The organism is Stenotrophomonas sp. SMYL86 (assembly GCF_036320025.1).
Taxonomy (GTDB): domain Bacteria; phylum Pseudomonadota; class Gammaproteobacteria; order Xanthomonadales; family Xanthomonadaceae; genus Stenotrophomonas; species Stenotrophomonas maltophilia_A.
Genome location: NZ_JAWIRU010000002.1, coordinates 1 through 97,762, shown reverse-complemented (window position 1 = coordinate 97,762; position 97,762 = coordinate 1). Strand labels below are relative to the sequence as shown.

The following is a 97,762-nucleotide window of genomic DNA, read 5'->3' as shown; positions in this document are numbered from 1 at the left end:
GCGGCCGCCCCCCCGGCCCCCCCCCCCCCCCCCCCCGCCCGCCCCCCCCCCCCCCCCCCCCCCCCCCCCCCCCCCCCCCCCCCCCCCCGCCCGTGCCCCGTCATTTTTCTGTGCGTGCCAGCCACGCGATGAAAGAATAAGAAAGCGAAGCCCGCGCTGCGCGCGCGAGTCGAGCGTCGCTCGACTCTACAAAGGCTACGTGCGGGTATGGGTCTACGCTGCGGCTGTCTGGTCCGCCTTGTAGCTAGCCGAGCACCGCAGGTCCGGCGAGGGTGAAGAGGCGCGGGTGTCTGAGCGCAGCGAGTTCCGCGCCGCCCCTCGGCGGACCGAGGAGCGCAGCGCCGGCTCGCGGATGGCGGCGTGTTTCTTTGGTTACTTTCTTTGCACGAGCAAAGAAAGTGACAAGCCCACTCATCGCAGGGAAGCGACGGCGCCGACCAAGCACCCGGCGCCGCCGAACCGCCGTCAGCGCAGCCGGTCCAGCGCCTCGACCAGCTCATCGGCCAGCGGCGCGTTCAGCACGTACGGGCTCTTGCCATCGTCCAGCGCGAACTCCAGCGAGGCCGCGTGCAGGAACAGACGCTTCAGCCCGATCTGCTCACGAAGCCGCTTGTTGACCGCAGGATCGCCGTATTTGTCGTCTCCAGCCACCGGATGCCCCAGATGCTGGGCATGCACGCGGATCTGGTGGGTGCGGCCGGTCTCGATGCGCACTTCGCAGTACGAATGGCCGCCGCGACGCTCCAGCACACGGAAGTGGCTGATCGATTCCTTGCCGATCGCGTTCACCTGCACATGACGCTCGCCGCCCTGGCGCAGGCCCACGTGCAGCGGCGCATCGACCGTCATCACGCCGTCGGGCATGCGTCCGGCCAGCAGGGTCAAGTAGCGCTTGCGGATGCCGGCGCCGTGATCTTCACGCAGCAGCGCCTGCAGTTCGCTCAGCGCGGAGCGCTTCTTGGCCACGATCAGCAGGCCCGAGGTGTCTCGATCCAACCGGTGGACCAGCTCGAGCGTCTGGCCCGGGCGCAGGGCACGCAGCGTCTCGATGGCACCGAAACTGATGCCGCTGCCGCCGTGGCTGGCCACGCCGGTCGGCTTGTTCAGGGCCAGCAGGCGGGCATCCTCGAAGACGATGGCCTGCTCCAGGCGGCGCATGAACGCCTCCGGCGGACCGGCCTTGTCTCCCTCTTCGGTGAGACGGACCGGCGGCACGCGCACCTCATCACCCGCCTCGAGCTTGCGTTCGGCCTTGGCGCGGCCACCATTCACCCGTACCTGGCCGCTGCGCACCAGCTTGTAGACCAGGCTGCGCGGGGCACCCTTCAGCTGGCCGAGCAGGAAGTTGTCCAGGCGCTGGCCGGCACGGTCGGCGGGAACGGTGATCATGCGCACGGAAGGCTTGTCGCCAGCGGGTTTGGTGGGGTCTTGGGCAGTCATCAGGCTGTTTATTCTGTTACACTCGGGGGGCGAGATAAGGGATTGATTTCGTTGGAAGTTACTCAGGGCCAGAAGCCCAGCTTCCGACGAATCCGGCACAGTGCGCGACCACCGCCCGCGGGGCGGCCATGTTAGCGGCTCACCGGCCTTCCCGGCCATCGCCGGATGCCTGACACGCAACCGTGCTGAACATGTCCCGCGTGGCGCTCCAGCCTGGCTGACAGCTGCCTGCGGCCTGTAACACCCCAAAACCCATAAGAGTGAAGCGCTCCCGCGGCCTGCCGTGGTGTCGTAGCGCTGGAAACCCAAGCCGCCCTCCCCGCGCTTGCGCGAATGGGCGGCGAACCGTGTCCAGAGGCGAAACCCCATGGCGTTCCGCGCGGTAGCCGCTTGCGAGGAACGCAACAATGAAGCGAATGCTGATCAACGCCACGCAGGCTGAAGAGCTGCGTGTTGCCATCGTGGATGGCCAGTCGTTGTATGACATCGACATCGAGCAGCCGTCGAAGGAACAGAAGAAGTCCAACATCTACAAGGGCCGGATCTTCCGCATCGAGCCCTCGCTGGAAGCGGCCTTCGTTGAATACGGTGGCGGCCGCCATGGCTTCCTGCCGCTGAAGGAAATCTCCCGCGATTACTTCCAGGCCGGTGTCGACCACAACAAGGCCGGCATCCGCGAACTGCTGAAGGAAGGCCAGGAGATCGTTGTCCAGGTCGACAAGGAAGAGCGTGGCAACAAGGGCGCCGCCCTGACCACGTTCATCTCGCTGGCCGGCCGCTACATGGTGCTGATGCCGAACTCGCCCAGCGCCGGCGGTGTCTCCCGTCGCATCGAGGGCGAAGACCGGGCCGCCCTGAAGGACGCTCTGGACAAGCTGAACATCCCCGACGACATGGGCGTGATCATCCGTACCGCCGGCGTCGGCCGCGATGCGGAAGAGCTGCAGTGGGATCTGGATTACCTGCTCAACGTCTGGCGCGCCATCGCCGAAGCCGCATTGAGCAAGCCGGCCCCGTTCCTGATCTACCAGGAATCGCGCCTGATCGTGCGCGCCCTGCGTGACTACCTGCGCGCCGACATCGGCGAGATCCTGGTGGACACCGAGGAGATGTACGAGCACGCCCGCGAGTTCATGCAGCAGGTGATGCCGCAGACCCTGCGCAAGCTCAAGCATTACAAGGACGACATCCCGCTGTTCAACCGCTTCCAGATCGAATCGCAGATCGAAGGCGCCTACGAGCGCAACGTGCGCCTGCCGTCGGGCGGCTCGATCGTGGTCGACCAGACCGAAGCGCTGACCGCCGTCGACGTGAACTCCTCGCGCGCCACCAAGGGCAGCGACATCGAGGACACCGCCTTCCAGACCAACCTGGAAGCGGCCGAGGAAGTGGCCCGCCAGCTGCGCCTGCGTGACCTGGGCGGCCTGGTGGTGATCGACTTCATCGACATGGCCTCCAACAAGCACCAGCGCGAAGTCGAGAACCGCCTCGCCAACGCGCTGAAGTACGACCGCGCGCGCGTCCAGGTCGGCCGCATCTCGCGCTTCGGCCTGCTGGAAATGAGCCGCCAGCGCCTGCGCCCGAGCCTGGGCGAGTCCAGCCAGATCGTCTGCCCGCGTTGTGACGGCCACGGCCGCATGCGCAGCGTCGAGTCGCTGTCGCTGTCGATCATCCGCGTGGCTGAAGAGCATGCGATGAAGGAGAACACCGGGCAGGTGCTGGTGCAGGCCCCGGTGGAGATCGCCAATTACCTGCTGAACGAGAAGCGCAGTGCCCTGCGCGAGATCGAACAGCGCCACGAGGCGCCGATCGTGATCGTCGCCGACGAGCAGCTGCACACCCCGCACTACACCGTCACCCGCCTGCGTGAGAACGAGCTGGGTGAAGAGAGCAACAAGCCCAGCTACCAGCGCGGCACCCCGCGCAAGCTGCCGGTGCACGCGCTGACCAAGGGTCAGCTGAACATCCCGCCGCCGGCGGTGACCCAGGTCAAGCACACCTCCCCCGCCCCGGTGCGCGAGGAAGTGGAGCCGGCCGCAGCGGCACCGGCCCCGGTCGTGGCAGCGCCGGTTGCAGCGGCCCCGAGCGGCGGCGTGATCGGTTGGCTCAAGCGCGTGTTCGGTGGCGAACCGGCGCCGGCACCGGCACCGGCGGCTCCGGTCGCCCGCCAGCAGCAGGACGGCGGTCGCAAGGACCGCAACAAGGATCGCAACAAGGACCGCAAGGACCGTCGCGACGACAACCGTGGCAACGGCGGCAACGGCAACGCGCAGCAGCAGAAGGACGGCGGCAACCGAAAGGAGCGCGGTGAGCAGCGCAGCAAGGACGGCCGCAACGGTAACAACGGCAATGCCCAGCAGCAGCCGCAGCAGGGCAAGCAGAAGGAGCCGCAGCAGAAGGATGGCCAGCAGCAGCCGCAGCAGCAGAACAAGCCGCGCAACGAGCAGCAGGGCCAGAACCCGCAGCAGCCGAAGCTGAAGCAGCCGAAGCAGCCGCGCCCGCAGCAGGACGGTGACAAGCCGGCCGAGAAGCCGCAGCGCAACGCCGCCGAAGCACCGGCCGAAGCCGTGACCGCGGCTGCAGCCGTGGCCGCCACGGCGGTCGCCGCCAATACGGTGACCGCGCAGGAAGCGACCGCGCCGGTTGCTCCGGTGGCCGCCGCTCCGGCGGAAGCCGCAGCACCGGTCGACACGACTGCCAACACCGCCAGCGAGGCCGAGGTGGTTGCGGTTGCCGGTGAAGAGGCTGCAACCGACGCCAATGGCGAGCAGACCGGCGAAGGCGCGACCCGCCGTCGTCGCGGCCGTCGCGGTGGCCGTCGCCGTCGTCGCGGTGGCGCCGAGAATGCCGCCGGCAGCGACGCCCTGGGCGATGACCAGGACGATGGTGACGACGGTGACGACGCCGACGGCGCCGAGCCGAGCGTCGACAGCACTGCCGGCACTGCGCCGGTCGCTGCTGCGCAGCCGGCCCGTTCGCAGCCGGAGTTCGACTTCGATGACGAAGTCGAACCGGCCGCTGCCGACGCCGCAAAGCCGGTCCGTGCTGCCGCCGCTGTTGCCGCCGCACCGGTTGCCGTGGTGAGCAGCGCTGTGGTCGAAGCCGCCGCCCCGGTCGTGGCTGAAGTGCAGGCCCCGGTCGAAGCTGCTGCGAAGGCTGAAGCGGTGTCCTCGCCGGTGCAGACCAGCATGCTCGATGCCATCGACGCCGCGACCCCGGCCCAGCCGGTAGCCGCTGCCGCGCCGGTGATCGAAGCAAAGCCGGTCGCGGTTGAAGCCGCCCCGGTGGTTGAAGCCGCTCCGGTGATCGAAGCGAAGCCGGCGGCGGTCGAGGCTGCGCCGGTGGTTGAAGCCAAGCCGGTGGCCGTTGAGGCCGCGCCGGTGGTTGAAGCCAAGCCGGTGGCCGTTGAGGCCACGCCGGTGGTTGAAGCCAAGCCGGTCGTCGAGCCCGTCGTGGCCGCCGAACAGCCGGTCGCTCCGGTGGCGGTGGAAGCCGCGCCGATCGAGGCCGCTGCCCCGGTCGCCGAAGCGGTGGTGACGCCGTCGATCGACCCGGTCGCCGATGGCCATGCCGACGCTGCGGCCCAGGCCGCAGAAGCCAAGACCGATGAAGAAGACGAAGAGGCCGCCAAGCGCACGCCGCCGGCGAACTGATCGCTCCTTGATCGCGTGAAAACGAAACGGCGGGGATCAATGATCCCCGCCGTTTTTGTGTGTGCGTTTGGCGCTGGCTTCGCTTTGGTAGAAGCCAACCTTGGTTGGCGCCGTTGATTGAGCGGACGCGGACACGTCCGTGCCAACCAAGGTTGGCACCCACCAGGGCACACCCCGCGCACGGTCACAGCTTTGGTAGAGGCCAACCTTGGTTGGCGCCGTTGATTCAGTGCACGCGGACACGTTCGTGCCAACCAAGGTTGGCACCTACCGGAGCCTGCTCCGTCAGGGCTTCGGTGCGAACTGCAACCGGGTCCACACGCCGTAGTGGTCCGAGGCCCAGCGTCCGCTGTCATCGGGCTGGTCGAACAGCAGCTTCGCCTCGCGCGCGACCATCTCGTCCTGCTGGAAGAAGATGTGGTCGATCCGCGACGGCGCCTGGTAATAGTGGCGGTTGAGCGTACTGACCCCGGACAGGTCGGTGTTGACGTGCACGCTGCCGTAGCTGTCGCCGTAGTGGCTGCGCAGCTCGCTCAGGTCGCCGGCATCCACCAGCGCATTGAAGTCGCCCGCGATCACCACCGGCGCACCGGCCGACGTCGTTGTGATGAAGCGCAGCAGGTCCTCGACCTGGGTGCGACGGATGCGCTGCCCACTCTCATCGCTGCGCTCGTTCAGATGCGTGGCGTAGACGTTCACCGGCGTGCCGTCGACGTCGATGCGCAGGTGAGCCACGGTGCGGTAGTCGTCCAACGGCAGCAGCAGATGATCACCACGGGCGAGGATCGGCCGCCGGGTCAGCAGTGCATTGCCGTAGCGCTTGGGTACCCCGACCGGATCGGTGGACACGAACACGTACTTGTAGCCGAGTTGGCTGGCCAGCCATTGCGCCTGGTTTCGCACGTTGCGGCGCTGGATCACCTCCTGCAGGGCAACCGCATCCGGCTGCAGGCGCTTGAGCTCGGCCAGGATGGTGCGGCGCCGGCTCGGCCAGTCTTCGCGGTCATGATGCAGGTTGAAGGTGACCATGCTCATACCCGCTGCGCTGGCAACGTCGGGCGCCACGTTCGCGGCAGCCGGCTCGGCCGCCATCACCGCGCCCGGCACTGCCAATGCAATTGCCAGCCCCAGGGCACGCACCGACGTGCGCACCCTTGCCCCCTGTTGCTTCATCGTTACTGCCCCTTGCGCTCGGCGCGGCGCACTGCGCTCGGTATGTCGATCTCAACCCGCGCCGGCAGCTGGTGCACGTGCAGTTCCTTGTTGACCCACTCGGCTGCTTCGCCGTTGATACTCGCCTCGCCCGGATCACCGGCGTATGGCCACGGCAACACCACGCCTCCCACCGGTGGCACCAGGCCCGGCTGCACCTCCAGCACCAGCTGCTTGTCGCTGCGCTGCAGGCGGTAGTTGAGCTGGCCCTGCGGCGTGCGCAGGCCTTGCACGGCGATGCCCTCGCCCTGCAGCCACGCGGTCGGTACGCCGGCGGCCAGCACCAGTGACTCGTCCATGTCGCGGTTGTAGGCGAACATGTCCAAGGCCGAGCGCACGAAGTCCGAGGCCACCCAGGCATGCGGCAGGTCACCGACGAAGAACGGCCTGCGCGGCGTGCGCGAAACCACTTCGGCCCACTGGTTCCAGGCCTGCGGTGCGCGGTCCTTGAAGAAGAACTCGGTGGCCTGCCACGCGCGATCGCGCCAGCCCAGGCGCACGAACGCGGCCACGTTGCGCCACTCGTACGGGGTGTAGTCCTTCCACTCGCGCTTGCCGTCGCGACGGGCAACGAACTCGTTCCAGTAGCGTTCGAAGGTCGCCTCCAGCGCTTGCTGCGGCAACCTGCCCTGTTCGCCGCCCGGGGCCAGTGCGATGGTCGTCGACGTCGCGTCGAAGTCACCCAGCTCGGCCGAGCCCGGCAGGTAGTCGATGTTGTGCTGCTGCATCGCGGACAGCAGCGAGGCCTGCAGATCATCCCGGAACTGGTCGCGCGACTCGGCGATCTGCATCGCCTCGACCTTGCCCAGCTGGGTCGCCAGCAGGGCCGCGTCCTTGTAGCCGCGCAGTGCCCAGAAGTTGTCCCAGTACGAGTGCATCGGCTTGGCCGAATAGCCTTCGTGGCTGATCGAGGCCGGCATCATGCCGTAGAAGGCCGGGTTGCGTGCGCGGTTCTCCTCGGTGCGCTCGCTGGCGCGCAGCTGCTCCATGTAGCCGTAGGCGCCCTGTACATGCGGCCACATCAGCTCGGTGAAAGTGCTGTCGCCGGTGTAGCGCCCGTACTCGGCGATGCTGTAGATCAACTCGCCATGGCTGTCGTTCTCCGGCACCGGGTCGCTGCCGCGGGCATCGACGCAGCACGGCACCTTGCCGTTCTCGAACTGATACGGCGCATACCAGTTGATGTAGTCGCGCACCGCATCACTGCGGCCCATGCGCAGCAGGCCCTCGGAAATCATCGCGCCATCGCGGATCCAGCTGCGCGCATACGAACGCGTGCCCGGCTGCAGGCGTGGGCCGACGCGCGAGATCAGCATGTGCGCGACCGCGGTGCGCAGGGTATCCACCAGCGCCTGGCCCGCAGCCGGCACCTGCAGCGAGACCACGCCCAGCTTCTTGCGCCACTGCTCGGCCACCTGCGCCTGCGCCTTGGCCACGTCCAGCGCCTGCGGTGCCCAGCCACCGGTCTGTGGCAGCACCACCGCCACTTCACGGCTCTGGCCGGGCTCCAGCTTGATCGTGTACATCAGCGCACCCGACGCCATGCCGGTGCTGTCCTTCACCGCTGTGGGCGCCGGGTACGTGCCGCTTTCCAGATGCATCGCATCAAGCTTGCCGTCGAACGTACTGGCAAAGCGCGCGTCCGGCACCTGCAGCGGGTAGATGCGCGGCTCACCGTTGACCCGCACCAGCTGCTCACCCACGTCCAGTGCATCGATGCGGCTGAAACCACCGACGGTGTTGAGGAACTGGGTGGGCGGGTTGACCTGCCACGGGCGGATCGCCAGCGCCAGGGTGTACTCGTGCGCGACCTTGTCCGGATTGCTCAGGCGGTAGCGGCCGATCAGCTGCGCGCGCTCCGGCGTACCCTGCACGAAGCTGGTCACTGCCAGGCCGACCTTCTCATGCACCCAGTCGACGCTGGCGATCGGCAGGTAGTGATCCTGCAGCGACTGGGTGATGGCCACCTTCGACCAGTCCAGCAGCTTGCCATCGAGGCGGATGAACGGCTCGATGCTGAAGCTGCCCTTGGCCGGCTCCAGTGCGCCATCCTCACTGATCAATGCCTGTTCCTGGCCACCATCAAGGCCGAGCAGGGTCCAGTACGGCTGCTCGCCCACATAGGCACGAGGCAGCGAGCCCCGTGGCAGGTCGGCGGCGACCGAGGACAGGAATGCGTTCGGGGTGGAAGCAAAGGCCAGCGGCTTGAGCGCGATGTCGCGGATGCCGTAGCGCCAGTTCGGGCCGTCCTGCAGATCGAAGCGCACGTAGCGCGCATCGGTGTCCGGCAGCGCCAGCCAGTCGCGGCCACCGGCACCACTGGTGACTTCGCGCACGGTGCGCCAGTCGCGGCCATCCTCGGAGGTGCGCACGGTGTAGCGGCGGGCTTCCAGGTTCGGCAGCCAGTCGATCACCGCACCACCGATCTCGCGGCTCTTGTGCAGGTCCAGGCTGATGGTCTGTTGCTTGACGCCACCGCTGATCCAGAACGTATCGCTCTTGCCGTCAATCATGCGGTCCTGCAGCGCGGTGGCGGTATCAGCGATAACCGACGGCACCAGCGCCGAGTCATCCTGGGCTGGCAGGCCCTGCAGGGTCAGCTTGTCGAAGCACACTGTGCCGCGGCCGCCGACCTTGCTGTAGATCGTGAACTCGACCGCAGCGCTGCGTGCCATCTCTTTCTCGGGCGACGGCCCCCACGCCTTGTCGATCTGGCGACGGCGATATTCGACCGGCGTCCACGCCTTGGGGAAACTGTAGCCGGGACGATTGACCCACCAGACGTTGTCGCCGCTGGCATCGATCAGCTTGAACTGCAGGTCGTTGCCCGGTGAATCACCGCGCAGCTGGAAACCGAAACGGTAATTGACCGGGTAGTCGATGTTCAGCGCGCGGCGGATGCCGACGTAACCGGAGACATCGTGGAAGTCATAGTCCAGGCACAGCGCGCGGCCACCACCGGCGCCGCTGACCGGCCGCAGCGATCCGCTGACCTGGTCGGACAGCACCAGCTTCCAGGCTGCGATGTCGTCGAAGTCGTCCAGCACCTTCGGTGCCGGCAGCGCCGGTGGTGCGGCGATCGCCAGGGAGGTCCACAACAGGCCCAGTCCAACGGCGATCGCTCGCTTCATCCTTTGACGCTCCCCAGCAACAGACCTTGGATGTAGTACCGCTGCAGCACCAGGAACAGCGCCAGCACCGGAACCACGGTGACCACCGCGCCGGCCATCATCATTTCCACGTCCATGATGTGCTCGCGCGAGAGGGTGGCCAGCGCCACCGGCAAAGTGTAGTGCTCCTGGTCGGTCAACACGATCAACGGCCACATGAAATCGTTCCATGCGCCCATGAAGGTGAAGATCGCCAGGGTCACCAGCACCGGCTTGAGCATCGGCAGCACGATCTGGAAGAAGATCCGCAGCTCCCCTGCCCCGTCGATGCGGGCCGCTTCCAGCAGTTCGTCCGGAATGGAACGCGCGTACTGGCGCACCAGGAAGATGCCGAACACGCTGGCCAGCGCCGGCACGATCACGCCGCCGAAACTGTTGACCAGACCGAGCTGCTTCATCAGCAGGAACAGCGGCAGCATCGCCACCTGGGCCGGAATCACCAGCGCCGCCATCAGCACCTGGAACAGGCGCTCGCGGCCGACGAAGTTCAGCTTGGCGAAGGCATAGCCGGCCATGGTGTTGAGCAGCAGCGAACCCAGGGTGATGCCGACCGACACCAGCAGGCTGTTGGCGAAGTTGCCGCCCATGCCGGTGCGCGCGAACAACTCATGGTAGTTGCGCGTGGTGATGCTGGACGGCAACAGCGGCGGCGGGAAATGGGTCGCCTCGCCCTGCGGCATGAACGAAACCGAGAGCATCCACAGCAGCGGTGCCAGGCTGACCAGGGCCAGCACCAGCAACGTACCATTGATCAACCACGGGTACCAGCGCGACTGGCCGATTTCACGACTCATACCAACTGCCTCTTGCGGCCGAAACGCAGCATCACGGTGGTCACCGCCAGGATGATCAGGAACAGCAGGAACGCCACCGCGGAGGCGCGTCCCAGGTTCCACCACTTGAAGCCTTCCTCGAACATGAAATACAGCACGCTGACGGTGCTCTGCAGTGGGTCGCCGCGGGTCATCACATACGGTTCGGCGAACAGCTGGAAGTAGCCGGACACGGTGATCACGCCGACCACCAGCAGCACCGGGCCGAGCATCGGCAGGGTGATGTGCAGGAACTGCTTCCAGCGCGAGGCACCGTCGATGCGGGCGGCCTCGTACAGGTCATGCGGGATGGCCTGCAGGCCGGCCAGGAAGATCACCATGTTGTAGCCGAAGTTCTTCCACACTGCGAACAGCATGATGGTCGGCATCGCCCAGTTGGGATCACCCAGCCAGTCGATCGGGCTGATGCCCAGGTGGCCCAGGCCGTAGTTCACCAGGCCGTAGCTGGTATGGAACAGGTAGCGCCAGATCACCGCCACTGCCACCAGTGTGGTCACCACCGGCGCGAACAGCGCGGTGCGGAACAGCGCCTTGAAACGCGCGGCAGGTGCATTCAGCAGCATCGCTGCGCCCAGCGACACACCGATCGACAAGGGCACGCCGATCAACACGAAGTAGGTGGTGTTCCACAGCGACTTCCAGAACATCGGCGTCTGCAGCAGATCGATGTAGTTGCCGAGGCCGACGAAGCGCAGGTTGCTGCTGTCGGCCAAGGCATACAGGTCGAAATCGGTCACGCTCAGCGCCAGCGCCGAGGCGACCGGCAGGCCGAAGAACATGCCCAGCACGATCAGCGAGGGACCGGCGAAAACCCAGCCGGCAAGCGAGGTACGTTTCATTGCGCGCTCCCGGCGGCCACGGCACTGCTCGATTGCGGCGACGGCACGCGCTGCTGCAGGCGTTGTTGTTCATGCATCCAGCGGCGCTTGGCCAGCACCTTGTCCACGCGCTGGTCCAGTTCTTCCACGGCCTTGTCCTGCGGCAGCCCGCCGCGCACCACCTTCTCGGTGACGATGCGCATTTCCTGCACGATGCGCTCCCACTCAAGCACCTTCGGCGTCGGCTTGACCCGCTCCAGCTGGTCACGGAACGCAGCGGCCAGCGGATCGTTGGCCAGCGACGGCGCGTTCCAGGTACTGCGGCGCGGCGGCAGGTCGCCGATGATCGAATGGAAGCGCGCCTGGATTTCGGGTCGCGACAGGAACTCGATCAGCTTCCACGACGCCTCCTTCTGCTGCGACTTGCGGAAGATCACCAGGCTGGTACCACCGGCAATACCGGCGCCCGGGCCGTCCGGACCCGGCAGCGCGGCCGTACCCCACTGCCCTTCCAGTTCCTTCGGCTGCAGCTTCTTGAACTCGCGGATGTTCCACGGGCCGGAAATGTAGAACACGTTGAAGCCACGGAAGAACTCATCCCAGACGTTGGAAATCTGCGTCTCGGACATCTTCGGCGCCCAGCCCTGCTCGAACATGTTGGCGTAGAAGGCCAGCGTGCGACGGAAGCCCGGGCTGGCGAAATTGCCGCGGGTGTCGTCGTCGCGCAGCAACGGATCAGGCTGCTGCAGTGCCAGCGAAAGCTGCTGCTCGAACTCGTTGATCGGCATCAGCACCGCATAGCGGTTCGGGCCCTGCATGCGCTTGATCGCCGCCATCTGCTCGTCCCACTCCTGCCAGGTGCGCGGCGGGTGGTCGTAGCCGGCCTTGGCCAGCAGGTCCTTGCGGTAGTAGATCAGGCGGGTATCGACATACCACGGCACGCCTACCAGTTCGCCGTGGATCACATTGGTATCCCAGATGCCCTGGAAATAGTCCTTCGGGTCGACCACGGTGGAGCGCTGCACGAACGGCTGCAGCGGCGTCAGCGCGTCCAGTTCGGCGAACTCCGGCACCCAGGTGTTGCCCAGCTGGCACACGTCCGGCAGGCCGTCCGCGGCGAACGCGGTCAGCAGCTTCTCGTGCGCGGCGGTCCACGGAATGTTCTGCACATCCACCTTGATGCCCGGATTCTCGGCCTCGAATTCATGGATCAGCTCGCTGACCACCTCCGCCTCGCGTCCCATCGCCCAGAAGCGCACGGTGGTGGTGCCCGGTTCGGTACGGGCGCAGCCGGCCACGGCCAACACGGCCAGGGCAGGCAGCGCCCAGCGGCGCAGGCGGTCGATCCAGTTCGGCATCGGGTTACTTGCCCTGGCCTGTATTGCGGTTGGCATTGTTCTTCTGTTCCTGCGCGGCAGCCGCGCGTGATTCGGCGATACCCACCGCGCGTGCCGCCGCGGCCTTTTCGTCTTTCTGCAGTTCCAGCGGCTGGAACGAACCTTCCGGTGCCAGCCAGCCACCGCTGAACCCGGCCCGTTCCAGGCCCTTGCGGATGTACGGGTTCTTCTTCATCACTTCCCAGACGAAGTCATCGCGGTAGTTGGCGATCATGGTCAGGATCGGGCCCTGGTCGATGGCGATGTAATCGCTGGCGACCCAGCCGCGATCCGGCACCAGGCGGCCGGTCTTGATCGGGATGTCGTAGTTGAAGCTGGGGTTGAACGAATCCAGGAAACCGTAGCTGGAATAGATGTAGTCGCCGTAGCGCTTGTGCATTTCCAGCGTAGCCGGGATCACCTGCTCGGGCGCGAACACCACCGAGGCGATCGCGGCGGTGGGGGCAATGGTGCCGTCATCGAAGTTCTCGCGCAGGCCGGCGCCGCGCGAGGAGTAGTGGCGGAACTGGCGCTGCTCGCCGCGGTACTCCTGGGTGGTGTTCTGCGGGCCGTCGCTGGCGGTCAGGCCCCATACGTTCTCGCCATAGTCCTTCCACTGCATCGGGTTGGCGATGGCGTACTCGCGCTGGGCCAGGGCAGCCGAGCGGCTGTTGAGGAAGTAGGTGCTGCCGCGCTCGCGCATGTACGCGTCCTGGATGTCGCGGAAGTCGATCCAGACATGGCTGTACTGGTGGCCGAACAGCGGGCCGAACGACAGGTATTCCTGGCCCTGGTAGACGCCCCAGTCGTTGTCGTAGGTGCGCGTCCACACCGTCCACGCATCCGGGCTGACCGGGTGCGTCGGCGAACCCAGGGCAAGGATGTAGACCATCATCGCCTCGTTGTAGCCCATCCAGTCGTGGTCGATGAAGCCGCTCTCCGGGAACCAGCCCATCGAGATCAGCGGCGCACGCTGCTGCAGCCACGGCCAGTCGACCTTCTTGTACAACGTGTCGGCGATCTGGCGGATCTCCTTCTCGCGCGGATCGTCACCGTCGTAGTACGACTGCGCGAACAGCACGCCCATCATCAGCAGCGCGGTATCCACCGAGGACAGTTCAACCCAGCTGTCGTAGCGACGCCCTTCCTGCATGTCCAGGAAGTGGTAGTAGAAACCCTTGTAGCCGGCCTTGCCGGTGCGCTGCGGGCCCATCGGCACGTCGCGGAAGAACTTCAGCGTGGTCAGGGTGCGGTCGATCGCCTGGTTGCGGCTGACCCAGCCGTTCTCGATGCCGATCGGATAGGCGGTCAGCGCGAAGCCGACCGAGGCGATGCTGGCGAACGGCCGCGACGGATAGCGGTCCGGGGTCAGGCCGTTGATCTCGTTGGTGGTATCCCAGAAGAACTGGAAGGTACGGCGCTCGATGTCATCGAACAACGGCGGCAGCACCGGCTTCATCGGCCGCGGCGGTGCGTCGGCCTCGATCAGGATCACCGGCGGCCGCGGCTTGGCAGGTTCCTGCTGGGCCGGCTGGCAGGCGGCCACGGCCAGGCTCAACGCTGCGGCGGACAACAGATGGCGTGCCTGCATGGCGCGATTTCTCCGGTGGTCTGATCGATGGGAAAGCATACCGTCCAATGATCTGAAATCGTTTACAAGATGCGTTCTGAAAAAACCACGAAAAACGTGGTTTGACACCGCGATCATTGCCCATGCCGCTGCCGCCTGGCCGGCAGCGGCATGGGCAATGGACCGGCACGGGGCCGGCCATTGCCTTTTTTCTTCCTGCCGATGCCGCCGGCGGAGCGGCGGCATCGGGGTATTGCTTCAGGCGGATCCGCTTAGAAGCGGAAGCCCACTTCGGCCTTCACCTGACGCGGGGTACCGATCACATCGCCGGTCTCGTTGTAGCTCACCAGCAGCTTGCCATCGCTCTTCACGTAGTTCAGGTTCGAGAAGTTGTCGAAGTTGAGCACGTTGATGATGTCGATACGCGCATACAGCTCGGTATCGCCGGCCAGCTTGAAGGTCTTGGTCGCCTGCAGGTCCAGCGAGCGGTAGCCGAAGATCTTGCCACCGAGCAGGAAGCGGCCATTGCCACCCGGAGTACCCGCGGCCGGAGTCGGCAGGCAGTTGGCAGTGCCAGCCTGCGCGATGCAGGACCAGTCATTGCCCGGGGTAGGCGTGGCCAGGGTCAGCTTGCCACCAAAGGTGATGCCCCAGAAGCCGTCATACGAGCCGGTGACCACCAGGCGATGGCGCGGCGCGCCGTTGGACTTGATGGTCGGGTACTCACCGATGGTGCCGCGATCGAACGAGTAATGCTCGTTGATGTTTCGGTTGTGACGCGCGTTGGTCCAGGTATAGGCGATCGAGGTGCCCCAACCGCTTTCCTTGCTGTACGGCTTCTGCGCCGACAGCAGCACCTGGGTGGAACGGGTCTTGATGCCCTGCTGGCCGATGATCAGGCTGCCGAAGCCCGGAATGTTGCAGTTCCACGGTTGGCCGTAGGTCGGCTCCTTGGCACCACACAGCATCTGGTTATCGAAGAAGTTGCCGTTGTTGAAGCGGTTGCCCAGGGTGAATGCAAAGCCATCATAGGTCAGCGTGCGAGAAATCGTCGCGTCGGTCAGCCACTCACCGAACTGGTTGCTCATGCCCAGGCTGAACTGGTCGGCGTACGGCACCTTCATGTTGTTGTTCAGCAGATCGACTTCCATGCCTTCATTGCTGGTGGAACCCAGCAGTGCCTGCACGTTCTCGATGCCGTTCATCAGGTTCGGGTTCCAGTCAAAGCACGGAGTCTGGCCGTACATGCAGTTGCCGGTGGCCGGGTTGCGGAAGTAAACGGTCGGCTGCGGCAGTGCCAGCTTGGTGGTTTCCAGTGCCAGGTTGTCGAACAGGTCGCGGTCATAGGAACGGCCGGCGCCACCATGGAACACGTGCCGTTCGTCGGCATTGACGTCATACGAGAAGCCCAGGCGCGGCTGCCAGGCGTTCTTGAAGTTCTTGCGGTTGTGGCCGGTGCTGATGTAGTCGTTGACGTTCAGCCCGCTGAGCGCCAGCGTCTGCGCATAGGTCTGGGACACGCCCGCCGGCGCGTTCGGATCCTGCGAGAACAGGGCCTTCACGACCTCCGGCGGGGTCACGAAATCGGTGTAGACCGGGTTCTTTTCGTAGTCCCAGCGCAGGCCGATATTCAGCTGCAGGTGGTCATTGACCTGCCAGTCGTCCTGGATGAACAAGCCGATCTGCTTGACCTTGGCGCGCACTTCGGACTGCACGCCGGTGACGCCGGTGCTGGCCTTGGTGAACTGCGCCTTATACGGCGTGCTCGAGGGGAACGCCGGGTTGTCGATGGTGTAGGAGAACTGAGGGTTGATCTGCGCCGCGTCGGAAGCGTACAGGTCGATCTGCTTGTACTTGGCGCCCATCTTGATGGTGTGGTCACCCGCCCACTGCAGGCCGTCCAGGGTCAGGTTGTCCTCGATCGCCCAGCCCTTCTGGCCCTTCACCTGCGAGGCGAAGGCATCAGCCGCGCCAACCTGGACGAGTGTCTTCTCCTGCGGGCGGTTGGCGTCCGAGTCGCCGAAATCCGGTGCGGTGTAGATGATGCCGTTGCCCATGGTCAACGGCAGCGGATTGTTGAAGGCCTCCTCGTGGGTCACCATCAACTCGTTGTAGAAACGCTCACCGCTGTGGTTCCAGCGCAGCGCATAACGGCGGTCGGTGTTGTCCACGACCTTGCCGTGTACCTTCGCGGTCTGGCCACTGAACTGCTGCTGGGTTTCGTCGCGGTCCTGGAAGGTCAGTTCGATGCGATCGTTGTCAGTCGGCTCGAAGTCGATCTTGGCGAAGATCAGGTCCTGCTGGAACGGCTGGCTGGCCGGGCCGAGACCTGCGAGACCATCGGCGGGCAGATTGGCGGCCGACGGAGTGACGGCACCGTCCGGCGCGATGGTCACCGGCAGATCGAAGCGCTTGGCTTCATAGGTGACGAAGAAATGGGCCTTGTCCTTGATGATCGGGCCACCCAGCGCGAAGCCGTATTCCTTCTCGGCCGAGTCTTCCTTGCTCTTGCCCGGCTGGCGTTCGGCCGGGGTCATCGCACGCATGCTTTCGTTGGTATAACGGTAGAAGGTCTCACCCTTGAACTCGTTGGTACCCGACTTGGTTGCAGCGGTGATCGCGGCGCTGGACACCTGGCCGTACTCGGCCTTGTAGTTGCCGGTGATTACCTTGTACTCACCGATGGCCAGCTGCGGGAACGGGTTGCCCGCACTGCCGGACTGGCCGGAGATGCCGCCACCCTTCACGTAGCTCTTCTGGCCCACACCATCGATATAGACGTTGGTGCCGTCGGAGTTGGTGGCACCGCCACGCAGCGAGGTGTTGCCCTTGGCATCGCGGGTGAAGATCATGCCCGGCACCGCGTCGGCGAACTCCAGGAAGTTGCGCGAGACCTGCGGCGTGGTCTGGATCTGCTGCAGGCTGACGGTCTTGCCGACTTCGGACGTGCGCACTTCCTGCAGCAGGGTCGGTGCGACAACGTTGACGGTGTCCAGGTTGGTGGCCGCGGTCGAACCCGGGGTGCTGCTGGCGGCACCGGCGAAGTTCAGGGTAGCAGTCGAGGCCACAGTGACGGTGACCTTCTGCGACTGGCCGTTGGCGACCACGTCATAGGTGCCCGGGTCCAGGCCCATCAGCGAGTAGCTGCCATCGGCACGGACGGTGCCGCGACGGACGGTGCCGGTGGCCAGGTTGGTGGCGGTCACTTCGGCGCCGGCCTGGGCGCCGGAAACCTGGCCGCGCAGGCTGGCATTGGCCGACTGCGCCATGACGTTCGGAGCGGCGGCCAGCATCAGGCAGCTGACCAGTGCGGTGCTCAGCAGCCGGCGCGCCGGCGTGCGGAAGGTGGTATGCATCATCAACTCAATCTCCGGGTGGCGGTAACCGCTCGCGCGGTCCCTGCGATCAATCAAAAAAGAAGGAACGCCTCTGGCTTCAATGGCCCGATGGCGGAGTGGTGGAATCGCGAACTATCAAGCGGGGAACCAGGGTCTGCTTGTCCCCTGTCCCGTCCGTGGAGGTGCCGTCCATCAACTGCAGCAGGCGCGTCATGGCCCGGTCGCCGAGCTCGGCGATGCTGACCTGCATGGTGGTCAGCGACGGGTGGACGAAACGCGCCAGTGGAATGTCATCGAAACCCGCCAGGGCGACATCGGTCGGAACACGGACACCGGCCTGCGTGAATGCATACAGGCATCCCAGGGCCATCATGTCGTTGGCGGCGAACACGGCATCAGGCAGCGCTCCGGCTGCCAGCAACTCCTGACCGGCGCGATGGCCGGAAGCTTCGTCGAAATCACCGGGCAGCTCGATGCCCTCGGCGCCACCGCCAAAAGCCGCCAGCGCGTCACGGAAGCCGCGCAGGCGCTCGCGCGCGTCGAAGTTGAGATCCGGGCCAGAAATGAAAGCGATGCGACGGTGGCCGGCGTCAAGCAGATGGCGGGTCATCGCCATCGCACCGGCATGGTCGTCGATGCTCAGCACCGGGTGGTCCTGCCCGGGCAGATAGGTGTTGATCAACACCGTCGGCAACGACTGCGGCAGGTTGTCGGTCAGGAAACCGGGGCTCTCGGCATAGGGCGAGAGCACCAGCAGGCCGTCGACGCGGCCGCGCATGGCGCGCAGGGCCGCGCCCTGCTGCTCCTGGTCACCGTGGTAGCTGGACACCAGCAGGTGCTGGCGACGGCTACGGGCGACATTGTCGATGCCACGCATCAGTTCGGAGAAGAATTCGCCGTACAGGTCAGGCAGTACCACGCCCACCGTATTGGTGCGGCGGCTGCTCAGGCTGCGGGCGGCGGCGTGCGGGGTGTAACGCAGCCGTGCGGCCACCTCCAGCACAAGCTGGCGGACCGGTTCGGCGACATTTTCATGCCCGTTGAGCGCGCGGGAAACCGTGGCCACGGAGACCCGGGCTTCGCGAGCGACGTCTTTGATTGTGATAGCTGCCTTGTTCACGAAGCCGCCCTCCACGGCTTGGACCTACCAGCATTGGCGCGGAATGTAAGCGTTTCCATCTGGGCTTGTAAACAGTCCGTTAGGCGAATGTCCCGAAATGGACATGGAAATCTGTCTGCAGCGAGCCCCCGCAGGGACCCGCCAGGACAGCGTGGGACAAGGGCTCAGCCCTGTTCTGACGGGGTCTGCGCGCGGATGGACAACGCGTGGATATCGGTCTCCATCATCGTCCCCAGCGCGGCGTACACCGCGCGATGCCGGGCCAGCGGGCCCAGGCCGGCGAAGCGTTCACTGACCACATGTACGTTGAAATGGCCGCGGCCATCGCGCGCACCGGCATGGCCGGCGTGGCGATGGCTGTCGTCCTCGATCTCGAGCACGCTCGGCGCCAGCGCATGCTGCAGCGCATCACGCATTCGCGAGATCCGTTCCGCGTTCACGGCAACACCTTCCGGAACGGTCGCACCTGCACGCGGGTGTAGACGCCGGCGGCCACGTACGGGTCGGCGTCGGCCCAGGCCTGGGCCTGCAGCAGCGACTCGAACTGCGCGATCACCACCGAGCCGCTGAAACCGGCCGGGCCGGGGTCTTCACTGTCCACCGCCGGGCAGGGGCCGGCCAGCAGCAGGCGTCCCTCGTCGCGCAGCGCGTGCAACCGCGCCAGGTGTTCCGGCCGCGCCTGCAGCCGCTGCGCCAGCACATCCTGGCCGTCATACCCTTCGATCACATACCACACCGGCATTTCCTCGCTTGCGTTGTCGGGTCCGCAGATTCTAGCCAATGCGGCCCCTGCCCCGGCCCGGCTGGACACTGGCGCAACAAAGGCTTACCCTAGACTCCATTGCACGTGGCTGGATGCAGCAGCCCGTCGGTTTTTGCGGCCAACGCAGCCCCCGACGACCGTCCCGCTGCTTCAAACCGGACCACCTGGCCGGGCCACGTAGACGACCTCCCCGTAGTTCCGTCGCTGCCGTTTCCTGCGGCGCGTCCTGCTGTTTGATATGTGTGGAATCGCGCCGATCCCGGCGTGTCTGGTGCCCTGGGGCTCCGTGGCGTTGGCCCGGCAAACCCGGTGCCGCGACTGGTCCGTTGCAATCCTGATGTCCATTAGATGACTTCCGAACTCGCGCTCGACGCGAACCCGCCAACCCGGCCGCCCGCCCCCCAGCAGCAGGAAATGCCGCTGGCCGTGGTGCATGGGCAACCGGTCCTGCAGATTCCGCAGGACCTGTACATTCCGCCGGACGCGCTGGAAGTCATCCTGGATGCCTTCGAAGGCCCACTGGACCTGCTGCTGTACCTGATCCGCCGCCAGAACCTGGATGTCCTGGACATTCCCGTCGCCGAGATCACCCGGCAGTACGTGGAATACATCACCGTGATGCGCGAGCTGCGCTTCGAGCTGGCCGCCGAGTACCTGGTGATGGCCGCGATCCTGGCCGAGGTGAAGTCGCGCATGCTGCTGCCGCGCCCGGTCAGCGAGGAAGGCGATGAGGCCGACCCGCGCGCCGAGCTGGTGCGCCGGCTGCAGGAGTACGAACGCTTCAAGCAGGCCGCCGAGGACATCGACGCCCTGCCCCGCCAGGACCGCGACACCAGCCTGGCCCATGCCTTCATGCCCGAACGCGCTACGGTGAAACTGCCGCCGCCGGTGGATCTGAAGGAGATGCTGCTGGCGCTGCACGACGTGCTCAAGCGCGCCGAGCTGTTCAGCGGCCACGCCATCAAGCGTGAGGCACTGAGCGTGCGGCAACGCATGGGCGAAGTGCTGGGACGCCTGGAAGATGGCAAGTTCTATCGTTTTGAAGGCTTGTTCACGGCCGAAGAAGGCAAGCTGGGCGTGCTGGTCACGTTCCTGGCGGTGCTGGAACTGGCCAAGGAACAGCTGCTGGACATCGTCCAGGAAGAACCGCTGGCGCCGATCTACGTGAAATCGCTGGCCGCCGGCAACACCAACGCCCCGCTGCAGTTCAGCAGCGAGTTCGACGACAACGACGCCGCCAATGCGGACGAGTGAGCGCTGACTGCCGATGGATCAATCGCTGATCGACCGCATTGTCGAGGGTGCCCTGTTGGCCTCCAGCCAGCCGCTCACCCTGGCCCAGCTGAAGGACCTGTTCCCGGAAGAGGAACCGGCACCGCCGGGCAGCATCGAACGCGCACTGGAACGGCTGCGCGAAGCCTGCGAAGGCCGCGGCGTGGAACTGGTCGAGGTCGCCTCCGGCTTCCGCTACCAGGTCACCGGCGAAGTGCATGGCTGGATCAGCCGGCTGTGGACCGAACGCAAGACCCGTTACACCCGCGCCACCCTGGAAACCCTGGCGCTGATCGCCTACCGGCAGCCGATCACCCGCGGCGAGATCGAGCAGGTGCGCGGCGTGGCGGTCAGCAGCAACATCATCCAGGCGCTGGAAGAACGCGAGTGGATCCGCGTGGTCGGCCACCGCGACGTACCCGGCAAGCCGGCGCTGTTCGGCACCACCAAGGGCTTCCTGGATTATTTCGGCCTGAAGCGATTGGATGAGCTGCCGCCACTGTCGGAACTGAAGGACCTGGGCGAGCTGGAACCCCAGCTGTCCCTGGACCGCGATGCACCGGCGGCGGCAAGCGCCGATGGCCCTGACCTCTCGGCCGGCGCCGAAGGCGCTGCCGCAAACGATGATGCCGGCCAGGCCGGCAGTGACACCCCTGATTCCGTCGATGCAGCCCCTGCGTCGGCCTCCGATGAGCAAGCACCTTCGCCCTTCGATGATGGGCACCCCGATTCCGCGCCGGGCGAGCGCGCGGTGCCAGTGAACGAACGCGAAGACAACGCCGTCGCGATGACGACCGTGGCTGTTGACCAAGCCGATTCCGAACCAGAGGCCGACCTCGAAACCGTCGGCCGGAGCAAAACTGATGAGTGACACCCCTCGCAAGCTGTCGTTGAACAAGCTCTCGCTCAAGCGCGAAGCCACCTCCGAACAGTTCAAGTTGGAAGAACGCCTGCACAAGGTGCTGGCACAGGCCGGCCTTGGCTCGCGCCGCGCGCTGGAACAGCGCATTGCCGAAGGCCTGGTCAAGGTCAACGGTGAAGTCGCGCAGACCGGCATGTCGGTCAAGAGCGGCGACAAGATCGAACTGGATGGCCGTGGCTTCGTCGCCACCGCCCTGGCCGAGCCGTCGCGCGTGCTGGTCTACAACAAGCCGGAAGGCGAAGTGACCACCCGCGATGATCCGGAAGGCCGCCCGACCGTGTTCGAATCGCTGCCGCCGCTGAAGGGCGCGCGCTGGATCGCGATCGGCCGCCTCGACATCAACACCACCGGCCTGCTGCTGGCCACCACCGACGGTGAACTGGCCAACGCCATGATGCACCCGTCGTTCGAGGTCGAGCGCGAATACGTGGTGCGCGTGCGCGCGCCGGAAGGCGAGGAAAAGGTCTCCGACGCCATCGTCGACCGCCTCACCCGTGGCGTCGCGCTGGAAGACGGTCCGGCCAAGTTCGACGAGATCGAACGCATCGGCGGCACCGATTCGCACGACTGGTTCCGCGTCGTGGTGAAGGAAGGCCGCAACCGCGAAGTGCGTCGCCTGTGGGAGTCGCAGGGCTGCCAGGTCAGCCGCCTGAAGCGCACCCGCTACGGCAAGGTGAGCCTGCCGCGCGAACTGGCCCGTGGCCATTCAGTGGAACTGGGCACCGCGCAGGTGGAAGCCCTGCGTGCGCAGCTGAAGCTGGAAGAAGGCGCACCGTCGGCACTGACCCTGCAGCCGGTGATCGGCCAGCGCCGTGCCGCCAAGACCACCGTGCGCGTGCGCGAAGGTGGCCGCGGCAACGCCTACGTCAACGGTCACAACACCGCTGACGAAGGCCGCGAGCTGCGTCGCTTCGACAACGTCCGCGAAGACCGCGGCCGTGGTCGCGGCGGCAAGGGCGGCGGCTTCAAGGGCGGCCTGACGGTCAGCGGCGAAGCGGCGGCCAAGCAGTCGCAGAAGCCGTTCAAGCAGCGTGCCCAGAAGAACGATCGTTCGCTGCCGGAAGGCAACCCGGCCGCGTTCCGCACCTGGTACGTGCCGGATGGCGTGAGCACCGGCCCGAGCGGCCATCGCAATGCCGGTCCGGGCGCACGTGGCCCGGGTGCCCGTGGTCCGGGCGCAGGCGGCCAGGGCCGTCCGTACGGCAAGCCGAAGGGTCCGGGTGCTGGCGCCGGTGGCGGCCAGGGCCGTGGCGGCTTCGGCGGTGAAGGCCGTGGCGGCGCAGGCGGCCAAGGTCGTCCGGCCGGCGCGGGCAACCGCTCGCAGGGCCAGGGCAACAAGCACCCGTACGGCCATCCGGGCAATGCCCCGAGCTTCCCGTCCGACCACGCCACCCCGGGCTTCAACCCGTATGGCAGCCCGAAGCCGGCGCAGGGCGCCCGTCCGGGCGGTCGCGGTCCGGGCGGTGGCAACAACCGTGGCCCGGGCGGTAACCGTGGTCCCGGTGGTCCGGGTGGCAACCGAGGCCCGGGCGGCCCCGGTGGCAACCGCGGTCCGGGCGGCCCGCGCCGCAGCGGCCCGCGCGGCGGCTGATCAGCGATCCGACTGAAATGAAAAACCCCAGCTCCGGCCGGGGTTTTTCTTTAAAAAGGGGACGGAGGGGATTAAGTCGTTTTTGCCACGGCGTGTGTCGAAGGGGCGAAAGCGACTTAATCCCCTCCGTCCCCTTTTGCGTGGCGCTGGAACGCGGCGGGTGTGGTGCCGGTCATGCTGCGGAAGAAGGCGATGAACGGGCTCTCGGCGGAGAAGCCGGTGTCCTGCGCCACATGCGCGACGCGATGGCCGAGCAGCAGCAGCTCCATGGCCCGCATCAGGCGCCATTGCTGGCGCCAGGCCTGGTAGCTCATGCCGGTATCACGCTGCATTAGCCGGCCAACGGTACGCACGCTCAGGTCCGCACGCGCGGCCAATTCGCCCAGTTCGGGCGGCAACTGTTCGGCCAGCGGCAGACAACGTGCGATCCGCGGATCACGCGGCAGAGGCAGGTCCATCGGCGCCACCGGTGCAGCGACGATTTCCAGCACGCACAACGCCAGTTGATGGTGTGCGCGCGGCGACTGCCAGTCATGGTCGAACGGTGCCTGCGCGATCGGCTCCAGCAAGGCCTGCAGCAGCGGACCTACGCCGATGATGGCCGGCTGGCGGGGCAGCTGGGCCGACAGGGTGGCGTCGAAGTACAACGAACGGTAGTCGACCGCCTGGCGCATCTGCGCGCGATGGCGCAGCCCACCCGGAATCCACGCTGCGCGCGCGGGCGGCAGCAGGCTGACGCGATCACCATAGGTCAGGCGCGTACAGCCCTGCCGGGTGTACAGCAGCTGCGCGCGCGCATGCTGGTGCCAACCCGAGTCGTGATCGGCCAATGAGGCCGCGATACCCAGCACCGGAGCGCCCCAGGCATCGGCGTCGAAGTGCGCATCAGGCTGCAACCAGGCCATGTCTGATTTCATGCATTCGATGACAGGATAGACAGAGTGCGCCATTGCGGACGCAATCACAATGCGCGGCCCTGTTCCTGGAGCGCCCGCATGTCGCGCCGCCTGTTGCTGCTCACCATTGCACTGCTGATGTTTCCGCAGTTGGCACAGACCCTGTACAGCCCGGCCCTGGCCGATCTGGCCGAACGCTTCGCCCTGCCGCCGAGTGCCGCCAGCCAGGCCATGAGCCTGTACCTGTTCGGCTTCGCTGCAGGCGTGCTGCTGTGGGGGCGCCTGGCCGATCGTATCGGTCGTCGCCCCGCCCTTCTCTGTGGCCTCGGCGTCTTCGCAGTGGCTGCACTGGGCGGGCTGATGGCTGGCAGCTTCGGCCAGGTGCTGCTGGCCCAGGCGTTGGCCGCAGTCGGCGCCGCCGCCGCTTCGGTGGTCACCCAGACCGTGCTGCGCGACCATCTGCAGGGGCCGGCATTGGCGCAGGCATTCTCCTGGATCGGCATGGCCCTCGCCCTGAGCCCGGCCATCGGTCTTGCACTGGGCACGCTGCTGGTCACCGCCAATGGCTATCTCGGCGTACAGTCCGGCCTGCTGCTGATAGCTGCCCTGCTGGCAGTCGCATGCCTGGCTGGCCTGCGCGAAAGCCGCCCTGCACATATCCCGCACACGCCCATGCTGCCGCTGCTGCGGGAACTGCTGCACGATCGCTGGATCTGGTCACACGCGTTGCTGGTGATGGCCTTCAACGTGGCGATGTACAGCTGGTATGCACTCGGCCCCTTCCTGTTTGCGCGCCTGCACTGGCCAGCCACCTGGTTCGGCGCCAGCGGCGCGGTGCTGGCATTGGGCTCGGCACTGGGCGCGTGGGGCAATGGCCGCCTGCTGCGTGCAGGCGTTGCCGCAACCACGCGCATCCGCATCGCCGCAGGCCTGGTTCTGACGGGAGGCCTGCTGGCCGCGCTGCTGCATGATCACCCTGCCCTGGTCGCGGCGATGGTGCCGGTAGTAACCGGCTTCGGCCTTGCCATTCCCAATGTGCTCGGCCAGGCCCTGCGCGGCTATCCACACTGTCTCGGCAGCGCAGGCGCGCTGTTCGGCCTGCTCTACTACCTGTTGATCGGCGCGGCAATGGCGTTGGTCGGTGCAGTGCAGCTGCTGGCACCGCCCCTCATCGTGTGTGGCCTGCTGGCCTTGTGGCTGCAGCGGGATCGGTCAGTCGACGGCGGAAGGCCTGGCTGCCGATCGTAACGATGAAAGACTCGCTCCTGCTGCCACGCGGGCAGCAGGGGCCCCGAGGTCCCTGCCCCGGGGCCTGGATCAGCGAACAGCGGGTTACTGCACGTTGATCACTTCGTCCATCGGCGCGAGGAAGTTGCCAGGACTGTTGCGCGACGCCGAGATCACATAGGTTCCGGGTGTTGCGATGGTCGCGGTGCAATGGCGGATGGGCGTGGTGTTGCCACCGTCGTAATTGTCATTGGTACGGCACAGGAACTGACCATTGGCATAGACCGAGAAATTACTCGTTCCATCCACCTGGCCGCCGCCTGTGATGTAGATTTCCGACGGCGAGCCAGCCACACGCGGCAGGGTGCCGATCTCGAATCTGGCCGTCACCGGATGCGGCAACAGGCTAGGACACGGCACAACGAGTCCGCTGTCAGACAGGCAGACCTCGGCGTGGGCGATGGCGGGCGTGGCGATGAGGGCCACGAGCAGCACGGACGTTCTGAACTCCATTCCAGCGTCTCCAATGATCCCAGCAGAATCGCTGGGACGTCCCTGTTAGGCATTGCGGGGTTACTGCAGGGTCAAGGAAACGTAAATGCATGAGCGCCCACAGCATCGGATGGCCGCAGGATCCCCTGTGGGCGGCGCGTTTCACGCCTCCACTGCCGTTGGAACCCATGCCTGACCGATGACCTCATGTCGATGCAGGATGCTCACCGTCGCGCGGCACTTTTCCGGCGCGGATCGACGCTCACACCGCATGTTAGGAATTGCTGCAAACACAAGGCATTGTGCGCCACGCCCGGAATTCACATCAGGGCGCTGGCTATCGTGCGCGCTCTCCCACACCAGGCAGATGCCCATGATCACCATTACCGCCGAACAGGCACGCGCCAACGCCGATGCCGCCAAGCGCCCTATCGAACAGTTCTACCGCGACCTCGACAACTCGATCCAGATCGGCTCGGAGAATGGCCGCCGCTATCTCGTGTTCGGCTTCAGCCAGGTGATGGCCAGCGAGCAGCTCGTCGAAGACGTGACCGCACAACTGCTCAAGAATGGTTTCGGTGTCGAACGGTTGTTGAGCGATTCCGAACAGCACTACATCCGCATCAGCTGGGGATCTGCCGAGCCGTCGCGCCTCAGCGCCGGCTGAGGGTGAACGCGGTGCCGTCCACGCCCAGGTCCCAGCCCTTGCCGGTACCGGACAGGGCCAGCGAGATGTCGCCCTTGGTCATCACCTGCGCGTTGCTGGACTTCACCGCACCGGCATGCGCGCCGACCGAGGCGTAAGTACCCAGCAGTTCGTTGACGTTGACCGCGCCGGTGAAGCTGCCACGCCCGTTGGTGATCTTCGACTTGCCCACGGTCAGGCCGCCGCCCTTCATCTGGATGCGCACCGGCATGCTGGCGCCATTGCTGCAGGTGACCGTGCCATTGCCGGAGGCGGTCTTGTAGATCAGCGACCAGCCGGAGAGGTTGTAGCGCAGCTGGCAATCGAGGTTGCCGGCGGCGTGCGCGGCCGGGGCCAGCGATGCGGCGGACAGGGCCAGCAGCAGGGCGAAGGACGTGTTCATGGCAGGACTTCCAGTTCGGTCGGACTGGCGGCGAATCTAGCAGCGCGCGCGTGCACGTTGAATGCAGGCGCGCGCGCTGGTGCGGCGGCGTTCAGGCCGTCGCTCAGGCCTGCTCGTCCAGGTGGAAGGCATCGGCATCAAGCATCGCCGGAAAGCGCGCGCGGTGTGCGGCCAGCGCCTCGGCCGAGATGGTGGTGGTGACCACCTGTTCGCGCTCGCGGATTTCCACCTGCGGCTGGCCGAGGAAATCCAGCACCGCGCTGTCACCGGCGTAATGCAGCTGGTTGCCATCGACGCCGACACGGTTCACCGCAGCAACGAAGCACAGGTTCTCGATCGCACGTGCACGTAGCAGTGTCTTCCACGCATAGGCGCGTGCCGACGGCCAGTTGGCGACGAAGATCTGCAGATCGAAATCCAGCTGCTGTGGACGTTCAACGTTGTAGCGGTTGCGGCAGAACACCGGGAAACGCAGGTCGTAGCAGACCTGCGGATTGATCCGCCAGCCCTTCCATTCCACGCTCAGGCGCTCGCGGCCGGCCGCATAGCGCTCGTGCTCGCCGCCATAGCGGAACAGGTGGCGCTTGTCGTAGTACTGCAGCTCGCCGTCGGGGGTGGCGAACAGCAGCCGGTTGTAGACGCCTTCGCCATTACGCAGCTGCACGCTGCCGATCACCGCCGCGTCCAGCGCCTTGGCCTGTTCACGCACCCAGGCCACGGTCGGACCATCCATGCCTTCGGCCTGGGCGATGGCTTCATTGGAAAAGCCACTGGTGAAGGTCTCCGGCAGGATCACCAGATCGGTGGTGCCGGCCAGCGGTGCCAGCAGCGCGCCGTAGTACTCACGGTTGCCCGCCGGGTCATGCCAGCGGGTGTCGCCCTGGACGAGGGAAATGCGCAGGTCCTGCATGTTCACGCCTCCGCTCAGAGCAGGCGCAGGCGTTCGATCGCCGCGTCCATCGTTGCTTCATTCTTGGCGAAGCACAGGCGCACCAGGCGCTGGCCGGCCGGCGGATTTTCGTAGAACGGCGACAGCGGAATGGCAGTGACGCCCTTCTCGATGGTCAGCCACTTCACGAACTCATGGTCCGGCAGGTCGCTGATGGCCGAGTAGTCGACCAGCTGGAAGTAACCGCCCGGCACCGGCAGCGCCTTCAGCCGGGTGCTGGCCAGCTGCTCGCGGAAGCGGTCGCGCTTGGCCTGGTAGAACGCACCCAGCTCCAGGTGGTGTTCGGGCTCATCGCGGATCATCGCGGCGAAGCCGTACTGCGCCGGGCCGAAGCTGGTGAAGGTGTTGTACTGGTGCACCTTGCGGAACTCGGCGGTCAGCGCCGGCGGGGCGATCGCATAGCCGATCTTCCAGCCAGTGCAGTGGTAGGTCTTGCCGAAACTGGAGATGACGAACGCGCGTTCGCGCAGTTCCGGGTAGCGCAGCGCCGATTCATGGCGGCGGCCGTCATAGATGATGTGTTCGTACACCTCATCGGAGATCAGGTAGATCTGCGTGCCGCGCAGCAGCTCGGCCAGCGCCTGCATGTCCTGCGCCGACAGCATCGCACCGGACGGATTGTGCGGGGTGTTGACGATCAGCATGCGGGTACGCGGGGTGATCGCCGCACGCACGCGGTCCCAGTCGACGGCGAAGGTCTGCGGATCCAGCGACACATGCACGGCCTTGGCGCCGGCCAGATCGATCGCCGGTTCATAGCAGTCATACGCCGGGTCGAGCACGATCACTTCCTCGCCCGCACGCACCACAGCGTGAATAGCGTTGAAGATGGCCTCGGTGCCGCCGCTGGTGACGGTGATTTCGCTGTCCGCGTCGACCTGCGCGCCGTAGCAGTCCAGCGCCTTCTGCGCGATGGCCTGGCGCAGCGGCGCCACACCCGTCATCGGCGGGTACTGGTTCAGCCCGGCGGCCATCGCCCTGGCGGTTTCATCGATCAGGCGCTGCGGTGCGGAAAAGTCCGGGAACCCCTGACCGAGGTTGACTGCGCCGTGTTCGGCGGCGAGCTGGGACATCACGGTGAAGATCGTGGTACCGACCTTGGGCAGCTTGGTGGTGGGTTGCATCGGCCTGGGGATATGGGGAGACAGGCCCCTGAGTTTACGCAATCCCTGCTTCGGTAGTGCCGGCCGCTGGCCGGCAACCCCAGGCAATCTGCGACGCTGGGTCGCACCTGCCGGCCAGCGGCCGGTACTACCCTGTGAATTCACCGCTACAATTGCCGCCGCACTCCGGCATGAAGACCTTTGCCCCTTGAACACCCCTGCATTGCTGGCCGCCAGCGGCCTGAGCTTTTCCCGCAATGACGAGCCGGTGTTCGGCCCGCTGGACTTCCATGTGGACGCCGGCGAAGCCCTGCTGGTGCAGGGCGGCAATGGCGCCGGCAAGACCACCCTGCTGCGCGTGCTGGCGGGCCTGGCCCGGCCTGGTGCCGGGCAGGTGCAGATCGATGGCAGGCCGGCCGGCAATGCCGAGCGCGCGCGTTACGTCGCCTACCTCAGCCACCTGCCCGCATTGAAGCCCGATCTGGACACGCTGGAGAACCTGCACTTCCTGTGTGGCCTGCACGGCCGCCGTGCGCGGCAGATGCCCGGCAACGCGCTGGCCATCGTCGGCCTGGCCGGTTATGAGGACACCCTTGTTCGGCATCTGTCCGCCGGGCAGAAGCGGCGGCTGGCACTGGCACGCATCTGGCTGTCGCCGGCGCCGCTGTGGCTGCTCGACGAACCCTACGCCAACCTCGACCTGGAGGGCATCACCCTGGTCAACCGGATGATTTCCGCGCACCTCCGCGCCGGTGGCGCGGCGCTGGTCACCACCCACGGCGCCTATGCCGCACCGCCGGTGCGTACCCGCCAGCTCGACCTCGGCGGTACCGCATGATCGCGCCAGGCACCGAGCCGGGCCTGTGGCAGACCGCAGCGGCCCTGCTCAAGCGCGACCTGCGCCTGCTCTGGCGCCGCCGCGGCGATGCGCTGCAGCCGCTGCTGTTCGCGGTACTGGTGGTGGTGCTGTTCGCGCTCGCCCAGGGCCGCGAACCGCAACTACTGGCCGCCACCGCCGGCGCGGTGCTGTGGCTGGCCGTGCTGCTGGCCGGCCAGCTGTCACTGGATTCACTGTTCCGCTCCGATGCCGAAGACGGCTCGCTGGAACAATGGCTGCTGGCGCCGGTGCCGCTGGCCTGGCTGGTGCTGGTGCGCGTGCTGCTGCACTGGGCCACCACTGCGCTGCCGCTGATCGTGGTCAGCCCGTTGCTGGCCGAAATGCTGCATCTGCCGCATGACCAGCTGCCGATGTTGCTGGCATCGTTGCTGCTGGGAACACCGTTGCTGAGCCTGATCGGTGGCGTGGTCGCTGCACTGACCGTAGGCATCCGGCGCTCTGGTATTCTCGTGGCGTTGCTGTCGTTGCCACTGTACGTGCCGGTGCTGGTGTTCGGTGCAGGCAGCCTGGCAGCGGCGGGACGCGGACAGGATCCGGTCGGTGCGCTGCTGATGCTGGGCGCCGGCCTGCTGGTCGCGCTGGTGCTGGCGCCGTTGGCCACCGCCGCTGCAATACGTATTTCTCTGAGTTGACCGAGCTGAGAGCCAATCCACCCCTGCTGGATAGCCGCCACGCATGAATCCGATTGTCCGCTGGTTCCACCAACTCGGTTCGCCCCCCACGTTCGACCGATTCGCTGCCCGCTGGTCGCGGGTGTTCTACCTCGCGGCGGTGCCGGTGCTGCTGGTCGGCATGTGGCAGGCGCTGCTGGTGGTGCCGCCGGAAGCCAAGCAGCTGGACAGCTTCCGCATCCTCTACATCCACGTGCCCAGCGCCTGGATGAGCCTGTTCGTGTTCGCGCTGATGGCGCTGTATGCCGCCATCGCCCTGATCTGGCGGATCAAGGTCTGCGAGATCCTGGCCATGGCCTGCGCACCGATGGGTGCCGGTTTCACCCTGATCACCCTGCTCACCGGCAGCATCTGGGGCAAGGGTACCTGGGGCACCTGGTGGGACTGGGACCCGCGCATGACCAGTGAGCTGGTGCTGCTGTTCCTGTACCTGGGCGTGATCGGCCTGTATCACGCCATCGAAGACCGCCGCAGCGCCGCACGTGCAGCCGGCCTGCTGGCCATCGTCGGAGTCAGCCTGCTGCCGGTGATCCGCTATTCGGTGGACTGGTGGGGCGGCCTGCACCAGCGCCAGTCGATCAACGTGTTCGGTGAATCGGCGATCAGCAGCGCGATGATCGCGCCACTGTGGTGGATGGTGATCGGCACCAAGTTCTGGTTCGCCGGTTCGGTGCTGGCAAAGGCCCGTGCCGACAATCTCGACCGCGAGGCCGGCAAGGCCTGGGTCGGCGGCCGCGTCGATGCCGCACGTCCGGCCGGGGAGGCCCAATCATGACCCACCTGCCCTATGTGATCGGCGCCTACGCCGTGTTCGTGCTGGTACTCGGCGCCGATGCCATCGGTTCGTGGCTGCGCCTGCGCGTGGCACGCCGGTTGGCGCTGGCACGCCAGCAGCGGCAGCAGACCCGCGCCGTCAAACAGGACGCTGCGGCGCCGCTGTCGACGGAGCTGGAACGATGACGCCGGTACAACGTCGCCGCCTGGTCTGGGTACTGCTGGCCCTGCTCGCCTCCGGCCTGGCCACCGCGCTGGTGGCGATGGCGCTGGAGCGCAACATCGCCTACCTGTACACGCCTTCGGAAGTGCTGCGCGGCGATGTCGATGCGCAGTCGCGGTTCCGCCTGGGCGGCATGGTGGTGAAGGGCTCCTTCAACCGCCCGGTCGGTTCGCTGGAAGCACGTTTTGAAGTGACCGACGGCGATGCCCAGCTGGCGGTGACCACGTCGCGGATCCTGCCGGACATGTTCGCCGAAGGCACCGCGGTGGTCGCCAGTGGCCGCCTGCAGGACGATGTGTTCGTCGCCGACGAGGTGCTGGCCAAGCACGATGAGAAGTACGTGCCCAAGGAAGTGGCCGACAAGATGGGCGACGCCCATCGCAAGCATGACGTGCCGGTGACGGCACCCGAGGTGCGCTGAGTGCTGCCCGAACTGGGTCAGATCCTGCTGTTGTGCGCGCTGCTGGCCTCGCTGCTGCAGGCCGGGCTGCCGCTGGTCGGCGCGCATCGCGGCAACACGGCATGGATGGCGGTGGCACGGCCAGCCGCCTTCGCACAACTGCTGCTGCTCGCCGGCGCCTTCGCGGTGCTCACCGCTGCGTTCGTGCAGCAGGACTTCTCGGTGCGCTACGTGGCCGAGAACTCCAATTCGCTGCTGCCGATGATCTACCGCTACTCGGCGGTGTGGGGTGCGCACGAGGGCTCACTGCTGATGTGGGCGCTGGTGCTGGCGCTGTGGACCGGCGCAGTGGCGCTGTTCTCGCGGCACCTGCCTGCACCGGTGCAGGCGCGTGTACTGGCGGTGATGGGCATCGTCAGCATCGGATTCCTCGCCTTCCTGATCTTCACTTCCAACCCGTTCCTGCGCCTGAACCCGGCACCGCTGGAAGGCCGCGACCTCAATCCACTGCTGCAGGACCCGGGGCTGATCATCCATCCGCCGATGCTGTACCTGGGCTATGTCGGCTTCGCGGTGCCGTTCGCATTCGCGGTGGCCGCACTGCTGGAAGGCCGCGTCGACGCACGCTGGCTGCGCTGGACGCGGCCGTGGACCAACGTCGCCTGGGGGTTCCTGACCCTGGGCATCGCGCTGGGCAGCTGGTGGGCCTATTACGAGCTGGGCTGGGGCGGCTGGTGGTTCTGGGACCCGGTGGAAAATGCCAGCTTCATGCCGTGGCTGGTCGGTGCGGCACTGATCCATTCGCAGGCGGTCACTGAGAAGCGCGGCACTTTCGGCAGCTGGACCCTGCTGCTGGCGATCGCGGCCTTCGCGCTGTCGCTGCTCGGCACCTTCCTGGTGCGCTCCGGTGTGCTGACCAGCGTGCATTCGTTCGCTGCAGATCCGTCGCGCGGCCTGTTCATCCTGGTGTTCCTGTCGGTGCTGGTCGGCGGCAGCCTGCTGCTGTACGCGCTGCGTGCCAGCCAGCTCAGCGTGGACGCCGACGATCCGCGCCGTGGCTTCACCGCCACCTCGCGCGAGACCCTGCTACTGGCCAACAACCTGCTGCTGGCCACCGCCTGCGCGATGGTGCTGCTCGGCACACTGTATCCGTTGCTGGCCGATGCACTGTCGCTGGGCAAGATCTCGGTCGGCCCGCCCTACTTCGGCAGCCTGTTCCTGCTGCTGATGGCACCGATGATCCTGCTGCTGCCGTTCGGCCCGCTGGTGAAGTGGCAACGCGACCAGCCCTCGCGCGCGTTCGCGCTGCTGGCACCCTGGCTGGGGCTGGCGGTGCTGCTGGGTGCGCTGGCCTGGTGGCAGGCGCCGCAGAACGGCTGGAAGGCCGGTCTCGGTGTCGCTGCCGCGGTCTGGGTCGGGTTCGGTACCGCACGCTTCGTCTGGCAGCGACTGCGCGGCAATGGCCGCTTCACCGCCGAAATGCTCGGCATGATCGTCGCCCATGCCGGCATCGCCGTGTTCCTGGCCGGTGCGCTGCTGGTGGAAGCCCTGAACGTACAGCGTGAAGTGGCGCTGGCACCGGGCCAACAGGTGGTGGTCGGCCGCCACGAGGTGCGCTTCGAGGGCGTGGACCATCGTGAAGGACCGAACTTCATCGCCGACCGCGGCCACCTGCGCGTGTTCCGCAACGGCCGCGAGCTGGCCCTGCTGCATCCGGAAAAGCGCCAGTACGCCAGCGGCGGCCAGGTGATGACCGAGGCCGGCATCGATGCACGCCTCGATGGTGATGTCTACGTGGCATTGGGCGAGCCGCTGGGCAACAATGCATGGGCGGTCCGGGTGCACATCAAGCCGTTCGTGCGCTGGATCTGGCTGGGCGCGCTGTTGATGGCCCTGGGCGGATTCATCACCGCCGCCGACCGCCGCTTCCGTCGTCCGTAGGAGTTTCCATGTCCGAGTCCCCCGCCCCGCGCCCCTCCCGCCCGCTGCCGCCGGTAGCCATCGTGATCGGCGTGCTGTTCTTCTTCGGCCTGCTCGGGCTGATGATCTACGGGGTGATGAAATCGGGCGATCCGCAGCGCGACGTGCTGCCATCGGCGCTGATCGACAAGCCGGCGCCGGCGTTCGCGCTGCCGGTGCTGCACGACCCGGAAATGATCGTGCACAGCGACGAACTGCGCGGCGCGCCTTACCTGTTGAACGTGTGGGGCAGCTGGTGCGCGGCCTGCCGCGAGGAACACCCGGTGCTGACCCGTTTCGCCGAGAGCAAGCGCGTGCGCGTGATCGGCTACAACTGGAAGGATGAACCGACCGATGCCCTGCATTGGCTGGAACAGCTGGGCAACCCGTTCATGGTCGTGCTCAGCGACGTGGAAGGCCGCACCGCGATCGACTGGGGCGTGACCGCCGCACCGGAGACCTTCCTGGTCGATGGCAGCGGCGTCGTGCGCTGGAAGTACAGCGGTGCGATGACCCAGCGCGTGGTCGACGAGAAGCTGATCCCGGCACTGGAGAAGATCGAGAAGGCCCAGGCCAGTGCCGGCAGCACGCTGCAAACGGCGCCCTGAGCCCATGCGCTGGCTGCTGGCATTGCTGCTCCTGATGCTGCCGTTGGCCGCGCTGGCCCAGCAGCCGCTGCACGACCCGCAGCCGCTGCAGTTCCGCAATGGCGCCGAGGAACGCCGCTTCCACGATCTGGCCGCGCAGCTGCGCTGCGTGCAGTGCCAGAACCAGTCGTTGGCCGACTCGAACGCGCAGATCGCGCAGGACCTGCGCCGCGAGGTGCTGCAGCTGATGCAGCAGGGCCGCGACGACGCACAGATCAAGCAGTTCCTGGTCGCGCGCTACGGTGAGTTCGTGCTCTATCAACCGCCTCTGCAGCCGGGCACCTGGCTGCTGTGGGGCGGTCCGCTGCTGGTGCTGGGCGCCGGCGCGCTGGTGGTACTGGGCATCGTCCGCCGCCGTGGCCGCACGGTTGCTGCCGCCCCCGCCAGCAAGACCGATGAAGGAGACGGATGGTGAGCCATTGGCTGCCGATGCTGGCTGGACTGGTGGCCGCACTGATGGCGGCGCTGGTGCTGTGGCCGCTGCGCCACCACGGTCGCCGCGGTTTCGTGGTGGGCGTGCTCGCGCTGGGCGTGGCCGGTGCCTGCCTGTATCTGCTGGTTGGTGATCCGCGCGCAGCACAGGTACAACCAACCCCGTCGGTAGCCACCCTGCGCGATGGCGTGCAGGCCCTGCAGGATGCACTGAAGCGAGACCCGCAGCGAGCCGATGGCTGGACGCTGCTGGGCCGGTCGCAGGCCGAACTGGGCAACGCCGCAGCCGCCGCGGACGCCTTCGCGCGTGCCGCCGCTCTCGCCCCGGAAGACCCCGGCGTGCTGGTGGAAGCCGCGCAGGCACGTGCGCAGGCCGATGCCGGCAAGCAGTTCGATGACACCGCGATGGCCTGGTTGCAGCAGGCCCGTGCACAGGCACCCGATGCCGAGCGCGCCAGCTGGCTGCTGGGCATCGCCCTGCGCCAACGCGGAAAGAACGCCGAGGCTGCCGACGTCTGGAGCGGCCTGCTGCCACGGCTTGAGCCCGGCGCCGCGCAGGCGCTGCAGGCGCAGATCGCCATCGCCCGCGAAGCCGCCGGCCAGGCGCCCGATGCTGCCGCTGCGGCGCCACCAGCGCTGCTGCAGGTGCGCGTGCAACTGCCTGCGCTGAACAACGCCGAGTGGCCCGCCAGCACCCAGGTATTCGTGCTGGCCCGCGCCGTGGGTGGACCGCCGATGCCGGTGGCCGCACGCAAGCTGCCTCTGGCCGGTTTCCCGGCCACGGTCGGGCTGGGCGACGCAGACAGCCCGATGCCGACCGCACCGTTGTCCGCGCATCGCGAAGTGGAAGTGCTGGCACGCATCTCGCGCAGCGGCAGTGCCAACCGCGGCGAGGACGATCTGCAGAGCGTGCCGGTGAAGGTGAGCCTGCCGCATGAAGGCGTGGTGGAGCTGCGGTTCCCGTAGTGCCGGCCGCTGGCGGGCAACCACGCGGGCGCATCCAGATTCATGAGGTTGCCGGCCAGCGGGCGGCACTACCGGGTGCATCGCCGATGGAAACCAGCGTGTCGCCAGCTCCACATGCGGCCCCGCTAGAATGACTGCATGACCGAATTCATCCCGCCCGGCACCCACTTCCACGCCCTGCCCTCGCCGTTCCCGTTCAAGCGCGGTGGCGCCCTGCACGGCGCACGCGTGGCCTACGAAACCTGGGGAACGCTGGCCGCCAACGCCAGCAACGCGATCCTGATCGTGACCGGCCTGTCGCCGGACGCGCATGCAGCGGCCAACGAGGCCAACCCGGCACCGGGCTGGTGGGAAGGCATGGTCGGCCCCGGCAAGCCGATCGATACCGACCGCTGGTTCGTGGTATGCGTGAATTCGCTGGGCAGCTGCAAGGGCTCGACCGGTCCCGCCTCGCTCAACCCGGCCACGGGCCAACCGTATCGCCTCGACTTCCCCGAGCTGTCGATCGAAGACGGCGCACGCGCCGCCATCGAAGTCGTGCGTGCCCTTGGCATCGAACAGCTGGCCTGCGTGGTCGGCAATTCAATGGGCGGCATGACCGCACTCGCGGTACTGATGCTGCACCCGGGCATTGCGCGCAGCCACGTCAACATTTCCGGCAGTGCGCAGGCACTGCCGTTCTCGATCGCGATCCGTTCGCTGCAGCGCGAGGCGATCCGCCTTGATCCACGCTGGAATGGCGGCCACTACGACGATGCCGAGTATCCCGAGTCCGGCATGCGCATGGCGCGCAAGCTGGGCGTGATCACCTACCGTTCGGCCCTGGAATGGGATGGGCGCTTCGGCCGCGTGCGGCTGGATTCGGACCAGGCCGACGACGATCCGTTCGGCCTCGAATTCCAGGTGGAAAGCTATCTGGAAGGCCATGCACGGCGCTTCGTGCGCTTCTTCGATCCGAACTGCTATCTGTACCTGAGCCGTTCGATGGACTGGTTCGACCTGGCTGAGTATGCCGACGGCGACGTGCTGGCCGGGCTGGCGAAGGTCCGGGTGGAGAAGGCGCTGGCGATCGGCGCCAACACCGACATCCTGTTCCCGGTGCAGCAGCAGCAACAGGTCGCCGACGGCCTGCGCGCCGGCGGTGCCGATGCGCGCTTCATCGGTCTGGAGTCGCCGCAGGGCCATGACGCCTTCCTCGTCGATTTCGAGCGTTTCGGCCCGGCCGTGCGCGGCTTCCTCGACGCGCTGTAAGTGGCATGGCGGCGTAACCTCGCGCTGGCCGCATTCGGTGCGTTGATCGCACTGACGGTCAGCGGCGTGCTGCCGCTGTGGCTGGGCGGTTGGTGCCTGCTCGCCAGCGCGGGGTCGTTCGGCCTGTACGGCCACGACAAGCGCGCGGCGCAGCGAAAGCAGTGGCGTGTTCCCGAGCGCACACTGCAGTTGCTGGCCTTTGCCGGCGGTTGGCCGGGCGCGCTGCTGGGCCAGGCGCTGTTCCGCCACAAGCATCGCAAAGCCGGATTCCAGTGGGTGTTCTGGCTGTGCGTGCTGGCCAACGTGGCCTCGATCGCGGTGATGCTGCGCGAGTTCTCGTGGTAACCGTTCGAATGGGTCGGCCCGGCCGCTGGCCGGAAATTCGGTCTCCTTTAACAGCGTGGCGTGGTGGCCGGCCAGCGGCCGGCACTACCATTCACGCTTCGCGCACCAGAACCCCATCACGCAACCGGTACTGCGCATCCACCACGCCGTCGGGCAGGTCGTCGTGGGTGATCATCAGCAGGCTGCGCCCGTCCAGCAACCCGGAGAGGTCCTGCAGCAACGCACGTGCGGTATCCACGTCCAGACCTTCGGTCGGTTCGTCCAGCAGCAGGATCGGCGCATTGCGCAGCAGCGCGCGCGCCAGCGCCAGGCGTCGTGCCTGGCCGGCCGACATCGTCGCGCCGTTCTCGCCCACCCAGGTCTGCAGGCCACCGTTGCGCTCGGCCCACTCAGCCAGGCGCACGCGACGCAGCACCGCCCACAACGCTGCGTCACTGGCATCGGGATCACCCAATCGCAGGTTCTCGGCCACGCTGCCGGCAAACACCGGCGCGTTCTGCGGCAGCCACGCCAGTTGCCGGTGCCAGTCGGCCTGAGCGAAATCACGCAGGTCGCGGCCCCCGTAGGTCAACCGTCCCTGTTGCGGATCCCATAACCGCAGCAGCAGGCTCGACAGGGTGGTCTTGCCACTGCCGCTGTCGCCGCGAATCGCGATCCGCTCGCCCGGCGCCAGGGTCAGCTGCAGGCCGGACAACACCGGCCGCGCCGCACCGGGCCACTGGAAGTGCACGTCATCCCAATGCACGCGCGCGGCCTGCGGCACCGCCTGCGGCGCCTGCGGGTCCTCCACCGTCGGCGGTTGCTCGACGATGGCCTGCAGGCGATCGGCGGCGATGCGCCCGGACTGCAGCGACTGCCAGGCCAGGCCCATGCCGGCCCACAGTTCGATCAGTGCCACGGTGAGGAACACCAGACCCGCCGCCATTTCCGGCGCGATGCGCTGCTGTTCGGCCGCATGCAGGGCCAATGCCAGCATCGCCACCAGGCCCTGCCCGGCGACCAGGCCATGCAGGGTCGAGGCCGCGATCAGGCGCCAGCGCCGACGACGATCCCGCGAAGCCAGCTGCTTGGCCGCCACGCGCACCTTCAACTGCCACGCTGCACCGGCATGCAACGCGGCCAGATCACCCGCGCCCTCCAGTCCTTCGAAGGCTGCGGTACGCAGGGCAGCACGATGCGCGGCACGGTCGGCCTCCTCATCGTCGCGACCACGCACGCCCAGCCACGGCACACCGAAGGCGATCAGCAACGCCAGCACCGCCAGCAGTACCGCCGCAGACGGCAGGATCACCGCGGCCGAGGCGATCGCCACCAGCGTCAGCGCGCCCAGCGCCACCAGCGGCCCGATCGCACGCACCAGCAGGCCATCCACCTCATTGATGTCACCCAGCAGGCGTGCCAGCAGTTCGCCGGTACGCGTGGCCCCCAGCCGCGCCGGTGCCAGTGGCAGCGCGCGGCGGAAGAACCACACGCGCAGATCGCGGGCGATGCGCAGCGTGGCATCGTGGCCGACCAGCTTCTCGAAGTAGCGCGACACGATGCGCGCCATGGTCAGGCCGCGGATGCCGGCCGACGGCGAAAAGAAGTTGAAGCCCTGCGCCAGCCCGGCCGCACCGGCCAGCGCAGCGGCGGTCAGGAAGCCACCGGACAGGCCCAGCAGGGCGGTGCCGGCCAGCATCGTGATCCACAGCAGCAGCACGGTCAGCAGCAGACGCGGGCGATGGCGCAGGAACACCGCGCGCAGCGAATCAGGCGAACGGCTCATGCGCGCACCGCCTGTGCCGGCTCGACCAGGCGGCCTTCCGGCAACAGCAGGCAACGGTCAGCCCACGCGATCACCGCAGGGCTGTGGGTGGCGACCACCACGGTACGTCCACGTGCATAGGCGGCCAGGCTGCGCAGCAGCGCGGCTTCGGTATCGGCATCGAGGAACGCAGTGGGTTCGTCCAGCAGCAGCACCTGCGGGTCGCGCAGCAGCAGGCGGGCCAGACCGATGCGGCGTGCTTCACCACCGGACAGGCCGAAGCCGCGCTCGCCGATCACGGTATCCAGCCCCTGCGGCAGGCGCTGTGCGAACTGCAGCACCTGCGAGGCCTCGGCCACTGCGCGCAACCGCGCATCGCTGGCACCGGGATCGGCCAGGCGCAGGTTGTCGGCGATGCTGCCGTGGAAGAGGTACGGCCGCTGGCTGGCGTACGCCACCTGCACGCCGGGCCGCAGCTGCAGCTTGCCGGCACGCGGCGGCAACCACCCCGCCAGCGCTTCCAGCAACGTGCTCTTGCCGGACCCGCTGGGACCGACCAGGGCCAGGCGCTGGCCCGGTTCCAGCAGCACGTCCAGATCCTGCAGCACATCATGCGGCGCACCCAGCGGGCGCAGCACCAGACCCTGCGCCTGCAGCGGCGGCAAGGCAGCCTCGGCCGGTTCCACCGCCAACGGTGCAACCTCGCTTTCGATCAAGCCCTGCTCCCCGGGCAGCGACTGCAGCAGGCGCTCCACCTCGGCGGCGGCAGCCAGCGCGTTGGCGCGGTCGTGGTAGTGCGCGGCCAGCCGCCGCAGCGGCGCGTAGAACTCCGGCGCCAGCAGCAGGCAGAACAGGCCGGCGCCCAGCGTCGGCACCGCTGCATGCAGCGACATCAGGCCCAGATAACTCAGGCCCAGGTACAGCGCAACCATCGCCACGCTCACCGAGGCGAAGAATTCCAGCACCGTGGACGACAGGAAGGCGATGCGCAGCACCTTCATCGTACGCACGCGCACGCCTTCGGCGGCGGCCGCGATGCCGTCCAGTTCGGCCTCGCCGCGGCCATACAGGCGCAGCAGGCCCAGACCCTTGATGCGGTCGGCGAAGTGGCCGCTCATCCGCGCCAGCTCGCCCAGCTGCGCACGGCCGGCGGCTTCAGCGCCCCAGCCCACCAGCATCATGAAGAACGGCACCAGCGGTGCGGTGAACAGCAGGATCAGCGCCACCACCCAATCCACCCAGGCCACTGCGGCCAGGATCAGCAGCGGCACCACCACCACTTCGGTACGCACCGGCAGGAAGCCGCTGTAATAGCTCTCGATCGCATCACCGTGATGCAGCATCAGTTCGCCCAGCTCGCCGGTGCGGCGCTGGCGCAGCCACAGCGGCCCATGTCCAAGCAGGCGCGCGAACACACGCTCGCGCAGCGCCAACCGCGCGGCATCGGCCACATCACCGGCAGCCGCCTGGGTGGCGCTGCCCAGCAGCGTGCGCAGCACCAGGATCACCGCCAGCCCAGCGAGCACCGGCAGGCCCGACGCCAGCGGTGCGCGTTCCACCAGCACCTGCTGCACCAGCCAGGCGATGGCAGCGGCCTGGCCGATCAGCAGCGCGCCGGACAGGCTGATGCACAGCGCCGCCAGCCGTTGGCGACCTCGAGCGGAGCGCGCAAGATCGGCCAGCCAGGCGGTGCGGGCACGCCGCTGGCGGGTCGTTTCGGCTTCCGGGGAAAGGCCGTCAGGGGTCGTTTCGGCAGCGCTCAAGGGGTCTTCACGGGTAACAGGGGAGACACGGCATTGTAGGCGCAGGCAACAGCCTCCCCCTGCGGCCGGCGGTCGCAGTCTTCATCGGGTTGGCATACGATCCTCCTGAATACCCATTCATACATTGATCTGGATCAAGGCTGTTTGAAGTAGTCGGTCACATCATTCACCCCGTAGACCACCCTTCCCGCCACCTGCAACGGCACTATCCAACGAGGTAGCCAGGCCATGATTGATCAGACAGTCGTAGAACTGTCGCGGCTGCAATTCGCTCTGACCGCGATGTACCACTTCCTATTCGTCCCGCTCACGCTTGGCCTGTCCTTCATGGTGGCCATCATGGAGAGCGTGTACGTGATGACCCGCAAGCAGGTCTGGCGGCAGATGACCCTGTTCTGGGGCACCCTGTTCGGCATCAACTTCGCCATCGGCGTGGCCACCGGCCTGGTGATGGAGTTCCAGTTCGGCATGAACTGGTCGTACTACAGCCACTACGTGGGCGACATCTTCGGTGCGCCGCTGGCCATCGAAGGCCTGATGGCGTTCTTCCTGGAAGCGACCTTCATCGGCCTGTTCTTCTTCGGCTGGAAGCGCCTGAGCCCGGTCAAGCACCTCACTGTGACCTGGCTGATGGCGCTGGGCACCAACCTGTCGGCGGTGTGGATCCTGATCGCCAACGGCTGGATGCAGAACCCGACCGGTGCGGTGTTCAACCCGGAAACGATGCGCATGGAAGTGGTCGACTTCGCTGCGGTTCTACTGAACCCGGTGGCCCAGGCCAAGTTCGTGCACACCGTCAGTGCCGGCTACGTGACCGGTGCGATCTTCGTGATGTCGATCAGCGCCCTGTACCTGCTGCGCAACAAGCATCGGGACATGGCCCGCCGTTCGTTCGCGGTGGCCGCAGCCTTCGGCCTGCTGTCCTCGCTGTCGGTGGTGGTGCTGGGTGACGAGAGTGGTTACGCCGCCAGCGAACACCAGAAGATGAAGCTGGCCGCGATCGAAGCAATGTGGGAAACCGAGCGTGCGCCGGCCGACTTCACCGCCTTCGGCATTCCCAACCAGGACACCCACCAGAACGACTACGCGGTGAAGATCCCGTACCTGATGGGCCTGATCGCCACCCGTTCGCTGGACCAGCCGATCCCGGGCATCCTGGAACTGGTGGAGCGTGCCGAGCACCGCATCCGCGGCGGCCAGATCGCCTATGGCGCACTGGAACGCGTGAAGAAGAACCGGAACGACCTCGAAGCACGCGAGATGTTCGATCGCCACTGGCAGGATCTCGGCCACGGCCTGCTGCTGAAGCGCTACCGCGAAGACATCCTCAACGCGACGCCGGAGGAAATCTCCAAGGCCGCGATGGATACCGTCCCGCGCGTGGCCCCGCTGTTCTGGACCTTCCGCATCATGGCGGGCCTGGGCTTCTACCTGATCGCCTTCTTCGCACTGGCGTTCTACTTCTCGTGCCGCAACAACTTCCAGGACAAGCGCTGGTTCCTGAAGCTGGCCGTGTGGTCGCTGCCGGCACCGTGGATCGCGATCGAGTGCGGTTGGTTCGTCGCCGAGTACGGCCGCCAGCCGTGGGCGGTGGATGGTGTGCTGCCCACCTTCTACGCGGCATCGGGCCTGGCACTGCATGAAATCCTGACCACGCTGGCGGTGTTCACCAGCTTGTATACGGTGCTGCTGATCATCGAGATCAAGCTGATGCTGAAGGCGGTCCGCAAGGGTCCGGACGACATCCTGCCCTCGCTGCAGGCCGATATCCGCCCCGCTTCCCCCAATGCAGTCGCCCCCGGCCAGGCCTGAGGCAGGAGAATCCAGATGGAATTCATTGCACTTGATTACACCACGCTCCGCGTGATCTGGTGGCTGCTGCTCGGCATCCTGCTGATCGGCTGGGCCGTGATGGATGGTTTCGATCTTGGTGTCGGCACGCTGCTGCCGTTCGTGGCCAAGACCGATGAAGAACGCCGGCTGGTGATCAACACCGTCGGCCCGGTGTGGGAAGGCAACCAGGTCTGGCTGGTGCTGGGTGGTGGCGCGATCTTCGCCGCATGGCCGCCGCTGTATGCGGTCAGCTTCTCCGGCTTCTACCTGGCGGTGTTTGCCATGCTGTTCGGGCTGATCCTGCGCCCGGTCGGCTTCAAGTACCGCAGCAAGCTGCCGTCCAAGCGCTGGCGCGACAACTGGGACCGCGTGCTGTTCATCGGCGGCCTGCTGCCGGGCCTGATTGCCGGCGTCGCCGTGGGCAACGTGCTGCTGGGTGTGCCGTTCCACTTCGATGACACCCTGCGCGTGACCTACACCGGTTCGTTCTTCGGCCTGCTCACCCCGTTCGCGCTCATCGCCGGCCTGATCAGCGTGGCCATGCTGGTTTCGCATGGTGCGGCCATGCTGGTGATCAAGACCGACGGCCCGGTGGCCGAACGTGCCGCACGTTACGGCAGCGTCGCCGCCATCATCAGCTTCGTGCTGTTCGCTGTCGCCGGTGCCTGGGTGGCCTTCGGCCTGCCGGGTTACCAGATCACCTCGCAGGTGGTCACCGATGGCCCGACCAATCCGCTGCTGAAGACCGCCGAACTGGGCACGGCCGCCGGTGGCTGGCTGCGCAACTACAGCTCCATGCCGGCGACGCTGGTGTTCCCGGTGCTGGGCCTGCTGGGCGCACTGGCCAGCGCGGTACTGCTGCGCGCACGTCGTGGTGGCCTGGCCTTCATCGCCTCGGGCGCCTCGATCGCCGGCATCATCCTGACCGTCGGCTTTGCGATCTTCCCGTTCCTGCTGCCGTCCTCCAGCCAGCCCACCTCCAGCCTGACTGTCTGGGACAGCTCGTCCAGCCATCTGACGCTGTGGGTCATGCTGCTGGCTACGGCCATCTTCCTGCCGATCATCATCGCTTACACCACCTGGGTGTACCGCGTACTGAAGGGCAAGACGACGGTCGAGGAAATGGGCGACAACCCCAACGCTTACTGATTGCCGGTGTGCCGGCCCACGGTCGGCACATCCCTTGAACATAGGAGATTGACCATGTGGTATTTCGCCTGGATTCTCGGTGCCGGACTGGCCTCGGTCGTGGCCATCCTCAACGGGATGTGGTTCGAAGCGCGCGAAAGCGCCCGCACCGACAACGACGTGCATTGAAACTGTAAAAAAGGGTTGCCGACAGGGCCTTCACACGGTATCTTAGGCGGCTCCTTCGGGGTGTAGCTCAGTCTGGTAGAGCGCTACGTTCGGGACGTAGAGGTCGCAGGTTCGAATCCTGTCTCCCCGACCACTCAAGTGGTCGCATTGAAGCCTGGTGAAGTCGTCCAGGCTTTTTTGTTCCCTGAAGTGGCACTGCTTCGGCAGTGTGAAGAAAACAGCATTCACCCCTTGCCGCCATCGGGGTGAATCGCTAGAATAGGCGGCTCCCTTCGGGGTGTAGCTCAGTCTGGTAGAGCGCTACGTTCGGGACGTAGAGGTCGCAGGTTCGAATCCTGTCTCCCCGACCACTTCGGTGGTCACCAAGAAGCCTGGAAGACATCACTGTCCTCCGGGTTTTTTTGTATCAAGCGCCAGGCCGCCCGCGTGACGGGACCTTGCCGCGCAGCGCACGTACAATGGCCGCGCTGCCGGCCCTCCTGCAGCCCCCACCCCCACCTGCCGCTTCGGCGTAGACCGATGCCGGCGCTGCATGCCGTTGCTGCGGCGTGCGACACCTGCAAGGACCACCGATGAGTTCCTCCCCTTCCGATTCGCCGTCGCTGCTGCACGGTCGTGTCCTCGCGTTTGCCGCGATCCTGCTGGCAGCGGTCAACCTGCGCACTGCGGTCACCTCGATCACCCCGCTGCTGGACGTACTCGGCCAGCAGTTCGGCTTCGGCACCACCATGACCGGCGTGCTCGGCATGCTGCCGACCGCCTCGTTCGCGCTGTTCGGCGTGGCCACGCCGGCATTGGCGCGGCGCCTGGGCCTGGAACGCACCACGCTGCTGGCGATGGTGATGGCGATGGCCGGCCTGCTGCTGCGTTCCAGCGCCGGCAACGTCGGCACGCTGCTGCTCGGTTCGGTGGTTGCACTGGCCGGCATGGGCATCGGCAATGTGGTGGTGCCGCCGCTGGTGAAGCGCTATTTCGCCAACAAGGTTGGCACCATGAGCACGCTGTACATCAGCGTGCTGCAGCTGGGCACGATGCTGCCGGCGCTGCTGGCAGTGCCGGTGGCGAATGCTGCGGGCTGGCGCGTGTCGCTGGGCATGTGGGCGCTGCTGGCGCTGGCCGCCGCCCTGCCGTGGCTGCTGCTGGCCAGGCGCGCACCGAAGCCGCAGGCCGACGCCACCGATCCCACCGCACAGCCGCACGGCAAGGTCTGGCGCACGTCGCTGGGCTGGAGCATGACGCTCATGTTCGGCATGACCTCGCTGATGACCTATTCGATGTTCACCTGGCTGCCGCGCATCGTGGTCGAGGCCGGTGGCACGCCCGCGTTCGGCGGCGTGATGGTCGCCGTGTTCTCGGCACTGGGCCTGCTGCCGTCGCTGGTCATTCCGTCGATGGCGGTGCGCCTGCAGAACCCGTTCCCGCTGGTGCTGATCGGTTTCTTCTCGTTCGTGATCGCCTTCACCGGCCTGCTTGTGGCCCCGATGAAGGCGCCGCTGCTGTGGGCCTGCCTGCTCGGCGTCGGTCCGTCCACCTTCCCGCTGGCGCTGACCCTGATCAACCTGCGCACCCGCACCCCCACCGGCTCGGCCGCGCTGTCGGGGTTCATGCAGGGCGTGGGCTACAGCTTCAGCTGCCTGGGGCCGTTCCTGGTCGGCTGGCTGCACACCGTCAGCGACGGCTGGACGATCCCATTCAGCTTCCTGTTCGGCTGCGCCACCCTGATGCTGTGCGCCTCCTGGGTGGCCTGCAAGCCGCGCAAGCTGGAAGACCTCTGGTAAGCCACGTGGGGCCTCGCAACCGGCCCCACCTACCGCTCGTCAGCCCGTCTGCGCATTTTGACGCCGGGCTGACAATTCCGGGCGGATAGTGCCCACGAATGCCCATCCTTGCCGCGTGCCGGCATCGGGCATGGGGGCGGCAGCGCCGCCCAGGCCACCACTCGGTGTGCGGGGGACTCTCGTTTCAGACAAGACATTGCAGGTCGCTGTCCTGGTTTCGCCCATCCCTGCTGGATGGGAGTTCGCGAGGGGAGTGACGCAGGCCACGGCCATCCCAAAATCTGGCATGTGATGTGCGTCACATTTTTCAGGTTGTCTGGTTCGGAAGCCAAGGGGGTCCCCAATGGTTGTCCACCGCCGGCTGGCGCTCTGCGTCGGCCTTGCCTGTACCGCCCTGGCCTGGGCCAGCAGCGCTGCCCCGCCTGACCGCGAGGCGGCCCTGGCCGAGATCGGCCGCTACCGCGACCAGGCCCGTTGGCTGGATGCGCTCGGCGCGATCGAGCGCGCCAGCCAGCAGCAGCCCAACGACGACCTGCTGTTCAAGCTGCGCGTCCTGACCCTGGGCGACATCGGCAATGCCTGGCGCGCCTGGGAGCTGTACCAGCAGCGCCCGCAACTGTTCGACGCTGCTCAGAAGCAACGCATCGAAGGCGACTACCTGGCCAAGCTGGTGGTCTGGAGCCTGGCCTACAGCAGCAGCGAAGACAGCCGGCTGGAAGAAGCCGAATCGACCCTGGCGCGCATGCAGCGCTATCTGGGCAGCGAAGGCACCCCACCTGTGCAGGCGCCATTGCGCATCCGCATGGACCGGCTGATCCTGCTCAACCGGCTGGGCCGCCATGCGCAGGTGCGAGAGGAAGCCCGCGCACTGCAGGCTGAAGGCCATGCCCTGCCCGACTATGTTCTGCCTGCGGTCGGCGATTCGCTGATGGGCACGCTGCATCCGGAAGAAGCCATTCCGGTGCTGCAGGCGGCCGTCGCAGGCGATCCGACGCGCGACGCCTCGCATTCGGAACTGGCTTACGCCTACCTGGAAAGCGAGCAGCAGGAAAAGGCCGTCGACCTGCTGCAGGCGTGGCGCGACAAGGAACCTGCCTGGCGCTGGAGCAACGGCAAGTCGCCGTATCCAAACTGGTCGCGCTACGAAGCCGACCTCAACCTGGCGATGGTGCGCGCCTACAGCGGTGACCTGCCCACCGCGCAGCGCGATCTGGAATCGATGGTCGACATCGCACCGGGCAACGGCGGCCTGCAGAGCGCGCTGGGCAGCGTGTACATGATGCGCGGCTGGCCACGCAGGGCGCTGCAACGGCAACAGATGGCGCATGCGCTGGACCCGCGCGACATCGAGCCACGGCTGGGCATGCAGGAAGCCTACGTCGCCCTGCAACGCGATGACCTGGCGCGACCGCTGCACGACGATCTGGTCGCGCGGTACCCCACCCAGCCCGCCGTCGAACGCATGGACCAGGCCTGGCGCGCGCACCGCGGTTGGCAGCTGAAGGCATGGACCGACATCGGACGCAGTTCCGGCGGTGGTGGCACCTCGCCACTGGGCAACGACGACCGCCGCTATGGCATGGAAGTCCAGACACCCGTACTCGACGATCGCTGGCGGCTGTTCGCCTTCGCCGACCGGCGCTCGGTCGATTTCCAGGACCAGCGCATCGACCCGCTGTGGCTGGGCGCGGGCGTACGCTACCGATTCGGCCGTCTGGATGCGGAAGCTGCAGTGCTGCGCGCCAACGACCACATCGGTGATACCGGCCTGCGCGTCGGCGCGGGCTGGCAGTTCAACGACCACTGGCATGCCGGACTGACCGCCGCACGCAATGATCCGGATGCATCAATGCAGGCGCGCGTGGCCGGCATCACTGCCGACAGCGTCAGCGCGCAGGTCGACTACCGGCGCAGCGAACGCACGCACTGGATGTTCGGCGCCAGCCGCTTCCGCTACGACGATGGCAACCATCGCGAACTGTTCAGCACCAGCGTCGAGCAGCGGCTGCTGACACGCCCACGGTGGCTGATCGATGGCCTGGGCAGTGCATACACCAGTCGCGGCAGCCGCGATGATGCTCCCTACTTCAACCCGAAGCGTGATCGCATGGTCGAGATCGGCCTGCGCATCGACCAGCAGCTGTGGCGCCACTACGAACGCCACTTCCGCCACCGGCTGACCGTCTCGCTGGGCGATTACTGGCAGGACGGCTTCGGCAGTGCACTGGTGCCGTCGGTGTCATACATGCACGAGTGGCAGCTGGGCCAGGGCCGCGTGTTCGAGTATGGCGTGCGCTGGTCGCGGCCGGTCTACGACGGCTATCGCGAACGCCATATCGGCTTCGAAGCCGCACTGCGCTGGGGAGACTGACATGACCCGCATCCTGCGCCTGATCGTGCTCCTGCTGCTGTCGGCTGCGCCGCCGGCCTTCGCGCAGCAGGCCCTGCATCTCGATGCGATCGACAACGGCCTGCTGATCCTCAGCTACCACGACATCCGCGACCAGGTCGCAGCCAAGGGGGATGCCGATACCTATGCGGTGAGCACGCAGAACTTCGCCGCCCATCTGGACTGGCTGGGGGCACACGGTTACCACCCGGTGTCGCTGTCGCAGGTGATCGACGCCTCCCTGGGGCGCGCCACGCTGCCACCGAAACCGGTACTGCTGACCTTCGATGACGGCCTGCGCAGCGTCTACGACAAGGCCTTCCCGTTGCTGCAGGCTTACCGCTATCCGGCGCTGGTGGCGGTGATCACCGACTACGTGGACATGGCACCTGGCCGCACCATCGACTATGGCTACCGGCCGTTCGGCCGCGACGACTTCATCACCTGGGCACAGCTGAAGCAGATGCACGACAGCGGCCTGATCGAAGTGGCCAGCCATACCGACGACCTGCACCACGGGGTGCTCGCCAACCCACAGGGGAACTCCACCCCGGCTGTCGTGACCCGCGTTTACAACCCCGCCACGCGCAGCTATGAGAGCGAGGCGCAGTACGCGCAACGCCTGCGCGCCGATCTCTCGCGCAGCGTGCAGCGCATCGAGCAGCACCTGGGCGTGCGCCCGCGCGCCATCGTCTGGCCATACGCGGCCTACAACCAGTTGAGCAACGACATCGCCGAGCAGCTGGGCATGCCGGTGTCCTTCGATCTGGAGGGCCGCAGCACGCCGGTGGCCAGCGACCTGCATGGCCTGGCGCGCTTCCTGGTCAGCGACAACCCGACCGTGGAAGGGCTGGCCTACGAGCTGCGCCGCGACGTCGCACTCGATGGCATCCGTGCCCTGCAGATCGACCTGGATGATGTCTACGACCCGGAGCCCGCACAGCAGGCGCGCAATCTGGATGCACTGATCGAGCGGGTCAAGCGCATCGCACCGACGCACGTCTACCTGCAGGCGTTCGCCGATCCGGACGGCAACAACACCGCCGATGCACTGTACTTCCCCAACCGCCACATGCCGATGCGCGCGGACCTGTTCAGTCGCGTCGCCTGGCAGCTGAAATCGCGTGCGGGGGTGAAGGTCTACGCATGGCTGCCGGTACTCGGCTTCGAGCTGCCCGACCCGGTGCAGCGCAAGGCGCTGGCGATCCGCAACGGCGATGCCGATGGCATGTACCGGCTGGACTTCACCAATCCCCAGGCGCGCCAGGTCATGCTCGACCTCTACGAGGATCTGGCGGTCAACTCCTACTTCGAGGGCCTGCTGTTCCATGACGATGGGTACCTGCGCGATACCGAGCTGCCCACGCTGGCGGCCGGCGATGGGGGCAGCGCACGCACGCAGGCGTTGATCGACTTCACCCTGGCGCTGCGCAACAGCGCGCAGCGCTGGCGGCCGAAGCTGGCCACGGTGCGCAACCTGTACGCGGAGCCGGTGCTGCGCCCGCAGAGCGAAGCCTGGTTCGCGCAGCGCCTGGACCTGTTCAACAAGGCCTACGACCAGACCGCACTGATGGCGATGCCGTGGATGGAAGGCAGCAAGCATCCGGAGCGCTGGCTCGACCAGCTGCTGGCCGCGGTGCGTGCACATGACCCACAGCTGCAGCACACCCTGTTCGAACTGCAGACCGTCGATTGGCGCAGCGGGCAACCGATTCCCGCCGAGCGCCTGCGCGCGCAGATCCGCCAGCTGCAGGCGCAGGGCGTGCACCACTTCGCCTGGTACCCGGACGACTTCATCGCCGACCAGCCCTCCACCCGCGATGCCCGCGCGGCAATGTCCGCCGGCAACTTCCCGTACCCGGAGAAGTGACATGGACATGCATCCGTTGCTGCAGGTCCTGTTCCAGTTCGCCTTCTACTACCCGATGGTGATGGCATTCTTCTGGATGTCGGGCGGCCTGTATTACTACTTCCGGCGCGAACGCCATTCGCGCCCACGCAACGACCCGCCGCTGATGGTCGATCCACCGTTCGCGAGCCTGCTGATTCCCTGCCACAACGAGTCGGCGAACCTCGACGACACACTCGGCGCGGCGCTGGCCCAGCGCTACCCGGCCGACTATGAGGTGATCGCCATCGACGACGGCAGCAGCGACGACACGGGTGCGCGGCTGGACGCCCTGGCGGCAAAGCACCCACGCCTGCGTGTGCTGCACCTGGACCGCAACCTCGGCAAGGCCAATGCGCTGCGCATGGGGGCGCTCGCCGCACGCTCGGAATACCTGGTGTGCATCGACGGCGACGCGATGCTGGAAGAACACGCGCTGCACTGGATGATCTGGCACCTGGTCAGCGGCAACCGGGTCGGCGCGGTCACCGGCAACCCGCGCATCCGCAACCGCTCCACCCTGCTCGGACGCCTGCAGGTGGCCGAGTTCTCCTCGATCATCGGCATGATCAAGCGCGCGCAGCGGGTGTACGGGCGCATCTTCACCATCTCCGGCGTGATCGCCGGCTTCCGCCGCACCGCCCTGCACCAGGTCGGCTGGTGGTCCGATGACATGGTGACCGAAGACATCGACATCAGCTGGCGCCTGCAGCGCGCGCACTGGGACATCCGCTACGAACCCAACGCACTATGCTTCATCCTGATGCCGGAAACCCTGAAGGGACTGTGGCGGCAGCGGCTGCGCTGGGCCCAGGGCGGCGTGGAGGTGATGCTGCGCCACGCCCGCTCGCTGCTGCACTGGAAGGAGCGGCGCATGTGGGGCGTACTGCTGGAGTACGTGCTCAGCGTGATCTGGGCCTACACCATGTTGTTCATCGTGGTGCTGTGGGCGCTGGGCAAGTTCATCGAACTGCCCCCGCAACTGCATATCGCCAGCCTGCTGCCGGAGTGGCATGGCGTGATCCTGGCCCTGGTCTGCCTGCTGCAGTTCGCCAGCAGCCTGATCATCGACCGTCGTTACGAAACACAGATTGGACGCAACTACTTCTGGGTCATCTGGTACCCGATGGCGTACTGGTTGATCAGCCTTTCCACCACCCTGGTGGCGTTGCCGAAAACCCTGCTGCGCCGTCGCAGCAAGCGCGCCACCTGGACCAGTCCCGATCGGGGGATCCGATGAACGCACAACGCCCGTCCAACCGCTTCGACTCGCGGATGATCCGCAAGCCGCATCGCCAACCACGCTTCCAGCGCACCGCCTGGGGCTTCGTCACCCTGGCGTTCTGGGGGTTCTACTTCTACCTGTGGGCCCCACTGGTCACCCTGGTGTCGTGGCTGGTCGGCGGCCAGCTGGCCTGGCAGCAGCTGTACGAACGGCAAAGCCAGTTCGACCCCTATGTGCTGGTGGCGTTGCCGCTGATGCTGCTGTGCGCCAGCGTACTGCTGATCGGCTGGGCCGAGTACAACCGCGCGCGCTTCCGCGGCCACGACCGGCGCCTGCCGCGGCCGCTGGCCAGCCTCAACGAAGTGGCCGCCGACCTGGGGGCCAGCACCGGGCTGGCCGAGCGCCTGCTGGGCTGCAAGGCCGCCACGCTGCACATGGACGATCACGCGCGGCCGATCGGCATCCGCCGCGAGGTGGTGTAACTCGATTGCCCTGGGTGCCGACCCTGGTCGGCACTTGCTTTGGTAGATGCCGACCTTGGTCGGCGTTCTCTCTGGTGGGTGCCGACCTTGGTCGGCACCGGGGGCTACCGCGAAGAGCATCCACGCATGGCGTGGATCTACGTGCGGGTCTGCCCTTCACCGCGCACGACAAATCGTTCGACGGTGAGTGCCTCCAGCCCCATCGGGCCGTACGCGTGCAGGCGCGTGGTGGAGATGCCGATCTCGCTGCCCAGGCCCAGCTGGCCGCCGTCGGAGAAACGCGAGGACGCATTGACCATCACCACCGCCGAGCGCAGCGCAGTGACGAAGCGCTCGGCGTTGCCCGCGTCTTCGGTGGCGATCACTTCAGTATGGTCGGAGGTGTAGGCACGGATGTGCGCAATGGCAGCGTCGAGATCGTCAACCACGCGCACCGCCAGCACCAGATCGAGGAACTCGGCGGCATAGTCGTCTTCAGTGGCCAACATGCTGCCCGGCAGCAGCGGCTGCGCCTGCGCATCGGCGCGCAGCTGCACGCCGCGCTCGCCGAGCGCCTGCGCCACGCGCGGCAGGAACGCTTCGGCCACCTCGCGGTGCACCAGCAGCGTTTCCAGCGAGTTGCAGGCTGCAGGGCGGCTGCACTTGCCATCCACCAGCAGGTCAATGGCCTTGCCGAGGTCGGCGCTGGCATCCACGAACAGATGGCACACGCCCTTGTAATGCTTGATCACCGGCACCCGCGCATGCTCGGCGACGAAGCGGATCAGGCCTTCGCCGCCACGCGGAATGGCCAGGTCGATCAGCTCATGCAACTGCAGCAGTCCCAGCATCGCTTCGCGGCGCAGGTCGGTCAGCACGGTCACCGCAGCCGGCGGTACGCCGTTGGCCTTCAATGCGCCGGACAGCGCCTGGGCGATGGCGGTGTTGGAGTGGATCGCCTCGGAACCGCCGCGCAGGATCACGCCATTGCCGGCCTTCAGGCACAGCGCGGCCGCTTCGGCGGTCACGTTCGGGCGGGCTTCGTAGATCATCGCGATCACGCCCAGCGGCACGCGCACCTTCTGCACCCGGATGCCGTTTGGACGCACATCGTCGCGGGTGATCTGGCCGACCGGATCGGGCAGCGCGGCGACCTCACGCACGGCTTCGGCCATCGCGAACAGGCGTGCCGGGTCCAGCGCCAGGCGGTCGAGCATGGCACTGCCAACGCCCTTGTCGCGCGCGGCAGCAAGGTCACGCGCATTGCCGGCCAGGATCAGCCCGGCATTCACTTCCAGTGCCTGCGCCATCGCCAGCAGCAGCGTGCGGCGCGCCGCACTGTCGAGGCCGGCAACGATCTGGGCCGCGTCACGGCAGGCACGCGCCTGCGCTTCGATTTCGCTCATCGGGGTGTCCTTCAATCCGGTCATGGCAGCACCAGATCGTCGCGATGGACGACACTGCCACCGTAGTTGTAGCCCAACACGGCCTCGATGTCGCGCGAATGGCGACCGGCGATCCGGCGCACATCATCGGCGGCGTACTGGCTGACACCACGGGCGATGCAGACACGGCCCTCTGGTGCATTCCAGCACACCTGCACCATATCGCCACGCCGGAACGCGCCCTCCGCACCGGTGATGCCACCGGGCAGCAACGAGGCGCCCTTCTCACGCATGGCCTGTGCCGCACCGGCATCGATCACGATCGCGCCTTCGGTCAGCGGCGCATGCCGCAGCCAGTGCTTGCGGGCCGCCTCGCGGCTGCGCGCGGCGTGGATGCGGGTGCCGAACAGGCGGTCCTGCGCCAGTGCACGCACCACGTCGCTGCTGCGGCCGTTGAAAAGGTAGGTCTCGATGCCGAGACGACCCGCCTTGGCCGCCGCCTCAAGCTTGGTCCGCATGCCGCCGGTACCGGCGCGCGACCCTGCGCCGCCGGCCATCGCCAGCACCTCGTCACTCAGTTCCGGCACGTCGTGCAGTGGCCGCGCATCGGCCACGGTGCGCGGGTCCGCGCTGTACAGGCCGTCGATGTCGGTGGCAATGAACAGTGCATCGGCATCGACCAGCGCGGCCACGGTGGCGGCCAGGTTGTCGTTGTCGCCGAGCTTGAGTTCGTCCACCGACACGGTGTCGTTCTCGTTGACCACCGGCAACGCGCCCAGCCGCAGCAACTCATTGAGCGTGGCGCGTGCGTTGAGGTAGCGGCGGCGGTTGCGCAGGTCGTCGTGGGTCAGCAGCACCTGCGCCACAGGGCGCTCGAAGAAGCGCTGCCAGAGCCCGATCAGCTGGGCCTGGCCGAGCGCGGCCAGGGCCTGCCGCGCCGCCATCGCCGCACCGGGTTCATCGGCCCGCGGCAGGATCGCGCGCCCCGCCGCAACCGCACCGGAGGAGACGATCACCACCTCGCGCCCGGCCAGGACGTTGGCGGAAACAAACTGGGCCAGGCCCAGCGCGTGGCGTGGCGACAGGCCGCCCCCATCGGCCGCCAGCAGGCTGCTGCCGACCTTCAGCACTGCACGCCGCCACGGCGGCAGCGCTTGTTCGGGGAACGGCGAGGCGACGTGGGCAGCGTGCTGGATCATCGGTCAGGCTCTCAGCGGGTGTTCCATTCGTGCACGGTCAGCGCGGAGGCCTGCATCGTCACCAGCGGATCGGTGGCGACGATGGCCTGCGCCTGCGCCAGGCTGTCCACGTTGCACAGCACATAGGCGCCACCGCTGCCATCGGCAAAGCCGCCGGTCAGCTGCAGCTTGCCCTGTGCCTGCAACGCATCGAGAAAGTCACGGTGCGGCTGCACGGCGGCGGCGTTGAAATCGGGCCGGCGCATGGCCAGCACCAGGTAGACGGTGCCGGCCATCAGGACAGCGCCTGCCAGCGCGCGTGCAGTTCGTCCAGGCGCAGGTCGGCGGCCGAACCCGGCGATACGCGTGCGGCCAGGCTGCCTTCCGGGGTACGCCCCTGCCCTGCGCTGTCGGCACCGGCGGCAGCAGCCTTGTAGGCCTCGCGGAACGGCACACCGGCCACGGCCGCTTCCACCGCCACATCGGTGGCGTACATGCCCGAGTCGATTGCCGCGCGAACCTTGTCGTCGCGCCATTCCAGGTTGGCCAGCAGCGCCGGCAGCAGTTCCAGCGCCGACAGGCCGCGACCGAAGCCGTGGAAGATGGCGCCCTTGGACGACTGCAGGTCGCGGTGATAGCCCGACGGCAGCGACAGCAGCTGCTCGATCTCGGTACGCGCGGCGGCGACGCTGGCGTGGGTCGCGCGCATCAGCTCGATCACGTCCGGATTGCGCTTGTTGGGCATGATCGAACTGCCGGTGGTGTACTGCGCCGGCAGCGCGACGAAGCCGAACTCGGCGCTGGTGAACAGCGACAGGTCCCAGGCAATGCGGCGCAGGTCCAGCGTGGCGCCGCCCAGCGCTTCCAGCGCGGCCAGTTCGAACTTGCCGCGCGACAGCTGCGCGTAGATCGGCGAGATCTGCATGCGGGCGAAACCGAGCGCGGCCGTGGTGTGCTCACGGTCCAGCGGCAGGTTCACACCGTAGCCGGCAGCCGTGCCAAGCGGATTGGCGTCGACCAGCGCATGGGTGTCGCGCGCGCGGATGGCGTTGTCGATGAAGGCCTCGGCCCAGCCGGCCCACCACATGCCGGCCGAGGACACCACGGCACGCTGGATGTGGGTGTAGCCGGGGATCGGCAGATCCTTCTCGGCCTGCGCACGGTCCAGCGCGACCTTGGCAACCTCGGCGCTGAGCTGGGCCACACGCTGCAGCTTCTCCTTCAGCCAGAGGCGGGTGGCGACCAGGATCTGGTCATTGCGGCTGCGGCCGGTGTGGATCTTGCGGCCGGCATCGCCGAGACGTTCGGTCAGGCGCGCTTCGATCGCCGAGTGACCATCTTCGTACTGCGTGTCCAGCACGAAGCGGCCTTCGCGGAAGTCCTGCGCCAGCAACTCCAGTTCGCGCAGCAGGCCTTCCAGCTCGTCGGCGCTGAGGATGCCGATGTGCTGCAGGCCTTGTGCATGCGCGGCGCTGGCGGCGATGTCGTGCAGGAAGAATTCGCGATCGAGGATCACGTCATCGCCGGCGAGGAAGGTCTGGATCTGGGCGTCGACGGCGACGCCGGGCTTCTGCCAAAGAAGGTCTGCCATGGGGGCTCCGGAATACGTGTTCAGTGCGGGATCGACGTCAGTTCGTCGATGCCCAGCGCGAGGTTGAGGTTCTGCATGGCCTGGGTGGCCGCGCCCTTCAGCAGGTTGTCCAGGGTCGCCACCACCACCACCCGCTTGCCGCCCGGGGCCAGGGTGAAGCCACCGACCTGCGCACCGTGGCGGCCGGCGATGCGGCTGACCCACGGCGCTTCATCCACTACCTCGATCAGCGGTTCGCCCGCATAGGCCTGCTGGAAGCGCTCGACGATCTGTTCGCGGGTCTGCACGCGGTTCAGCCACAGGTTGGCGGTGAGCGTGATGCCCCGGAAATGCGGCGCGACATGCGGCATGAATTCAACCGCAACGCCCAGCTGGACCGACACTTCACGCTCGTGCACGTGGTTGGTCAGCGCATACGGCATCAGGTTGTCGGCCAGCAGTTCGACGTTGTTCTTGTCCGACGGCGTGGTGCCGGCGCCGGAATAGCCGGACACACCGAAGCACTGCGGCGGGCCGGCCAGCAGGTCCAGCAGCGGATGCACCGCCAGCTGCATCGCCGTGGCATAGCAGCCCGGGTTGCTGATGTGCTTCTGGCCGTTGTAGCGGCCGCGGGTCAGCTCCGGCAGGCCGTAGTACCACGCATTGTCGAAGCGGTAGTCGGCCGACAGGTCGACAATGACGGTGTCCGGCTTAGCCGCTTCCAGCGCGGCCACGAACGGTGCGGCCAGGCCGTTGGGCAGGGCCAGGATCACCGCGTCCACGCCCTTGGCGGCCACCGCGTCGGCGTCCAGATTCTCGTACTGCAGCTCGCCCTGGAACTCCGGATGGTGGTCGGACAGGCGCTGCCCCGCGCGTTCGCGCGAGGACACGAAAGCCAGCTTCAGCCGCGGGTGTGCGGCCACCAGCTTGATCAGCTCGGCGCCGGTATGGCCACGGGCGCCGACGATGCCCAGGGTGAAAGTCGAATCGTTCATGCGTGGCTGTCCAGGCGGTACTGCAGGTGGCGCTTCACGCCCTGCCATTCCGTATCGATGATGGAGAAGATGACGGTGTCGCGCGGCGTGCCGTCGGCGTGCCGCTTGTGGTTGCGCAGCACGCCGTCCTGCTTGGCGCCGAGGCGGGCGATGGCGGTGCGCGAGGTGAAGTTGAACCAGCTGGTTTCCAGCACCAGGCTGATGCAGCCCATGGTTTCGAAGGCGTGCTGCAGCAGCAACAGCTTGGTTTCGGTGTTGACGCCGGTACGCTGCACGCGCGGTGCATACCAGGTGTAACCCAGGCTGAGCTTGGGCACGCCGGCATCCAGGTCGTAGAAGCGGGTGGTACCCACGATGTCACCCGCCGCATCGAGGATCACGAACGGCAGCACCTTGCCTTCTGCCTGTGCCTGCAGCGCGGCCTGCACATAGTGCTCGACCCGCTCCGGCGAAGGCACCTGGGTGTACCAGAGCTGGTCCAGGCCGCTGCCCTCCACGGCGGCGCGCAGGCCAGGCACATGCTCGGGCTGCAGCGGCTGCAGTGTCACGTGCTGGCCGCGCAGGGTGGGAATCGTAGTCCAGTGATCGGAATGGTCCATCATTCAGCCCTGCAGGCTCGGTGCGCGCTGGGCGCAGTGGTCGACATAGGTGCTGATCCGGTCGATGCCATCGGCGCCGTACCAGAACACCTTCCAATGGCCCTGCTTGTAGCAGCCATCGGATTCAGCATAGTAGAAGTGATTGATCGGGTTGCCATTGCGCGAACGCCAGAACAGCTGCGGCGTTTCATCCCGCATCACGTTCCACACCGCGCGACCGAGGCCTTCACCCTGTGCGTCATCGAGCACGGCGAACTTGTCCAGGTACACGCCCTCGGCCTCGTCGGTAAGGATCACCGCCGTGCGGTAGTTCTCGCTGACGTAGGCGCGCAGCAGCTTGGTCTTCTGGAAATAGTCAGGCACCAGCGTGCGGCCGAAGCTGGATTCGATCAGGCCCTTCAGCCGTGGCAGGTCCAGCTCGTTCCACGCGGTGGCGCGCAGCACCTTCTCGCCCTTGCGCACCAGCGTGCCCGAGCCCTTGTGGGTGAACAGTTCCTTGGCCAGGTCAGCCGGGCGCGTGATGGACACCGACGATTCCAGCGGCAGGCGGTCGAGCAGATCCTTGATCTGTTCGATCTTCACCTTCATGCCACCGTGGATCCACGGCTGCGCGATCAGGTGGTCGTACTCGGTGGACAGGTTGATCGAATCGATCACGCTGCCCTGCTCGTCCAGCAGGCCGCCGGTGCCGGTCAGGAAAATGATCTTGTACGGCTGCAGCTCCTGCACCAGCTCGTTGGCGGCGAAGTCGGCGTTGACGTTGAGGATCTGGCCACCCGCGGTTTCGCCCAGGCTGGTGATGACCGGGATAGAACCGGCGCGCAGGCTGGCCTCGATCGGCGCCAGGTTGACCCGCTTCACTTCACCGACCAGGCCGTAGGTGTCCACGCCCAGGTACTCCGCCTCGAACACGCCACCGGTGATCGAGGTGGCACGCGCGCCGTTCTGCTGCAGGGCTTCGACCAGGCGCAGGTTGGACTGCTGGAACACCCGGCGCACGATCGCCAGTGCCTCCGGCGAGGTCACGCGCAGGCCGTTGACAGTCTGCTTCTCGATGCCGGCGGCCGACAGCTCGGCATCCAGCTGCGGGCCGGCGCCGTGCAGCACGATCGGGGTCAGGCCGACTTCCTGCAGGAACGACAGCGAAGAGGTCAGCGCGTCGAGATCGTCGCGCAGCACCGCGCCGCCGACCTTGACCACGGCAAAGCGCTTGGCGTCCAGCTGCGAGAAGCGCTTGAGGTACTGGCTGATCTCCTTCGCGCTGGCCATGCTGGAAAGCAGGCGCACGATGGTCTGGCGGGTCTGGCGGTGGGGCTGGAGGGCAGGAGACATTTCGGTTTCGTCACAGGCGGCGGTCGCCGCGTTGCAGTTCCACCCGGCCAGGGCCGGGCGGCGTTGTGGGGTCGATCAGGCGCCGGCGGCGATGATGCGGTGCACGGCGTCGGTGTAGCGCTGCAGCTGCTCCAGCGTCACGAACTCATCGGCGGTGTGGGCCTGGGCGATGTCACCCGGGCCGAACACCAGCGTGGTGTATCCAGCAGCGGAGAACAGCGAGGCCTCTGTCCAGAAATCCACCGCGTTGCCGATCGGCAGTTCCAGCGCATCGGCCACGTCGCGTGCCAGCAGGCGGCGGTTCTCGGCCTCGGCGATGTCACCGGCCGGCAGGCTGGGGCCACGGAAGGTTTCGGTGAACAGTGCAGCTTCCGGTTCGGCAAAACCGGCGAAGGTCGCCAGCAGGCCATCGATGTCCATCGACGGCAGCGGACGGAACCCGAACCGCACTTCGGCGGCCGGCGCGATCATGTTGGCCTTGATCCCGCCTTCGACGCGACCGATGTTGAAGCGCAGGCCGGTCAGCCCGCCGAAGCGCGCCGAGGCCAGCGATTCCACATGGTCCAATGCGCGGTTGCCCCAACGCATGGCCTGATGCAGCGCGCTGGCGGCCGCATCCTGCTTGCCCGACGCGTGCCCGGCGCGGCCGGCGAACTGCATCAGCACCGAACTGATGCCACGGTGCGCCAGCACCGCTTCGCTCATGGTCGGCTCCGCCACCAGCACCGCTTCATATGGCAGGCCACGGGCCAGGAATGCGGCGATGCAGCGCGGATCGTTGGCTTCTTCGTCGCTGGAGAACAGGAACGCGGCATCGCCATCACTGGCGTTGGCCGCGGCCACCAGTGCAGCGGCGGCACCCTTGATGTCACACACGCCCAGGCCGATCACACGATCTTCCAGGCGGCGCATCACGTGCGGGTCGGCACTCCAGTGCGGCGAATCCGGCACGGTATCCAGATGCACGTTGAACAGGTACTTCGGCGTACCACGCACGGCGTACAGGCTGACCGCACCGGCACCGTGGTCGATCACCTCGACGTTGAAGCCGGGCAGGTTCGCGCGCAGGTAATCGAAGATGCCACCGGTGGTGATCGCACGCGGCGGGTTGCGGGTGTCGAAGGACACCAGGGCCTGCAGGTGATCGAGCGTCTGTTCAAGCATGTGTCTGAATATCCGTAGGGTTCGAAATCGGTAGTGCCGGCCGCTGGCCGGCTCCGCAATGATCCAGCCGTGCCACGAGCCGGCCTGCGGCCGGCACTACCCTCCATTGACGTTGCGAGGCGCCGGCCAGCGGCCGGCACCCCCGTCACAGGTCAACCGCGATTGACCTGCGCATAGACAGTGGAGCTCATTCCGAACAGCTTGATGAAGCCCTCGGCCTCCTCCACGCCCCAGTCGGCCGACTGCGCGTAGGTGGCGCCCTTGGTGTTGAGCAGGTGCGGCGACTTCACCGCCACTGCATCGACGCGGCCGCCGCGGGTTTCCAGCACCACTTCGCCGTTGACCTTGGCCTGCGAGGACTTCAGGAAGGCCTCGATGTCGGTCTTCAGCGGGTCGTGGTAGAAGCCTTCGTAGACCAGCTCCACCCACTTGCGCGCCACGTCCGGCTTGAAGCGGTTCTGCTGCTTGGTCAGCACGGCATCTTCCAGCGCGCGGTGCGCGGCCAGCAGCGACACCAGGCCCGGGGCCTCGAACACGATGCGACCCTTCAGGCCGATCACGGTGTCGCCGGTGTAGACACCGCGGCCAACGCCGTACGGGGCGAACAGCTTGTTGAGCTGGGCCAGGATCTGGTCGCCCGGCAACGCCTTGCCGTTCAGTTCGACGGCTTCGCCCTCGACGAACTTCAGGGTCACGTTCAGCGCCTGCTCCGGCCACTCGCTGCGCGGTGCGCACCAGCCACGGGCGCCCTCGCCCGGCGCTTCCCAACGGTCGATCTCGCCGCCGGACATGGTCAGGCCCAGCAGGTTCTCATTGATGGTGTAGGCCTGCTGCTTGGCGCGCACGCCGAAGCCGCGCTCTTCCAGGTACTTCTGCTCGTAGGCGCGGGTCTGGGTGTGTTCCTTCTGGATCTCGCGGATCGGCGCGATGATCTGGTAGTCGCCCAGTGCCTTCACCGCCAGGTCGAAGCGGACCTGGTCGTTGCCCATGCCGGTGCAGCCGTGGGCGATGATGTTGGTGCCCAGTTCGGCGGCACGCTTCAGCGCGGCATCGACGATCAGGTAGCGGTCCGAGACCAGCAGCGGGTACTGGCCCTGATAGCCTTCGCCTGCCCACACGAACGGCTTGACGAAGCCTTCCCAGATGGCCGGGCCACCGTTGACGGTGACGTGGCTGGTCACGCCCAGCTCGGCGGCGCGCTTCTCGATGAAATCACGCTCTTCATCATCCACGCCGCCGGTATCGGCGAACACGGTGTGCACGTTGTAGCCGCGCTCCTGCAGGTACGGCACGCAGAAGCTGGTATCCAGGCCGCCGGAGAAGGCGAGAACGACGTCTTTGTTGCTCATGGGGATCAGGTCCACTTGGGGGATGGGAATTCGGTAGAGCCGACCGCTGGTCGGCTGAAATGTTGGATGCGCCGCTGCGGGAGCAGCCGACCAACGGTCGGCTCTACCCCTTGTTTGATTCAGCGCCCGGCAACCGCCGCCATGATCGCCTTCTGCACGTGCAGGCGGTTCTCGGCTTCGTTGATGGCGATGCACTGCGGCGAATCCATCACCGCGTCGGTCGCCTTCACGTTGCGGCGCAGCGGCAGGCAGTGGCTGAACACACCGTTGTTGGTCAGCGCCATCTTCCGCTCGTCCACGATGAAGTGCTTGAACTGGTCGCGGATCGGCTTTTCCGGTTCCCAGTTGCCGAAGAACGGCAGCGCGCCCCAGCTCTTGGCGTAGACCACGTCGGCACCGGCGTAGGCGCTGTCGATGTCATGGCTGATCTTCAGCGAGCCGCCGCTCTCGGCCACGTTCTGCTCGGCCCAGCCCATGTAGCGGTCGTCGAGGATGTAGTCGGCGGTCGGGCACAGCAGGGTCACGTCCATGCCCATGCGGGTGGCGATGGTCAGTGCCGAATTGGCGACTGCGGTGTTCAGCGGCTTGGGGTGGTAGGTCCAGGTCAGCACGTACTTCTTGCCGCGCAGGTCCTGGGTGCCGAAGTGCTCCTGCAGGGCCATGATGTGGGCCAGCTCCTGGCACGGGTGGGTGATGGTCTCCATGTTGATGACCGGCACCGGCGAGTACTTGGCGAAGCTGTTGAGGACGATGTCCTGGCGGTCGTAGGCCCAGTCGATGAACTTGGGGAATGCGCGCACGGCGATGATGTCGCAGTAACGGCCCAGCACCTTGGCCACTTCAGCGATGTGCTCTTCGGTATCGCCGTCCATCACCGTGCCGAGGTTGAACTCGATCGGCCACGCATCCTTGCCCGGCTGCAGCACCACCGCGTGGGCACCCAGCTGGAACGCACCCAGTTCAAAGCTGGTGCGGGTGCGCATGGACGGATTGAAGAACACCAGCGCGATCGACTTGCCCTTGAGCTGGTCGCCGAGCTTGTTGCGCTTGAACAGCGCGGCCTGGGTCAGCAGCGCGTCGAGCTCGCTGCGGCTCCAGTCCTGGGTGTTCAGGAAGTGCTTGGGGGACATCATCTTTCCTTGCGTAGCGGCGCCGGGTTCGACGCGGTGGAAGGGAAAACAGGAAGCAAAGGTGGTACGAAAAGGTTGCAGTTGCAGCTTTCATGACGCGGAAACGAAAAAACCCAGCCGGCGGGCTGGGTTTTTTTCGGACGAACAGCAAAAAGCTCCGGTTACCCAGCGAGGATGTGGGGTTCCGGTCGACGCGCACGCGAGGTCATGCCCGACGCCTGTCGGGCTGCGCTGCTGTCGTGCTGGAAGTCGGTGAGCTTCATGGTCAACCATCTTTGCATGCGGCCGGGGCCGACGCAAGGGGCCGGGGTCGCAGAATCAGGGATTGCCGGCGGCGCCCTGCTCGGGGCCGACCCAGGGGGTGATCGACACCCGGATCTTGAGCCGGTTGCCGGGATCTTCCGGCAGCCGCGAGCGGTACTTGGTGCCCTTGTAGACGTAGTCCACGTCGTAGGCGATGGGCCGGCGGAATTCACGTCCCACCGGCACGATGCGACAGTCGCGGGTCAGCATCGGACCATTGTTGGCCGGTGCCGGCGCCGGGGCCGGTGACTCGGCGGCGGTGTCCTCGGAGACCTCTTCATCGCTGCGCTTGAACATCGAGCGTACCGAGTCCCAGAAGCGGCTGATCCGGCCCTTGTCCTCGACCGGCTCCTCACCAGTGACATTGACCGGCGCCAGGGTCCGGGTCGAGACCGGCTCGCAGTGTTCTTCGGTACGGGTCGCGCGCAGGGTCTGGAACACGGGTTCGACGTTCAGTACCTGCGCGTAGTCGAACTTCACGTTCTCCACGATCACCACCCGGTTGCGGGGCTCGGCCTCCTGCGCCTGGGCCACGGCGGCCAGCGCCGACAGGCAGGCCAGGGTCAGCAACGCGGTGGATTTCATTGGCGAAGGGAGCAAGGACACGGCAATAGTGTAGGCAGTGGCGAGCGCAAGGGGCTGAACATTACCCGTCCACGCTGCTCCTGCCCACCCCACCCTGGTTGGACCCGGCGTCCACCGGTGGCAGGCGGTGCCCCCAAAGGGGGCCGACACGTTCTAAAATCACAGGCTTGTCCCTCAGCCACAGCCCCATGACCCTGCGCCTGCACAACAACCTGACTCGCCAGCTCGAACCGTTCACCCCGCTCGACCCGGCCTGTCCGACCCTGTATGTGTGCGGCCCGACGGTCTACAACTACGTGCACATCGGCAACGCCCGTGGCCCGGTAGTGTTCGGGGTGCTGGCCGATCTGCTGCGACGCCGTTTCGGTGGCCTGCGCTACGCGCGCAACATCACCGACGTGGACGACAAGATCAACAACGCCGCGCGTGAGCAGGGCGTGCCGATCAGCACCATCACCGACAGGTTCGCCGCCGCCTACCGTGAAGACATGGCCGCGCTGGGCGTGGTGCCGCCGGACATCGAGCCGGAAGTGACCGCGCACATCCCGCAGATCATCACCATGATCGAGCAGCTGATCGCCAATGGTCATGCCTACGCCGCCGAAGGCCACGTGCTGTTCGCGGTGGCCAGCTTCGAAGGCTACGGCAAGCTCTCGCGCCGCGACCCGGAAGAGATGCTGGCCGGCGCCCGCGTCGACGTGGCCCCGTACAAGCGCGACCCAGGCGATTTCGTGCTGTGGAAGCCGTCCAGCGATGACCTCCCTGGCTGGGAGTCTCCCTGGGGCCGTGGCCGCCCGGGCTGGCATATCGAATGCTCGGCGATGGCCGCCGCCCACCTGGGCGAGACCATCGATATCCATGCCGGCGGCGTCGACCTGCAGTTCCCACACCACGAGAACGAGCTTGCGCAGAGCGAATGCGCCCACGGCGGCAAGATCTTCGCCCGCTTCTGGCTGCACAACGGCATGCTCAACTTCGGCGGCGCCAAGATGAGCAAGTCGCTGGGCAACATCGAACGCGTGCACGATCTGGTCCGCCAGCACCCGCCGGAAGCGCTGCGCCTGGCCCTGCTGTCGGCCCACTACCGGCAGCCGCTGGACTGGTCCGATGGCCTCATCGAGCAGTCGGTGCGCACCCTGGACCGCCTGTACGGCACGCTGCGCGAGCTGGCGTCGGTCGAGGCGGTCGTGGCGATCCCGGCCACGGTCGAGGCGACTCTTGATGACGACCTGAACACCCCGCAGGCACTGGCCGAAGTGGCCCGCATCGCCGCAGACGCACGCCGGGCCACCGACCCTGCCGAACAGGTGCGCCTGAAGGGCGAACTGCTCGGTGCCGGCCTGGCCCTGGGCCTGCTGCAGGCCGATCCAGCGCAGTGGTTCGGCACCGCGGCCAGCGATGATGGCGAAGATGCCCGCATCCAGGGCCTGATCGACGAGCGTGCCGCCGCCAAGCAGGCACGCGACTTCGCCCGTTCCGACACCATCCGCGACCAGCTGGCCGCCGAAGGCATCGTGCTGGAAGACACCCCGCAGGGCGTGCGCTGGTCGCGCAAGCGCGGCTGACCCACCCTGCCCCGTGGCCGGTCCGCCGGCCACGCTCCACTGTAGAGACTGTTGTGACCGACTCCCCGTTCCCGCTTGAACCCACCGCCGCCGAGGCCCAGACCGCCATCGCCGAGGAATTCGGCTTCTTCGGCGACTGGTCCGAGCGCTACCAGTATCTGATCGACCTCGGCCGTAAGCTGCCCGCCTTCCCGGACGAATGGAAGACCGAAGAGCACCGCCTGCTCGGCTGCCAGTCGATGGTCTGGATCGTGCCGGAAGGCAATGCGCAGTCGCTGCGCTTCCACGCCATCAGTGATTCGGCCATCGTTTCCGGCCTGATCTTCCTGGCCCTGCGCGTGTACTCCGGGCGCTCGGCGCAGGAGATCCTGGCCACCGAACCGAGCTACATCCAGGACATCGGCCTGGCCCGCCACCTCTCGCCCACCCGCAGCAACGGCGTGGCGGCGATGCTGGCCTTCATCCGCGAGACCGCGCAGGCCCAGCTGCAGCGCGACCCGTCGTGAGCGAACCCGCCACGGCCGAAGACACCGCGCTGGGGCTGCTGTCCCGGCCCGGTTTCGCCAAGCTGCTGGCCTACCGCATCTTCGCGATGCTGTCCTACCAGGTGGTCGCGGTCACCGTCGGCTGGCACATCTACGAAGTCACCCGCAATCCGTTCTCGCTGGGCCTGGTTGGCCTGGCCGAGGTGCTGCCGTTCTTCTGCGTCGCGCCATTCGCTGGTTATCTGGTCGACCACCTGCCGCGCCGCCGGCTCGGCATGGTCGCCTGCTCCGGGTTGATCGCCACCGCGCTGGTGTTGACCGGCGTGGCCAAGGGCTGGCTGCCGTTCGAAGGCGTGTGGCCGATCTACGCGGCCATTGCGCTGACCGGCATGGTCCGCGCCTTCCTGTCGCCGATCTACAACGCCCTGTTCGCCCGCGTGCTGGCCCGTGACCAGTTCGCACGTGGCGCTGGCCTCGGCGCCGTGGTGTTCCAGGCCGGCATGGTGGCCGGTCCGGCATTGGGCGGCGTGCTGGTCGGCTTCGGCGGCAAGGGCCTGTCCTACGCGGTGGCCACGGGCTTCGCGCTGGTGGCGATGGCCTGCCTGGCCACGCTGAAGGTGGAAGAACCGGTGCATACCGGTCCGGCCGCCCCGATTTTCAAGAGCATCGCTGAAGGCGCGCGCTTCGTGGTCGGCAACCGGATCATGGTCGGGGCGATGGCCCTGGACATGTTCTCGGTGCTGCTGGGCGGCGTGGTGGCGATGCTGCCGGCGTTCCTGCACGAGATCCTGCACCACGGTCCGGAAGGCCTGGGCATCCTGCGCGCAATGCCGGCGCTGGGCTCGGTCTGCGTTGGCCTGTGGCTGGCGCGCCACCCGCTGCACCGCAATGCCGGCCGCGTGCTGCTGTTCGCGGTGGCCGGCTTCGGCCTGTGCGTAATCAGCTTCGGGCTGTCGCAGCACTTCTGGCTGTCCGCGCTGATCCTGCTGTTCTATGGGGCCTTCGATGGCGTGTCGGTGGTGATCCGCTCGACCATCCTGCAGCTGGCCACACCGGAAGAAATGCGCGGCCGGGTGTCGTCGATCAACGGCATCTTCATCAGTTCGTCCAACGAACTGGGCGCGTTCTATGCCGGCACGATGGCAAAGCTGCTCGGCCTGGTGCCGGCAGTGGTGCTGGGTGGGTTCGCGGTGCTGAGCGTGGCCGGGATCACCGCGTGGAAGAACCCGACGTTGCGGAAGCTGAATCTTCGCGACCTGCAGTGATGCTGCGAACAGCGGATTCGGCGGCGCCGGGCGTTTGGCTGGGTCCGTTGCTCTCCCTCGATGATTGGGCTTGTCACTTTCTTTTCGCGAAAAGAAAGTAACCAAAGAAACGCGCCGCCATCCGCGAGCCGGCGCTACGCGCCGGTGCCCTGTGCTCCTCGGTGAATCAGGGGGCGGCGCCGAACTCGCTGCGCTCAAACAGCGGCGCCTCTTCGCCCCTGATTCCCCTGCGGTGCTCGGCTCGCTACAAGGCGGACCCAACAGCCGCGAGCGCACGCATGACCGCCCTTGGTAGAGCCAAGCCATGCTTGGCTGCTTTTGCTTTTGCTCTTCCTTGCCCTCCGGCTTCGGCCTGAGCCGAGCATGGGCTCGGCTTTACAGCAACCGCGCACGCAGGAAACCGTCGAGAGCCTGCGGGTGGGTCCGATACCCGGAAGGCGCCGTTCTACCCAGCCAACCACCTCCCAACAAAAAACCCGGCCGAGGCCGGGTTTTTCGCATGACCATACAACGATCAGGAATCAGTCGCCCTGCTGCTTCTGCAGGTGCTCCCAACGCTCCTGGGCGTCGATGGTGCGTTCCGCGGTAAGGCGCGCTTCCAGGCGCTCCAGGCCGATTTCTTCGCCGGTGTCGACGCAGTAACCATAGTCGCCCGCTTCCAGGCGCTTCAGGGTGCTGTCGATCTTGCCGATCAGCTTGCGGTAGCGGTCACGGGTACGCAGTTCCAGCGAGTTCTCGGTCTCGCGGGTCGCGCGCTCGGCTTCGTCGCCGATGTCACGCACTTCCTCGCGCAGGTTCTCGATGGTCTGCTTGGACTCTTCCACCAGGTCCGCGCGCCAGTTCTGCAGGCGCTGACGGAAATACTCCTGCTGCAGCGGGCTCATGTATTCCTCTTCCGAGGACGGCTTGTAGCCAGCCGGCAGGATCGGGCGGCCGGTGGCCTCGTCGGTCTTGTACTCGACCACCTTGTACTTGCTGCGCGGGGCCGGTGCCGCCGAGCGGGCGGCGACGGCCACGGCAACCTTGCCGACAGGGCGCGACACGGTCTTCGGGGCGGAATCGGATTTCACGGCGGTTTTGGCAGGCGATTTCGAAACGGGCACGGGATTCTTGGATTGCGGGGCCTTCGAAGCAGCAGGAGCGGCGGCCGGGGCCGGCTTGGGGGCCGGTTGGGCTGCTGCCACTGCCACGGTCTTGGCCGGGACAGGCTTGGCCGGAGCCGGCTTGGGGGCAGGCTTCGGTGCGGACTTCACTACGGGGGCCGGGGTCGGCTTTGCGGCCGGCGCGGCAACATTCTTGGTGACTTTCTTTACAGCGGCAGGCGTGGCCACCGGTTTAGCCGCAGCAACCTTCTTCGCTGCAGGTCTGGCGACCGGCTTGGCCGCAGCCTTCTTCACCACCGCCTTCGGCGCCGGCTTGGCTGCTGCCTTCTTCGCCACCGGCTTGGCGGCGGCCTTCTTCACCGGCGCGGCCTTGCTGGCGGCTTTCTTCACCACCGGCGCCTTCTTGCTGGCAGCGGCAGGCTTGGCCTTGGCGGGCGCAGCAGCCTTCTTCGCCACCGGCTTGGTTGCCTTGACCGACGTTTTCTTTGCGGTGGCCTTCCTGGCCGCCGGTTGCGAGGACGCTGCCTTGGTCGCCGGCTTGCTGGCCGGTTTCCTGGCAACGGGCTTTGCCGCCAACTTCTTCACAACAGGCTTGGCGGTTTTCTTGGCGGCCGTTGCGGCCTTCTTTGCAGTTTTTTTAGCAGCCACGAAACGCTCTTCCTTGGATTCCCCGGGGCCCGGGAAAGCGGGCCTTTATAGCCTACCCGACCCGCAGCAGCAACCTCGACCCCCTGCTCCATTCAGTCCTGGAGTCAAGGCGCCCTTGGAGGCAGTCCGACGAACACGGACCGCCTTGCGCGGTACGGAACCTGGCCAGCACCCGAAGGTACTGGTACCGGTCGCAGGCCATCGGCGACATGCGACCAACGGCCCATCCTGCACAAATGCGGCCTTCATGCCAACTGGCATAAGATGACTGGGTGATCTCGCGCCTGCTCATTGCCCTGCTGCGCTTCTACAAGCGCTTCATCAGCCCCCTGCTGGGGCCACGCTGCCGTTTCGTGCCGAGCTGTTCTGAATACGCGATGGACGCCATCTCGCGGCACGGCCCGCTGCGCGGAAGCTGGCTGGCTGCGCGCCGGCTGGGCCGCTGCCACCCGTTCCATCCCGGCGGCTTCGACCCCGTGCCCGAGTCCCCCAACGCCCCCTCTTGCCGTTGCACAGGAAAACACTGACATGTCCTCCACCCTCATCACCAACGCCCGCATGGTCAATGAAGGCCGCACCTTCGACGGCGACCTGCGCATCGAGAACGGCCGCATCGCGCAGATCGGCAACGGGTTGGCGCCGCGCGACGGCGAGCAGGTGGTGGACGCAGCCGGACGCTGGTTGCTTCCGGGCATGATCGACGACCAGGTGCACTTCCGCGAACCGGGCCTGACCCACAAGGGCGACATCGCCAGCGAATCGGCGGCTGCGGTGGCCGGTGGCCTGACCAGCTTCATGGACATGCCCAACACCAATCCGCCGACACTGGATTCGACCATCCTGGAAGCCAAGTACGAACTGGCGCGCGGCCGCGCCTGGGCCAACTACGGCTTCTACCACGGCGCCAGCAATGACAACCTGGACGCCATCCGTGCCCTGGACCCGAAGAAGGCCCCGGGCGTGAAGGTGTTCATGGGTGCTTCGACCGGCAACATGCTGGTCGACAACCCGGAAACGCTGGACGCGATCTTCCGCGAATGCCCGACCCCGATCATCACGCACTGCGAAGACACGCCGATGATCGATGCCAACCTGAAGGCCTTCCAGGAGAAGTACGGCGATGCGCTGACCCCGGACATGCACCCGGACATCCGCTCGCGCGAGGCCTGCATCAAGTCGACCCGCCTGGCCATGTCGCTGGCGCGCAAGCACGGCACCCGCCTGCATGTGCTGCATATCTCCACCGCCGACGAGTTGGCGCTGTTCGAGAAGGGCCCGCTGATCCGCGCCGACGGCAGCCGCAAGCAGATCACCGCCGAAACCTGCGTGCACTTCCTGCACTTCGCGCGCCCGGACTATGCGACCAAGGGCAACCTGATCAAGTGCAACCCGGCGATCAAGGAAGTGTCCGACCGCGAGGCGATCACCGCCGCGCTGGCCGACGACGTGCTGGACGTGCTGGCCACCGACCACGCGCCGCACACCTGGGAAGAGAAGCAGAAGCCCTACGCACAGGCGCCGTCGGGCCTGCCGCTGGTGCAGTACGCGCTGGTGGCCGCGCTGGAACGGGTGCACGAAGGCAAGCTGACCCGCGAGCAGGTGGTGCAGAAGTTCGCGCATGCCCCGGCGCAGCTGTTCGACGTCGAGGAGCGCGGCTTCCTGCGCGAGGGCTACTTCGCCGATCTTGTGCTGGTCGAAGACGTGCCGTTCACGGTCAAGCGCGAGGACGTGCTGTCCAAGTGCGGTTGGTCGCCGTTTGAAGGCACCACCTTCCGTTCGCGCGTGGCCTCCACCTGGGTGAACGGCCAGCTGGTGTGGGACGGCAGCAAACTGGTCGGCGAACCGGCCGGTCAGCGCATGACCTACGACCGCTGATGCGTTCGGCACTGATGATCGGGGCGCTGCTGCTGGCCGCGCCCCTGCTCACCGCACCGGCAGCCCAGGCGCAGGATGGCATCGGCAGCCTGATCGACAGCCGCGTAGTGTTCCCGGCCAGCGCGTCGCAGGGCGCGCTGGTGATCGGCAAGGTTCCCGCCGGCAGCCGCGTGCAGTACGCCGGCCGCCAGCTGCGGGTGAGCGGCTATGGCAGCGTGGTGTTCGGCATTGGCCGCGACGAGAAGGGCCCGCTGCGCGTGCAGGTGCAGCGCCCTGATGGTGGCAGCGAGACCGCGACCATTGCGGTGACCCCGCGCGACTGGCCCACCGAGCGGGTCAACGGCGTGCCGCCGAAGACGGTCAACCCGCCGCCGGCGATTGCCGAGCGGATCAAGCGCGAACAAGCACAGGTGACCGCCGCGCGTGCCCGTGATGACGACCGTACCGACTTCACCCAGACCTTCATCTGGCCGGTGCAGGGCCGCATCAGCGGCCGCTTCGGCAACGCACGCGTGTACAACGGACAGCCCGGTGCCGGTCATTCCGGCATGGACATCGCGGTACCGACCGGCACGCCGGTGAAGGCGCCGGCCGCCGGCATCGTCACCTTCGCCGGCCCCGACCTCTACCTGACCGGCGGCACGCTGCTGCTCGACCACGGTTTCGGTGTCAGCTCCAACTTCCTGCACCTGTCGCGCATCGACGTAAAAGTTGGCGACCGTGTGGAACAGGGCCAGGTGATCGCTGCGGTCGGCGCCACCGGTCGTGCCACCGGCCCGCACCTGCACTGGGGCATGAACTGGTTCGATACCCGTATCGATCCGCTGCTGGTGCTGGAGCGCAAGTAACGGTCGTGCCGGGCGCTGGCCGGCAACCCCATGATCTTCGCGGCGAATCTGGATGCCGGCCGGCGGCCGGCGCTACCGTGATGTTTCGACGCATGGAAACAAGGAACGTTGCATGCCCGCTACGGGTGATATCCACGTCGTCCACAACGCACGCCTGGGCGCCTACGTGGCCTACCAGCTCACCCACCAGAATACGGAGGACGGCAGCTTCGCCGTCCTTGCACTGGACTGGGTGGGCAGTGCCCTGCCGGATGCCGCCGCCGTTGCAGCCATGCAACCTGCCCGCTTCAGCCCGTTCCGTGCGGCGCCCGCGATCCTGCACCGCTGGGTAGGCAAACGCGTCCCGCGCGATTTCCGGCAGGCAGGCTGGCGCGAGCCGCTGATCGCCGATCATCCGAGGGCTTACGGCAGCTGGCCGGATGGCGCCGAATGGGTCGGGCAACGCAAGTGGGATGCGCTGGATACCGATGCCGTGCGCGCCTTCCACGCCGCGATGTCCGCGCCGCAAGACCAGAGCGTGGTACTGGGAAGCGATGCCTTTCCGGTGCGTCGCTGTACCCGCCAACTGGACAGCGCGACCCTGAACCGTGCGCCGTCACTGGCTGTATTCGATGCCCTGCCGCTGCTCACGCAGCTGGAGATCAGCACACCGGTGCCGGGCCTGCTGCCGTGGCTGCGTACACGGCCGTTGATCCATACCTTGCAGATCAGTGGCCTGCAGCAGACCGACGTCGATGTGCGAGGAACCCGGCTCCTGCAGATGACGATCGATGTCACCGGCCTGCGCTCGCTCCACCTCAACCCGCAGCTGGATCGCCTGACGCTGATCGGCAGCATCGATCCCGCGCTGATCATCCACGCCGAGGACGAGGGCCGCTGGCTGACCCTCATCAGCACCGATCCGCTGCTGCCAGGCCTGGGCCTGGCGCAGCTCGGTGAGCTGCAGCTGCGGGAGGTACGCGAACTCGACGCCGCACGCATCGCCCAGCAGTTCCCGCAACTGCAATCACTCGCGATCAACGGCGCCCCCTGCCTGCTGCATCAGCTGCAGTGCCTCGGCGATCTGCAGCAGCTGCACACCCTCAGCGGCAGCGATCTCTTTCCGCCTGCTGGTTCGGTGTTTCCGGCACCGGAATGCTGGCTGCGCTTGTGCCGGCTGTGGCTGCGCAGCTTACCGGCCGATCTTGGCACCGCCATCAGGAAGGCCTACAAGGGCGAGGTGGCAAAAGGCCTGGATCTGGATGTGGGCCAGCTGCGCAAGCCCGAATGGCTGGCCGCAAATCTCGACAACCCCTTCCGCGACTGGGAGGGAAGCACGCACATCAGCACTGCGCAGGCGAAGAAGGCAACCACGCTGTATCGCAAAGCCTGTACGGATGCATTGAAGCTGGACACCGATGACCGCGATGCCGCAGAACTGACCGCAGCGCTTGCGCAGATCGGCCGCAACTACACCGAAGGCTTCAACGCACTGGACCGCCGCAGCGGCTTCATCGAAACCGAAGAGCGCGAGCAGATCTACATGGCGTGGATGGGCATCGTCGATGCCGTGGAAGCGGCGCGCGCACCGGGCACTACGCCGCTGCAGCGCGACGTACTGCGCGAAGCAATGAACGAGGTCAGGACGTTCTGAGGCGCCCTGGAAGGGTAGCGCCGGCCGCTGGCCGGCAACCCCATGAATCCTGCATCGCCCTGGCTGTCGGCCAGCGGCCGGCACTACCACGGCAATCGATCAGCCGCGCGCAGCCCACCACACACGCAGCAGGGTGCGTACCGGCGTGGCTTCGATCGGCTTGCCTGCCGCCTGCGCGGCAAGGCGTGCACGCGCCAGGCTGGACCACACGCGGCGTGGGCGCGGGCCGGGCACGCGGCTGCCCCAGCCCTTCAACAGATGCTGCGCCCAGCGCTGTGCGGCCGTGCTGGCATCACCGTCCAGCAGGCTGCGCGGCACACCGGCTACGCCGGCATCCTGCAGGCGCTGGGCCAGGGTCTGCAGCTGCACCGCACGACCGGCGCCAGTTCGCGGCTTGTCCGCGAACAGGGCTGCCTCCACTGCGGCCACGGCCTCTGCGTAGTTCGCCAGCGCGCGCTCGGCGCCGGCCGCATCCAGCGCGACCGTGCGCGCTTCAACCAGATCCGGAAGTGCTTCGGCCAGCTGCGCCCACGGCGCACGCACCGGCTCCAGCAGGCGGCCCAGCGGATGGCGCGAACGATGCGCGGCCCAGCTGCGCAGCTCCTCGCCCCACCACGCCAGCTTGGCGTCGGCCGGCAACGGGTCGCCGCTGGTGTTGAGCATGTCGTCGAATTCCTGCAGCAGCGCGAACCACGCCACCGCAAGCTCGCGTTGCGATTCGGCCACGAACGGGGCGGCCACCGACCATTCCGGCCAACGGCTGCGCCACTTGTCGAGGAAACTGTCCAGCGCGGTACTGCTCACTACGTGATTCCTTACGGCTGGGCCGGGGCTGCCGGCCGGGTCGGCCAGAGGCTGGCCAGTTGCAGAAGTTCGGCGTTCTCGACCAGCACGTCGGCCTGCCAGGCCAGCGGATCGTCGCTGTGCAGGCGATAGCCCCACAACGCCGCCACCGACGGCATGGCCGCGGCACGCGCGGCGATGATGTCGCGCTCGTCGTCGCCCACGTACACGCAGTCTTCGGCGGCGATGCCGATGGCCTGCGCGGCGTGCAGCAACGGCAGCGGGTGCGGCTTGCGCTCGGCCAGGCTGTCACCACCCACCAGTACCGCACAGCGCTGCTGCCAGCCGTGCTGCGGCAGGATCAAGCGCGCCAGGTATTCAGGCTTGTTGGTGACAATGCCCCACACCGTACCGGCATCGTCCAACGCGGCGAGCATGCCGGCCACGCCATCGAACAGCACTGCGTGCTGGCCGATCAATGCTTCGTAGCGCTGCAGGAATTCCGGGATCAGCGCGTCACGTGCGGCAACGTCCAGTTCCGGGAACGCAGCCGAGACCATCGCCCGCGAGCCCTTCGACACCACCGGGCGCAGCGCGGCCGGATCGATGGGTGCGCGTCCACGCTCGGCCAGCATCGCGTCGCAGGTGGCGACGAAGTCCGGCGCGCTGTCCAGCAGGGTGCCGTCCAGATCGAACAGCACCGCGCGCGGGAAGCGGGCCGCGGTCATGCCGGCTTGACCGCGTAGGCCAGGTAGTTGATGTCGGTACGGCTGCTCAGGCGGGCCTGGTTGCGCCACGGCTCGTAGGCCATGCCGCTGACATCCACCAGCTGCATGTCGGCCTCGCGCAGCCAGCGCGCCAGCTCGGCCGGCTTGATGAATTCCTGGTAATGGTGCGTGCCCTTGGGCAGCAGCCGCGCCACGTACTCGGCGCCGACGATCGCCACCGCGAAGGCGGCGGCGGTGCGGTTGATGGTCGACAGGAACAGGTGGCCGCCCGGCTTCAGCAGGCGCTTGCAGGCCTCGATGATCGCGCCCGGGTCGGGCACGTGCTCGAGCATTTCCATGCAGGTGACCACATCGAAGCTGCCCGGCTGCTCGGCGGCCAGATCTTCGGCAGCCTGCACCCGGTAATCGACCTTGGCGCCGCTTTCCAGCGCATGCAGGCGCGCGACCTTGACCAGTTCCGGGGCCAGGTCGATGGCGGTGACGTCAGCACCGGCCTGGGCCAGCGCTTCACTCAACAGGCCGCCACCACAACCGATGTCGAGCACGCGCGCACCGCGCAGCGGCACGCGATCGGCCACGTACTGCAGGCGCACCGGGTTCAGCGCATGCAGCGGCTTCTGCGGGCCGTCAGCGTCCCACCAGCGGTTGGCCAGCGCGGCGAACTTGTCCAGCTCGGCCTGATCGAAATTGGAGGAAGCGTGGGGGGCAGTCATGAGGGGTCCTTGCGGCGCCGGGGTTCAGGCGCGGATATGACGGATGCGCTCGCGCCACTGGCGCGCGTTGGCGATGATGCCCGGCAGGTCCATGCCGACCAGCTCGCGCTGCACCAGCTTCGGCTTGCCGGCAATCCAGACGTCGCTGACCTGCTGGCGGCCGGTGGCGTACACCAGCTGCGACAGGACGTTGTGCAGCGGCTGGGTTTCCAGCGCGGACAGGTCGACGCAGACCAGATCGGCCTGCTTGCCGACTTCGATGGAACCGATGCGGTCGCCGAAGCCCAGTGCGCGGGCGCCACCCAGGGTGGAGGCGCGCAGCGTGGTCGCCGCATCGAGCGCGGTCGCATCGTCGGCCACGGCCTTGGCCAGGATCGCCGCGGTGCGGTTCTCGCTGAACATGTCCAGGTCGTTGTTGCTGGCGCAGCCATCGGTGCCGATCGCCAGGTTCACGCCGGCGCGCTGCAGGGCGCAGGCCGGGCAGAAACCGGAGGCCAGCTTCAGGTTCGATTCCGGGCAGTGCACCACGCTGACGCCACGTTCGGCGCACAGGTGGATTTCCGCATCGGTCAGCTGAGTCATGTGCACCGCGATCAGGCGGTCGTTGACCAGGCCGAGCCGATCCAGCCGCGCCAGCGGGCGCTGGCCGTGCAGCTTGATCGAATCGTTGATCTCCTGCGCGGTCTCGTGGGTGTGCAGGTGCACCTGCATGTCGAGCTGGTCGGACAGCATCCGCACCCGCTCGAAGTTGGCATCGTTGACCGTGTAGGGCGCATGCGGCGCGAACGCGGTGCCGATCAGCGGATCGGTGCGCCACTGGTCGTGCAGTTCACCGGCCTTGGCGAAGTATTCGTCATCGGTCTTGGCCCAGGCGGTGGGGAAATCGATGATGACCGCGCCCACCAGCGCGCGGAAACCGTGCTTCTTGTAGACCGCGGCCTGCACGTCGCCGAAGAAGTAGTTCTCGTTGGCACAGGTGGTACCGCCGCGCAGCATCTCGGCGATGGCCAGAGTGGTGCCGTCGGCAACGAATTCGGGGCCGATCACCGCCGCTTCCACCGGCCAGATGTGCTGCTGCAGCCAGGTCATCAGCGGCAGGTCGTCGGCGACGCCGCGCAGCAGCGTCATCGGGTTGTGCGTGTGCGCATTGACCAGGCCCGGCATCAGGGCAGCCTCGGGGCGGCTCACCACCTGGGTGGCGCGGAACCGCGCGCGCGCCTCGGCACGCGGCAGGATGGCCACGATTTCACTGCCACGCACGGCAACGGCATGGTCTTCCAGCACCACCGCGTGCGGCTCGATCGGAACGACGTAACCGGCTTCGATGAGCAGGTCGCAGGCTTCGGGGAGGTGCGGGCTATCGCTCATGCGGGCTCACTGGCTGTGGGGCGAGATACTTCTGGGGGACACGCCCCTGAGTCAGGGGCTGCCGCGAAGCGGCGGGGTCTGGAGACTCGTGAAGCGGGGCCCATGATCTGCCGAAGCAGATCATGGGAGCGCCAGCGCGAATGCGATGGCGCGTACCCGGCCAGCGGCCGGCACTACCATGATCCGGCTGCGCCGGATTACTTGACGCGTGCGGAGTATTCGCCCGAACGGGTGTCGACGCGGATCACTTCTTCCTGGTTCACGAACAGCGGCACGCGGACCACGGCGCCGGTTTCCAGGGTGGCCGGCTTGCCGCCGCCGCCCGAGGTGTCGCCACGGACGCCCGGATCGGTTTCGGTGATCTTCAGTTCAACGAAGTTCGGCGGCTGCACGAAGATCGGCTCACCGTTCCACAGGGTGACCACGCAGGACTCTTCGCCCTTCAGCCACTTCTCGGCGCCGCCCATGCCGGCCTTGGTGGCCTGGACCTGCTCGAAGGATTCCGGGTCCATGAAGTGCCAGTACTCGCCGTCGCTGTACATGAAGTTCATGTCGGTATCGACGACGTCGGCTGCATCCAGCGAGTCGGTCGACTTCATGGTGACTTCCTGGGTACGGCCGTCCTTGATCAGGCGGTACTTCACGCGGGTGAAGGCCTGGCCCTTGCCCGGCTTGACGTATTCGGTGTCGATGATGACGGCCGGTTGGTTGTTGACCAGGATCTTCATCCCGTTCTTGACGTCGTTCATGCCGTAGCTGGCCATGCGTAAACTCCTGAGTGGCAAAAACGCCGCGGGTGCGGCGAGCCGTTAGAATGGAAAGCCCACCGGATGCCGGTGGGCGACTGTTTTTCTGCCCCCATGATAACCGCAGGCCCCCTCTCCATGCAGCTTTCCGCCTTCCCACGGCCCCAGTCGCCAGGTGCGCCCGCGCGCTGGCAGCAGCTCTGGCGCCAGGCGCTGCGCGACCCGCACGCCCTGCTGGCCCGGCTGCAGCTGGACCCGGCCGCGCTGGGTGTCTCGGAGGCGGCCATGGCCCAGTTCGCGCTGCGCGTGCCGGAGGGCTTCGTGGCCCGCATGCGCCCCGGCGATGCGGCCGACCCGCTGCTGCGCCAGGTGCTGCCGATCGACGAGGAAATGCACCCGGCGCCCGGGTTCAGCTTCGATGCGGTGGGCGATGGCGCCGCCAAGAAGGCCACCGGCGTCATCCAGAAGTACCGTGGCCGCGCCCTGCTGGTCGCCACCGGCAGCTGCGCGATCAACTGCCGCTACTGCTTCCGCCGCCACTTCGACTATGGCGCGGAGAACGCCGCCAAGGGCGGCTGGCAGGAGGCCGTAGCCGCCATCGCGGCCGATCCGGACATCGACGAGGTGATCCTGTCCGGCGGTGACCCGCTGTCGCTGGCCACGCACAAGCTGGTGGAACTGACCGACGCCCTGCGCCAGATACCGCACATCCGCCGCCTGCGCATCCATACTCGGCTGCCGATCGTGCTGCCGGAGCGCGTGGACGATGAACTGGTCTCCTGGCTGGGCAGCCTGCCCTGGCCGCTGGCGATCGTGGTCCACGCCAATCACGCCAATGAATTCGACGCCAGCGTGGACGCAGCGATGGCCCGCCTGCGCGGTACCGGCGCCCAGCTGCTGAACCAGGCGGTGTTGCTGCGCGGGGTCAACGACAGCGTGCAGGCCCTGCAGGACCTGAGCGAGCGCAGCTTTGCTGCTGGCGTGCTGCCCTATTACCTGCACCAGCTGGACCGGGTCGAGGGCGTGGCCCACTTCGAAGTGGACGACACCCAGGCCAAGGCGCTGATTGCCGGCCTGACCGCACGCCTGTCCGGCTACCTGATCCCCAAGCTGGTGCGCGAACTGCCCGGCGACCCAAGCAAGCGCCCGCTGTAACAAAAAAGGGGACGGAGGGAATTAAGTCGCTTATGCATTTGCGACTTAATTCCCTCCGTCCCCTTTTTGGGGGTCAGACGCCCGATTCGATCATCCGCACCACTTCGGTGGCGGTCACCGGGTGGCTCAGCCAGTAGCCCTGGCCAAGGTCGCAGCCGCGCTGCGCCAGCAGCTCGAACTGTGCCTGCTGCTCGATGCCCTCGGCCACCACGGTGATGCCCAGCGCGTGGGCCATGGCGATGATCGCCGTGGTCAGCGCAAGGTCGTCAGGATCGCGCTGCATGTCGGCAACGAAGCTCTTGTCGATCTTCACGCCGTCCACGGGCACCTGGCGCAGATGACTGAGCCCGGAGAAGCCCGTACCGAAATCGTCCAGCCACACCTTCACGCCGGTGCGGTGCAGCTTGTCCAGCAGCTGCGCGGCAACCATCTCGTCGCCGATCACGGCGGTTTCGGTCAGCTCCAGGTGCAGGCGCGACGCCGGCAGCCCGGACTCATGCAGGCACTGCGCGACCAGTGCCGGCAGTTCGCCGCCACGCAGCTGCCGCGGTGACACGTTGACCGACACGAACAGATCATCGCCCGCTGCCCCGCGCGGCCACTGCGAGGCCTCCATGCAGGCCGCACGCAGCACCTTCGGGCCGATGATCTCGATCAGGCCACTCTGCTCGGCCACCTCGATGAACACCGAGGGCGGGATCGTGCCCAGTGTCGGATGCTGCCAGCGCAGCAGTACTTCAACGCCGACCATGCGGCGGTCGCGCATGCGGAAGATCGGCTGGTAGGCCAGGCGCAGCTCACCGCGCTCCCAGGCGCCGCGCAGCTCCTGTTCCATATGCACGCGACGCTCGACCGCATGGTCCATCGCCCGGCTGTAGTAGCGATAGCAGTTCTTGCCGGCCATCTTCGCCTGGTACATGGCGATGTCGCCGTTCTTCAGCAGCGTGGTCGCATCGGCAGCATCGTCGGGGAACAGGGTCACGCCGATCGAGGTACCCAGGAACAGTTCCCTGCCCTGCACCACCAGCGGCTTGCCCAGCTCGCGCACCAGCACTTCGGCCAGCAACCGCGCGTTGGCGGCCACATCACCATCGCCGACCAGGATCACGAACTCGTCGCCGCCGAAGCGGGCCAGCAGGGCTTCATCGCCCCCGGCCTCGGTGACCGCGCGGCCGATACGCTGGGCGAACTGCAGCAATGCCTCATCGCCGGCCTCGTGGCCAAGGGTGTCATTGACCCGCTTGAAATCGTCGATATCGGCGAACAGAAGGCCCAGCCGGTGATTGGCGGCACGGGCCGCCATCAACCGATGATCAAGCGCCTCGCGGAATGCCAGCCGGTTGGTCAGCCCGGTCAGCGCGTCGGTATAGGCCATGCGCCGCACTTCGCGGTCATGGCGTGCGATCGCATCGCGCATCCGGGCGAAACCGCGGACCAGTTCGCCGACCTCGTCGTCGCGGGTGTTCTCGGCCAAGGGTGTCTGGTAGTCACCGGCCTCGATGCGGCGGGCGGCGACGGCAAGATCACGGATCGGCGCGACCAGGGTGCGCTGCACGTACAGGATCACCACCACGCCGATCACCACCAGCAGGCCCAGCATCAGCAGCAGCCAGCCCAGGTGACGGCTGCCGACCTGCTGCAGGCGCTCGCCCAGGGTGGCGTTGGCCGCCTGCTCGCGCTGCTGCACCTCATCCAGCGCCATGCCGACCCGGACGCCGCCAATGCGCTGGTTGCCGATCATGATCGGCATGGTGTTGTCGAGCACCTTCGGTGACTCCTGCACGACCAGCATCTGCGCGGCCGCGGCCTTGGGTGCCAGTGGATCGGCCATCGGCTGACCGAATCCAGACACCTCGACCGAGCCATCGTGTACCAGCCGGCCGCGTTCATCGAACACCAGTACATAGCGCACCACGGGCTGGCGCGCGGTACTGCGCACCAGTACGCCCACCTGGTCCAGGTCACGGTAGTACAACGGGTTGGCCAGCGCGTCGGACAGCTCACGCGCCATCGCCTCGCCGCGGCTGCGCACGCTGCGGTCGAACAATTCATGGATGACGCCGCCGCTGAGGTTGCGCACCTCGCCCTGCATCGCGGCCTGCCGCCCCAACAACACCGCAAGGATCGCGATCACCACGACCATCGCCCCGCCCATCGCGAGCAGGAACCGGGCCTGCATCCCCGAGCCAAGCCACTTCATTCCACTTCCATCCGCACGCGCGTCAATCCTTGTTTCAATTCATCCAACCGCTGCTGCGCATGCGCATCGACGCGGTGGAACCCGGAAGTGCCAAAAAACCGATGCAGCGCCCCCTGTGCCTGCGGGTCGCTGGCTGCCTGCAGCAGTACTTCCTGCAGGCGATCGCGCACGCGTGGATCAAGGTCGGCGCGGACCATCTCCACCGCACGCGGGTAGGGCTCGGTGCGCAGCAGCTCGCGGAAGTCGCGCCGGAACGCTGCCGGCATCCGCCGCTCGTCGTTCCAGTCCACGCTGCTCACCGCCCCCACGTCAACCACCCCCTTGTGCACGAACGTCGCGATGTTCAGCTCGCTGCGTGCAAACACGTAACCCACACTGTCCCGGCCCGGCATGTCCCATGCACCGGCCAGGATCTGGGGCGACAGGCCCTCCTGCAGCAACGTCATCACCGGCACCAGATAGGCACTGGTGGACGCCGTGTTCTGCAGGGCCAGGCGATGGCCCCGCAGATCCTGCACGCGCTGGATCGGGCTGTCGCGGCGCACGAAGAACACCGTCTGGTAATCACGCACGCCGTTGCGCTCGGTCAGCAGCAGTGGACGGGCGCCACTGCGCTGGCCCAGCGCCACTGCCGTACCGGAGGTTTCCGTGACCCAGTCGACCCTGCCCCGCCGCAGATAGCTGGCCATCTGCTGCGGGTCGCGTGCCATCAGGATCCTCCCCTCCTTGATGCCAACGTCGTGCATGCGCGCCACCACGTAGTCCAGCAATGGTTGCAGCTGCTCGTAATGGGCCTTGGGATCATCGCTGATCCGGCCCAGCACCAGCACCGGGTCCGGTGCTGCACGCACCGTCCCGGCCAGCAGGACCATGGCCAGGCTCAGCAGTCCCCCCTGCATTGCCTTTCGCAGACCCGACACAGGCTTCATCCCCCCTGGGTATCCGGACAGACTACCCGAAAAAATGAGAACGTCGTCAGCTGTCCTTGCCGCCTGCCTGGGCCAGTCGCGCCATGCGCTGGGTGTCGGCGAGGATGCCGCGCAGCAGGCGCACTTCCTGCTCGCTCGGCTCACTGCGCAGGAACAGGCGGCGCAGCTTGCGCATCGCCGATTCCGGGGCGCGGCCCTTGTGGAAATCGATCTCGTCCAGCGTGTCGCCAAGCTGGGCGAAGAAGCTCTCCATCTGCTCGTGGCTGGCCGCCTGTTCGCGGAAGCCGGGCTCGGCATCGGTGGCCGGCTGCGCGCCCAGCAGCTGCATGCGCGTTTCATAGGCCAGCACCTGCACGGCGGCAGCCAGGTTGAGCGAGCTGAACTCCGGGTCGGACGGGATGTGCACCGCTGCATGGCAGAGCTGCAGTTCCTCGTTGGTCAGGCCGGTGCGCTCACGGCCGAACACCAGCGCAACCTCGGCGCCTTCACCGGCTTTGGCCACCGCGCGGGCAGCGGCGTCGGCGGGCAGGTACTCCTCCAGCTGGACGCGGCGGGCACGTGCAGTGCAGCCCAGCACCAGGCGGCAATCGGCCACCGCCTCGGCCAGGGTGGCCACCACCGGGGCATCCCCCAGCACGTCTTCGGCACCGGCCGAGCGGCGGAAGGCCTCCTCGTCCAGTGGCTTTTCGGGGGCAACCAGCACCAGGCGGGCCAGGCCCATGGTCTTCAGGGCGCGGGCGGCGGCGCCCATGTTGCCGGGGTGCTGGGTACCGACCAGGACGAATCGGAGGCGGGTGGCGGCAGGAAACTGGGACATGAACAGGGAAAAGGTCGAGCTGGACGATGACCAATGGTAAACTGTGCGGCCGGCCACTGCGCCGGACCCGCTCTTTTCCCCCGCCAGTCCATCTCTTCTGCCTTTCCGGGAGCCCACGCCATGCAGAAACCCGCCGTAACCGTCATGGTCAAGGCCGCCCGCCTCGCCGGCAACGTCCTGTTGCGCAACATCAACAAGCTCGAGGCACTGAACGTGGTGCAGAAGGGCCGGATGGACTACGCCAGCGAAGTGGATGCGGACGCGGAAAAGGTCATCGTCAAGGAACTCAAGCGCGCCTACCCCGAATACGGTGTATTCGGCGAAGAAGGCGGCGTGCAGGGCGAGCGTCGCCACATGTGGGTCATCGACCCGCTGGACGGCACCAGCAACTACCTGCGCGGCGTGCCGCACTACTGCGTGTCGATCGCCCTGGTCGAGAACGGCGAGCCGACCGATGCGGTCATCTTCGACCCGCTGCGCAATGAACTGTTCACCGCCAGCCGTGGCGCCGGCGCCGTGCTGAACGACCGCCGCATCCGCGTGGCCGAACGCAAGGATCTGGAAGGCACCATGATCCACACCGGCTTCGCGCCGCGTGAGCGCAACCGCGCCAGCGCCCAGCTGAAGGCGGTCGACGCCCTGCTGGTGCACGGCGAAGACATCCGCCGCACCGGCTCGGCTGCACTGGACCTGGCCTACGTGGCCTGCGGCCGCGCCGACGCCTACTTCGAAGCCGGCGTGAAGGCATGGGACATCGCTGCCGGCCTGCTGCTGGTCCGCGAGGCCGGTGGCAAGGTCTGCGACTTCAAGGGCGCGACCCTGGGCCGCATGGACAACCGCGGTCCGGAGACCCACCAGATTGTGGCCGGCAACCTGAAGGTGGCCGAGTCGCTGCAGAAGGTACTGGTCAACACCGGTTACGCCGCCGAGTTCGACGCGAAGTTCTGAGGTTCCGCGTAACGCGGTTCATGGAGACGGCACCTGCGAGGGTGCCGTTTTCGTATCCGCGGTGATCGTGCTTGTCACTTTCTTTGCTCGTGCAAAGAAAGTAACCAAAGAAACACGCCGCCAGGGCGCGAGCCGTCGCTACGCGCCGGTACCCTGCGCTTCTCGGTGAATCAGGGGACGGCGCCGAACTCGCTGCGCTCAGACACCGGCGCCTCTTCGCCCCTGATTCCCCTGCGATGCTCGGCTCGCTCAAAGCGGACCCAAGGTCAAATGCCACAGCTGCACCCAGTAGATCCACGCCATGCGTGGATGCTGTTGCCCTTGATCTTGATTTTCCAGTCCGCCTTCAAGCGAGCCGAGCACCGCAGGTCCGGCGAGGGCGAAGAGATGCGGGTGTCTGAGCGCAGCGAGTTCCCGCACCGTCCCTCGACGGACCGAGGAGCGCAGGGTACCGATGCGCAGCATCGGCTCGCGCCCCGGCGGCGTGTTTCTTTGGTTACTTTCTTTGCACGAGCAAAGAAAGTGACACCTCCCCGCAGTCGCGGAAACGACTCTCGCCAGGTCGTACCCGGCGCCACCGATGCACCGGCGCGCAAACAAAAACGCCCGGCGCGAGGCCAGGCGTTCCTGCGCTACCGTGGAAGTACGGAGGCTTACGCCACCGTCGACGCCCGCAGCGCGGCGATGCGCTCTTCCAGCGGCGGGTGGCTCATGAACAGCTTCTTCGCCGTCGAACCGGCAATACCGAACGCCGCGATCTGGGTCGGCAGCGTGCTCTGGCCGTGGTTGAGCTGCAGGCGCTCCAGCGCGGCGATCATTTTCTGGCGGCCGGCCAACGAGGCACCGCCGGCGTCGGCGCGGAACTCGCGGTGGCGCGAGAACCACATCGAGATCATCGTCGCGAACAGGCCGAACACCATCTCCAGCACGAACACGATGATGTAGTAGGCGAAGCCACGACCACCACCTTCGCGGTTGCCCGACAGTGCGCTGTCGATGATGCCGCCGACCACGCGGGCCAGCACGATCACGAAGGTGTTCAGCACACCCTGCAGCAGGGCCATGGTGATCATGTCACCGTTGGCGACGTGGGCGATCTCGTGGCCCAGCACCGCTTCGGCTTCGTCTTCGCTCATGTTATGCAGCAGGCCGGTGGACACCGCCACCAGCGCGTTGTTGCGGTTGGCACCGGTGGCGAAGGCATTGATCTCCGGACCTTCGTACACGGCCACTTCCGGCATGCCGATGCCGGCCGCCTTGGCCTGACGCTCGACGGTGGCCAGCAGCCAGCGCTCGGTCTGGTTGCGCGGCTCGGTGATCACCACCGCGCCGGTGGAGCGCTTGGCCATCCACTTGGACAGCAGCAGCGAGATGAAGGAGCCACCGAAACCGAAGATGCCGGCCATGATCAGCAGGCCGCTCATCTTGCTGGGGTCGGTTCCCAACAGCGACATCACGATGCTGGCCAGGATCAGCACGGCAAAGTTCGTGGCCAGGAAGAGGGCAATACGGGTGAACATGGGAAATTCCGGCTCGGAAGGGGTCGATATCGATCAATTTGCGGTGCGGTCAGCTTGAATTCAAGCGCCAACCTGACCGACGATTCAGCCAGCATGACCTCCCCCATTCCCTGCGGCCGCTTCGCCCCTTCGCCGACCGGCCTGCTCCACCCCGGATCCCTGCTCGCCGCCTTCGGCAGCTGGCTGCTCGCCCGCCATCACGGCGGCCTGTGGCGGCTGCGCGTCGAAGACGTCGACCCGCCGCGCACCGTGCCCGGTGCAGCGGAATCACAGCTGCAGGTGCTGGCCGCGTTCGGCCTGGCCCACGATGGCCCGGTGCTCTGGCAGAGCACGCGCGGCGAGGCCTACCAGGCCGCGCTGGATGTACTGCTCGCCAGCGACCAGGCCTTTGTCTGCCACTGCAGCCGCAGCGAGCTGGCTGCCAGCGGCGGCATCCATCACCGCTGCGTAGCGCGGCAACCACGACCGGACCCCGCCGTCCGTTTCCGCGTGCCACCGCGCAGCATCGTGCATTTCGACGATGGCCTGCGCGGCCCGCAGCAGCAGGACGTGCAGGCCGAGGTCGGCGACTTCGTGCTGCGCCGCGCCGATGGCTGCTGGGCCTACCAGTTGGCGGTGGTGGTCGATGACGCCGCGCAGGGCGTGACCGAAGTGGTGCGCGGTGCCGACCTGCTCGACTCCACCGCGCGGCAGATCCTGCTGCAGCAGGCGCTGGGTCTGGCGGTGCCACGCTACTGGCACCTGCCGCTGCTGCTGGATACGCCGGGCCACAAGCTGTCCAAGTCACTGGCGGCGCTGCCGGTGGACAGCGAACGCCCGATGCCGGTGCTGCGCCAGCTCTGGCAGCTGCTCGGCCAAGCCCCTGAGGCGCTGGACCACGCGCAGGAGCTGGACGCGCTGCTCGCCGCCGCGCAACGGGCCTTCGACCCGGCGCGGTTGCCGCGTAGCGACATCCTGTTGCCGGCCGGCGCACTTTCCGCGCCGATGTTGCAGAATCACCCTTCCCCCACCTGATACCCGGACAGCACTCCATGACATCTCGCGTCGCACTGGTCACCGGCGGAACCGGCGGCATCGGTACCGCCATCTGCCAACGCCTGGCCGACCAGGGCCACCGGGTCGCCACCAACTACCGCGACGAGGCCAAGGCCCGCGCCTGGCAGCAGGCGATGACCGAACGCGGCTACAGCGTGTCGATCTTCCCGGGCGATGTCTCCGATCCGGACAGCGCCGAAGCGCTGGTGCGCGCCGTCGAGGCCGAACTGGGTCCGGTCGAGATCCTGGTCAACAACGCCGGCATCACCCGCGATACCACCTTCCACCGCATGCGCGCGGACCAGTGGCACGATGTGATCAACACCAATCTCAATTCGGTGTTCAACGTCACCCGTCCGGTCATCGAGGGCATGCGCCGCCGCGGCTGGGGCCGGGTCATCCAGATCAGCTCGATCAACGGCCTGAAGGGCCAGTACGGTCAGGCCAACTACGCGGCGGCCAAGGCCGGCATGCACGGCTTCACCATCTCGCTGGCCCGCGAGAACGCCGGTTTTGGCATCACCGTCAACACCATTTCGCCCGGCTACGTCGCTACCGACATGGTGATGGCGGTGCCGGAGGAGGTGCGTGCCAAGATCATCGCCGACATCCCCACCGGACGCCTGGGCAAGCCGGAGGAAATCGCCTACGGCGTCTCGTTCCTGGTCGCCGATGAAGCCTCGTGGATCACCGGTAGCAACCTGGACATCAACGGCGGCCACCATATGGGTTGGTAAGCCGCGCAGCGGGCCATCGCGGCGAACACCGCCGGCCCCTGCCAAGAGTCATGCTGCGCAGCACGCAAACCCTTGTTGCGCAACATGATCGCCGCCGAAAGCCAAGCCTGGCGGGGGCTGAGGCGGTTGCAACGGCTGCTGCACTGCGCCATGCTGCGCGTCTACTGTGACGAGTACCGCTTCATGGCTGCGACCCGCATCATCAAGAAGTATCCGAACCGCCGTCTCTACGACACCGAGATCTCCAGCTACATCACCATCGAGGACGTGCGCCAGCTGATCCTGGACGGTGAAGACTTCGAAGTCCGCGACGCCAAGAGCGGCGACGACCTCACGCGATCGGTCCTGCTGCAGATCATCGCCGACCAGGAACAGGACGGCGAACCGATGCTGTCCACCCAGCTGCTGAGCCAGCTGATCCGCTTCTACGGCGATTCCCTGCAGGGCTTCATGGGCAACTACCTGGAGCGCAGCATGCAGGTCTTCCTCGACCAGCAGCAGCAGTTCCGCCAGCAGATGGGCAACCTGCTGGGGCAGACCCCGTGGGCGATGATGAACCAGCTGACCGAGCGCAACCTGGAGTTGTGGCAGGAATTCCAGCGCAACATGGGCACGGGCTTCGGTGGCCCGCGTCCGGGCGGCACCGGAACGGGAACCGGCGCAGGTACCGGCAACAAGCCGAACGAACCGGGCACCGGCACCGGCGGCAAGACCCGCCGCTGAGCTGCTGCAACGGCTGATACGAAAACGGCGCGCCCCTGGCGCGCCGTTTTGTTTGGCATCGCGCCAACGATACGTCAGCGTTTCGCCTTGCACCCCGTGCATACGCGCTCGACCTTGTAACCCTTCGCCTTCAGCTTCTCGACCACGCCGTCGTTGCCCAGCAGGTGCAGCGTGCCCACCACCACCAGCGTACCGCCCTGCCCTGCCTGCAGGTACGGCAGCAGCTTCGGCACCCAGGCGTCATTGCGGCCGGTATTGATGCGCTGATACAGCTGCGGATACTGCTGGCGCATTTCCGCCGCCATCCGGGTCCACAGCACGCGCTCGTCACCGCGGCGCCAGGCGTCGTGCAGCTGGCGTGCCTGCTCGTCGGCCTTGCCGGCCTGGTCCAGCGCTTCGGCCAGCATCTGCCGCTGTTCCTGCAGCGTCATTCCGTCGAGCATGCCGATCTGGGTGTCGATGTCTTCCAGTCCCGCAGTCTTGCGCCCGGTCTTCTGCGCGCGCTCCATGAAGTGGCGGTCCAGGCCCAGTGCCGGGTCCAGGCCCAGCTTCTGCATCTGCCCGACCGAAATGCTCAGGCCGACAAACCACGGCTTCATCCCCTGCATCTGCGCCAGCGGCAGCTTGTTTTCGGTGGCGAACACCTGCAGCTTCTGCCAGGTCGCGGCATCGAGATCGCGCTTGAGCTCGCTGCCATCGGTGCGCACCGCCGCCTGCACCATGCGGCTGGCCAACTGTGGCGACTGCATGTCTTCCGGCGACAGTTCGAACACGACCCGCTGCGAAGCCTCGAACGCCTGTTCGACATCGGGCGACAACGGGTAGTCCTGCGGCTTCAGCAGGTGGAAGGAACCGAGCAGGTAGAGGCGCGAGTCACCCGGGCCGGTCACCTTCCACAGCAACGGCACCGGCGGCTTGGCCGCCGCTGCGCCAGCGGTATCGGCTTGCACAGTACGCGCTGCAACCAGCGGTGCCAGCGCACAGGCCGCCAACAGAACGGTGGCACGCAACAGGGATCTGATCGGCATATCAGCCTTCTCCTTCAGGCAGGTGGTACGCCTTCTCGCCCGCTTCCACACGCAGGTCCAACCGGTTTTCCGGTGGCGCCAACGGGCAGGTCGCGTAAGCGGTGAACGCACACGGTGGGTTGTAGGCATGGTTGAAATCGATGCGCACGGTGCCATCGGCAGCGGGGGCATCGGTATCCAGATAGCGACCGGCCGGATAGCTGCCACGGCCACTGGTGCGATCGGCAAAGATCAGGAACAGCGGCTGCCCCGGCGCACCGATCGCCTCCAACCGCCAGCTGCGGCCATCGCGCTGGAACTCGACTGCGCCGGCATTGGGCATTTCGGTGGTCAGGCCGGTGATGTCGACAATGGGCAGGGTCTTGCCCGGCGGATGTGCGACAAAGCGCGCCTGCACCTGCCAGTCCGGGCCGCCCGGCCAGTACTCCAGCCCACCGAAATCGCGACGTGCCGGCGCTTCGGCGTGCTTGACCCGCAGCGCATCGCGCGGACCGCGGCGGATGATGCTGAGCTGGCCTTTGCCGCCATCGAAAGCCAGCAGCGTCGGCTGCGGATCCTTGTCTGTGTCGATGCGGATGCGGCCGCGCACCGGCTGGCCATCATGGCTGACATCCACGCCGGCTTCGGGCGTGAACCACCATTGGCTGCCTTCACGGCGCAGCAAGCCCAGCTTGTCCGGCCCAACCGCCAGGCGGATGCCATTGGTCGCGCCGCTGCCGACGAAGTGGGATTTGTTCTGCAGCCAGTGCAGGCCGACCAGCGCGGTCCAGCCATCGGGCCGGGTCAGGTCCTGATAGCGTGCCACCCGCCACTGCTGCTGCTCGGCGGCATAGGACGGATCCTCCGCGGCCGAGGCTGGTGCCGGCGGCGTCGCCGGGCTGCAGGCGGCCAACACCAAAGCGGCCAGCAGGCCGCCCATTCCCCGATAACGCATCGATGCTCCCCTCAACGTCCGCGCAGGAACCAGCGGTCGATCTCCGCCAGCGAAAAACGGGCCCAGGTCGGCCGGCCGTGGTTGCACTGGCCGGACCGCTCGGTGATTTCCATGTCGCGCAGCAGCGCGTTCATTTCCGGCACGGTCAGGCGCCGGTTGGCGCGCACCGCGCCATGGCAGGCCATGGTCGACAGCAGTTCGTCGCGTGCACTGGCCACGCGCCGGCTCTGGCCGTGTTCGCGCAGGTCGGTCAGCACGTCGCGCAGCAGGCCTTCCGGTTCGGCATGCGCCAGCAGCACCGGAATACTGCGCACGTGCAGCGCACCGGGGCCGGCACGGGTCACTTCGAAGCCGAGTGCGGCCAAGGTTTCACTTTCATTCTCGGCGGTGTCGGCTTCGCGCTCGCCCACCGCCAGCGTGATCGGCACCAGCAACGGCTGCGACTGCAGGCCGATGCCATCGTGCGCGTTCTTCAGCCGCTCGTAACCGATGCGTTCGTGTGCCGCATGCATGTCGACCACGATCAGGCCTTCGGCGTTCTCGGCCAGGATGTAGATGCCATGCAGCTGCGCGATCGCGTAGCCCAGCGGTGGCACGCCAGCGTCGGCACTGGTGACCGGCAGCCCGTTCTCGGTCGGCATCGGCGGCAGCGCAGCACCGCGTTCGGCGCCGGCCGGTGCGGCATACAGCGCGGCATAGGCCGCCGGTGCATCGGCCACCTGCAATCCCAGCGGTTGCTGCGGGCGCCAACCCGAGAATCCACCACCGCCACCACTCGAACCGGCCCCCGGTGCGGCACCGCGTACCAGACCGAAACCGGAGGCACCTGCACTGGAGAGCATCGGTGCCGCGCCTGCATCCACCGGATGCGCGGAGCCGGCGCCGATGTCCTGCACCGACATGCCGGCGCGGGTATCGGCCAGCGCATCCTTCAGCGTGCGGTAGACAAAATCATGCACCAGCCGCGAGTCGCGGAAGCGCACCTCGTGCTTGGCCGGGTGCACGTTGACGTCGACGCGGGTCGGGTCAAGCTCCAGGAACAGCACGTAGGCCGGTTGGCGGCCGTGATACAGCACATCGCCATAGGCCATCTTCACCGCATGGGCGACGCTGCGGTCGCGTACCGAGCGGCCGTTGACGTACAGGTACTGCTGGTCGGCGCTGGCGCGCGAATAATGCGGCTGCGCAATCCAGCCGTGCAGGCGCAGGCCGGCACCGCTGTGGTCGACGCGAACGGCCTGGTTGGCGAAATCCTCGCCCAGCGTTTCGGCCAATCGCGCATCGGAATACAGATCGCCCGGCTTGTAGCGACGCGAGGCCTTGCCGTTGTGCGAGACGCGCAGTTCGACATCCGGCCGCGCCAGCGCCAGCGAACGCAGCCATTCTTCGATATGGCCCAGCTCGGTGCGCTCGGCGCGCAGGAACTTGCGCCGCGCCGGTACGTTGTAGAACAGCTCGCGCACTTCCACCGTGGTGCCCGGCGCATGCGCGCGCGGCGTCACTTCGCCGATCTTGCCGCCTTCGATCTGCAGCGCCGAACCGTGTTCGTCATGTGCGCGACGCGAGGACAGGGTGAAGCGGCTGACCGAGGCGATCGACGGCAGCGCTTCACCCCGGAAACCGAGCGTGGCCACCGATTCAAGATCGTCCAGATCGGCAATCTTGCTGGTGGCGTGGCGCGACACCGCCAGCGGCAACTGTTCCGGCGCGATGCCACTACCGTTGTCGCGGATGCGGATCAGGCGGACACCGCCCTCTTCAAGATCGATATCAACGCGGCTGGCGCCGGCATCGATCGCGTTCTCGACCAGCTCCTTGACCACCGACGCGGGACGTTCGACCACTTCGCCAGCGGCGATCTGGTTGATGAGGATCTCCGGCAACGGCCGGATCGGGCGCGGATGGGTAGCAGACGTCATGCGGGGATGATAACGGAGCGGCCGAGGGTAGAGTCGAGCCATGCTCGACTGACGGGCTACCGGGAAGGCCCAGTCGAGCGCCGCTCGACTCTACAGAAAGCAGTAACCCGCCTTCGGCGGGTTACTTGCTGCCGCCGGCCATGGTGCCGGCGGCGTCGATCTCGGCCTGGGCCCGGGCGGCATACAACGTGCCCGGCGGCGGCTGACGGCTGAAGAACGTGTGCACGCCGTCCAGCACCGCACCGGCGATCTTGCGCTGGTAGGCCGGGTCGATCAGGCGGCGCTCTTCATCCGGATTGGAGATGAACGCGGTTTCCACCAGCATCGCCGGCATGTCCGAAGTACGCAGCACCGCGAAGTTGGCGCGCTCGATGTTCGGCTTGTGGTTGTTGCCGATCCGCTTCAGGCCGCCCAGCACATGGCCGGCCGCGTCCTCGGACGCCTTCATGTAGCCGCTCTGGGCCAGATCCAGCAGCACGTTGGCGAGCGTGCCTTCGGTCTGCTGCAGGCGCACGCCACCGACCAGGTCGGCCGCGTTTTCCTTGTCCGCCAGCCAGCGGGCGCGCTGCGAAGAGGCTCCCTTGGTCGACAGCACGTACACCGACGAGCCCGTGGCCGAACGGTTTTCCGCCGCGTCGGCATGGATCGAAATGAAGATGTCGGCCTTGTTCGCACGCGCCTTCTGCGCGCGCATCGGCAGCGGAATGAACACGTCGCTGTCGCGGGTCAGGTAGGCCTTCAGGCCCGGCGTCGCGTTGACCTGACGGGCCAGTTCACGCGCTACGGCCAGGGTCACATCCTTCTCGCGCTTGCCGGTCGGGCCGATCGCACCGGGGTCCTGGCCGCCGTGGCCCGGATCGATGGCCACCACCAGGTGGCGCATGCCAGCCTGCATGCGGATGCGCGAGGCATCGCTGGGCATGGCCGGACGCGGTGGCACCACCGTGGTCGGAACCGGTGCAGGCGCTGTGGCCGGCGGCGTGGTTACCACGGCGGCGGTACGCTGGCCGGCAAGGATCGCAGCCGGCGATGCGGACGGCGTACTGCTGGCAGCCGTGCCCGCTGCCGCGACCTGGGCCGGTGCAGTGGACGGGGCCGGGGTCGGAGTAGCCGGTGTGGCAGCGGCGGCGCTGGCCTGCTGCTGTACCTGCGCGGTCAACAGCGCGGTGGCGCGCGCGGCGTCGTTGCGCGACTGCGCGCTCTCGGCCGGCGTCGGTGCGGGCGTGTTGACCGGTGCCTGCGGCTGCACCGCCGGCGTCGCTGGCGGGCGGCTGGCGGCCACGGCCGGGCCATCGCCCGGCCATTCGATCACCAGCTTGGATTCATTGCCTTCGCGCTGCATCTGTGGGCGGAACGGCGCCACCGATTCAGCGAGGTCGAAAACGACACGGAAGGTCCCCGGCACCGGCTGTCCGGTACGCACCGCCGTGACCACGCCCTGCGCGGCCGGCATTTTCAGGTTGCGTATGGCGCTGGAGTCCGGGAAATCGACCACCAGGCGGTTCGGACCGGCCAACGACAGGGTCTTGTAACCGCCACTGCCGACCAGCGAGATCTCGGCACGGGTGCCGGTGGCGCCGGTATTCAGCAGGACCTGACGGACTTCACCGGCCCACGCACTGACGCTCGCCAGACTCAGTCCGACGGCGGCACAGATGGCAATGAGACGGTTCCCCGGGCGCATGGCTCAGGATTCAATCACCGCGCTGAACGGAATGCAACACCTTTTTCCTTAATAATCCGTAACCTGCCGGTGTTTGTTCTCGTCAGCCGACAGAAATGGCCTGCAAGTCGCCCCCTTGGGGGAGCCGTTCCAGCCATTCATGTCCGACGTCGCTGGCTCCAGTGAGACGGACGCGACGCCCCTGCCCCTCGATCTCCAGCGCCACCACCAGGTCGGTCGGCGGCAGCGCGCCAGCGCCGCGTTCCGGCCATTCCACCAGCCACAACACCGCGCTGCCCTCGTCCAGCCCGAGAAAATCGAGCTCGCCGGCCTGGCCGATCCGGTACAGATCCAGATGCCAGGCCTCGCCACCGCTGGCCAGCGGATAGCGCTCGACCAGGGTGTAGGTCGGGCTGCGGATCGCCCCCTGCACGCCCAGTGCGCGCAGCAGTGCGCGGGCGGTGGTGGATTTGCCGGCGCCCAGGTCGCCGCGCAGTTCGACCAGCGCCTGCGGCGGTCGGGTGGCGGCCAGCCACTGCCCGAGCAGTTCAGTGGCAGCGCTGTCGGCAAGGAAGAAATCGATCATCGGGAAAGTTCCGGGTTGGCCAGTCGCCGCAGCGGCGACAGCAGATCAGTTGGAAGCAGGCCGCGCGCGCCGTCGGCGGCAGCGACGTCGCCGGCAAGCGCATGCAACAGCGCACCAGCGGCAGCGGCATCGAAGGCGGCCAGGCCTTGCCCACGCAGGCTGGCGATGATGCCTGTCAGCAGGTCTCCCATGCCACCCACGGCCATGCCGGGATTGCCAGCCGCGATCAGTCGTGGCCGTTGCCCCGGCGCTGCGACGATGCTGCCGGCGCCCTTCAGCACCACCACGGCGTGGAAGCGCTCGGCCAGTGCCTGTGCGCAGGTGAAGCGATCGGCCTGGATGTCAGACGTGCTGCAACCCAGCAGGCGCGCGGCCTCGCCCGGGTGTGGCGTAAGGATGGCGTCCGGCAGCGCGCGCGGATCCTGCGCCAGCAGGTTCAGTGCATCGGCATCGACCACCAGTGGCCTGGGGCTGGCCAGCACCCGCGCAAACAGTGCGCGCGCCCATTCGTCCTGGCCCAGACCGGGGCCGATCGCCACCACCCTGGCCTTGTCCAGCAGTGCCGGCAGCGCGTCACCATCTTCCAGTGCATGGGTCATGGCTTCGGGCAGCCGCGCCAGCAACGGGCCAACGTGGTCGCGGCGGGTGCCCAGGCTCAGCAATCCAGCACCCGCGCGCAACGCCGCTTCAGCCGCCATGGCGATGGCGCCGCCGCTGCCATGGTTGCCGCCGACGCACAGCACGTGCCCGGATTCGCCCTTGTGGGTATTGGTGCGGCGCGGCGGCAGCAGGGCTGGCAGGCGCACCTGCGTCCAGAGCTGCGCAGCGGGTGACACGCCCTGCCATGCGGCCGCGGGTAGCTGCAGCGGCGCCAGCGCCTTCCGCCCGCAATGGTCCAGCGCATCGCCGGTGTACAGCCCGCGATGCGGCACGATGAACTGCACGGTCAGCGCCGCCCTCACCGCCTCGCCCGGTACGGCGCCGCGGTCGGCATCCACGCCACTGGGGACGTCCAGCGCCAGAACCGGTGCCGCCTGCGCGTTGAGCGCGGCAATCAGCGTCCGCGCCACGCCTTCCGGCGCGCGATCGAAGCCCAGACCGAACAGGGCATCAACCCAGATATCGGCCTCGGGAAGCGCGCCGTCGAAATCGGTGAGGGTGCCGCCGTCGGATGTGAATTCCGATGCTGCACGCTGTGCCAGCGCGGTTGACGGTGGCTTCCCCGGCAAGGCGATCACCGTCACCTCACGTCCGGCCTGCAGCGCATGGCGGGCCAGCACATGGCCGTCGCCGCCGTTGTTGCCCGCACCAACCACCACGCCGATCCGCTGCGCCTGCGGCCAATGCTGCAGCAGGCACTGCCAGGCGGCCTGGCCGGCCTGTGCCATCAGGCCCCAACCGCCCTCGGCGGCCAGCGCCGAGGCCTGCGCATCAAGCGCACGCGCGGCAGCGGAATCGAACAGATCGGCAAGGTTGGCCATACGGGGATTTTATACTGGTGCACATGTCCCCCGTCCCCGCCCCTGTCGATCCGGCCCAGGCCGTGCAGCGCATCCGCGAACTCGCCCGTGCGCATGGCTTCCAGCGCTGTGGCATCGCCGGCATCGAGCTGGGCGAGGATGAAGCGCACCTGGCTGACTGGCTGGGCCAGGGCCTGTACGGCACGATGGACTGGATGGCGCGCCACGGCACCCTGCGCGCGCGCCCGGCCGAACTGCTGCCCGGCACCGTGCGGGTGATCTCGGTGGGCATGGACTACAGCCACAAGGACGATACCGAAGCTTGGGCAACCCTGGCCGACCCGGGCCGCGCCTACGTGGCCCGTTACGCTTTGGGTCGCGACTACCACAAGCTGATGCGCAACCGCCTGCAGAAGCTGGCCACGCAGATCAACGATGAAGTGGCACCGCTGGGCTACCGCGTATTCGTCGATTCCGCCCCCGTGCTGGAACGCGCACTGGCGCGCAATGCCGGCCTGGGCTGGATCGGCAAGCACACCTGCCTGATCGACCGCCATGGCGGCTCCTGGTTCTTCATCGGCGAGATCTACATCGATATCCCGCTGCCGATCGATGCAGCGGCCACAGCACACTGCGGTACCTGCACGCGCTGCATCGATGTCTGCCCGACCCAGGCCATCACCGGCCCGCAGCGGCTGGACGCGCGGCGCTGTATCTCCTACCTGACCATCGAGCACGACGGCGCCATTCCCGAAGAGATGCGGCCGTTGATCGGCAACCGCATCTACGGCTGTGATGACTGCCAACTGGTCTGCCCCTGGAACAAGTTCGCCAAGCGTACCGACGAAGCCGACTTCCGCGCGCGCAACAACCTCGATACCGCGCGGCTGGACCAGCTGTTCGCCTGGGATGAAGCCGAGTTCCTGCGCCGTACCGAAGGCAGCCCGATCCGGCGCAGTGGCCATGAACGCTGGCTGCGCAACATCGCCGTGGCCCTGGGCAACGCACCGTCCTCTGCCGAAGCGCTCGCCGCATTGCATACCCGCATCGATGATCCCTCGCCGCTGGTGCGTGAACACGTGCAGTGGGCGCTGGGCCAGCACACGGTGCGCTGACGTGCGATCCTGAGCGCCCGTTCCGCCCGCAGCACGCCGTTCCCATGCAGCCACGCAACAACGACATCCTCACCCCCAGCCAGCTCAACACCCTGGCCCGCGACCTGCTGGAAGGCAGCTTCCCGGCGATCTGGGTCGAGGCAGAACTGGGCAGCGTGGCGCGCCCTGCCTCCGGGCACCTGTATTTCACCCTGAAGGACGCACGTGCGCAGCTGCGCGCGGCAATGTTCCGGATGAAGGCGCAGTACCTGAAGTTCGTGCCGCGCGAAGGCATGCGCGTGCTGGTGCGCGGCAAGGTGACCCTGTACGACGCCCGTGGCGAGTACCAGATGGTGCTGGACCACATGGAAGAAGCCGGCGAAGGCGCGCTGCGCCGCGCCTTCGAGGAGCTGAAGGCACACCTGGAGGCCGAGGGCCTGTTCGACCCGGCACGCAAGCGGCCGCTGCCGGCGCACGTGCAGCGCCTGGCAGTGATCACCTCGCCCACCGGTGCCGCCGTACGCGACGTGCTGAGCGTGCTCGGCCGCCGCTTCCCACTGCTGGAAGTGGACCTGCTGCCGACCCTGGTCCAGGGCAGCAGTGCCGCCGCGCAGATCACCCGCCTGCTGCAGGCCGCCGACGCCAGTGGCCGCTACGACGTGATCCTGCTGACCCGCGGCGGCGGCTCGCTGGAAGACCTGTGGGCCTTCAACGATGAAGCCCTGGCCCGAGCGATCGCCGCCAGCAACACGCCGGTGGTGTCGGCGGTGGGCCACGAGACCGACTTCAGCCTCAGCGACTTTGCCGCCGACCTGCGCGCACCGACGCCGTCGGTGGCGGCCGAACTGCTGGTACCCGACCAGCGCGAACTGGCCCTGCGCCTGCGCCGCACGGCCGCCCGCATGGTGCAGCTGCAACGGCATGCGATGCAGCAGGCGATGCAGCGCGCCGACCGCGCCCTGCTGCGCCTGAACGCACAGAGCCCGCAGGCGCGGCTGGACCTGCTGCGCCGCCGCCAGCTCGATCTGGGCCGGCGCCTGCATGCCGCGTTCAACCAGCAGCAGGAACGCCGTGCCGCACGCCTGCGCCATGCGGCGGCGGTGCTGCGCGGGCACCATCCGCAACGCCAGCTCGACGCGATGCAGCGCCGCCTGGCAGCCCTGCGCGGGCGCCCGCAGATTGCGATGCAGCGTCTGCTGGAACGCGATGCACTGCGCCTGCGCGGGCTGGCGCGTTCGCTGGAAGCGGTCAGCCCGCTGGCGACCGTGGCGCGTGGCTACAGCATCCTGACCCGCAGTGACGATGGTGCCCTGGTGCGGCACGTCGACCAGGTGCAGCCGGGTGACGCCCTGCAGGCCCGCGTTGGCGACGGCGTGATCGAGGTGCAGGTCAAGTAAAGGGGTGTTCGGCAGGGCTGCGCCCTGCACCTGCAGAAGCGTTCAAGCAACAGCAACAGCCGAAGCAACAGCCAAAGCTGGTATTCCGTGGGATGGCGGGGCGGTGTGGCTGTGCAGGACACGCCGTAAACCCATCCATGGGGGCTCGATGGCGCCATCCATGGCGCCAACGGTCCTGCACAACCACACCGCCCCGCCTCTGACAGATTCCGGAGGCTGTTGGTAGTTGTCGACCTTGGTCGACACGGTAGATCCACGCATGCGTGGATGAATCTCCATCGGAATCGAATATTTCGATATCGGAACGATTTGAGCCGAGCATGGCTCGGCTCTACAGAAGAGCGAACAGATTGCGAGAATCTGTCGAAGGCGGGGTGGGTCCGGTTGCGGGGGCGTGAGCCGCATGGGCCCGAGGCATGCCTCGGGCGGGTTGGGCACGACGCCCAACCCCGGTCTTGCCGTGTGCGCAG

The 97,762-nt window shown here is 67.1% G+C and carries 84 protein-coding genes and 2 tRNA genes; 41 read left to right on the top strand and 45 right to left on the bottom strand.

Annotation, left to right across the window (positions count from 1 at the left end; translation table 11 throughout):
* Nucleotides 1-465: 465 nt before the first annotated feature.
* Nucleotides 466-1,440, bottom strand: coding sequence for an RluA family pseudouridine synthase (locus V3B64_RS03025; RefSeq protein WP_049401092.1), 975 nt, complete (start codon nt 1,438-1,440; stop codon nt 466-468).
* Between the two features lie 407 nt (nt 1,441-1,847).
* Here V3B64_RS03025 and rne point away from each other — a divergent pair, with 407 nt between their 5' ends.
* On the top strand, nt 1,848-5,093 hold the full coding sequence (gene rne / locus V3B64_RS03020) for a ribonuclease E (RefSeq protein WP_329913594.1): 3,246 nt from the start codon (nt 1,848-1,850) through the stop codon (nt 5,091-5,093).
* 285 nt (nt 5,094-5,378) lie between these two features.
* Here rne and V3B64_RS03015 read toward each other — a convergent pair whose 3' ends face one another.
* From V3B64_RS03015 to V3B64_RS02970, 10 genes are all read right to left on the bottom strand, one after another.
* The gene (locus V3B64_RS03015) at nt 5,379-6,266 is read right to left on the bottom strand and encodes an endonuclease/exonuclease/phosphatase family protein (RefSeq protein WP_329913593.1); all 888 of its coding nucleotides are present in this window, start codon (nt 6,264-6,266) and stop codon (nt 5,379-5,381) included.
* A 2-nt stretch (nt 6,267-6,268) separates the two neighbouring features.
* A complete protein-coding gene (locus V3B64_RS03010) occupies nt 6,269-9,436 on the bottom strand; it encodes a discoidin domain-containing protein (RefSeq protein ID WP_329913592.1) in 3,168 nt (1,055 codons plus the stop codon).
* Nucleotides 9,433-10,269 (bottom strand): carbohydrate ABC transporter permease, encoded by an 837-nt coding sequence (locus V3B64_RS03005; RefSeq protein WP_329913591.1) that lies wholly within the window; start codon nt 10,267-10,269, stop codon nt 9,433-9,435. The genes V3B64_RS03010 and V3B64_RS03005 overlap by 4 nt, the downstream gene beginning before the upstream one ends.
* Nucleotides 10,266-11,147, bottom strand: coding sequence for a sugar ABC transporter permease (locus V3B64_RS03000; RefSeq protein WP_032129770.1), 882 nt, complete (start codon nt 11,145-11,147; stop codon nt 10,266-10,268). Before V3B64_RS03000 ends, V3B64_RS03005 begins: the two co-directional genes overlap by 4 nt.
* A complete protein-coding gene (locus V3B64_RS02995) occupies nt 11,144-12,484 on the bottom strand; it encodes a sugar ABC transporter substrate-binding protein (RefSeq protein WP_329913590.1) in 1,341 nt (446 codons plus the stop codon). Before V3B64_RS02995 ends, V3B64_RS03000 begins: the two co-directional genes overlap by 4 nt.
* A gap of 4 nt (nt 12,485-12,488) precedes the next feature.
* Complete coding sequence (locus tag V3B64_RS02990) at nt 12,489-14,093, bottom strand: glucoamylase family protein (protein ID WP_032129772.1); 1,605 nt, start codon at nt 14,091-14,093, stop codon at nt 12,489-12,491.
* 251 nt (nt 14,094-14,344) lie between these two features.
* On the bottom strand, nt 14,345-17,431 hold the full coding sequence (locus tag V3B64_RS02985) for a TonB-dependent receptor (RefSeq protein ID WP_049401101.1): 3,087 nt from the start codon (nt 17,429-17,431) through the stop codon (nt 14,345-14,347).
* Nucleotides 17,432-17,507: 76 nt separating this feature from the next.
* Nucleotides 17,508-18,545: a LacI family DNA-binding transcriptional regulator gene (locus tag V3B64_RS02980; protein WP_032129774.1), complete on the bottom strand. Its 1,038-nt coding sequence runs from the start codon at nt 18,543-18,545 to the stop codon at nt 17,508-17,510.
* Nucleotides 18,546-18,694: 149 nt separating this feature from the next.
* The gene (locus tag V3B64_RS02975; RefSeq protein ID WP_032129775.1) at nt 18,695-18,946 is read right to left on the bottom strand and encodes a BolA family protein; all 252 of its coding nucleotides are present in this window, start codon (nt 18,944-18,946) and stop codon (nt 18,695-18,697) included.
* A 20-nt stretch (nt 18,947-18,966) separates the two neighbouring features.
* A complete protein-coding gene (locus tag V3B64_RS02970) occupies nt 18,967-19,266 on the bottom strand; it encodes a YciI family protein (protein WP_032129789.1) in 300 nt (99 codons plus the stop codon).
* A gap of 375 nt (nt 19,267-19,641) precedes the next feature.
* Here V3B64_RS02970 and V3B64_RS02965 point away from each other — a divergent pair, with 375 nt between their 5' ends.
* From V3B64_RS02965 to V3B64_RS02955, 3 genes are read left to right on the top strand one after another with little or no spacing between them, the layout of a single operon-like run.
* Nucleotides 19,642-20,547, top strand: coding sequence for a ScpA family protein (locus V3B64_RS02965; RefSeq protein ID WP_006456456.1), 906 nt, complete (start codon nt 19,642-19,644; stop codon nt 20,545-20,547).
* Nucleotides 20,548-20,560: 13 nt separating this feature from the next.
* Nucleotides 20,561-21,436 carry an SMC-Scp complex subunit ScpB gene (gene scpB / locus V3B64_RS02960; RefSeq protein WP_285301847.1) on the top strand — a complete coding sequence of 292 codons (876 nt, stop codon included), beginning with the start codon at nt 20,561-20,563 and terminating at the stop codon, nt 21,434-21,436.
* Nucleotides 21,429-23,078 carry a pseudouridine synthase gene (locus V3B64_RS02955; RefSeq protein WP_049401107.1) on the top strand — a complete coding sequence of 550 codons (1,650 nt, stop codon included), beginning with the start codon at nt 21,429-21,431 and terminating at the stop codon, nt 23,076-23,078. The genes scpB and V3B64_RS02955 overlap by 8 nt, the downstream gene beginning before the upstream one ends.
* A gap of 116 nt (nt 23,079-23,194) precedes the next feature.
* Here V3B64_RS02955 and V3B64_RS02950 read toward each other — a convergent pair whose 3' ends face one another.
* Nucleotides 23,195-23,983, bottom strand: coding sequence for a helix-turn-helix transcriptional regulator (locus V3B64_RS02950; RefSeq protein WP_049401109.1), 789 nt, complete (start codon nt 23,981-23,983; stop codon nt 23,195-23,197).
* A 90-nt stretch (nt 23,984-24,073) separates the two neighbouring features.
* Here V3B64_RS02950 and V3B64_RS02945 point away from each other — a divergent pair, with 90 nt between their 5' ends.
* Nucleotides 24,074-25,222, top strand: a complete 1,149-nt coding sequence (locus tag V3B64_RS02945) for an MFS transporter (RefSeq protein WP_329913589.1) — start codon at nt 24,074-24,076, stop codon at nt 25,220-25,222.
* Nucleotides 25,223-25,306: 84 nt separating this feature from the next.
* On the opposite strand, the gene V3B64_RS02940 is transcribed toward V3B64_RS02945, so the two are convergent.
* Complete coding sequence (locus V3B64_RS02940; protein ID WP_010486702.1) at nt 25,307-25,714, bottom strand: hypothetical protein; 408 nt, start codon at nt 25,712-25,714, stop codon at nt 25,307-25,309.
* Nucleotides 25,715-26,066: 352 nt separating this feature from the next.
* On the opposite strand from V3B64_RS02940, the gene V3B64_RS02935 reads away from it, so the two are divergent.
* Nucleotides 26,067-26,360 (top strand): hypothetical protein, encoded by a 294-nt coding sequence (locus V3B64_RS02935; RefSeq protein ID WP_032129780.1) that lies wholly within the window; start codon nt 26,067-26,069, stop codon nt 26,358-26,360.
* Here V3B64_RS02935 and V3B64_RS02930 read toward each other — a convergent pair.
* From V3B64_RS02930 to V3B64_RS02920, 3 genes are all read right to left on the bottom strand, one after another.
* Nucleotides 26,347-26,781 (bottom strand): hypothetical protein, encoded by a 435-nt coding sequence (locus V3B64_RS02930; protein ID WP_329913588.1) that lies wholly within the window; start codon nt 26,779-26,781, stop codon nt 26,347-26,349. The two genes, V3B64_RS02935 and V3B64_RS02930, sit on opposite strands and share 14 nt — an antisense overlap.
* 103 nt (nt 26,782-26,884) lie before the next feature.
* A complete protein-coding gene (locus tag V3B64_RS02925) occupies nt 26,885-27,691 on the bottom strand; it encodes an amidohydrolase (RefSeq protein WP_329913587.1) in 807 nt (268 codons plus the stop codon).
* Nucleotides 27,692-27,705: 14 nt separating this feature from the next.
* The gene (locus V3B64_RS02920) at nt 27,706-28,854 is read right to left on the bottom strand and encodes a pyridoxal phosphate-dependent aminotransferase (protein WP_032129783.1); all 1,149 of its coding nucleotides are present in this window, start codon (nt 28,852-28,854) and stop codon (nt 27,706-27,708) included.
* A 187-nt stretch (nt 28,855-29,041) separates the two neighbouring features.
* On the opposite strand from V3B64_RS02920, the gene ccmA reads away from it, so the two are divergent.
* From ccmA to V3B64_RS02865, 11 genes are all read left to right on the top strand, one after another.
* A complete protein-coding gene (gene ccmA / locus V3B64_RS02915; RefSeq protein ID WP_032129784.1) occupies nt 29,042-29,671 on the top strand; it encodes a heme ABC exporter ATP-binding protein CcmA in 630 nt (209 codons plus the stop codon).
* Entirely contained in the window at nt 29,668-30,363 is a 696-nt protein-coding gene (gene ccmB, locus V3B64_RS02910) for a heme exporter protein CcmB (protein WP_032129785.1), read from the top strand. Before ccmA ends, ccmB begins: the two co-directional genes overlap by 4 nt.
* A 43-nt stretch (nt 30,364-30,406) precedes the next feature.
* Nucleotides 30,407-31,177, top strand: coding sequence for a heme ABC transporter permease CcmC (gene ccmC / locus V3B64_RS02905; protein ID WP_329913586.1), 771 nt, complete (start codon nt 30,407-30,409; stop codon nt 31,175-31,177).
* Nucleotides 31,174-31,362 (top strand): heme exporter protein CcmD, encoded by a 189-nt coding sequence (locus V3B64_RS02900; RefSeq protein ID WP_032129786.1) that lies wholly within the window; start codon nt 31,174-31,176, stop codon nt 31,360-31,362. The genes ccmC and V3B64_RS02900 overlap by 4 nt, the downstream gene beginning before the upstream one ends.
* Nucleotides 31,359-31,820 (top strand): cytochrome c maturation protein CcmE, encoded by a 462-nt coding sequence (gene ccmE / locus V3B64_RS02895; RefSeq protein ID WP_032129787.1) that lies wholly within the window; start codon nt 31,359-31,361, stop codon nt 31,818-31,820. Before V3B64_RS02900 ends, ccmE begins: the two co-directional genes overlap by 4 nt.
* A complete protein-coding gene (locus V3B64_RS02890) occupies nt 31,821-33,740 on the top strand; it encodes a heme lyase CcmF/NrfE family subunit (RefSeq protein ID WP_329913585.1) in 1,920 nt (639 codons plus the stop codon). It begins immediately after the preceding gene.
* A gap of 8 nt (nt 33,741-33,748) precedes the next feature.
* Entirely contained in the window at nt 33,749-34,366 is a 618-nt protein-coding gene (locus tag V3B64_RS02885) for a DsbE family thiol:disulfide interchange protein (RefSeq protein WP_329913584.1), read from the top strand.
* A 4-nt stretch (nt 34,367-34,370) separates the two neighbouring features.
* Entirely contained in the window at nt 34,371-34,820 is a 450-nt protein-coding gene (locus V3B64_RS02880) for a cytochrome c-type biogenesis protein (RefSeq protein ID WP_285301656.1), read from the top strand.
* A complete protein-coding gene (locus tag V3B64_RS02875) occupies nt 34,814-35,803 on the top strand; it encodes a cytochrome C biogenesis protein (RefSeq protein WP_285301655.1) in 990 nt (329 codons plus the stop codon). Before V3B64_RS02880 ends, V3B64_RS02875 begins: the two co-directional genes overlap by 7 nt.
* Before the next feature lie 138 nt (nt 35,804-35,941).
* A complete protein-coding gene (locus V3B64_RS02870; protein WP_285301654.1) occupies nt 35,942-37,054 on the top strand; it encodes a homoserine O-acetyltransferase in 1,113 nt (370 codons plus the stop codon).
* Complete coding sequence (locus V3B64_RS02865) at nt 37,055-37,399, top strand: DUF1294 domain-containing protein (protein WP_329913583.1); 345 nt, start codon at nt 37,055-37,057, stop codon at nt 37,397-37,399.
* 91 nt (nt 37,400-37,490) lie between these two features.
* Here the strand turns inward: V3B64_RS02865 and cydC are convergent, their stop codons facing one another.
* On the bottom strand, nt 37,491-39,164 hold the full coding sequence (cydC, locus tag V3B64_RS02860) for a thiol reductant ABC exporter subunit CydC (RefSeq protein WP_329913582.1): 1,674 nt from the start codon (nt 39,162-39,164) through the stop codon (nt 37,491-37,493).
* Nucleotides 39,161-40,906, bottom strand: a complete 1,746-nt coding sequence (gene cydD / locus V3B64_RS02855; protein ID WP_329913581.1) for a thiol reductant ABC exporter subunit CydD — start codon at nt 40,904-40,906, stop codon at nt 39,161-39,163. Before cydD ends, cydC begins: the two co-directional genes overlap by 4 nt.
* A gap of 228 nt (nt 40,907-41,134) precedes the next feature.
* Between cydD and V3B64_RS02850 the strand changes: the two genes are divergently transcribed.
* The 10 genes from V3B64_RS02850 (at nt 41,135) to pgaD (ending at nt 51,818) form a co-directional block, all read left to right on the top strand.
* Nucleotides 41,135-42,718, top strand: a complete 1,584-nt coding sequence (locus tag V3B64_RS02850) for a cytochrome ubiquinol oxidase subunit I (protein ID WP_032129413.1) — start codon at nt 41,135-41,137, stop codon at nt 42,716-42,718.
* A gap of 15 nt (nt 42,719-42,733) precedes the next feature.
* Entirely contained in the window at nt 42,734-43,888 is a 1,155-nt protein-coding gene (gene cydB, locus V3B64_RS02845) for a cytochrome d ubiquinol oxidase subunit II (protein WP_049401140.1), read from the top strand.
* 54 nt (nt 43,889-43,942) lie between these two features.
* Nucleotides 43,943-44,056: a cytochrome bd-I oxidase subunit CydX gene (gene cydX / locus V3B64_RS02840; protein WP_032129411.1), complete on the top strand. Its 114-nt coding sequence runs from the start codon at nt 43,943-43,945 to the stop codon at nt 44,054-44,056.
* A gap of 56 nt (nt 44,057-44,112) precedes the next feature.
* A tRNA-Pro gene (locus V3B64_RS02835) sits at nt 44,113-44,189 on the top strand.
* 140 nt (nt 44,190-44,329) lie between these two features.
* Nucleotides 44,330-44,406: transfer RNA gene (locus V3B64_RS02830), tRNA-Pro, on the top strand.
* 222 nt (nt 44,407-44,628) lie between these two features.
* Nucleotides 44,629-45,834, top strand: coding sequence for an MFS transporter (locus tag V3B64_RS02825; RefSeq protein ID WP_032129410.1), 1,206 nt, complete (start codon nt 44,629-44,631; stop codon nt 45,832-45,834).
* 343 nt (nt 45,835-46,177) lie between these two features.
* A complete protein-coding gene (gene pgaA / locus V3B64_RS02820) occupies nt 46,178-48,205 on the top strand; it encodes a poly-beta-1,6 N-acetyl-D-glucosamine export porin PgaA (RefSeq protein WP_329913580.1) in 2,028 nt (675 codons plus the stop codon).
* A gap of 1 nt (nt 48,206) precedes the next feature.
* Nucleotides 48,207-50,093 (top strand): poly-beta-1,6-N-acetyl-D-glucosamine N-deacetylase PgaB, encoded by a 1,887-nt coding sequence (gene pgaB / locus V3B64_RS02815; protein WP_329913579.1) that lies wholly within the window; start codon nt 48,207-48,209, stop codon nt 50,091-50,093.
* 1 nt (nt 50,094) lies between these two features.
* The gene (gene pgaC / locus V3B64_RS02810; protein WP_010486660.1) at nt 50,095-51,351 is read left to right on the top strand and encodes a poly-beta-1,6-N-acetyl-D-glucosamine synthase; all 1,257 of its coding nucleotides are present in this window, start codon (nt 50,095-50,097) and stop codon (nt 51,349-51,351) included.
* Nucleotides 51,348-51,818 carry a poly-beta-1,6-N-acetyl-D-glucosamine biosynthesis protein PgaD gene (pgaD, locus tag V3B64_RS02805; protein WP_032129407.1) on the top strand — a complete coding sequence of 157 codons (471 nt, stop codon included), beginning with the start codon at nt 51,348-51,350 and terminating at the stop codon, nt 51,816-51,818. Before pgaC ends, pgaD begins: the two co-directional genes overlap by 4 nt.
* A 137-nt stretch (nt 51,819-51,955) precedes the next feature.
* On the opposite strand, the gene V3B64_RS02800 is transcribed toward pgaD, so the two are convergent.
* The 11 genes from V3B64_RS02800 to V3B64_RS02750 form a co-directional block, all read right to left on the bottom strand.
* Entirely contained in the window at nt 51,956-53,227 is a 1,272-nt protein-coding gene (locus tag V3B64_RS02800) for a glutamate-5-semialdehyde dehydrogenase (protein ID WP_154264046.1), read from the bottom strand.
* Complete coding sequence (gene proB, locus V3B64_RS02795) at nt 53,224-54,381, bottom strand: glutamate 5-kinase (RefSeq protein WP_180866279.1); 1,158 nt, start codon at nt 54,379-54,381, stop codon at nt 53,224-53,226. Before proB ends, V3B64_RS02800 begins: the two co-directional genes overlap by 4 nt.
* An 11-nt stretch (nt 54,382-54,392) precedes the next feature.
* Nucleotides 54,393-54,656, bottom strand: a complete 264-nt coding sequence (locus V3B64_RS02790) for a YciI family protein (protein WP_032129404.1) — start codon at nt 54,654-54,656, stop codon at nt 54,393-54,395.
* A complete protein-coding gene (gene argH / locus V3B64_RS02785) occupies nt 54,656-55,951 on the bottom strand; it encodes an argininosuccinate lyase (RefSeq protein WP_329913578.1) in 1,296 nt (431 codons plus the stop codon). The genes V3B64_RS02790 and argH overlap by 1 nt, the downstream gene beginning before the upstream one ends.
* A gap of 20 nt (nt 55,952-55,971) precedes the next feature.
* Nucleotides 55,972-56,925 (bottom strand): N-acetyl-gamma-glutamyl-phosphate reductase, encoded by a 954-nt coding sequence (argC, locus tag V3B64_RS02780; RefSeq protein WP_329913577.1) that lies wholly within the window; start codon nt 56,923-56,925, stop codon nt 55,972-55,974.
* Nucleotides 56,922-57,524, bottom strand: coding sequence for a GNAT family protein (locus V3B64_RS02775; protein ID WP_049401159.1), 603 nt, complete (start codon nt 57,522-57,524; stop codon nt 56,922-56,924). Before V3B64_RS02775 ends, argC begins: the two co-directional genes overlap by 4 nt.
* 3 nt (nt 57,525-57,527) lie before the next feature.
* A complete protein-coding gene (locus tag V3B64_RS02770; RefSeq protein ID WP_329913576.1) occupies nt 57,528-58,856 on the bottom strand; it encodes an acetylglutamate kinase in 1,329 nt (442 codons plus the stop codon).
* 75 nt (nt 58,857-58,931) lie between these two features.
* On the bottom strand, nt 58,932-60,020 hold the full coding sequence (locus V3B64_RS02765; RefSeq protein WP_107432060.1) for an acetylornithine deacetylase: 1,089 nt from the start codon (nt 60,018-60,020) through the stop codon (nt 58,932-58,934).
* A 152-nt stretch (nt 60,021-60,172) separates the two neighbouring features.
* Entirely contained in the window at nt 60,173-61,369 is a 1,197-nt protein-coding gene (locus V3B64_RS02760; protein WP_032129399.1) for an argininosuccinate synthase, read from the bottom strand.
* Between the two features lie 119 nt (nt 61,370-61,488).
* Nucleotides 61,489-62,499 (bottom strand): N-acetylornithine carbamoyltransferase, encoded by a 1,011-nt coding sequence (locus tag V3B64_RS02755; RefSeq protein ID WP_032129398.1) that lies wholly within the window; start codon nt 62,497-62,499, stop codon nt 61,489-61,491.
* Nucleotides 62,500-62,817: 318 nt separating this feature from the next.
* The gene (locus V3B64_RS02750) at nt 62,818-63,387 is read right to left on the bottom strand and encodes a hypothetical protein (RefSeq protein WP_032129397.1); all 570 of its coding nucleotides are present in this window, start codon (nt 63,385-63,387) and stop codon (nt 62,818-62,820) included.
* A 188-nt stretch (nt 63,388-63,575) separates the two neighbouring features.
* Between V3B64_RS02750 and cysS the strand changes: the two genes are divergently transcribed.
* From cysS to V3B64_RS02735, 3 genes are read left to right on the top strand one after another with little or no spacing between them, the layout of a single operon-like run.
* Nucleotides 63,576-64,952 carry a cysteine--tRNA ligase gene (gene cysS, locus V3B64_RS02745; protein WP_329913575.1) on the top strand — a complete coding sequence of 459 codons (1,377 nt, stop codon included), beginning with the start codon at nt 63,576-63,578 and terminating at the stop codon, nt 64,950-64,952.
* Between the two features lie 53 nt (nt 64,953-65,005).
* Nucleotides 65,006-65,458, top strand: coding sequence for a SufE family protein (locus V3B64_RS02740; RefSeq protein ID WP_049423936.1), 453 nt, complete (start codon nt 65,006-65,008; stop codon nt 65,456-65,458).
* Entirely contained in the window at nt 65,455-66,702 is a 1,248-nt protein-coding gene (locus V3B64_RS02735) for an MFS transporter (protein WP_032129395.1), read from the top strand. Before V3B64_RS02740 ends, V3B64_RS02735 begins: the two co-directional genes overlap by 4 nt.
* A 521-nt stretch (nt 66,703-67,223) precedes the next feature.
* On the opposite strand, the gene dksA is transcribed toward V3B64_RS02735, so the two are convergent.
* Nucleotides 67,224-68,453, bottom strand: a complete 1,230-nt coding sequence (gene dksA, locus V3B64_RS02730; RefSeq protein WP_329913574.1) for an RNA polymerase-binding protein DksA — start codon at nt 68,451-68,453, stop codon at nt 67,224-67,226.
* A gap of 272 nt (nt 68,454-68,725) precedes the next feature.
* Here dksA and yidD point away from each other — a divergent pair, with 272 nt between their 5' ends.
* The 4 genes from yidD to V3B64_RS02710 all read left to right on the top strand — a co-directional run bounded on the left by yidD (nt 68,726) and on the right by V3B64_RS02710 (nt 72,809).
* Nucleotides 68,726-68,980, top strand: coding sequence for a membrane protein insertion efficiency factor YidD (yidD, locus tag V3B64_RS02725; RefSeq protein ID WP_014037867.1), 255 nt, complete (start codon nt 68,726-68,728; stop codon nt 68,978-68,980).
* A gap of 1 nt (nt 68,981) precedes the next feature.
* A complete protein-coding gene (locus V3B64_RS02720) occupies nt 68,982-70,328 on the top strand; it encodes a dihydroorotase (RefSeq protein WP_010486624.1) in 1,347 nt (448 codons plus the stop codon).
* Nucleotides 70,328-71,176, top strand: coding sequence for a M23 family metallopeptidase (locus tag V3B64_RS02715; RefSeq protein WP_049444813.1), 849 nt, complete (start codon nt 70,328-70,330; stop codon nt 71,174-71,176). The genes V3B64_RS02720 and V3B64_RS02715 overlap by 1 nt, the downstream gene beginning before the upstream one ends.
* Before the next feature lie 112 nt (nt 71,177-71,288).
* The gene (locus V3B64_RS02710) at nt 71,289-72,809 is read left to right on the top strand and encodes a hypothetical protein (protein ID WP_329913573.1); all 1,521 of its coding nucleotides are present in this window, start codon (nt 71,289-71,291) and stop codon (nt 72,807-72,809) included.
* Between the two features lie 99 nt (nt 72,810-72,908).
* Here the strand turns inward: V3B64_RS02710 and V3B64_RS02705 are convergent, their stop codons facing one another.
* From V3B64_RS02705 to efp, 5 genes are all read right to left on the bottom strand, one after another.
* A complete protein-coding gene (locus V3B64_RS02705) occupies nt 72,909-73,613 on the bottom strand; it encodes a squalene/phytoene synthase family protein (RefSeq protein WP_049401251.1) in 705 nt (234 codons plus the stop codon).
* An 11-nt stretch (nt 73,614-73,624) separates the two neighbouring features.
* On the bottom strand, nt 73,625-74,320 hold the full coding sequence (locus V3B64_RS02700; protein WP_110712927.1) for a phosphoglycolate phosphatase: 696 nt from the start codon (nt 74,318-74,320) through the stop codon (nt 73,625-73,627).
* Nucleotides 74,317-75,033 (bottom strand): bifunctional 2-polyprenyl-6-hydroxyphenol methylase/3-demethylubiquinol 3-O-methyltransferase UbiG, encoded by a 717-nt coding sequence (gene ubiG / locus V3B64_RS02695; protein WP_049401248.1) that lies wholly within the window; start codon nt 75,031-75,033, stop codon nt 74,317-74,319. The genes V3B64_RS02700 and ubiG overlap by 4 nt, the downstream gene beginning before the upstream one ends.
* Nucleotides 75,034-75,057: 24 nt before the next feature.
* A complete protein-coding gene (locus tag V3B64_RS02690; protein ID WP_014037873.1) occupies nt 75,058-76,401 on the bottom strand; it encodes a TRZ/ATZ family hydrolase in 1,344 nt (447 codons plus the stop codon).
* Nucleotides 76,402-76,598: 197 nt separating this feature from the next.
* The gene (gene efp, locus V3B64_RS02685; RefSeq protein ID WP_014037874.1) at nt 76,599-77,165 is read right to left on the bottom strand and encodes an elongation factor P; all 567 of its coding nucleotides are present in this window, start codon (nt 77,163-77,165) and stop codon (nt 76,599-76,601) included.
* Nucleotides 77,166-77,285: 120 nt separating this feature from the next.
* On the opposite strand from efp, the gene epmB reads away from it, so the two are divergent.
* The gene (epmB, locus tag V3B64_RS02680; protein WP_049401246.1) at nt 77,286-78,302 is read left to right on the top strand and encodes an EF-P beta-lysylation protein EpmB; all 1,017 of its coding nucleotides are present in this window, start codon (nt 77,286-77,288) and stop codon (nt 78,300-78,302) included.
* Between the two features lie 73 nt (nt 78,303-78,375).
* Here epmB and V3B64_RS02675 read toward each other — a convergent pair whose 3' ends face one another.
* The 3 genes from V3B64_RS02675 to V3B64_RS02665 form a co-directional block, all read right to left on the bottom strand.
* A complete protein-coding gene (locus tag V3B64_RS02675) occupies nt 78,376-80,502 on the bottom strand; it encodes an EAL domain-containing protein (protein ID WP_032130248.1) in 2,127 nt (708 codons plus the stop codon).
* Entirely contained in the window at nt 80,499-81,374 is an 876-nt protein-coding gene (locus tag V3B64_RS02670) for a phosphate/phosphite/phosphonate ABC transporter substrate-binding protein (RefSeq protein ID WP_227200124.1), read from the bottom strand. Before V3B64_RS02670 ends, V3B64_RS02675 begins: the two co-directional genes overlap by 4 nt.
* Nucleotides 81,375-81,477: 103 nt before the next feature.
* Nucleotides 81,478-82,248 carry an RNA methyltransferase gene (locus V3B64_RS02665; RefSeq protein ID WP_049423915.1) on the bottom strand — a complete coding sequence of 257 codons (771 nt, stop codon included), beginning with the start codon at nt 82,246-82,248 and terminating at the stop codon, nt 81,478-81,480.
* A gap of 120 nt (nt 82,249-82,368) precedes the next feature.
* Between V3B64_RS02665 and V3B64_RS02660 the strand changes: the two genes are divergently transcribed.
* Nucleotides 82,369-83,196 (top strand): inositol monophosphatase family protein, encoded by an 828-nt coding sequence (locus V3B64_RS02660; protein ID WP_049401244.1) that lies wholly within the window; start codon nt 82,369-82,371, stop codon nt 83,194-83,196.
* A gap of 653 nt (nt 83,197-83,849) precedes the next feature.
* Here the strand turns inward: V3B64_RS02660 and htpX are convergent.
* Nucleotides 83,850-84,716, bottom strand: a complete 867-nt coding sequence (htpX, locus tag V3B64_RS02655) for a protease HtpX (RefSeq protein WP_049457138.1) — start codon at nt 84,714-84,716, stop codon at nt 83,850-83,852.
* 93 nt (nt 84,717-84,809) lie between these two features.
* On the opposite strand from htpX, the gene gluQRS reads away from it, so the two are divergent.
* The 3 genes from gluQRS (at nt 84,810) to phaR (ending at nt 87,211) form a co-directional block, all read left to right on the top strand.
* A complete protein-coding gene (gene gluQRS / locus V3B64_RS02650) occupies nt 84,810-85,730 on the top strand; it encodes a tRNA glutamyl-Q(34) synthetase GluQRS (RefSeq protein WP_329913572.1) in 921 nt (306 codons plus the stop codon).
* A 17-nt stretch (nt 85,731-85,747) separates the two neighbouring features.
* Nucleotides 85,748-86,488 (top strand): acetoacetyl-CoA reductase, encoded by a 741-nt coding sequence (phbB, locus tag V3B64_RS02645; protein ID WP_049423910.1) that lies wholly within the window; start codon nt 85,748-85,750, stop codon nt 86,486-86,488.
* A gap of 183 nt (nt 86,489-86,671) precedes the next feature.
* Entirely contained in the window at nt 86,672-87,211 is a 540-nt protein-coding gene (gene phaR, locus V3B64_RS02640) for a polyhydroxyalkanoate synthesis repressor PhaR (RefSeq protein ID WP_032130258.1), read from the top strand.
* A 74-nt stretch (nt 87,212-87,285) separates the two neighbouring features.
* Here the strand turns inward: phaR and V3B64_RS02635 are convergent, their stop codons facing one another.
* The 6 genes from V3B64_RS02635 to V3B64_RS02610 form a co-directional block, all read right to left on the bottom strand.
* A complete protein-coding gene (locus tag V3B64_RS02635; RefSeq protein ID WP_032130255.1) occupies nt 87,286-88,239 on the bottom strand; it encodes a TraB/GumN family protein in 954 nt (317 codons plus the stop codon).
* A gap of 1 nt (nt 88,240) precedes the next feature.
* Nucleotides 88,241-89,173, bottom strand: coding sequence for a DUF1684 domain-containing protein (locus V3B64_RS02630; protein ID WP_329913571.1), 933 nt, complete (start codon nt 89,171-89,173; stop codon nt 88,241-88,243).
* 11 nt (nt 89,174-89,184) lie between these two features.
* The gene (mutL, locus tag V3B64_RS02625; protein ID WP_329913570.1) at nt 89,185-91,092 is read right to left on the bottom strand and encodes a DNA mismatch repair endonuclease MutL; all 1,908 of its coding nucleotides are present in this window, start codon (nt 91,090-91,092) and stop codon (nt 89,185-89,187) included.
* Between the two features lie 121 nt (nt 91,093-91,213).
* On the bottom strand, nt 91,214-92,776 hold the full coding sequence (locus V3B64_RS02620) for an N-acetylmuramoyl-L-alanine amidase (RefSeq protein WP_032130507.1): 1,563 nt from the start codon (nt 92,774-92,776) through the stop codon (nt 91,214-91,216).
* A gap of 82 nt (nt 92,777-92,858) precedes the next feature.
* The gene (tsaE, locus tag V3B64_RS02615) at nt 92,859-93,341 is read right to left on the bottom strand and encodes a tRNA (adenosine(37)-N6)-threonylcarbamoyltransferase complex ATPase subunit type 1 TsaE (protein ID WP_049401237.1); all 483 of its coding nucleotides are present in this window, start codon (nt 93,339-93,341) and stop codon (nt 92,859-92,861) included.
* Nucleotides 93,338-94,822 (bottom strand): NAD(P)H-hydrate dehydratase, encoded by a 1,485-nt coding sequence (locus tag V3B64_RS02610; RefSeq protein WP_329913569.1) that lies wholly within the window; start codon nt 94,820-94,822, stop codon nt 93,338-93,340. Before V3B64_RS02610 ends, tsaE begins: the two co-directional genes overlap by 4 nt.
* 23 nt (nt 94,823-94,845) lie before the next feature.
* On the opposite strand from V3B64_RS02610, the gene queG reads away from it, so the two are divergent.
* Nucleotides 94,846-95,916 carry a tRNA epoxyqueuosine(34) reductase QueG gene (queG, locus tag V3B64_RS02605; RefSeq protein ID WP_107431255.1) on the top strand — a complete coding sequence of 357 codons (1,071 nt, stop codon included), beginning with the start codon at nt 94,846-94,848 and terminating at the stop codon, nt 95,914-95,916.
* 44 nt (nt 95,917-95,960) lie between these two features.
* A complete protein-coding gene (gene xseA / locus V3B64_RS02600; RefSeq protein ID WP_329913568.1) occupies nt 95,961-97,292 on the top strand; it encodes an exodeoxyribonuclease VII large subunit in 1,332 nt (443 codons plus the stop codon).
* Nucleotides 97,293-97,762: the final 470 nt, after the last annotated feature.

Coding starts and splice junctions, on each gene's coding strand:
- argC (WP_329913577.1), bottom strand. CDS start 56,925: ATGAACGATTCGACTTTCACCCTGGGCATCGTCGGCGCCCGTGGCCAT.
- V3B64_RS02765 (WP_107432060.1), bottom strand. CDS start 60,020: ATGCTTGAACAGACGCTCGATCACCTGCAGGCCCTGGTGTCCTTCGAC.
- queG (WP_107431255.1), top strand. CDS start 94,846: ATGTCCCCCGTCCCCGCCCCTGTCGATCCGGCCCAGGCCGTGCAGCGC.
- xseA (WP_329913568.1), top strand. CDS start 95,961: ATGCAGCCACGCAACAACGACATCCTCACCCCCAGCCAGCTCAACACC.
- V3B64_RS02635 (WP_032130255.1), bottom strand. CDS start 88,239: ATGCCGATCAGATCCCTGTTGCGTGCCACCGTTCTGTTGGCGGCCTGT.
- ccmB (WP_032129785.1), top strand. CDS start 29,668: ATGATCGCGCCAGGCACCGAGCCGGGCCTGTGGCAGACCGCAGCGGCC.
- V3B64_RS02885 (WP_329913584.1), top strand. CDS start 33,749: ATGTCCGAGTCCCCCGCCCCGCGCCCCTCCCGCCCGCTGCCGCCGGTA.
- V3B64_RS02770 (WP_329913576.1), bottom strand. CDS start 58,856: ATGTCTCCTGCCCTCCAGCCCCACCGCCAGACCCGCCAGACCATCGTG.
- V3B64_RS02875 (WP_285301655.1), top strand. CDS start 34,814: ATGGTGAGCCATTGGCTGCCGATGCTGGCTGGACTGGTGGCCGCACTG.
- V3B64_RS02935 (WP_032129780.1), top strand. CDS start 26,067: ATGATCACCATTACCGCCGAACAGGCACGCGCCAACGCCGATGCCGCC.
- scpB (WP_285301847.1), top strand. CDS start 20,561: ATGGATCAATCGCTGATCGACCGCATTGTCGAGGGTGCCCTGTTGGCC.
- V3B64_RS02955 (WP_049401107.1), top strand. CDS start 21,429: ATGAGTGACACCCCTCGCAAGCTGTCGTTGAACAAGCTCTCGCTCAAG.
- V3B64_RS02750 (WP_032129397.1), bottom strand. CDS start 63,387: ATGAAATCCACCGCGTTGCTGACCCTGGCCTGCCTGTCGGCGCTGGCC.
- cydC (WP_329913582.1), bottom strand. CDS start 39,164: ATGAGCCGTTCGCCTGATTCGCTGCGCGCGGTGTTCCTGCGCCATCGC.
- V3B64_RS02790 (WP_032129404.1), bottom strand. CDS start 54,656: ATGGCCGGCACCGTCTACCTGGTGCTGGCCATGCGCCGGCCCGATTTC.
- ccmE (WP_032129787.1), top strand. CDS start 31,359: ATGACGCCGGTACAACGTCGCCGCCTGGTCTGGGTACTGCTGGCCCTG.
- pgaA (WP_329913580.1), top strand. CDS start 46,178: ATGGTTGTCCACCGCCGGCTGGCGCTCTGCGTCGGCCTTGCCTGTACC.
- V3B64_RS02720 (WP_010486624.1), top strand. CDS start 68,982: ATGTCCTCCACCCTCATCACCAACGCCCGCATGGTCAATGAAGGCCGC.
- V3B64_RS02775 (WP_049401159.1), bottom strand. CDS start 57,524: ATGGACCATTCCGATCACTGGACTACGATTCCCACCCTGCGCGGCCAG.
- epmB (WP_049401246.1), top strand. CDS start 77,286: ATGCAGCTTTCCGCCTTCCCACGGCCCCAGTCGCCAGGTGCGCCCGCG.
- V3B64_RS02825 (WP_032129410.1), top strand. CDS start 44,629: ATGAGTTCCTCCCCTTCCGATTCGCCGTCGCTGCTGCACGGTCGTGTC.
- V3B64_RS02610 (WP_329913569.1), bottom strand. CDS start 94,822: ATGGCCAACCTTGCCGATCTGTTCGATTCCGCTGCCGCGCGTGCGCTT.
- proB (WP_180866279.1), bottom strand. CDS start 54,381: ATGATCCAGCACGCTGCCCACGTCGCCTCGCCGTTCCCCGAACAAGCG.
- V3B64_RS02665 (WP_049423915.1), bottom strand. CDS start 82,248: ATGTCCCAGTTTCCTGCCGCCACCCGCCTCCGATTCGTCCTGGTCGGT.
- phaR (WP_032130258.1), top strand. CDS start 86,672: ATGGCTGCGACCCGCATCATCAAGAAGTATCCGAACCGCCGTCTCTAC.
- V3B64_RS02880 (WP_285301656.1), top strand. CDS start 34,371: ATGCGCTGGCTGCTGGCATTGCTGCTCCTGATGCTGCCGTTGGCCGCG.
- V3B64_RS03010 (WP_329913592.1), bottom strand. CDS start 9,436: ATGAAGCGAGCGATCGCCGTTGGACTGGGCCTGTTGTGGACCTCCCTG.
- pgaC (WP_010486660.1), top strand. CDS start 50,095: ATGGACATGCATCCGTTGCTGCAGGTCCTGTTCCAGTTCGCCTTCTAC.
- pgaB (WP_329913579.1), top strand. CDS start 48,207: ATGACCCGCATCCTGCGCCTGATCGTGCTCCTGCTGCTGTCGGCTGCG.
- V3B64_RS02800 (WP_154264046.1), bottom strand. CDS start 53,227: ATGACCGGATTGAAGGACACCCCGATGAGCGAAATCGAAGCGCAGGCG.
- efp (WP_014037874.1), bottom strand. CDS start 77,165: ATGGCCAGCTACGGCATGAACGACGTCAAGAACGGGATGAAGATCCTG.
- V3B64_RS02945 (WP_329913589.1), top strand. CDS start 24,074: ATGTCGCGCCGCCTGTTGCTGCTCACCATTGCACTGCTGATGTTTCCG.
- tsaE (WP_049401237.1), bottom strand. CDS start 93,341: ATGATCGATTTCTTCCTTGCCGACAGCGCTGCCACTGAACTGCTCGGG.
- V3B64_RS02690 (WP_014037873.1), bottom strand. CDS start 76,401: ATGAGCGATAGCCCGCACCTCCCCGAAGCCTGCGACCTGCTCATCGAA.
- V3B64_RS02940 (WP_010486702.1), bottom strand. CDS start 25,714: ATGGAGTTCAGAACGTCCGTGCTGCTCGTGGCCCTCATCGCCACGCCC.
- V3B64_RS02930 (WP_329913588.1), bottom strand. CDS start 26,781: ATGAACACGTCCTTCGCCCTGCTGCTGGCCCTGTCCGCCGCATCGCTG.
- V3B64_RS03025 (WP_049401092.1), bottom strand. CDS start 1,440: ATGACTGCCCAAGACCCCACCAAACCCGCTGGCGACAAGCCTTCCGTG.
- V3B64_RS02710 (WP_329913573.1), top strand. CDS start 71,289: ATGCCCGCTACGGGTGATATCCACGTCGTCCACAACGCACGCCTGGGC.
- rne (WP_329913594.1), top strand. CDS start 1,848: ATGAAGCGAATGCTGATCAACGCCACGCAGGCTGAAGAGCTGCGTGTT.
- cydB (WP_049401140.1), top strand. CDS start 42,734: ATGGAATTCATTGCACTTGATTACACCACGCTCCGCGTGATCTGGTGG.
- V3B64_RS02950 (WP_049401109.1), bottom strand. CDS start 23,983: ATGGCCTGGTTGCAGCCTGATGCGCACTTCGACGCCGATGCCTGGGGC.
- V3B64_RS02965 (WP_006456456.1), top strand. CDS start 19,642: ATGACTTCCGAACTCGCGCTCGACGCGAACCCGCCAACCCGGCCGCCC.
- V3B64_RS02660 (WP_049401244.1), top strand. CDS start 82,369: ATGCAGAAACCCGCCGTAACCGTCATGGTCAAGGCCGCCCGCCTCGCC.
- pgaD (WP_032129407.1), top strand. CDS start 51,348: ATGAACGCACAACGCCCGTCCAACCGCTTCGACTCGCGGATGATCCGC.
- argH (WP_329913578.1), bottom strand. CDS start 55,951: ATGGCAGACCTTCTTTGGCAGAAGCCCGGCGTCGCCGTCGACGCCCAG.
- V3B64_RS03015 (WP_329913593.1), bottom strand. CDS start 6,266: ATGAAGCAACAGGGGGCAAGGGTGCGCACGTCGGTGCGTGCCCTGGGG.
- V3B64_RS02700 (WP_110712927.1), bottom strand. CDS start 74,320: ATGACCGCGGCCCGCTTCCCGCGCGCGGTGCTGTTCGATCTGGACGGC.
- V3B64_RS02870 (WP_285301654.1), top strand. CDS start 35,942: ATGACCGAATTCATCCCGCCCGGCACCCACTTCCACGCCCTGCCCTCG.
- V3B64_RS03000 (WP_032129770.1), bottom strand. CDS start 11,147: ATGAAACGTACCTCGCTTGCCGGCTGGGTTTTCGCCGGTCCCTCGCTG.
- ubiG (WP_049401248.1), bottom strand. CDS start 75,033: ATGACTGCCCCCCACGCTTCCTCCAATTTCGATCAGGCCGAGCTGGAC.
- cydX (WP_032129411.1), top strand. CDS start 43,943: ATGTGGTATTTCGCCTGGATTCTCGGTGCCGGACTGGCCTCGGTCGTG.
- V3B64_RS02850 (WP_032129413.1), top strand. CDS start 41,135: ATGATTGATCAGACAGTCGTAGAACTGTCGCGGCTGCAATTCGCTCTG.
- ccmC (WP_329913586.1), top strand. CDS start 30,407: ATGAATCCGATTGTCCGCTGGTTCCACCAACTCGGTTCGCCCCCCACG.
- V3B64_RS02900 (WP_032129786.1), top strand. CDS start 31,174: ATGACCCACCTGCCCTATGTGATCGGCGCCTACGCCGTGTTCGTGCTG.
- V3B64_RS02995 (WP_329913590.1), bottom strand. CDS start 12,484: ATGCCGAACTGGATCGACCGCCTGCGCCGCTGGGCGCTGCCTGCCCTG.
- cysS (WP_329913575.1), top strand. CDS start 63,576: ATGACCCTGCGCCTGCACAACAACCTGACTCGCCAGCTCGAACCGTTC.
- V3B64_RS03005 (WP_329913591.1), bottom strand. CDS start 10,269: ATGAGTCGTGAAATCGGCCAGTCGCGCTGGTACCCGTGGTTGATCAAT.
- V3B64_RS02975 (WP_032129775.1), bottom strand. CDS start 18,946: ATGCGTGATGCGCTGCAGCATGCGCTGGCGCCGAGCGTGCTCGAGATC.
- mutL (WP_329913570.1), bottom strand. CDS start 91,092: ATGACGTCTGCTACCCATCCGCGCCCGATCCGGCCGTTGCCGGAGATC.
- V3B64_RS02620 (WP_032130507.1), bottom strand. CDS start 92,776: ATGCGCCCGGGGAACCGTCTCATTGCCATCTGTGCCGCCGTCGGACTG.
- V3B64_RS02675 (WP_032130248.1), bottom strand. CDS start 80,502: ATGAAGTGGCTTGGCTCGGGGATGCAGGCCCGGTTCCTGCTCGCGATG.
- V3B64_RS02755 (WP_032129398.1), bottom strand. CDS start 62,499: ATGTCCCCCAAGCACTTCCTGAACACCCAGGACTGGAGCCGCAGCGAG.
- phbB (WP_049423910.1), top strand. CDS start 85,748: ATGACATCTCGCGTCGCACTGGTCACCGGCGGAACCGGCGGCATCGGT.
- V3B64_RS02920 (WP_032129783.1), bottom strand. CDS start 28,854: ATGCAACCCACCACCAAGCTGCCCAAGGTCGGTACCACGATCTTCACC.
- htpX (WP_049457138.1), bottom strand. CDS start 84,716: ATGTTCACCCGTATTGCCCTCTTCCTGGCCACGAACTTTGCCGTGCTG.
- gluQRS (WP_329913572.1), top strand. CDS start 84,810: ATGACCTCCCCCATTCCCTGCGGCCGCTTCGCCCCTTCGCCGACCGGC.
- V3B64_RS02715 (WP_049444813.1), top strand. CDS start 70,328: ATGCGTTCGGCACTGATGATCGGGGCGCTGCTGCTGGCCGCGCCCCTG.
- V3B64_RS02925 (WP_329913587.1), bottom strand. CDS start 27,691: ATGCAGGACCTGCGCATTTCCCTCGTCCAGGGCGACACCCGCTGGCAT.
- V3B64_RS02670 (WP_227200124.1), bottom strand. CDS start 81,374: ATGGTCCTGCTGGCCGGGACGGTGCGTGCAGCACCGGACCCGGTGCTG.
- V3B64_RS02985 (WP_049401101.1), bottom strand. CDS start 17,431: ATGATGCATACCACCTTCCGCACGCCGGCGCGCCGGCTGCTGAGCACC.
- V3B64_RS02630 (WP_329913571.1), bottom strand. CDS start 89,173: ATGCGTTATCGGGGAATGGGCGGCCTGCTGGCCGCTTTGGTGTTGGCC.
- V3B64_RS02990 (WP_032129772.1), bottom strand. CDS start 14,093: ATGCAGGCACGCCATCTGTTGTCCGCCGCAGCGTTGAGCCTGGCCGTG.
- V3B64_RS02760 (WP_032129399.1), bottom strand. CDS start 61,369: ATGAGCAACAAAGACGTCGTTCTCGCCTTCTCCGGCGGCCTGGATACC.